This is a genomic window from Shewanella atlantica (assembly GCF_003966265.1).
Taxonomy (GTDB): domain Bacteria; phylum Pseudomonadota; class Gammaproteobacteria; order Enterobacterales; family Shewanellaceae; genus Shewanella; species Shewanella atlantica.
In genome coordinates, this window is record NZ_RXNV01000015.1 from 1 (window position 1) to 94,290 (window position 94,290).

Annotated in this window: 87 protein-coding genes, 2 pseudogenes and 2 riboswitches; of the genes and pseudogenes, 29 read left to right on the plus strand and 60 right to left on the minus strand. The window is 46.8% G+C overall.

The features are described 5' to 3' along the window. Window positions 1–114: 114 nt before the first annotated feature. The 3 genes from EKG39_RS23460 (at window position 115) to EKG39_RS19740 (ending at window position 2,434) form a co-directional block, all read left to right on the plus strand. Complete coding sequence (locus EKG39_RS23460; protein WP_185817671.1) at window positions 115–258, plus strand: hypothetical protein; 144 nt, start codon at window positions 115–117, stop codon at window positions 256–258. A 7-nt stretch (window positions 259–265) separates the two neighbouring features. Beyond that, a complete protein-coding gene (locus EKG39_RS19735) occupies window positions 266–487 on the plus strand; it encodes a helix-turn-helix transcriptional regulator (protein WP_126507726.1) in 222 nt (73 codons plus the stop codon). A 99-nt stretch (window positions 488–586) separates the two neighbouring features. Continuing rightward, window positions 587–2,434 carry a M14 family metallopeptidase gene (locus tag EKG39_RS19740; protein ID WP_126507727.1) on the plus strand — a complete coding sequence of 616 codons (1,848 nt, stop codon included), beginning with the start codon at window positions 587–589 and terminating at the stop codon, window positions 2,432–2,434. A gap of 80 nt (window positions 2,435–2,514) precedes the next feature. Here EKG39_RS19740 and EKG39_RS19745 read toward each other — a convergent pair whose 3' ends face one another. After that, window positions 2,515–3,309, minus strand: a complete 795-nt coding sequence (locus EKG39_RS19745) for a class I SAM-dependent methyltransferase (RefSeq protein ID WP_126507728.1) — start codon at window positions 3,307–3,309, stop codon at window positions 2,515–2,517. Between the two features lie 249 nt (window positions 3,310–3,558). Between EKG39_RS19745 and EKG39_RS19750 the strand changes: the two genes are divergently transcribed. Then, complete coding sequence (locus EKG39_RS19750; RefSeq protein WP_126507729.1) at window positions 3,559–4,314, plus strand: DUF4097 family beta strand repeat-containing protein; 756 nt, start codon at window positions 3,559–3,561, stop codon at window positions 4,312–4,314. A gap of 212 nt (window positions 4,315–4,526) precedes the next feature. Here the strand turns inward: EKG39_RS19750 and EKG39_RS23780 are convergent, their stop codons facing one another. From EKG39_RS23780 to EKG39_RS19760, 3 genes are all read right to left on the minus strand, one after another. Then, complete coding sequence (locus EKG39_RS23780; protein ID WP_281276274.1) at window positions 4,527–4,649, minus strand: hypothetical protein; 123 nt, start codon at window positions 4,647–4,649, stop codon at window positions 4,527–4,529. A 547-nt stretch (window positions 4,650–5,196) separates the two neighbouring features. Beyond that, the gene (locus EKG39_RS19755; RefSeq protein ID WP_126507730.1) at window positions 5,197–5,451 is read right to left on the minus strand and encodes a GIY-YIG nuclease family protein; all 255 of its coding nucleotides are present in this window, start codon (window positions 5,449–5,451) and stop codon (window positions 5,197–5,199) included. Next, on the minus strand, window positions 5,448–7,637 hold the full coding sequence (locus EKG39_RS19760; protein ID WP_126507731.1) for a S9 family peptidase: 2,190 nt from the start codon (window positions 7,635–7,637) through the stop codon (window positions 5,448–5,450). Before EKG39_RS19760 ends, EKG39_RS19755 begins: the two co-directional genes overlap by 4 nt. Before the next feature lie 224 nt (window positions 7,638–7,861). Beyond that, window positions 7,862–8,130, plus strand: a riboswitch (FMN riboswitch). A gap of 179 nt (window positions 8,131–8,309) precedes the next feature. On the opposite strand from EKG39_RS19760, the gene ribB reads away from it, so the two are divergent. Next, window positions 8,310–8,963 carry a 3,4-dihydroxy-2-butanone-4-phosphate synthase gene (gene ribB / locus EKG39_RS19765; protein ID WP_126507732.1) on the plus strand — a complete coding sequence of 218 codons (654 nt, stop codon included), beginning with the start codon at window positions 8,310–8,312 and terminating at the stop codon, window positions 8,961–8,963. 327 nt (window positions 8,964–9,290) lie between these two features. Next, window positions 9,291–12,521 carry an EAL domain-containing protein gene (locus tag EKG39_RS19770; RefSeq protein WP_126507733.1) on the plus strand — a complete coding sequence of 1,077 codons (3,231 nt, stop codon included), beginning with the start codon at window positions 9,291–9,293 and terminating at the stop codon, window positions 12,519–12,521. A 141-nt stretch (window positions 12,522–12,662) separates the two neighbouring features. On the opposite strand, the gene ftnA is transcribed toward EKG39_RS19770, so the two are convergent. Continuing rightward, entirely contained in the window at window positions 12,663–13,190 is a 528-nt protein-coding gene (gene ftnA, locus EKG39_RS19775) for a non-heme ferritin (RefSeq protein ID WP_126507734.1), read from the minus strand. Between the two features lie 262 nt (window positions 13,191–13,452). Here ftnA and EKG39_RS19780 point away from each other — a divergent pair, with 262 nt between their 5' ends. The 4 genes from EKG39_RS19780 to moeB all read left to right on the plus strand — a co-directional run bounded on the left by EKG39_RS19780 (window position 13,453) and on the right by moeB (window position 19,973). Further along, entirely contained in the window at window positions 13,453–16,569 is a 3,117-nt protein-coding gene (locus tag EKG39_RS19780; RefSeq protein WP_126507735.1) for an efflux RND transporter permease subunit, read from the plus strand. Continuing rightward, a complete protein-coding gene (locus tag EKG39_RS19785) occupies window positions 16,569–17,681 on the plus strand; it encodes an efflux RND transporter periplasmic adaptor subunit (RefSeq protein ID WP_126507736.1) in 1,113 nt (370 codons plus the stop codon). The genes EKG39_RS19780 and EKG39_RS19785 overlap by 1 nt, the downstream gene beginning before the upstream one ends. A 196-nt stretch (window positions 17,682–17,877) precedes the next feature. Further along, complete coding sequence (gene moeA, locus EKG39_RS19790) at window positions 17,878–19,122, plus strand: molybdopterin molybdotransferase MoeA (RefSeq protein ID WP_126507737.1); 1,245 nt, start codon at window positions 17,878–17,880, stop codon at window positions 19,120–19,122. Between the two features lie 65 nt (window positions 19,123–19,187). After that, entirely contained in the window at window positions 19,188–19,973 is a 786-nt protein-coding gene (gene moeB / locus EKG39_RS19795; protein WP_126507738.1) for a molybdopterin-synthase adenylyltransferase MoeB, read from the plus strand. Window positions 19,974–20,060: 87 nt separating this feature from the next. Here moeB and yecR read toward each other — a convergent pair whose 3' ends face one another. After that, the gene (yecR, locus tag EKG39_RS19800) at window positions 20,061–20,366 is read right to left on the minus strand and encodes a YecR family lipoprotein (RefSeq protein WP_126507739.1); all 306 of its coding nucleotides are present in this window, start codon (window positions 20,364–20,366) and stop codon (window positions 20,061–20,063) included. A gap of 206 nt (window positions 20,367–20,572) precedes the next feature. Between yecR and EKG39_RS19805 the strand changes: the two genes are divergently transcribed. After that, entirely contained in the window at window positions 20,573–21,571 is a 999-nt protein-coding gene (locus EKG39_RS19805) for a phosphotransferase family protein (protein ID WP_126507740.1), read from the plus strand. Between the two features lie 22 nt (window positions 21,572–21,593). On the opposite strand, the gene EKG39_RS19810 is transcribed toward EKG39_RS19805, so the two are convergent. The 7 genes from EKG39_RS19810 to EKG39_RS19840 all read right to left on the minus strand — a co-directional run bounded on the left by EKG39_RS19810 (window position 21,594) and on the right by EKG39_RS19840 (window position 26,657). Further along, complete coding sequence (locus EKG39_RS19810; RefSeq protein WP_126507741.1) at window positions 21,594–22,271, minus strand: hypothetical protein; 678 nt, start codon at window positions 22,269–22,271, stop codon at window positions 21,594–21,596. Further along, window positions 22,268–22,753, minus strand: coding sequence for an RNA polymerase sigma factor (locus EKG39_RS19815; protein ID WP_185817664.1), 486 nt, complete (start codon window positions 22,751–22,753; stop codon window positions 22,268–22,270). Before EKG39_RS19815 ends, EKG39_RS19810 begins: the two co-directional genes overlap by 4 nt. Next, a complete protein-coding gene (locus tag EKG39_RS19820; protein ID WP_126507742.1) occupies window positions 22,754–23,533 on the minus strand; it encodes an HvfC/BufC N-terminal domain-containing protein in 780 nt (259 codons plus the stop codon). Then, on the minus strand, window positions 23,524–24,426 hold the full coding sequence (gene bufB, locus EKG39_RS19825) for an MNIO family bufferin maturase (protein ID WP_126507743.1): 903 nt from the start codon (window positions 24,424–24,426) through the stop codon (window positions 23,524–23,526). The genes EKG39_RS19820 and bufB overlap by 10 nt, the downstream gene beginning before the upstream one ends. Beyond that, window positions 24,426–24,710 carry a BufA1 family periplasmic bufferin-type metallophore gene (locus EKG39_RS19830; protein WP_126507744.1) on the minus strand — a complete coding sequence of 95 codons (285 nt, stop codon included), beginning with the start codon at window positions 24,708–24,710 and terminating at the stop codon, window positions 24,426–24,428. The genes bufB and EKG39_RS19830 overlap by 1 nt, the downstream gene beginning before the upstream one ends. A 226-nt stretch (window positions 24,711–24,936) precedes the next feature. Then, on the minus strand, window positions 24,937–26,160 hold the full coding sequence (gltS, locus tag EKG39_RS19835; RefSeq protein WP_126507745.1) for a sodium/glutamate symporter: 1,224 nt from the start codon (window positions 26,158–26,160) through the stop codon (window positions 24,937–24,939). A gap of 335 nt (window positions 26,161–26,495) precedes the next feature. Beyond that, on the minus strand, window positions 26,496–26,657 hold the full coding sequence (locus EKG39_RS19840) for a DUF2986 domain-containing protein (protein ID WP_126507746.1): 162 nt from the start codon (window positions 26,655–26,657) through the stop codon (window positions 26,496–26,498). Between the two features lie 144 nt (window positions 26,658–26,801). Here EKG39_RS19840 and EKG39_RS19845 point away from each other — a divergent pair, with 144 nt between their 5' ends. After that, window positions 26,802–27,581: a substrate-binding periplasmic protein gene (locus tag EKG39_RS19845; RefSeq protein WP_126507747.1), complete on the plus strand. Its 780-nt coding sequence runs from the start codon at window positions 26,802–26,804 to the stop codon at window positions 27,579–27,581. A 90-nt stretch (window positions 27,582–27,671) separates the two neighbouring features. On the opposite strand, the gene EKG39_RS19850 is transcribed toward EKG39_RS19845, so the two are convergent. The 14 genes from EKG39_RS19850 to moaA all read right to left on the minus strand — a co-directional run bounded on the left by EKG39_RS19850 (window position 27,672) and on the right by moaA (window position 37,427). Then, window positions 27,672–27,836: a YqaE/Pmp3 family membrane protein gene (locus EKG39_RS19850; RefSeq protein ID WP_126507748.1), complete on the minus strand. Its 165-nt coding sequence runs from the start codon at window positions 27,834–27,836 to the stop codon at window positions 27,672–27,674. 23 nt (window positions 27,837–27,859) lie between these two features. Beyond that, window positions 27,860–28,534, minus strand: a complete 675-nt coding sequence (locus EKG39_RS19855; RefSeq protein WP_126507749.1) for a TIGR01621 family pseudouridine synthase — start codon at window positions 28,532–28,534, stop codon at window positions 27,860–27,862. A 46-nt stretch (window positions 28,535–28,580) separates the two neighbouring features. Next, window positions 28,581–29,804, minus strand: coding sequence for a sensor histidine kinase (locus EKG39_RS19860; RefSeq protein WP_185817669.1), 1,224 nt, complete (start codon window positions 29,802–29,804; stop codon window positions 28,581–28,583). A gap of 82 nt (window positions 29,805–29,886) precedes the next feature. Beyond that, window positions 29,887–30,564 carry a response regulator transcription factor gene (locus EKG39_RS19865; protein ID WP_126507750.1) on the minus strand — a complete coding sequence of 226 codons (678 nt, stop codon included), beginning with the start codon at window positions 30,562–30,564 and terminating at the stop codon, window positions 29,887–29,889. Window positions 30,565–30,573: 9 nt separating this feature from the next. After that, window positions 30,574–31,110: a PepSY domain-containing protein gene (locus EKG39_RS19870; RefSeq protein WP_126507751.1), complete on the minus strand. Its 537-nt coding sequence runs from the start codon at window positions 31,108–31,110 to the stop codon at window positions 30,574–30,576. 155 nt (window positions 31,111–31,265) lie between these two features. Continuing rightward, complete coding sequence (locus EKG39_RS19875) at window positions 31,266–31,613, minus strand: NirD/YgiW/YdeI family stress tolerance protein (protein WP_126507752.1); 348 nt, start codon at window positions 31,611–31,613, stop codon at window positions 31,266–31,268. Window positions 31,614–31,746: 133 nt separating this feature from the next. Beyond that, window positions 31,747–32,853, minus strand: a complete 1,107-nt coding sequence (locus tag EKG39_RS19880; protein ID WP_126507753.1) for an ABC transporter ATP-binding protein — start codon at window positions 32,851–32,853, stop codon at window positions 31,747–31,749. Beyond that, complete coding sequence (gene modB, locus EKG39_RS19885) at window positions 32,834–33,514, minus strand: molybdate ABC transporter permease subunit (RefSeq protein ID WP_126507754.1); 681 nt, start codon at window positions 33,512–33,514, stop codon at window positions 32,834–32,836. Before modB ends, EKG39_RS19880 begins: the two co-directional genes overlap by 20 nt. A 3-nt stretch (window positions 33,515–33,517) precedes the next feature. Next, a complete protein-coding gene (modA, locus tag EKG39_RS19890; protein WP_246028576.1) occupies window positions 33,518–34,270 on the minus strand; it encodes a molybdate ABC transporter substrate-binding protein in 753 nt (250 codons plus the stop codon). Between the two features lie 187 nt (window positions 34,271–34,457). Continuing rightward, window positions 34,458–34,922, minus strand: coding sequence for a molybdopterin synthase catalytic subunit MoaE (gene moaE, locus EKG39_RS19895; RefSeq protein ID WP_185817665.1), 465 nt, complete (start codon window positions 34,920–34,922; stop codon window positions 34,458–34,460). A gap of 2 nt (window positions 34,923–34,924) precedes the next feature. Continuing rightward, complete coding sequence (moaD, locus tag EKG39_RS19900; RefSeq protein ID WP_126507756.1) at window positions 34,925–35,176, minus strand: molybdopterin synthase sulfur carrier subunit; 252 nt, start codon at window positions 35,174–35,176, stop codon at window positions 34,925–34,927. A 9-nt stretch (window positions 35,177–35,185) separates the two neighbouring features. Continuing rightward, a complete protein-coding gene (moaC, locus tag EKG39_RS19905) occupies window positions 35,186–35,662 on the minus strand; it encodes a cyclic pyranopterin monophosphate synthase MoaC (protein ID WP_126507757.1) in 477 nt (158 codons plus the stop codon). Window positions 35,663–35,741: 79 nt separating this feature from the next. Next, window positions 35,742–36,266, minus strand: coding sequence for a molybdenum cofactor biosynthesis protein B (gene moaB, locus EKG39_RS19910; RefSeq protein ID WP_126507758.1), 525 nt, complete (start codon window positions 36,264–36,266; stop codon window positions 35,742–35,744). Between the two features lie 180 nt (window positions 36,267–36,446). Then, window positions 36,447–37,427 carry a GTP 3',8-cyclase MoaA gene (moaA, locus tag EKG39_RS19915; RefSeq protein WP_126507759.1) on the minus strand — a complete coding sequence of 327 codons (981 nt, stop codon included), beginning with the start codon at window positions 37,425–37,427 and terminating at the stop codon, window positions 36,447–36,449. Further along, a riboswitch (molybdenum cofactor riboswitch) is annotated at window positions 37,415–37,549 on the minus strand. (Overlaps the previous gene by 13 nt.) Before the next feature lie 227 nt (window positions 37,550–37,776). Here moaA and EKG39_RS19920 point away from each other — a divergent pair. Next, window positions 37,777–39,426, plus strand: a complete 1,650-nt coding sequence (locus tag EKG39_RS19920; RefSeq protein ID WP_126507760.1) for an electron transfer flavoprotein-ubiquinone oxidoreductase — start codon at window positions 37,777–37,779, stop codon at window positions 39,424–39,426. A 291-nt stretch (window positions 39,427–39,717) separates the two neighbouring features. Continuing rightward, a complete protein-coding gene (locus EKG39_RS19925) occupies window positions 39,718–41,634 on the plus strand; it encodes a methyl-accepting chemotaxis protein (protein ID WP_126507761.1) in 1,917 nt (638 codons plus the stop codon). Between the two features lie 132 nt (window positions 41,635–41,766). Here EKG39_RS19925 and EKG39_RS19930 read toward each other — a convergent pair whose 3' ends face one another. Further along, complete coding sequence (locus EKG39_RS19930) at window positions 41,767–42,093, minus strand: DUF4870 domain-containing protein (protein WP_126507803.1); 327 nt, start codon at window positions 42,091–42,093, stop codon at window positions 41,767–41,769. Window positions 42,094–42,147: 54 nt separating this feature from the next. Further along, window positions 42,148–42,846 (minus strand): MOSC domain-containing protein, encoded by a 699-nt coding sequence (locus EKG39_RS19935; protein ID WP_126507762.1) that lies wholly within the window; start codon window positions 42,844–42,846, stop codon window positions 42,148–42,150. Between the two features lie 158 nt (window positions 42,847–43,004). On the opposite strand from EKG39_RS19935, the gene EKG39_RS19940 reads away from it, so the two are divergent. From EKG39_RS19940 to EKG39_RS19955, 4 genes are all read left to right on the plus strand, one after another. Then, complete coding sequence (locus EKG39_RS19940; protein ID WP_126507763.1) at window positions 43,005–43,457, plus strand: CC0125/CC1285 family lipoprotein; 453 nt, start codon at window positions 43,005–43,007, stop codon at window positions 43,455–43,457. Between the two features lie 75 nt (window positions 43,458–43,532). Then, window positions 43,533–44,261, plus strand: a complete 729-nt coding sequence (locus EKG39_RS19945; RefSeq protein ID WP_484385938.1) for a response regulator — start codon at window positions 43,533–43,535, stop codon at window positions 44,259–44,261. Window positions 44,262–44,287: 26 nt separating this feature from the next. Then, a complete protein-coding gene (locus tag EKG39_RS19950) occupies window positions 44,288–45,571 on the plus strand; it encodes an ATP-binding protein (protein ID WP_126507764.1) in 1,284 nt (427 codons plus the stop codon). A gap of 183 nt (window positions 45,572–45,754) precedes the next feature. After that, window positions 45,755–46,291 (plus strand): hypothetical protein, encoded by a 537-nt coding sequence (locus EKG39_RS19955; RefSeq protein ID WP_126507765.1) that lies wholly within the window; start codon window positions 45,755–45,757, stop codon window positions 46,289–46,291. A gap of 16 nt (window positions 46,292–46,307) precedes the next feature. On the opposite strand, the gene EKG39_RS19960 is transcribed toward EKG39_RS19955, so the two are convergent. From EKG39_RS19960 to EKG39_RS19975, 4 genes are all read right to left on the minus strand, one after another. Further along, window positions 46,308–47,765: a sensor domain-containing diguanylate cyclase gene (locus EKG39_RS19960; protein ID WP_126507766.1), complete on the minus strand. Its 1,458-nt coding sequence runs from the start codon at window positions 47,763–47,765 to the stop codon at window positions 46,308–46,310. A gap of 329 nt (window positions 47,766–48,094) precedes the next feature. Further along, window positions 48,095–48,934, minus strand: coding sequence for a PfkB family carbohydrate kinase (locus EKG39_RS19965; protein ID WP_126507767.1), 840 nt, complete (start codon window positions 48,932–48,934; stop codon window positions 48,095–48,097). A gap of 110 nt (window positions 48,935–49,044) precedes the next feature. After that, window positions 49,045–49,602, minus strand: a complete 558-nt coding sequence (locus tag EKG39_RS19970) for a GNAT family N-acetyltransferase (protein WP_126507768.1) — start codon at window positions 49,600–49,602, stop codon at window positions 49,045–49,047. A 20-nt stretch (window positions 49,603–49,622) separates the two neighbouring features. Beyond that, window positions 49,623–49,901: a putative quinol monooxygenase gene (locus tag EKG39_RS19975; protein ID WP_126507769.1), complete on the minus strand. Its 279-nt coding sequence runs from the start codon at window positions 49,899–49,901 to the stop codon at window positions 49,623–49,625. Window positions 49,902–50,224: 323 nt separating this feature from the next. Between EKG39_RS19975 and EKG39_RS19980 the strand changes: the two genes are divergently transcribed. After that, window positions 50,225–50,407 (plus strand): hypothetical protein, encoded by a 183-nt coding sequence (locus tag EKG39_RS19980; protein ID WP_126507770.1) that lies wholly within the window; start codon window positions 50,225–50,227, stop codon window positions 50,405–50,407. A 78-nt stretch (window positions 50,408–50,485) separates the two neighbouring features. Here the strand turns inward: EKG39_RS19980 and EKG39_RS19985 are convergent, their stop codons facing one another. Further along, on the minus strand, window positions 50,486–51,358 hold the full coding sequence (locus EKG39_RS19985; protein ID WP_126507771.1) for a LysR family transcriptional regulator: 873 nt from the start codon (window positions 51,356–51,358) through the stop codon (window positions 50,486–50,488). Between the two features lie 118 nt (window positions 51,359–51,476). Between EKG39_RS19985 and EKG39_RS19990 the strand changes: the two genes are divergently transcribed. Then, window positions 51,477–51,827, plus strand: coding sequence for a hypothetical protein (locus EKG39_RS19990; RefSeq protein WP_246028574.1), 351 nt, complete (start codon window positions 51,477–51,479; stop codon window positions 51,825–51,827). A 121-nt stretch (window positions 51,828–51,948) separates the two neighbouring features. Here EKG39_RS19990 and EKG39_RS19995 read toward each other — a convergent pair whose 3' ends face one another. The 13 genes from EKG39_RS19995 to EKG39_RS20055 form a co-directional block, all read right to left on the minus strand. Further along, window positions 51,949–53,286, minus strand: a complete 1,338-nt coding sequence (locus EKG39_RS19995) for a coproporphyrinogen III oxidase family protein (protein ID WP_126507772.1) — start codon at window positions 53,284–53,286, stop codon at window positions 51,949–51,951. A gap of 415 nt (window positions 53,287–53,701) precedes the next feature. Beyond that, window positions 53,702–54,688 (minus strand): formate dehydrogenase subunit gamma, encoded by a 987-nt coding sequence (locus tag EKG39_RS20000; RefSeq protein ID WP_126507773.1) that lies wholly within the window; start codon window positions 54,686–54,688, stop codon window positions 53,702–53,704. A 67-nt stretch (window positions 54,689–54,755) separates the two neighbouring features. Beyond that, window positions 54,756–55,325 carry a formate dehydrogenase FDH3 subunit beta gene (gene fdh3B / locus EKG39_RS20005; RefSeq protein WP_126507774.1) on the minus strand — a complete coding sequence of 190 codons (570 nt, stop codon included), beginning with the start codon at window positions 55,323–55,325 and terminating at the stop codon, window positions 54,756–54,758. A 28-nt stretch (window positions 55,326–55,353) separates the two neighbouring features. Next, complete coding sequence (locus EKG39_RS20010) at window positions 55,354–58,209, minus strand: molybdopterin-dependent oxidoreductase (RefSeq protein ID WP_126507775.1); 2,856 nt, start codon at window positions 58,207–58,209, stop codon at window positions 55,354–55,356. An 18-nt stretch (window positions 58,210–58,227) separates the two neighbouring features. Next, a complete protein-coding gene (locus EKG39_RS20015) occupies window positions 58,228–58,425 on the minus strand; it encodes a formate dehydrogenase (protein WP_126507776.1) in 198 nt (65 codons plus the stop codon). Between the two features lie 1,131 nt (window positions 58,426–59,556). Further along, window positions 59,557–60,564, minus strand: coding sequence for a formate dehydrogenase subunit gamma (locus tag EKG39_RS20020; RefSeq protein WP_126507777.1), 1,008 nt, complete (start codon window positions 60,562–60,564; stop codon window positions 59,557–59,559). 60 nt (window positions 60,565–60,624) lie between these two features. Further along, entirely contained in the window at window positions 60,625–61,215 is a 591-nt protein-coding gene (gene fdh3B, locus EKG39_RS20025) for a formate dehydrogenase FDH3 subunit beta (RefSeq protein WP_012144749.1), read from the minus strand. A gap of 27 nt (window positions 61,216–61,242) precedes the next feature. Continuing rightward, the gene (locus EKG39_RS20030; RefSeq protein WP_126507806.1) at window positions 61,243–64,092 is read right to left on the minus strand and encodes a formate dehydrogenase subunit alpha; all 2,850 of its coding nucleotides are present in this window, start codon (window positions 64,090–64,092) and stop codon (window positions 61,243–61,245) included. Window positions 64,093–64,128: 36 nt separating this feature from the next. Then, window positions 64,129–64,329: a twin-arginine translocation signal domain-containing protein gene (locus tag EKG39_RS20035; protein WP_126507778.1), complete on the minus strand. Its 201-nt coding sequence runs from the start codon at window positions 64,327–64,329 to the stop codon at window positions 64,129–64,131. Window positions 64,330–64,512: 183 nt separating this feature from the next. Then, the gene (locus tag EKG39_RS20040) at window positions 64,513–65,208 is read right to left on the minus strand and encodes a TorD/DmsD family molecular chaperone (protein ID WP_126507779.1); all 696 of its coding nucleotides are present in this window, start codon (window positions 65,206–65,208) and stop codon (window positions 64,513–64,515) included. 10 nt (window positions 65,209–65,218) lie between these two features. Beyond that, entirely contained in the window at window positions 65,219–66,898 is a 1,680-nt protein-coding gene (locus EKG39_RS20045; RefSeq protein ID WP_185817670.1) for a 4Fe-4S binding protein, read from the minus strand. Window positions 66,899–67,136: 238 nt separating this feature from the next. After that, a complete protein-coding gene (locus tag EKG39_RS20050; RefSeq protein ID WP_126507781.1) occupies window positions 67,137–67,754 on the minus strand; it encodes a DUF3306 domain-containing protein in 618 nt (205 codons plus the stop codon). Then, window positions 67,754–68,224, minus strand: coding sequence for a DUF3305 domain-containing protein (locus EKG39_RS20055; RefSeq protein ID WP_126507782.1), 471 nt, complete (start codon window positions 68,222–68,224; stop codon window positions 67,754–67,756). Before EKG39_RS20055 ends, EKG39_RS20050 begins: the two co-directional genes overlap by 1 nt. Window positions 68,225–68,478: 254 nt before the next feature. Here EKG39_RS20055 and EKG39_RS20060 point away from each other — a divergent pair, with 254 nt between their 5' ends. Both EKG39_RS20060 and EKG39_RS20065 read left to right on the plus strand, forming a co-directional pair. Then, on the plus strand, window positions 68,479–69,366 hold the full coding sequence (locus EKG39_RS20060; RefSeq protein WP_126507783.1) for a formate dehydrogenase accessory sulfurtransferase FdhD: 888 nt from the start codon (window positions 68,479–68,481) through the stop codon (window positions 69,364–69,366). Window positions 69,367–69,449: 83 nt separating this feature from the next. After that, window positions 69,450–70,355: a helix-turn-helix transcriptional regulator gene (locus EKG39_RS20065; protein WP_126507784.1), complete on the plus strand. Its 906-nt coding sequence runs from the start codon at window positions 69,450–69,452 to the stop codon at window positions 70,353–70,355. A gap of 1,062 nt (window positions 70,356–71,417) precedes the next feature. On the opposite strand, the gene rlmF is transcribed toward EKG39_RS20065, so the two are convergent. Together rlmF and EKG39_RS20075 are read right to left on the minus strand one after the other, a co-directional pair. Then, the gene (rlmF, locus tag EKG39_RS20070) at window positions 71,418–72,650 is read right to left on the minus strand and encodes a 23S rRNA (adenine(1618)-N(6))-methyltransferase RlmF (RefSeq protein WP_126507785.1); all 1,233 of its coding nucleotides are present in this window, start codon (window positions 72,648–72,650) and stop codon (window positions 71,418–71,420) included. A gap of 59 nt (window positions 72,651–72,709) precedes the next feature. Further along, window positions 72,710–73,117 carry a flagellar basal body-associated protein FliL gene (locus EKG39_RS20075; RefSeq protein ID WP_126507807.1) on the minus strand — a complete coding sequence of 136 codons (408 nt, stop codon included), beginning with the start codon at window positions 73,115–73,117 and terminating at the stop codon, window positions 72,710–72,712. 114 nt (window positions 73,118–73,231) lie between these two features. On the opposite strand from EKG39_RS20075, the gene EKG39_RS20080 reads away from it, so the two are divergent. After that, window positions 73,232–73,795: a chorismate--pyruvate lyase family protein gene (locus EKG39_RS20080; protein ID WP_126507786.1), complete on the plus strand. Its 564-nt coding sequence runs from the start codon at window positions 73,232–73,234 to the stop codon at window positions 73,793–73,795. A gap of 125 nt (window positions 73,796–73,920) precedes the next feature. On the opposite strand, the gene EKG39_RS20085 is transcribed toward EKG39_RS20080, so the two are convergent. The 5 genes and pseudogenes from EKG39_RS20085 to EKG39_RS23785 form a co-directional block, all read right to left on the minus strand. Further along, complete coding sequence (locus EKG39_RS20085) at window positions 73,921–76,803, minus strand: immune inhibitor A domain-containing protein (protein ID WP_126507787.1); 2,883 nt, start codon at window positions 76,801–76,803, stop codon at window positions 73,921–73,923. 14 nt (window positions 76,804–76,817) lie between these two features. Continuing rightward, window positions 76,818–77,141: a hypothetical protein gene (locus tag EKG39_RS20090; RefSeq protein ID WP_126507788.1), complete on the minus strand. Its 324-nt coding sequence runs from the start codon at window positions 77,139–77,141 to the stop codon at window positions 76,818–76,820. A gap of 446 nt (window positions 77,142–77,587) precedes the next feature. Continuing rightward, on the minus strand, window positions 77,588–79,744 hold the full coding sequence (locus EKG39_RS20100; RefSeq protein WP_126507789.1) for an MGH1-like glycoside hydrolase domain-containing protein: 2,157 nt from the start codon (window positions 79,742–79,744) through the stop codon (window positions 77,588–77,590). A gap of 336 nt (window positions 79,745–80,080) precedes the next feature. After that, a pseudogene (locus tag EKG39_RS20105) lies at window positions 80,081–80,446 on the minus strand (MarC family protein); the annotation flags it as partial. Between the two features lie 310 nt (window positions 80,447–80,756). After that, a complete protein-coding gene (locus EKG39_RS23785; protein WP_281276278.1) occupies window positions 80,757–80,891 on the minus strand; it encodes a hypothetical protein in 135 nt (44 codons plus the stop codon). A gap of 315 nt (window positions 80,892–81,206) precedes the next feature. On the opposite strand from EKG39_RS23785, the gene EKG39_RS20115 reads away from it, so the two are divergent. Continuing rightward, a protein-coding gene (locus EKG39_RS20115) for an IS3 family transposase (RefSeq protein ID WP_126507790.1) occupies window positions 81,207–82,318 on the plus strand; the annotation gives its coding sequence in 2 pieces (ribosomal slippage) (window positions 81,207–81,468 and window positions 81,468–82,318; 1,113 coding nt in all). A 749-nt stretch (window positions 82,319–83,067) separates the two neighbouring features. Here EKG39_RS20115 and EKG39_RS23905 read toward each other — a convergent pair. The 6 genes from EKG39_RS23905 to EKG39_RS20145 form a co-directional block, all read right to left on the minus strand. Next, on the minus strand, window positions 83,068–83,412 hold the full coding sequence (locus tag EKG39_RS23905) for an antitoxin Xre/MbcA/ParS toxin-binding domain-containing protein (RefSeq protein ID WP_126507791.1): 345 nt from the start codon (window positions 83,410–83,412) through the stop codon (window positions 83,068–83,070). 124 nt (window positions 83,413–83,536) lie between these two features. After that, a complete protein-coding gene (locus EKG39_RS20125) occupies window positions 83,537–84,553 on the minus strand; it encodes a hypothetical protein (RefSeq protein WP_126507792.1) in 1,017 nt (338 codons plus the stop codon). Further along, entirely contained in the window at window positions 84,553–85,275 is a 723-nt protein-coding gene (locus EKG39_RS20130; protein WP_126507793.1) for a hypothetical protein, read from the minus strand. The genes EKG39_RS20125 and EKG39_RS20130 overlap by 1 nt, the downstream gene beginning before the upstream one ends. An 11-nt stretch (window positions 85,276–85,286) precedes the next feature. Next, entirely contained in the window at window positions 85,287–88,028 is a 2,742-nt protein-coding gene (locus tag EKG39_RS20135) for a TcfC E-set like domain-containing protein (RefSeq protein WP_126507794.1), read from the minus strand. An 18-nt stretch (window positions 88,029–88,046) separates the two neighbouring features. Next, the gene (locus EKG39_RS20140) at window positions 88,047–88,544 is read right to left on the minus strand and encodes a hypothetical protein (RefSeq protein ID WP_148103063.1); all 498 of its coding nucleotides are present in this window, start codon (window positions 88,542–88,544) and stop codon (window positions 88,047–88,049) included. Window positions 88,545–88,577: 33 nt separating this feature from the next. Continuing rightward, on the minus strand, window positions 88,578–89,108 hold the full coding sequence (locus tag EKG39_RS20145; RefSeq protein WP_126507796.1) for a hypothetical protein: 531 nt from the start codon (window positions 89,106–89,108) through the stop codon (window positions 88,578–88,580). A gap of 594 nt (window positions 89,109–89,702) precedes the next feature. Here EKG39_RS20145 and EKG39_RS20150 point away from each other — a divergent pair. The 5 genes and pseudogenes from EKG39_RS20150 to EKG39_RS20170 all read left to right on the plus strand — a co-directional run. After that, window positions 89,703–90,790: pseudogene (locus tag EKG39_RS20150) on the plus strand (IS3 family transposase). 725 nt (window positions 90,791–91,515) lie between these two features. Continuing rightward, a complete protein-coding gene (locus EKG39_RS20155) occupies window positions 91,516–92,118 on the plus strand; it encodes a winged helix-turn-helix domain-containing protein (RefSeq protein WP_185817667.1) in 603 nt (200 codons plus the stop codon). Then, on the plus strand, window positions 92,096–92,533 hold the full coding sequence (locus tag EKG39_RS20160; protein WP_126507798.1) for a hypothetical protein: 438 nt from the start codon (window positions 92,096–92,098) through the stop codon (window positions 92,531–92,533). The genes EKG39_RS20155 and EKG39_RS20160 overlap by 23 nt, the downstream gene beginning before the upstream one ends. After that, window positions 92,533–93,369 (plus strand): porin family protein, encoded by an 837-nt coding sequence (locus EKG39_RS20165; RefSeq protein ID WP_126507799.1) that lies wholly within the window; start codon window positions 92,533–92,535, stop codon window positions 93,367–93,369. The genes EKG39_RS20160 and EKG39_RS20165 overlap by 1 nt, the downstream gene beginning before the upstream one ends. A gap of 95 nt (window positions 93,370–93,464) precedes the next feature. After that, window positions 93,465–94,290: hypothetical protein (locus EKG39_RS20170; protein WP_148103064.1), on the plus strand; the 826-nt coding region annotated here is incomplete at its 3' end.

A 94,290-nucleotide genomic window follows, 5' to 3' on the forward strand; every position in this document is an offset into this window, starting at 1 on the left:
TAGCCTCCATTTGCAATATTGTATGGTCACAAATACAGTATGGCTCTGGTGCACAATTTAATTATTTTGGACTAACCCACGAACTTGGAGGCTAGCACCTCGTGGGGAGTCATTATGTCTACCATAATTAGCTTCTCAAGCTATTCAATTTTAGCTAAAAATGGCATTCTTCCGGAGCTGAACTCAGCCTACCTGATAGCGCTGATGGCATTAACCTATATCGCTGGCATCGTCAGTGGCCGCCTAAGATACAGTTGAGATACAGATGAAAAATCGATTAAAAGTGCTCCGTGCTGAGCGAGACTGGACCCAAGCCGATCTCGCTGAAAAACTCGAGGTTTCCCGGCAGACGATTAATGCCATCGAAAAGGGCAAGTATGACCCGAGTTTACCTTTGGCATTTAAGTTCGCCAGGCTTTTTGCAGTGCCTATCGAATCTATCTTCGATGATGAGATGGGGAGAGATATTGAACCGTCTCCAGGATAGGAATATAAAAAGCTATTACGTGACTCCCTCCTATTGTATTCATTACTTTTTTAATGAAAGATATCTGGCTAATAATAAAACCAATATTGAGTAGCCAACATGCATTTCAAGCTCTTATCTGTAGCCATCTTAGTTAGCCTTTCAAGCTCCGGCGTACTCGCTAACGATGAAGTGACCTCCCAGCTGGCTGAGCCCCAAGTAGCCACAACATATATCAACGATGCCATACTGCCACCAGCCATCGAATGGCATGGCAAGAGTGAAGCTCTGCTTCTTGATGCAGATGATGAGTGGGCGACACCGTTCGAACAAAACGGTCTTAAAACCAGCCCTGACTATGAGGAAACTTTCGCCTGGCTAGATACACTCATTGAACAGACGGATAAACTGAAGAAAGTCAGCCTGGGTAAGAGTCCTCAAGGGCGAGACATCTGGATGATCATCGCATCGAGTGAAGGTGCAGACTCCCCGCAGGAGTTACAAAAAAATGGTAAGGCAAGCATACTGGTGCAGGCAGGGATCCACTCCGGAGAGATCGATGGCAAAGATGCCGGAATGATGCTGCTAAGAGATATCGTTATCGGTGAAAAAGAAGCTCTACTCGATAACGCTAACCTTTTGTTTGTACCGATTTTTAGTGTCGATGCTCATGAACGTTCGACGCAATATAACCGTGTCAATCAACGCGGGCCTGTGAATATGGGCTGGCGTACGACGGCAAAAAACCTCAATCTTAATCGGGATTTTGCCAAGGCAGATGCTCTGGAAATGCAGCATATGCTGCATGCCATCAATGAGTGGCAACCGGCTCTCTACATCGATGTGCATGTCACCGATGGCATAGACTATCAGTATGATGTCACCTTTGGTTACAACCAGCCACAGGGGCTCAGTCCGGCCAGTTACCGCTGGCTTGAGCAGAACTATCGCCCTGCAATAGAGGCCGAGCTTTCGGCTCAGGGACACATTCCCGGGCAGTTGATATTTGCAATCGATAATACGGACATAACTAAAGGTATGTCGCTATGGAATCCAAGCCCAAGATACTCAAACGGCTATGGCGATGCACGCCACCTGCCGACTATTTTAATTGAAAATCACAGTCTTAAACCCTTCAAGCAGCGCGTTCTCGGCACCTACGTTATGCTGGAGGCAACGCTCAAAACGGTTGGCGAACAGTCCACTAAGCTCAGATCTGCCATTCAGCAAGATAAATACAGCTACTCGCCTCAGATCACTCTGACCTGGAAGGAGCAGCAGCAGAAAAAAGGCTGGGACTTTAAAGGAATAAATTACCGATTAGAGCAAAGTGCTATCAGTGGTAATGATATCGTTCGCTGGACTGGTGAACCTAAGCTCTACCCGGATCTACCTGTCATAGGTAACTCAGTGGCAGACATTCGGGTGAAACGCCCAAGCGCCTATTACATTCCACCACAATGGGATGAGGTTATCGAACGCCTTAATATTCACGGTATACGTATGACCCGTTTAGAAGCCCCGACTCAATTAAGTGTCGAGCAATACCGCCTAAGTCAGCCGACTTTCTCAGTTAAAGATTACGAAGGCCGACAGCGTGTAAGCGCCCAGGCAGTACTCAGCCCAATCGACACTCTACTGCCAGCCGGAACCGTCAAGATAGAAACCAGACAACCCCTTGGTGACCTTGCCATTTTGTTGCTTGAGCCTCAATCGCCGGACTCCTTGTTGCAATGGGGCTTTTTCAATCCAATATTTACCAGAACGGAATACATTGAAAATTATGCCGTTGAGCCTTTGGCCGCTCAGATGCTCCAGGAGAACCCAAAGCTACAACAGGCATTTAATGAAGCACTCAAAGATGAAGCATTCGCCGCAGATCCAAAGGCGCGTTTACGCTGGTTTTATCAAAGAAGTCCTTACTTTGATGATAACTATGAAAAATACCCAGTTGTGAGACAGAGGTAAATCTCAACTTATCTCTACTATCTCAATCAGGGGCCGCACTCTCCATGCGGCCTTTTTATTTGCTTACCTTACAGACAGCATCAAGCTCGCTTAATCGCACTCACCGAATAGGTCAATGGCACACGTTGCTGCTTATGTTCAAGAAAGTATCTGCAGCTCTGCTCTCCAGCAGGATTAGTGACACTCTCCTCCTGCAAGCCGGCAAATGCATCATAGGGGCTGAAGTCAAATTCGTTATAACCCTTTAGCTCCAGCCCGGCTCTCATCAGGGCATTTAACACCTCAGAGATAGGATGCGGCCAGCTCATCACAGTATTTGTCTCACCATTACAGTTCTCTGTGTAGGTGGCCTCATCATCGACATCCGGCTCTTGCTGCGCAAAATAACTGTAGCCGTCGAACAGGGCTTCTAAAGGATGAAACTCCACCATATAGAACTGTCCACCAGCCTTTAAGCAATCACTCACCACTTGCGCCCACCTATCCAGATCTGGCAGCCAGGCGATGGCGCCGTAAGAGGTAAACACGATGTCAAATTGATTGGGTACTCGCTCTGGCGTGTTGTATACATCGGTACAGATAAACTTAGCCTCGACCTCAAGGTGTTTCGCCAGCTCTTGTGCTTGCTCTATCGCGGTGGATGAGAGATCGATTCCGGTGACATCGGCCCCCTCTCGTGCCCAGGATAAGGTGTCTAAGCCGAAATGGCATTGAAGATGAAGCAGACTCTTACCTTTTACATTCAGCTCCCGCAGCTCTATCTCCTGTAATGAGCTCTTACCTTTCAGGAAACCTTCGACATCATAAAACTTCGAACCTACATGGATTTTTGTACGCTTATCCCAAGCGGCTTTATTTACAGCTAAGTAATCCATCTCTTATCTCTCTTATTGTTCTTTATCTTGTTCTTTTAGGGGAGCGAGTTAATAAATTTAACCAACTCAATAGGTCAAGTACCTTACCTTTTGAGCATAAAAGCTAACACTTAAGAGAAACATTTTAAATAACATTAACAAAACACTTAATAAACATATGGATACATTGTTGGCATGAACAATGCTAAGTCACGTGTACAGAAGAAAGTTACCAAACAAGAATATTTTGATTTTAAAAGGAATAATAAGATGCTCATTCGCCCTACTATCTTAGCTAGTGTTTTAAGTTTATCTCTTTCTGGATGCATCATTAATGTTAATGGTGCCGATATGAGCCCTCTTGAGCATCAACACCAATCCATTCAACTCGATGCTAGCGGTCTCAATGCGCTGGTTGCCGACACCGGAGCGGGGTCGCTCGAAATAGAGGGAGTTAAAGGTTTAACCCATATAACACTCGAGGCCGATATCTATACCCGAGATGGCGTAGAGGCTGAGCTTTCGCTCGAACGTCAGGGAACAAAGGCACACCTGATTGCCGATTTCGATTCAAATGTGAGCTTCGGGAACTCTCCACATATGGATCTTGTGCTGAAAGTCCCCTCACAGATGAAGATGAGTATTGATGACGGCTCAGGCAGCATAGATATTTCAGGCGTTGACGCCGACATTAAGCTTCAGGATGGCTCCGGGAGTATCGCTATACAAGGTGGAAAAAACCTGGAGATAGAAGATGGCTCAGGTGGTATCACCCTTAATAATGTCGATGGTGAGATCCAGCTCGAAGATGGCTCAGGCTCTATTGAGATAAAAGATGTCGACGGTGATATCACTATAAACGATGGTTCCGGTAGCCTTTCTGTAAAGAACGTACAGGGCAAGGTAACCATTGATGATGGCTCCGGCAGTATAGATGTCGTCAACACTCTGGGATTAAACATTATCGATTCCGGCTCGGGTGACGTGAGCTTCGATCGGATAAATGGTCCGGTAAGTATGCATTAATACCAATCAGTATAAAGATGTGATCGCTCAGCGAGAGTTTAGCGCTTCTGAGGCAAGGCAGCGAGTGAAGAGCATAGTTGTTCTACGTTTAAGCTCGTTAACGCAGCATAAGAAGCGCTAAAACTCGCCTTTCAGGAGTGTTTTTTGACTGCCTACTTCCTCGTTGAATAGCTTCACAAGGGATCACCATTGCATCATCTATTCGCCTTGATTTAGTTTGCCAAAAATAACTCTGAGTAGATCACTTTCTTATACTGATTGGTATAGCCCACTATCGGCAACCAATAGTCTTCCCGGCGCAGGCGGCTAGGCAGGACAATGATAAATTGTCCCAATTAGCCCCTGCCCACCCCGTCTGCAAATTACAGCCATATCTATGCCTTGTGTCTGGCCGATAAGCCCGGCAGCACAAACTTCAGGTATCCAGATTAAGCCTTGTTTTCACCTTAGTCCTTGCCTTAGTAGATAACTCACCATATCTATCAAATAATAATGTGGCAAAGTGAAGTATCAACAACCCATACAAGGACCACTGAAAGCCCGCCCCCTGTAGTTCGGTTCGATGAGAGATAGGTTCTCTTGTTTGTTCCATCAGAGCAGTCATCATATTCCTCAAATTTGAGCTCAAATAACAGTTAAGACTTATAGCTGACAGAGAGTACATCGAAGGAGGTGAAAGAAGTGTGAAGACGTCTGTCAGTTTTTTTAGGTCTTAAAACTGGGAGAAATAAACAATCTTCATGATATAGCGAAGATTGTTTACTCAATTGCTCTAATAAAAAGAATGCAATCCATCAAAATTGAGGCTTAAACGAAAGGTCTAACTTCCCCAGAGAAAGAGGGTACTCAGGGGGGACCGTATCCACCTCGATTTTCATAATCCTAGCCTATCAAGGCAAGCTTTTTAGTTCTGGGCCAACGCTTAATCGCAATCTCTCGCTTTAATGCATCAGACTTAGTGCCTACTGCCTCGTTATACACTAAGGCCAAAGGCCCCTTACCTCGCAGGAATTTAGCGGCTTTAGGTCCACCGGTTTGATGCTCCTTAAACCGCCGTTCAATATCCAGCGTCACCCCGGTATAGAGGTGACCGTTAGCACATCGGATCATATACAGGAACCACATAGGTTCACTCATCTAGCCTCAACCTCGTTAAGTCCCAGTAGACCCAGGAGGAAAGCGTATTCCTGAGCCGTATCCTGGTATCTCCTATAACGGCCACTCTTACCACCATGACCCGCTTCCATATCAATATGAAAGAGTAATTCATTGTCGTCAGTCTTATAATCCCTGAGCTTAGCGACCCACTTAGCGGGTTCAAAATACTGCACTTGCGAATCATGAAGGCCGGTAGTAACGAGCATGTGGGGGTAGGCTTGTTGCTTTATCTGATCATAGGGCGAATAGCTAAGCATGTAGTCGAAATATGTCTTCTCATTGGGATTACCCCATTCATCATACTCATTGGTCGTCAAAGGGATCGACTCGTCCAGCATTGTTGTCACAATGTCGACAAAGGGCACATGGGCTGCAACGGCAAAATAAAGTTCAGGAGCTTGATTGATGACGCCTCCCATCAACAAGCCACCAGCACTGCCGCCAGCCGCAACCACACGTTTCTTATCACCGTACCCCTGAGACGTCAACGCCTTGGTCACGTCGATAAAATCATCGAAACTATGTTGTTTATTCAGCATTCTGCCATCGTCATACCAGGGTCTTCCCAACATCTCCCCTCCACGGACATGGGCAATGGCATACACCACCCCCCTGTCCAGAAGACTTAACGCCGAACTGTCAAAATCAGGCTCAATCGTATGGCCATAGGCACCATAACCATATTGATAGAGTGGATTGCTGCCATCTTTATTAAATGAATCTTTTCGATAAACTAAGGTGACGGGGACCTGAGCACCATCTCTGGCCGTGATGAATACACGCTCGGCCTTATAGGCTTCGCTTTCAAACCCTCCAAGTACTTTTTCTTGCTTGAGTAACACTCGTGTCGGCAGACTGGTTAGGTCATACTCATAAATCGACTCCGGAGTCGTTGGGCTCGAGTAGTAGATCCTTAGCTTATCGCTCTCCTGTATGGCATTGACATCCAGCCCCACCACATAGGCCGGGTCATGGAACGGGATCTCAAAAGGCCCGCCTTCAACCTTTCCGCCTTGGCTGATATCACTGTTATCAGCATGAGTTAGGGGGGAAACCCAAAGGCGGCTGATCCCATTTTCACGAGTTTGCACGATTAAAAATTTCTCCAGCAGGAGATAATCTTCAATACGGCGATCCGCACTGGCGCCAATAACCTCTTGCCACATATCCTTATCACTAAATTGAGTCTCGTCGACCTTCATCAAGCGAAAGTTAATCGCCTTCCAGTTGGTGAGAATGTAGTAAGTACTACCCAGCTTAGCGACAGAGTATTCATGCCCCTCCTCTCTTGCCAAAAGTGGCTTAAAGTCACCCAATGGCATATCGGCATCGAGTACCGACACCTCACTCGTAGTCGTGCTCTCATTAAAAAGCGTAATTCTGGACTCATCGAGAGACTTACCCAACGAGATGTAAAAACTATCATCCTGCTCTTCGAATACCAGAACATCTTGTGATTGTGGCGTCCCTAATTGATGACGAAACACCTGGAATCCCAACAGGGTTTTAGGATCTTTGGCAATATAGAACAGATGCTTATTATCATTAGCCCAAACAACCCGGCCATCGGTTCCCGTAAGTTCATCCTTTAACAATTTCCCGCTGGCAATCTCTTTAAAATAGATCCTATAAATTCGGCGACTTAAGGTATCTTCGCCGAAGGCTATTATCGATTCATCGGGACTCACAGACACACCGCCAAGGCCATAGAATTCATGGCCTTCTGCGCGTAAATTCACATCGAGTAACAGAGTTTCTTCGCCATCAGGTTCACTTTGTCTTATCACCAGAGGATATTCAAAACCTTGCTTATATCGGCGTGAATACCAATGTGAATGCCATAGGTATGGCACACTCGATTCATCTTTATCCAAACGGCCAATGAGCTCATCAAACAGTGTTCGTTGAAAGCCTTCAAGCGGAGAAAACTGTGCCTTCGTATATAGGTTTTCAGCCTCTAAGTGAGCCAATATTTTGGGATTTTTACGAGCGTCATCTCTTAACCAATAGTAATTATCGATGCGCGTGATGCCATGCAACGTCATCTCATTAGGGATTTTTTCAGCACTCGGGGGCTGAACCGGATCAACAGGCTTCATAGACGTACATCCAACGGATAGGGTTAATAGTACTAAACTCGAAACGAACTTAGGGATCATAGACATCTTACACATCCTTGCTAGACGATGACTTGGGTTGAAACAGATCATTGAGTCGAGTCTAAAGTCGATAACCTCTGAGGTAAAGCAAAGAAAGCGACATGCCCTGAGTCCGAAGATATTATCCAAACACGGGTCATACCTCACACTTGACTGGTTACCACTTGTCATTTGTATAAAAGAAGCGCACCATGCTTGCGCTCGTTATCGGACTATTGCCTGATAAGCGAGTAAATTCTCAGGGCGGGGTGAAACTCCCCACCGGCGGTGATAGCTTTCAGGTCAGCCTGAAACTTAAGCCCGCGAGCGCCCACACTGACTTTAATATCTTAGAAGAACTATCCTCGAAGATCATATTTCAGTTTGGGGTCAGCAGATCTGGTGATCTTTGCTTTTCAATTAGACTTTATTGTCGTTGGAAATCAAACTATTCCAGAGCCGACGGTAATGAGCTTTCTACTTAAGTAGCAAGCCTGAGTCCGGATGAAAGAGAATGTAAGATGGAATGGCTGTGCACAGAATCTGACAGAGACTCGAAGGAACTCCTCAGCCTCTTGTTCGGTGTACGTACCGTCTCCACCTCTTATTTCACACTCTCATTGTATCTGCAATGTTGGTGTCATTTTCTGCACGCCCTGATTCTGGAAAACCCAATGTAGTTTTTAAGGATTTTAAACCATGAATCAGTCATTACTTTCCCCTTTCGGCACAGCTATCGAACGTGTCGAAACAGCGCTGACCTCTCTCAAGCAAGGTCGCGGCGTTCTCGTTGTCGATGATGAAGATAGAGAAAATGAAGGCGATCTCATCTATTCAGCCGAAACGCTAACCAATGAACAGATGGCACTGCTTATTCGTGAGGGTAGCGGCATAGTATGTCTCTGTCTTCCCGATGAAAGAGTTAAGCATTTAGCCCTTCCTCCGATGGTCGAGAATAACTCGAGCCAGTATGGAACGGCATTTACGGTCAGCATTGAGGCAAAGGTGGGAGTCACTACGGGGGTTTCTGCCGCCGATCGTGTGACCACCATCAAAACCGCAATTGCAGACGACGCCCAACCCGACGACCTGGCTCGCCCCGGTCATGTATACCCGCTTCGCGCTCAACCCGGTGGTGTAATGACTCGCAGAGGTCATACAGAAGGGACTATCGACTTGATGGTACTAGCAGGGTTGAAGCCAGCCGGCGTGCTTTGTGAAATAACTAATCCCGATGGCACCATGGCCAGACTAGCTGAGATCATCAGTTTCGGGGAAAAACATGATCTTCCCGTTCTGACCATCGAAGATATTGTCGAATACCGCAAATCTATGATGGCCGAAGCCAGTTAATCTAGCTTCGTAAAAGTAAACTAAACAAAAAGCAGAACCCCCTGCTTTTTGTTTAGCGTCAATAACCATATGAAAACTATGGTTATTGACACCCCCACTGTCCCGCTTATAAAACAATCACATATATCATCATTAATAAATATAACAAAAATAATGCTTTAGTCGAATTCTTGACACATCAAAAATAAAACCGTGACCTAGATTAGACTTCCATGAAATAACTATGACACATCTATAAAGCTATGATATTTATCCGTGACCCAATATTTTACGGTCGCGATAGACACCAGAAAACACCGTAGAACAACACAGGCACGGAGCACTTAAATGTCATCAGTAATGAATTGGCTTAGCTTAAAACAAAAGTTAATTTTGTTTGCTTCAATTCCAATGCTGTTACTCACACTATTTGGCTCTATGGGGATGCTGCACCTTTCAGACAGCTATCAATCCGCTCAAAAAAATGCTCTGGCCATTGAGATAACTCAAGAAGTTGAAAATCTGATTTTCGAACTACAAAAAGAGCGCGGCCTCTCCGCAGGGTATATAGGTAGTGCAGGTGATAAATACCAGAACAGGCTTACGACCCAAAGGGTCGATACCGATAAACATTTATCCCAACTGCTGACAGGTAAGGCTATTCAACAGCTTTTCCGGGCATTAAAGGGCAATTCGAATCAGCTCCCCCCCCTTCGGGACAGCTTGAATCAGATAAAAACCATGAGTCATGAGATTATCTTAGTCCGTGAAGATGTCACTAAAAAACTGGAAAAGGAATCATTTCACTTCTACTCAGAGTTCAATCATCAGCTATTAATCTTTATCTCGCAACTACAGCAACAGACCGAAGATGTCCCCCAGGCCAGAGCCTATAACGATCTGATCAATGTCCTCATGATCCAGGAGCTGGCGGGAAAAGAGCGTGGTCTTATGAATCGGCTGCTATCGGCAAATCTTATGGAAGCCGGCGCCTATATCGGCATAAATACGATTGAGCACGAATTAGACCACGCCGTCTCTCAACTATTGTCGACTGCGATAGATGAAAACAAAGAGCTAATCAAAGACTTATTAACGAGTAAATCTAATCTCGACTATCTTCTTATGCGCAAGCATGTCAAGACTCAGATAGAGCTGATCGAACAGGCACAAGAGATGAGTGTATCTATGGGTTATGGCGGATTGATTCATGACTTCAAGAACTATCTCTTGAGAGGAGATCAAGAGTATCTCGACAGCTTCAATATAAATCTAAAGCAGATAAACTTTCAGCTGACTAAGATCAGGCAGCACTCAGATCTTACCGATAACCAGCTTAGTGCGATCGGACAGATTGCTGAGACCATTAATAACTACGCCATACATATCGACCAGCTACGGGTACTCAAGCAACAAAAGCTCACGATAGAGGAACAGGACAACCGGATACGTATAGACGACGAACCTATGCTCAACGCATTATCACTCCTTCAGTATCAAGCCCCCAGCGTCGACAGTGAGGTTTGGTGGGAAACTGCAAGCGAGCGGATCAATCATCTGCACAGGGTCAGCTCGGTGATCACAGACGAGGTTGCCAAACTCAGTTCTGAACAAAAAAATCAATCTATCATCTATCTCGTGATAGGGATCCTGACCGCTCTGCTAACAATCCTACTGCTCTTCCTTTTGGGACGTAGCATGGTGAGAAACTTGGTCGGTAGCATCGCCTGTATCGCCAACGATATGCAGAAGATGGCCCACGATCCTCATCTTGAGCTTACTGTGCCGGTCAGAGGCAATGATGAAATTGCCCAGATGTCTCAGGCACTGAATCTTATGCTTAAGGAGCGGCTCAAGGCCAACCGTCAGATCAGCCTGGCTGCCGCCGTATTCGACTACTCTGCAGAGGGGATCATGGTTACCGACAAAGATAACCACATTGAACTCATTAACCCCGCATTTACTCAGATAACCGGTTATAGTCTGGAAGATGTCAAAGGCAGAAACCCATCAGTACTAAACTCCAATCAACAACCACATCATTTCTATGATTCCATGTGGAAGTCGTTGAAAGAGTTAGATAAGTGGGAAGGTGAAATCTGGAATAAACGTAAGGATGGTCAGGTCTATCCGGAATATTTAGCCATCACAGTCGTCAGAGATGAAGCGGATGAGATCACTCACCATATCGGTCTTTTTCTCGATATCAGTAATCGTAAAAAATATGAACAAGATATCTGGTATAAGACAAATTATGATCCACTCACGAATCTGGCCAACCGCCACCAGTACACATTGAAAATTCAGCAAGAGATGTCAGTTGCAAAGCAGCAGTCTCTACAACTTGCCATTCTTTTCATTGATCTCGACCGCTTTAAATATACCAATGATATCTATGGTCACTCCGTTGGTAACGAGCTCCTGTGTCTGGTCGCCGCCAGATTAGAGTCGCTTCTAGGTAAACATGACTTTGTCGCCCGGCTCAGTGGTGATGAATTTGTCATTATTCTCTCCAATGTGAAACACAGGAGTGAGGTGCGCCAGTTCGTTGAGGGGGTTATCGATCACCTATCCTCACCTTTCGGACTCAGTAATAATGAGTTGATGATCTCTGCCAGCGTAGGTGTGAGTCTATACCCGGAAAATGGTGATGACGGAGAGCTGTTAACCCGCAACGCCGAAACGGCTATGTATCAGGCAAAAGGCGATGGACGCAACAGTTACCGCTACTTCTCTGCAAACATGAACAGCAATATGCTGGAGCGAGTACAACTGGAGCAACGCCTAAGACGAGCCGTACTGCAGGAAGAGTTCTGTCTGTTCTATCAACCCATAGTCAACATGGACGATCGAACAGTCATAGGAGTTGAAGCGCTTATTCGCTGGCGCGATCCCAAGTATGGACTCATCTCACCGGATAAGTTTATTCCAGTTGCCGAGGAAACAGGGCTCATCGAACCCATAGGTGAATGGGTAATACAACAAGCGCTCACCGATCTAAGCCAAATGCATGCTAATGGCTTTATGATCAACATGGCGATCAATGTCTCTGGCAGACAACTTATCAACTCCAATCAGGCCCCCTTTAGTTCCCTGCTGGACAATATGTTGCAAAAGCACAAGATAGCACCTAAATACCTTCACATTGAGATCACCGAATCCATGCTGATGGATGATACCGAGCAGTGTCAGCAAAAACTGGAGGCTATTCGTGATCTCGGTATCGATATCTATATTGATGACTTTGGTACCGGATATTCCTCATTGAGTTACCTCAAGCGTTTTCCTATTTCGGTAATTAAGATAGATAAGAGCTTTATCGATAATATGCTGGCGCGTCAATCAGATGCCAACCTGATCAAGGCGATTGTCATGATGGGGCAAAGCTTAGAGTTGAAACTCGTTGCCGAAGGCATAGAAACCGAGGAGCAGTGGGAGTTCTTGCAAAACTTAGGTTGTAATTTTGGCCAGGGTTATCTGATCTCAAGACCCCGACCTATCAATGAACTGACCGAGTTATTGGTCGACAACTTGAAACCGGCGCAAGAAGTTGAGCTGAAAAGGTGCTCTACGCTATAGAACAAAGTAGCAATTGCTCTAAGCGATCAAAAAGGAGCAGAAAGCCTGCTCCTTAGTCATTAGCTGAAGTGTTCCTAATCAGGCAAAAAGCTGTTGGCGAATACCAATAGGTATAATCACCTAAGCTAGCCTATCGAAGGATTACTCACCCGCAGTTGTCATTACACTGGCAGACTCTTCGATAGCCATCTGAGCCAGATCTTTATCTACGAAGAATAGCGCCTTGCCATCTTCACCTACCAAACGGATCTTATCGACAATCGACTTAAACAACTTCTCCTCTTCGTGCTGCTCAGAGACATACCATTGAAGGAAGTTAAAAGTAGAGTAATCTTGATTAGTGAAAGCCGCATGAGCGAGTGCATTAATCTTACTGGTGATCATCTGCTCATGTTCATAGGTGTATTCAAATAACGCCAACAAAGATGAAAACTCTGACTGTGGTGCTTCAATTGCACCAAGCAATGGCATACCGCCAGTTTCACTAACATAAGTAAACAGACGATGCATATGTTGCATCTCTTCGTCTGCATGAGCGCGCATAAACTTAGCCGCACCTTCGAAACCTCTGTCTTCACACCATGCGCTCATCTGCAGATAAAGGTTTGAAGAGAAGAACTCAACATTAATTTGAGCGTTTAATTGATCAATCATTGTTTGTGCCAGCATTTTAATTCCTATCACTATTTGGGCTAAGTCATTGTCATCAAGCTGGAGTGAAAAAGCAATGAAATTTACTTAAGCCACTGTTTATTAAATACAAACAATTATCATTAAAGATTATAAAACTTAGATCTCCACCTGCACAGTAACATTTGCTAACTAAATGATGCAGACCTGTTAACAATTAGCTTTTACTATCAGTCATTAGAAAATGACCTTCAAAGAAAGAGAGCCCTTCCCACAGACTCTCTAAGTGTCAGGAAAGACAATGAATTTGACTCGAATAAGTACCCATAATCCAGCAGGCACCTTAGTCACCCTGTTGCTGATCGCCATTTTTGGTGCCTTAGCCATCGCCAAGTTACCGATCCAGCTGCTGCCCGATATTCAGCGTCCACAAATCTCAGTGTTCAACAATTGGCGCTCAGCAGCACCACAGGAAATGGAATCTAACATCATAGAACCTCAGGAGAATGTACTTAGACAGGTTCCCGGAGTCGTTGAGATGACCTCAAATATCTCCCAGGGATTTGGTCGGGTCTCATTAACTTTTGAGGTGGGGAGCAATATGCAAGAGGCGATGATCAATGTGATCAACGCCCTCAATCAAACCCCGCCTCGTCCCCTCGATGCCAACGAGCCTTTTATTAATGTCGGTGGCGGTGGGGGCGCACCTAACCTGGCCTCACTACTCATTCGCATGGCCCCGGATAACCCGGATACCGATTTCGCAAAGTACCAGAAGCTCATCGACGATGTTGTAGAACCCAGACTCAGGCAGATAACCGGGGTCGGGAGCGTGCAGCTCCAGAGCAGACGACCCAAGGAGTTGCACATTCAGTTTGATCCATATCGCGCCGCAGCACTGGGGATCACACTGGAGCAACTACGCAATACGTTATCACGGGCCGCCGATATCTCCGGCGGTACAGCAAACGTAGGTCGTCGCCAATACATGGTGCGATTTATCGGCCAATACACGCCGGAGAACTTAGGTAACCTGATCGTCACCTACAACGATGGACGTCCGGTATATATCAACGAGCTCGCCGATGTCGCAGTATCCAGCGCCGAAGTTCAGGGCTTTACTAAGCGTAATGGCTATCCGGCCTATTATATGACCATCGAAGGTACCTTCGATGCGAATACCGTCACCGTACTCAACGGTGTAAACAGAGCTATCGATGAACTGAATGCCGGAGACTTGAAAGAGGCTGGTCTGGTTATGGACCTCTCATTCGATGCCTCTATACATATCAAGCGCGCCATCTTATTGGTTAAAGGAAATTTAGCGATAGGCGTACTGTTAGCTCTTGTGATCCTGTTCGCCTTCCTGCGCAGCTTCCGTGCCACCTTAATGATCGCCTCGACCATTCCCGTCGCGCTGCTTATCGCCTTCTTCTCCCTGGAGGCCATGGGTCGCACGCTGAATGTGATCTCTCTGGCCGGCCTTGCCTTTGCCGTCGGCTTAGTGCTCGATGCCGCCATTATTGTTCAGGAAAATATAGTGCGACTGCTGCAACGAGGTCGCGGGCTCAGAAAAGCGATTGAAGAGGGTACCGGACAGGTAAAGGGCGCGCTCATGGCATCCACGGCCACCACGGTTGCCATTTTTGTCCCCATACTGTTTATGCCGGGTGTGGAGGGGCAGCTATTCTCCGATCTGGCCCTTACACTCTCGGTTGCCGTCGTCTCATCCTTTATCAGTGCAATAACCTTGATTCCAGTCTTTAGCCTATTGTGGCTAAAGCTCCCCGAAAAAAAGGCCTCACAGGTGGACAGGCCAAACTTATGGTCCAGGCTGACCGGGCTTATCCGCACCCTCACCGGAAATAAGAAGCGGGCGGCTATCTGGTGTGTACTACTGATCATTGGCAGTGGTTTCATGACCTTTGCATTAATGCCGCGTCCGGATTTTTTACCTCAGGCTCGCTCCGATGGCATATTTGCTTTCTTCTCTTTACCTCCCGGCTCCAACGTACAGACGCTGGAGAAAGAGGTGGGAGATGTGATTATTGAGCGACTCAAGCCTTACTACGATAAGGAGAAGTCTCCCTATATCAAGGGTTATAACTTCTCTATGTACGCCGCATTTAACGTGCTATTTATCTATCCGGAAGATCCCTCTCAAGCCGATGAGATGATTAAACTTCTCAATGATGAGATATTAATCGGTCTGCCCGATACTCAGGCGTTTACCAACCGGGGTTCACTGCTGCAGTTTGGCTTTAACGGTGGCCGGGCGATCAATATCGATCTTCAGGGCCCGGATATGGAAGCCTTGATGACCTCTGCAGGTAAAGGGATGAAGCTTATCACCGATGCGCTTCCCGGTGCCGTCGTTCGGCCACTGCCGGGACTATCCATGGCCCAACCTGAACTTCAGCTTATTCCTAACGAACGACGACTCGCTCAGGCCGGCGTCGATAGAACCCAGATAGCCAATGCCATTCGAGCCTATACATCCGGCCTGTTTGTCGGAGAGTACTTCGATGGTAACGAACGCATGGATATTCTGTTAAAAGGCCCCAAATGGCAGGTTCCGGAGCAACTATCGGCAACGCCTGTTTATACCCAGGCTGCGGGTATTCAAACAATAGGCGAACTGGCAAAAATTAAACGTACCGTGGGTCCGACTCAGCTACAAAGAGTTAATGGCAAACGTAGCGTCAGTTTATTGATATTTCCACCAGCCGATATGTCATTGGATGAAGCATTGGAGACCATCAATGAGAAGGCGATCCCCAGCCTGAAAGCCAGTTTGCCTGCGAACAGCTCACTCAAGTTCCGGGGCAGCGCCGACAAGCTGGATCAAACAATAAAAGATATGGGGGCTAACTTCCTGCTTGCCGTCATTATTCTGTTCCTGCTGATGTCCGCCATGTTTAAATCGGCTAAAGACAGCCTGCTGGTACTGCTCTCGATGCCATTGGCCATCTGCGGTGGCGTACTCAGCCTTAGACTACTAAACTTGTTTAGCTTTCAAAGCTTAGATCTACTGACGATGATCGGCTTCATCATCTTGTTGGGCTTAGTGGTCAACAACGCCATCCTGTTAGTCGATCAGACGCGCCAGGGAACCAGGGATGGACTCAATATCGACGACGCTATCTATCAGGCTGTTGCCACGCGGGCGCGTCCTGTCTATATGAGCACACTCACTTCTATCTTTGGCATGTTGCCACTCATGCTGGTACCTGGCGTCGGTAGCGAAATCTATCGGGGGCTTGCGGCCGTCATTGTTGGCGGCATGACATTCAGTGCCCTGTTTACCCTGATATTAATGCCGAGTTTATTGAGGTTAACGCACCTGTTGGCACGCAACACTCAAACCACTCACAGCCCTTTAACTCATTCTAATGCAACCGAATCCGGAGCCAAGTGATGAAACTGCTTACTTTTATCCCAACGATTATCACATTATCACTGACTCTGTCACTGCTCTCCCCTCAGAGCGCCATAGCTGCCGAAGGGGATAAAAAAGAGGAGACTCCCCCTAGCTTAGTCAGTGTTGTTTCAGTAGAGAATCGGGCTCTCTCTCCCAAGATCATGGTCATAGGCTCGGTTCACTCCCGTAGCAGCGCCGAGTTAACTGCAGGTATAGACGGTAAATTGGAGTGGGTCCAGGAGGCGGGCACCCGAGTAAAGGCAGGAGAAGTGGTCGCCAAACTAGAACAGACAAGATTAGCCTTGCAAAAAGAGCAGCAAGAGGCACAAATAGAATATGAACGAGTCGGTCTGACACGGCTTGAGCGCGAATACCGACGCCTGCAAAAATTGATCGTCAGCAAGAGTGCTTCCGAAACCGAATTGGATAAATCGCGTTCAGACAGAGATCTGGCAGCTGCCAACCTTAAACTGGCACAGATAAAGCTGAAGATGATCATGGACGATATCAGCCGCACCGAAGTCAAAGCCCCCTTCTCCGGCATCATCACCGAACGTAAACACCAGGCCGGTGAAGATATCAGCCGCTCGGTCTCAATCATCGCTATGACAGATCCCGATAACTTAGAGATACGTCTGCACGCGCCTCTGAAACATAGCCGACGGGTAAAGGTGGGAGATGAGCTTCATATCTATCACACGGAAGGTGAGTTTCAGGCCAATATACGTAGCCTGATCCCCGTATCGGATATCCGCTCACAAACCTTCGAGGCTCGTATCGATCTGCCAATCGAAATGCAAGATGCATTCAGTGTTGGCGAACTTGTCTCTCTGGCTCTGCCTATAGCACCTAAACAGCTCACCACCTTAGTGCCAAGAGATGCTATCGTGCTTCGCTCGGCGGGGGCCCATCTGTTTAAGATAGACACCAACAATAAAGCGGTGAAGATCCCGGTTGAACTCGGCGATGGTGAAGGTGACTGGATAGCCGTCAATGGCGAACTGACCGATAGCGACACAGTCGTGATTCGTGGTGCCGAAACCTTACAAGATGGTCAGCAAGTTAAGCTTCAGGCCCTCCCGGGAGAGGCGGTCGCAACGGCTGGCTAACGTATAACCTAAGGTATAACTATAAATACAGCCCCTGAGCCGGGCTGTATCCCCTTCGAAATACAATTTCATACAATTCTTATTCATACCGATTAAAAACTGCAGTTGAGATCATGGCCTTCTTGATTCACCGTGGCATAATGAGCAGCAACTTTTGACTCTATTCGCCTGTATTCACGTATCTTAAGGTAGCCCGATGCCCAGTAAAGCAGATCCATGTTCTCAACCAAGTCTTATGCATCCAGATGAAGCGATCGCCCTACTTCTCAAGCAGGTAAACACAGTAGATGATTCTGAGGTTGTACAGCTCTCCCAGGCTTTAGGCCGCGTTCTGGCTGAAGATTTAGCTTCCAGCATAGACCTTCCTCCTTTTAATAATTCGGCTATGGATGGTTACGCCTTCCGTTTTGACGATCTCGCCGATAACGAAAGCCTGACTCTTATAGGTCAATCTTTTGCAGGGCATCCATTTGAAGGGGTACCTAAGGCCAACACCTGTATTCGTATCATGACCGGAGCACCCGTTCCGGATGGATACGACACAGTGCAGATGCAGGAGAAGGTTGCAGCTAAAGAGAATTCAATCTTCATTGAAGCACCTAAAGCTAAGGGCGCCAATGTACGCTATCGTGGCGAAGAGGTGAAAACCGGCGGCAAGGTGCTGGTCTCAGGTACCCAGATAGGGGCTGCCGAAATGGGAGTGCTGGCGACGATTGGGGCAAACCAACTCCGAGTCACCCGCCAGGTAAAAGTTGCCTTCTTCTCTACCGGAGATGAGTTGCGCCCGGTGGGCACCGAACTCGCACCGGGACAGATTTACGACTCCAACCGTTACAGCATTCAGGGTCTATTGAGTCGTGCCAATGTTGAATGGATCGACATGGGCGTTATTGAAGACGATCCTGAAGCGATACGTCATGCTTTTCGTAATGCCTCGGCTAATGCCGACATGGTTCTGACCTCAGGCGGCGTCTCTGTCGGTGATGCGGACTACACTAAGCAGATCCTCGACGAAGAGGGTGAGGTAACCTTCTGGAAGCTGGCCATCAAACCTGGAAAGCCTTTCGCCTTCGGTCACTTAGGTAAAGCAATCTTTTGCGGACTACCCGGTAATCCGGTCTCCTCTATGGTGACCTTCTATAAGCTCGTTTGGCCATTGTTAAATAAGATGCAGGGCTTACCTCAATCTAAGCCATTACAGTTAAAGGCGAAGCTAAAAGGCAATCTACGTAAATTCCCGGGGCGCGTTGAATATCAGCGTGGCATCCTGACTACCAACGACAAAGGTGAAGCCGAAGTCTGCATTACCGGCGGCCAAGGTTCGGGCATGCTGACCTCTATGAGTCTAGCCAACTGTTTCGTGATCTTAAATCAAGATCAGGGCGATACCGCCGATGGTACCTTAGTCACGGTTGAACCTTTTAATTCAGTACTTTGCTAATAACAGTGCTTAGCAAATTGATTCAGACACAAGAATTTAAGTTATTCGTTCAGGAATAAAGCAATATGAGCTCGACCCAAGATAGCGATGAGATTTTGTCCGATAGTGAGATGCTCAGATACAGTCGACAGATCTCCATCAAGGCGATGGATTTCGATGGACAGGAGAAGCTAAAACTCGCTAACGTTCTGGTTATTGGTGCCGGCGGTCTTGGCTGCGCAGCCACTCAATACCTTGCCGTTGCGGGTGTAGGTCAGATGACCATAGTCGACTTTGATACCGTTGAGATCTCTAACCTTCAGCGTCAGGTATTGCATCAGGACAAGAATGTCGGCCAGCCAAAAGTTGAATCGGCAAGAGAGACCCTAAACCAGCTCAACCCTCACATTCAGATCGACACCATCAACGCGGTGCTCGACGATCCTGAATTGGATGAGCTCGTCGCCAACCATAGCCTGGTGTTGGACTGCACCGATAATGTGGCGGTACGCGAACAACTCAATAAATGCTGCTTTACTCACAAGGTGCCCCTGGTCTCTGCTGCCGCTATCCGCATGGAAGGCACAGTAACTGTATTTGACTATCAAGGTGAACACCCTTGCTATCACTGCTTCAGCAAGTTGTTTGGTGAGCAGCAGCTTACCTGCGTCGAGTCAGGGATCCTGGCACCGGTCGTCGGCATGATAGGTTGCTTACAGGCCACCGAGGCCATTAAAGTCATCTCAAATATGGGCAAACCACTCATCGGCCGTATCCTGATGATCGATGCCATGACGATGGAGTTTCGTGAGATGAAAATCGCAAAACAGGCTAACTGTTCAGTCTGTGGCGAGCAGCAAGCTGAGAAATAGCTGTCCCGCAAGTTCACCGGAAACGATATTGAGCCAGTGCGATTAAGTAAACCATTATCTAATCGCAATGGCTCCATTACAATCTAATCAGTCAAGACACTGGTATTCTTTGGTGATAATGTAAGAGCGACACTGCTCATCGGCGCAGGTCCTGGTTTCCACATCGAATGGCTTAGCCCCGGAAAATCCCCAGTAACCGCAGCGCTGCTTAGCTAACTTAATCCCATCGCTCTCGTCAGGTATTTTTGTATCTAAAGCCCCTAATTCATAGCTTAGCCGCACGACGGCATCACTCTTTGAGCCACCAACGGCTCCCCAGCCATTTGGGGTCGCACACCCCGAAACAGTCAGCACAACTATGGCCGCTAACGATACCTTTAACATTGAACTCATATTAAGCCGTTTTAAATCTGTGGAAATGGCAGCTGATACTAACCTAAACAAGCAGGCTCGATAGTCACTTTTCAGTGCATCACCAACAAAATCACAAATCCCCCATCAAATGTTACAATCAGGGATGCATACTGTACCTACTGATTAACAAACTAATTACGAACACTAAACCCACTTAGTTGAATGAATAGAAGAGGATAAACTCCATGCCACTGACTAAGCTGCCCCGTAACCCAGATTATGATGAGGCTTGCGATATTTGCGATCATTGGCAGCTCAATGATTGGCAACCTATGCTCAATATCATCACCGAGCGGCACAGCATAGATGTCACCCGCTTCTCTCAAAACTTCGATGGCACCAACCCGGTGTTCGAGCTGACATTGAACTCTGGCTCCGGCAAAGAGCACGCTTATATTGTTAAGGTTCTGGCGCCAAATTGGTACAGCCAGTTTCAGAGTGAATATCTCAGCCTCAAATTGCTTAACGGACAAGATTTAGGCATCAAGGTACCCGAGTTACTCTATTCGGGAGAGATCGAAAACTGGCGTTATTTAGTCATAGAGAAAATCGAAGGGGTGATGCTGTCATCCGTAGTAGACACATTGACGATAGATAATAAAGTAGAGATAGCCCAAGCGCTCGGTCAATTCAGTGCCCGGCTACATCAGCTCCATGGAACCGAAGCCACAAAGATGAAACTTGATTGGCCCGAGTTTATTCGACTGCAGCGTCAGAATTGCTATGAAAAACGCAAGAAACAACAGGTTTCCCGCGTATTACTTGAGGGGTTAACCTCCTATCTGGATCTGCATATCTCCAGGCTCGAACCCTTTTTAAATAGTGAAAATAGTCACCTTATTCACACAGATCTACATCCGGGTAATTTGATGGTGACAGAGCAAAGGGGTCATTACCGATTGGTAGGTATTTTTGATTTCGGTGACGCCCTTGTTTGCCCCGATCCACTATTTGAGTTTGCCTCTCCGGCTCTGCTGTTCGCCCAGGGAGAACCCAGAATATTTCACGCCTTCCTCGATGGTTATGGCTACCAGGGAACACGAGACGCTGGTTTGCAGCAACATCTGATGGTACTGAGTCAGTTAAGGCACACAGGTGACCTCAATTATCTGCTACACCATGTTCCTCATTGCGAGGATGAGACCTGCTGGCAAGCCCTTGAGTCTAAATTTTTCCCGCTATGAGCTGTATTCGGATAAGGCTGGCTCAATCGATACTCTGAGCCTCGGCCATCAACAGGCCCTTTTCCACCCAAAGCAATACCCTGATCCCTTTAACATAGACCTCCAAGGCTGGCTCACCAGACTCAAAATGAGGCAGCTTCCCGTAAAGCTCTGCATCATAACCCACCTCATAGAGCGTCACTTTATTCCCGCTATCAGTCTGATAACGGATCTGAGCCGCGCTAACACCTTGAATTGAACAGTACCTCCCACCCAGCATCTGATAATTTTGTTTCGAAAACAGGCTCGACTTAACAACTGAAAAATTCAGTTCGGTGAAATATTCACGTATGGGCTCAATTCTCTGAGAGTCGACTTCGAGAGGTTTCATATTAATATGGTTCATGGCCACTTCGTCGGCAATCATTAAGCTGATGGCCGGTCCTTGAGGATAATAATTTAGACTCATGGTCACAATTAAAATAAGACTGGCAACCAAGGCGATATAAGATCTAAACCGCACCTTCGAGTTACTGATATCGGCCGCCTGCGCTTTACTATTCGAGATCGATGATGGCTCCACCGGCAACGCCTCTCCCATATGGTCCGAGAGCAGGCTTTCAAATTTAGCTAACTGTTCATTATCGAGATGCTGCTGCTCGATAAACTGCTTAGCCGATTGTTTAAACGAAGTATTCATCTGTTCGGTATTCATCTTCATGACGATACTCCGGCTAAACTTCTTTTCTGTTCTTCGGTAGCATCGGCAACCTTCTGTCTTATACGATGTAAACGGGACAGAATCGTCCCCCGCGGTTGGTTAAGATCTTCACTGATTTCTGATGCACTAAAGCCATCGATGGCCCAAAGATAGAGCACCTCCCGCTCTGCTGAATTCAACAACTTAAATACCTGCTCTATAAGATGATGCTGGATCTGCAGTGTCTCTAAGCAGGTTTCATCGAGCAAAACCGGCGTATGCTCTTCAATTGGCTCAAACGCTATCTTTTGTTTTCGGCGACAGTCATCGACAAATTGATTACGAATTATCTTTCTTATGTAGGCATGGGAATACTCGACCTCTTTATTGCGCCGAATCCACTTCTCCAACGAGGTTTGTAGCAGGTCTTCGGCACTGCCTCGCTCACTCGTTAAACAGAAGCAGTAACGATACAGGCCTTGAAGCTGTTCGCGGGACAACATCTACGCAGACTCTCGCAGGCGAAATCCACATATCCAGCCCTTGGCGATGAATTCCGGCAGAGGCGTCATATCAGTAGCCGCGTCAGTCATCTCCCCTAAGGTCTCCTCGGCTTCGATCGCCCTTAACAACACATACTCTGGGTGAGAAATACGTTCAACTTTGGGTTTAAAGGGATCACGATAGATACAGAAGTGATATTGCTCCTGAGCTGTATAGATCTCAAGATGGTCACAGTGCTCTCGAGCATTGAGGTCTTGATGATTCAGCCAGATCTCATACAGAGGAAAACCTGAATCCCGGATGAAAACATCGGGTCTCAATATCATAACGACATCCTCTTGCTGCTGCTCGCTAAGCCCTGCTATCTCTGGTAACTCCAGACAGCTGACTGCGTCTGCGGCATAATAACTCTTAAGCAGAAGCCACTCTAGCCGAGCGAACTCAGGGAGATAGTCGAGTCCATTAAATGCAGAGTTTGTTTCAAGTATGCCCTCAATAAACCGGGGAAAGCCTTCACCATACTGGTTAAGGTTACTCTCCTGCATGGGGTTAACGTTAAGGTAATCCTGAGCCATCTTAGCGAAACAACTCTCACCGACAATCTGTTCACAGATGGGAAAAGCCTTAGTCAAGGTCGCCTTTAAAGCTTGTAAGGTGTTATTACGATATATCTCTAACCGGGCCGATTCATGGGGATTGACCAGTGAAAGAAACTCTTCATCACAGCCTTCAGGGCCCAGCGCCTTCATAAATGAGTTTTGCCATTGAGCTAAACGCATTGCCCCACCTCTCTGTCTCCTTCAGCTTTCCTCTGTGGATCGGTTCGGCTCTCACTCGAGTGGCTGTTTGTATCGGCGGCCTGCAATATCCCTGCAGCGATATTTCGTTCGGCAAGTAATCTCTCCAGTGGTGGCAGATCATTATCCCATTCGATCATGCTGGGTACGGCGCCATTTTTGGCAATAAAATGTTCGAATTGATGCCATACATCTTTGTCTACCGGGTGGTTATGGGCGTCGAGCAAGTAGTCTCCCTTATCATGGAAGCCCGCAAGATGGATCTGTTTCACCCGCTCCACAGGAATAGCCTCCATAAATGCCTGCATATCCTGATTGAGGTTCTTAGCCGTGACATAGGCGTTATTGATATCCAGTAACAGATAGCAATCGGCTTCTTTCGCCACCGCCGCAAGAAACTCACCTTCGGTCAGCTCATTAAATTGGCAACTTATATAGGTAGACACGTTTTCAAGCAGAATTCTTTCACCCATAAACTCCTGCACCTGAATAATTCGTCGGCTCAGATGCCTAACGGCCTCTTCGGTATAGGGTAAGGGCAAGAGATCCGGGACCTTACATCCGGCATTACCGGAGAAGCTTGCATGCTCCGAATACCAGAGGGCGCCCGTTGACTCCTTTAATGCTCTAATTTGTGCCAGATAGTCCATGTCGATGGCTGGTAAACCACCTAAAGAGAGACCAACACTGTGAAGCACCAGAGGATATCGCTCAGCAATCGCCTCGAGCATCTGCTTATTCAGCCCTCCTTCGACTATCCAGTTATCCGCCAAAACTTCAAACCAGGGGATATCGGTCTCATCGGCAGCTAAGATCTGCTGCACATGGGGGATACGCAGGCCAATTCCTGCGCCACTCAGACTCCCCCGCTTCATCAGGATTTAGCCGGCTTCACGGCTTTAACGACACCGCCGGTGATCTTTTCACACGTTCCGGCAGGTACATAGACCCACTCATTGGGTAAGTTGTCAGACTTAGCTTGTCCGGCGCAGCCATGACTGCCATCGAGCGCACCACAATCGTTTGCCCCAGCCTTGGCTATACCCGCACACTTTTCCCACTGGGTGGGCTGTTCAGGAACCGCATTTGCCCCCACAGAGATACCCGCAGCCAAAATGCCCGCAACCGTTAACCCGAGAGCTTTATTAGTAGAGTTCATATCGATCTGTCCTTATAGAAAATGAAGTGTTCATATCTATAACGAATACTAGACCCTGTTTGATTGCACCGATTGTAAAATATTTGTTACTTTTTAATTCTGGAGTCTGGTTTGTCAGCTTCTTGGGGAAAGGAGTTGGGGAGCGAGTTGGAAACTGCAACAAAAAAGCACTTCAAAAAGAAGTGCTTTTATTTGGATCAGCTCGCGCTATTGGTTTAGCTCAGGCTTAACCTATAAAGCTTAAATAGCCCTGCAGGATAATCGCATTCACAATATCGATAAAGAAAGCCCCGACGATAGGTACAACCATAAAGGCCTGGGGTGACGGACCCGTTCTCGAAACGAGCGCGCCCATATTCATCACGGCCGTAGGAGTCGCCCCCATACCAAAGCCGCAATGACCACCAGCCATAACGGCAGCATCATAGTTACTTCCCATAAGCCTGAACGTCACGAAGTAGGCAAAGAAAGCCAAGGTGATAGTCTGCAGCAACAGGATTATCAATAATGGCACAGCAAGGTCGAATATCTCCCAGAGTTTCAGGTTCATCAATGCCATTGCAAGGAAGAGTGATAAAGAAACCGTACCCAAGACATCGACACTCTCTGTGTTTATCTTATAACCACGAGATAACTCTGTGATATTGGTGATCACCACACCTAAAAATAGTGCATAGACAAAGTCGGGCATTTTCAGCCAACCGATATCCATGGTAGAAACCAGCGACCCAATCCACTTAGCACCCGCCACACACAGAAGCAGCAGGAAGAGCACTTCAAGGATGCTCTTAGCCGTCACCCTATCCTCTTCTAACTGATCGTAGGTAACCAGATCCGGGTGATCTTTATGGTGATTACCACCAACACCATAGGAGGAAAGCAGATCATTTTTATTGATCAACCTCTGTGCTACCGGACCACCAATTATCCCGCCCATGACCAGACCAAATGTAGCCGCAGCCATGGCGAACTCAAGGGTATTGATACCGTAAGTATCTGAAAAAGTTTGTGCCCACGCAGCTCCTGTTCCATGACCTCCCGACAGGGTGATGGAGCCGGCGATCAACCCCATAAGAGGCTCTAATCCCAACGCCGTAGCTAAACTGACACCGACGGCATTTTGGATCACGATATAGAGAGAAGCGATACCTAAGAAGACAAAGACCTTACTCCCCCCCTTAAGCAATAACTTATAACTTGCCGCTAAACCTACCGTGCTGAAAAACATCAGCATCAGGGTGTTTTGCATCGATAGCGTAAATTCCAATGCAATATTATTAAAATGCAGAATCGTAATGATCGCGGCGACAATAAGGCCACCGACGATAGGCTCAGGGATATTATATTTTCTGAATGAGGCAACGTGACGATTGACAAAATGGCCAATGAAAAGCACCAAAATAGCCACTAAGAACGACTCTAGTTCACCTATTGAATAAACTGTATTCATGAAACTCCTATTTGAATATGTAAAGCCAAACAGCGTTAACCCGAAACATCAAAATTCAGGCTATCAATAACTTTACTTTCTTTCGGTCAGTACCAGACAAAGAGAGATGTTCGGTACTTGTGATGAGACAGCCGGGCATTCTGCCATAACTCACCCTGTTTACGGTATTGCAGAATTAGCAAAAAGGCATATTCGTCGCAAATAAAGAGGAAAAAATACATTACCAGGCTACTAATCCATCAGTCAGATGAATTAACAATCAAGTGAGAAGGGAAAGCTGAAGCTATTTTACGGAGATATAAAAGTAATACGGCCAGAAGATGTGTAAATTTAAATCAATCTGCAGCAACAGGGCTCGCCTGCTCCTCCTCTAAAGCCAACCTGGCGCGCTCAGCTTTAGAGATATACTTAGGCTTATTATTACGGCCGTGCAGCTTAGCATTGGCTTTTTTAGCTTTGCTTTTTAGTGTCTGGTTAATCTTTTTCTTGCGATTCATCTTCCGGCCCTCAATGCTTTAGTCAGCAGGCTATTATATAACAGCGAGACACATAATACCTAAATGCACACACCATCTTTTATTTGCACTACGCCGGATTTATATTAGCATTATTTAAATGAACTATTACTTTTAAGCCTTGCGATGACAATACAGGTACCATTTTCTCTGGCAACTCTGCCCTTTATTTTTTTTCTGACTTGCTTAACGACCTCGGCTGCGGAGCGACAAGCTTTATCTCAGGAAGCAACACTCTCTCCTATCATAGCGGTAGAAAATAGCTGGCCTCCCTATGCCGATGAAATGGGAAAGGGCCTGTCTACATCCATAGTACAACATGCATTCTCTGCAGTTGGCATTACACCGAAAATCCAGGTATTACCCTACGCAAGAGTGCTTTACGATATCAAGAGCGGCAATGTCGTTGGCGGGTTTAATGTGAGTAAACAAACATCCACTGAAGCGATATACCTATTTGGTCATTCGGCGCTGTTCATTGCTAAATCTTCATTCTTTTTCCGTCCTGGAGATGGAGCTCAATACGCCAGCATTGACGATCTTCCTGACGACTTTAAAGTTGGACGAATTTTCGGCTATGAATATGGGCAGCTATTCGAACATGAACAACACAGATTCGAAGAGCTTAAAGTATCCAGCCAGACTCAACTCATCAACATATTGCTGGCGGGCAGAGTCGATGCTGTGATCATGTACGATGAGGTGGCAAAGTACACCCTGAATAAGATGAAGCTGGATTCAGCAAGCTTATACAGAGGCTTCCCGAATAAAGAGAGCAAAATCCACATCGCCTTCTCCAGGAAACACCCGGACTCAGAGGCGCTCGCCAAAGCATTAGATAAGGGGATAGAGATTATCCATTCGAATGGCGTCTATGACAAAATAATTGCCGGGGAGATAGATTGATACCAATCGGTATTAACTTACAGCTTATCAATAAAAATGCAGCCATTAGGCTGCATTTTTTCTGTCAAACAACTCTTTATTTAAGCAAGCTTATTTCGTCACGACCCAGAGCGCATGCAGCAAACCCGGAATGAAGAAGATTAAGCATAGGATAATGTTAATCAACAGATCCTTACCCACACCCGACTTTAGGAATACGGCTACAGGTGGTAGCAAGATAGCGATAATAATCAATAAAAGCTTATTTGTATCCATTAATAGATCTCCCTAAAAATAATTCATTTTCGTTTTGGCCAATCTAACTTCTCAGGCTCTGACCATATTTGCAACTGCTTAATGGCATCAGGCGTAGTAAATTCAGCCCCTTGCGCCGGATTGTTCAGGTATTGATAGGCTTTACCGCGAAAGATAAAATTTAAGCTAAACGCATGCAGGTAGCCCCTTTCGGCTTCATCGCCACCATAAAGCCGATCGCCTAAAATCGGTACACCGATACTCGCTAATGCTACCCTTAATTGATGGGTCTTGCCGCTCAAAGGCTTAAGCAGATATAACCTGACGCCTTCGGCAACTGATTGAGAAAAGAACTGTGTCATCGCAGGGTTGTCCATCGAACGCAGCAGCTTATACATGCTGCGACGAGATTTTGCCATGTCTCCGACAATCCAGCCTTGCTTCTTCTTTGGCTTTCCTTTCGCTATCGCCACATAATATTTCTGAACCTTATGCGCAGTGAAAAGCTGGGTAAATTCCGCAGCGGCTCGACTACTCTTGGCAAACAGCAACAACCCGGAGGTCAAGGTATCGAGTCGATGAACGGAGAAGAGTTTAACCCCGAGATCTTGTTCAACCTTGGCCATAACCCCCGCAGTCCCATCCTGGCTGTGAAAGTGAACATCATGGGATTTTGCAATAACTAAAAAATCTGTTTCATCTGCAACTATCTGGTACATCTATATGCCTGCTCACTGCCTATGTATAAAAGAAGATATTGGTGCACTAAAAAGTAATGCTAACGATGAGTCCGGGCTGATTATCCATTAACTTAACCCTGGCATCATGTCTGGCCAAGATCGCTTTCACTAACGATAAGCCCAAACCAGTCCCCTGATAGTGACGACTCGGGTCTAACCTCACTAAGCGATCGAAAACTCTATCTTTAGCTTCGTCGGGAATGCCCGGGCCGTTATCACGGATCTGTATCTCCCTGTCTCTCTGTACTATTTCGATATGCGCCCCTTCACCCGCATACTTAATCGCATTATCGACCAGATTAAACAGAGCCTGGAACAGAAGGTACTTGTCCCCGGTTAATTTGACATCGGTTCCAGTGGTAACCGAAAGAGTCTGTTGATTCATCTCAGCCATCGCCTCGGCCATCTCAAACAGGTCTTCACATAAAACCTTCAGGCTAAGTTCCTGCAACTCTAAAGTCTGTTGCCCTTCTTCGATACGGGTCAGTGATAGCATGGCATCGAACGTCGCCAGACAATGATCCAATTTTTCGGTCAATATGGCACAGGCTTCGGGTAACTCTTCACAGGATCTGTCCGGCAGCTGCTCCAAACCTATTCTTAAGTGTGACAGAGGCGTTCTGAGATCGTGGGCAATGTTATCAGTCGCCCCCCTCACTGCCGTCAGGTTATTTTCCAGCGTATCCAGCACCCGATTAAACTTACTGGCCAACATGTCGAACTCGTCCTGGCGCCAACTGACAGGAAAACGTGTCGAGTATTCTCCGCGTTCGATGCGGCGGCTAAGACGGTTATATTGCACCAATCGGCGTAAAATCGCCTTAGAAAACAGATAACCTAAGGCTAGTGTCAGCACTATGGTCAACATCATGGCGGTGATGGCAGCGTTAACGAATCTGTCTATCAGAGTGGCGAGCTGATCGGTACGAGTGGCGATCAATACCGGGCCATAGCGGGTCATGACCAGGCCGCCGGTGAGAATATGCAGCTTATCCGGACCACCGGTCAATACCGGAAATTCACGGGTTTGCGGCAACATGGGCATATCATCGGGCATCAAACTTAATGCACCAACCAAGTCGAATGAGTTACGCCATACGACAAGCGCCGTTTTAGGATCGGCTGTCTTGACCTGTATACCGAAGCTTCTTCGATCTAAGGTCAGTGCCATTTGTTGATAGCGGGCTTTTTCCGCCGCGAGATGTTGATCTGTCTGCAGCTCCTGTTCGTTCATCAACTGTCGGTACATGCCAAAGAGCAAAGTACCTATGATTAAGGTAACAAGAGCCGAGAAGATAATGGTAATGCGCCAGGCACTACTCTGATAAGGCTTAATGCCCTTGGCGGAGGCGATAACCTGCACCTCGAACGGTTTCAATCAACTCACCAAATCCCAGCTCTTCAAATTTGCGTCTGAGCTTAGCGATATGAACATCAATCACATTGGTGCGAGGATCGAAATGGTAATCCCATACGGCTTCAAATAGCAAAGTACGACTTATCACCTGATTTGGGTGTTCCATCAAATACTTTAGCAGCTGGAACTCTTTAGGTTGCAGCATGAGCTCTGTGCCGTCTAAGGTCACTTTACGGGTAAGCAGTTCCATAACCAGATTTCCCACAGCAAGCTCGGTATCTGCAGGCTGAGAAAAACCTCTCTGCATTAGTTTTTCGGCACGAACCAGCAACTCAGAGAAGGCAAAAGGCTTAGTCATGTAATCATCGCCACCGGCTCTCAAACCTTTTACACGCTCATCAACATGGCTTAGGGCCGACAGGATCAATACCGGAGTCTGACTACCGGTAGCCCTGAGTGCGGCAAGCAACTTTAACCCATCGAGTTGAGGTAGCATACGGTCTAATATCACCAGATCATACTTCATGCTCGTCGCGAGGAGTAAGCCTTGATGCCCATCACTTGCGGTCTCGATATTATGCCCCTGCTCCAAAAATCCTTTAACCACATATTCGATGGTGGTTGCATCATCTTCTACAAGTAAAATTTTCATACAGGTAACCTAGTTCCATTTAAGCATTGGTAGAGGACGCTGAGTTTTAATATCGAATGCTATCTTGCTCTTACCGTTTCCATCTAACAGTTTTAACTCTAAATAACTGATATTAAGGTCGTGATCCAGTTGTGCTTCTACAATATACGCTTGGCTGGCAGCCATCGCCTGCTTAACCAGATAACTAAAAGTTAATGACTCATCTTCCATCACACTCACAGCTTTAAGCTCATCCTTGTCATCGGCTTCTAAAGACTCTACCTGTTGATGGATAAGTCGACCATCTTTGGCTCTGAACTCAAATTCGGTGATGGTTTCGGCGCTCGTGTCTATCACGCTAACCTCATAGATAAGCTCACCCTTTTTAACATCAATTTCAAATTCGCTTATTACTCCGGGGTAATCTTTCTCGACTTGCAGCATAAATGTTTGCGGAGAGATATTTTGCCCATCTGAGAGCAGTTCCAATACCGAGGCCCCAGCCATACATGCGGCAGAAAAACCGGTACTTGAAAAAAGAACTAAACCAACTAGCCAACGAGCCATTGCTCCTCCGTTATCATTTATACTCGTTTCATCTTATATCAATAAAGAAAAAACCGTTACCGTTCAGGTAATTCTACTGCCGATTATACTGTAACTGAGCCTATCCGAGTCGAAATTACTTTACTACTTACAGACTCTATAGAGTGGCTCAGCAGCTAATTAATCAGGTCGATACTGTCAATTTCGATCTCAATACCTTGCCACTCATCATCGACCTCACCTCTGAGCGTCACAGTGGTATCGCTGGAGACTTCTATATCACGCCAAAGCGCATCATCAATCTCGACTTCAACATCACCGGTTGTATCCCGGAAAATGTATTTTTCATCGCCTAAGCTTTTAACCAAATGCCCCGTTAACTCTACAGGGGTGTCATCTTTCGCGTTACCGGCTTCGGCCGCAGTTTTGGCATGATTGTTAACCCCCGGGCCGTTATAGGCAGCAAATGCAGGTAGGGTTAATACACAAGATAAAATAATAGAGCCGGTTAATTTTTTAGGCATTCTGGATTCTCCTGTTAAGTTAACGCTAATCTTATGCGCTTAACAGTAAAGGAGAGATGGAAACCAGATTAATGTTTGATCATAAATGGGAGCAAGAAATATCGGTTACCACCTGGAACCTTAAAACTTCCTATTACTGATCCAGAATATGGATCAGCTCAGATTTCAGGGCTACGGTTGTATTAACCCCCTTTGCCAGTTCAAGCTTTAATGCTAAATGCAGCGGCACCTCGGCATTAATCTGATGCCGTACTCCCTTAACACTCGCGACGATTCTGACGGTTTCTCCCATCGTCAACATCGAGTCTATGGTGATATCTAACTTGTTAAAGCTGCGGCATAGTCTGCCCTGTTTAATCGAGTTAAATCGTATGCCCTGATTTGGGATCACCCAGCGCACTTTAGTCCCGACCTCTAAACTGTCAAAATAGGTGCTGGCTATCAGATGCTCGCCAAACTTCAGCCAGGTGATCTGGCGCTCCTCTTCCTGAGCAATCACATGAGCATCGAATAGATTACGCAAGCCCATCTGCTTAGCAACCGCTTCATTACGGGGACGAGTCAATACTTCCTGAGGTTTCCCCTGTTGCAACATCTTCCCCTGACTGATCAAAATCATATTATCGGCCAGCAGTAACGCCTCATTAAGATCGTGAGTCACCATGACAACGGGAATAGAGAGCTGTTCTTTCAGTCTGGCCAGCTCGAGATAGAGGCGCTCACGAGTCTCCCTGTCCACGGCAGAAAATGGCTCATCCAGTAAGAGTACTGACGGTTCTCGAGCAAGCGCTCTGGCCAGTGCAACTCTCTGCCTCTGTCCACCGGACAGGTTGGCGGGTAAACGATCGGGCAATCCATGAAGGTTCACCCTTTCCAGCCACTCTTTAGCACGGGGGATCCGCTCAGGCTTAGGAATATGATCTAATGCGGCAACCACATTTTCGAGTGCGGTCAAGTTAGGAAACAGGCCAAAATGTTGAGGCACATAACCCAGGTGGCGCTGTTGAGGACTCAGATTAACCTTGGCATCACCTTTAAACCAAGGCTTATCTCCGTAGCGGATCTCACCCGACTCAGGTTGATTTAAACCGGCAATCATTCGAAGCAGGGTCGATTTACCACCGCCGGAAGGGCCAACAACAGCCATGACCTCTCCGGCCTTACAGCTAAATTCGGCATCGAGTCTGATCTGCTTATCTTGTTTAATACGACAATAAAGATCACTGACGTCTTGAGACATGCGCCGCTCCCATACGTCTGGACAAACTGGTGGTAAATGCCAATACAGTGACAGCAAAAATGAGTAACACCAAAGACATCTGCCCGGCACTGGCAAAGTCAAACGCCTGCACACTGTCATAGATGGAGATGGCGATAGTCTTAGTCTCTCCTGCGATATTTCCGCCCATCATCAGGACGACACCAAATTCGCCTAAGACATGAGAGAAACAGAGTACTAAAGCAGTCAATACACCCGGCCATACCATAGGCAGCTCAATCTTAAATAACACCTTCATTCGGCTCATTCCGCAGCAGGCAGCCGCATCCCGCACCTCTTCTGGTACCGCCTCGAAAGCTCGCTGTATTGGTTGAACCGCGAAAGGGATATTGACTAGAATTGAGGCCACGACCAAACCGGAGAAATTAAAGACCAGCTGATGACCCAGTAGCTCCTCCAGCATCTGTCCAAGCCAGGATTGACTGCCGAGTCCCACCAGCAAATAGTATCCGATCACCGTAGGCGGCAGCACCAGGGGAACCATGATCAAGGCTTCGACCCAGGATTTACCGGTAAAGTGGTGATAAGCCAGGTAGCGGCTAAGCAAGATGGCGAAAGGGATCAAAATAAGTACTGTGACACTACTCAGCTTGATTGATAACCCGAGTGCTTCCCAATCCATCCGTTAATCACCCGATTTAGTAAAGGTGGATGAGTCAGGCAAACCAAACCCAAACTCGATAAATGTCTGACGGGCAGTCTCGGTTTGCAGGTAGGCATAGAATGCCTTAGCCGTAACACCCGCTTTTTTGGTGAGCACCATACGTTGATATAAGGGAGCGTGAAGTTCGGCTGGTAGTGCCTGGTAGTGACCCATCTGTTGAAATTGAGGCGCTATCGCTAAGGAGAGCGCGATAATCCCCCCTTGGGTCGAGCCACTAACGGCAAACTGAGCCGCTTGCGAGACATTCTCACCATAGATAAGATGAGGCTCAAGAGACTCCCAAAGACCGATATTCTTCAACAGTTCTCGCGCACGTTCGCCATATGGTGCGTGGTCCGGGTTCGCGATGGCAAAGCGCTTCAGCTGACCGCTCTGCAACAAAGACTTCAGGCCATTGAGCTCAGGGTCTATCGCCAGTGGAGAGTTTTTCGGTGCCGCAATAGCTAGCCGTCCGACCGCATAAAGTACCCCTTCATCAACAGTTGCCCCCGACAGGGCCAACTGATGGGTATATCTTTCATCGGCCGACATAAACATTTGAAAGGGTGCACCGTGCTTAATCTGCGCCACAAAATTACCCGAAGAACCGTAAGAGATCCTTACTTTCTGACCCGTATCCCGGGTAAAATTTTTGGCAATTTCATCGAGTGCAAACTTAATATTCGATGCCGCAGCAATCGCAGGTACATCATTACTCGCAGCCTGTGCGCCCATGTTTGAAAACAACAGTAAACTTGCAACACAAAGCGCGACCAGCCCTTTCAACGTCTTCATCACTTCCTTCCCGAAATATGCCAAGCCTTGAAAATAACCCTGATATCCCCAAACCACTTCAAAATGCAGAATTCAGCTATCCTAAGGGAGCTCTGAAGCGAGCATCTTGAGATAGCTTGGGTATAAGCTACTTATCCCACATCTTAGCCGCTTGCTCATCGGCGTCTTTAGCTTCTACCCAGCTCTTACCACTTTCGCCGGCTTCCAGCTTCCAGAAGGGAGCCTTGGTTTTAAGAAAGTCTATCAAGAACTCACAAGCTGCAAATGCCGCTTTACGGTGGGCACTGGTCACACCGATAAACACAATCTGCTCACCCAACGCCATAGTCCCCACACGATGAATAATGGTCACATTATTCAGAGGCCAACGCTCACGAGCTTCGACAGCAATCTGGTTTAATACGGCTTCGGTCATGCCCGGATAATGCTCCAGTGTCAGATCGGTAACCACGCTGCCATCATTAAAATCTCTGACTTTACCGACAAAAGTGACTACAGCGCCATCACTGTTATCATCGGCAATCCGAGCGTACTCTTCTGGCACACTGAAATCTGCAGTTTGTACCAGAACCTTGTTCATATTCGCAGACATGCTCACCCTCCGGTAACAGGCGGGAAGAAGGCCACTTCATCACCATCTTGTACCGGCGTGTCCCAACTACTGATAGTTTGATTGACGGCAACAAGCAACTTATCTGAGGCTAACACCCGGCCCCACTTCTCATCTTTGGCAGCGAGTGCCGCGCGGAGCGTCTCAGCAGAATGTAATTCATCGGTCGCTTCGACCTGAAGGCCACTTTCGCCCAATAACTCTCTAACCTGCGCAAAAAATAATACGTTTATCATAGCTAATCTCTATACCTTAAAATGACCAGACTTACCGCCGCGTTTCTCTAACAGACGTGTCTGTGAGATCACCATATCTTTCTGAACCGCTTTGCACATGTCATAGATGGTCAAAGCCGCAACAGATGCTGCGGTTAATGCTTCCATCTCAACTCCCGTCTTACCCGAGAGCTTGCACAAACTGGTGATGCGGACGCGGTTAAATTCAGGTTGAGCCTCAAGTTCAACTTCTACCTTAGTCAACATCAGGGGATGGCACAGTGGAATAAGATCCGAGGTCTTCTTTGCCGCCTGAATACCTGCAATACGAGCCGTCGCAAACACATCACCCTTGTGATGGCTGCCGCTCATGATCATATCCAGAGTATCTGCAGCCATTTCGATATAGGCTTCCGCTCTGGCTTCTCTCTCGGTTACCGCTTTTTCGGTCACATCTACCATATGAGCATTGCCATCGGCGTTGATATGAGTAAATTCATTCGACATCAGTTTTGACCTTTTACATTAACGCAATTCAAATAGAAAACTCACTCAGTATGCTACTTAGCAATACTGAGACTACGACTTAACCCGATATTTTTTTCACATGCATCACAAAATTACAGGGTCTATGTGTTGCATCTAACTGTTCTTTAATTATCTTTGTCCAACCGGTACGGCAAGCTCCGGTCGAACCGGGCAAGCAAAAAATAGCGGTCTGGTTAGCAAAGCCACCCAAGGCTCTCGACTGCACCGTCGATGTGCCTAATTCGGTATAAGTAACATGACGAAATAGCTCTCCGAAACCCTCTATCTCTCTATCGAACAGGGGCTTGACCGCTTCTGGAGTATTATCTCGCACGGTAAATCCGGTTCCACCGGTAGTGATAATGACCTGCACCTCTTCCGATGCGATCCATTGAGACAATACCGAGCGGATCTCGTATTTATCATCTTTTATCAACTTACGATCGACAAGTGTGTGCCCAGCCTCGATCAGATTATCTTCAAGAAACTGTCCAGAGGTATCCCGGCTAAAATCACGGGAATCTGACAGGGTGAGCACAGCGATGTTTAATGGTACAAATTGGGTATTGGTGCAGTGTCCCATAAATTAATCTCTTAAACTGTAGTTGATAGTAACTCTATGTTTAACGGCAAAATTATACTCATTACCCTGCGTCATGTAGTTGAAGCAGCTCATGAAATGATTAACCAGCGATAGATGTGAAACATAGAGCCATTCGGGACAGTACTTATAAACAAGTATAAGCCTGCCCTCTTTCATCGACTATCCGCCGATGGAAGCTAAATGCTGAGTCACACCTGTGATGCCGTCGTGGAGGAAATGGGTCTCTTTTTTCTGCGCGAGTTGCCCGTGAAGACGTTCAACAAGTTCAGCCTTTTGGCTCTCATGTTGAAGCAGATCTCTGAGATCGACACCATTTTCAGTAAACAGACATAAGTGGAGTTTCCCGTTTGCAGAGACCCGTAGACGGTTACAACTAGCACAGAAGTTTTTCTCATAAGGCATAATCAAGCCGATACGGCCTTTATGGTCCTCATGACTAAAATTCTGAGCAGGGCCGTCATCGGCAGCCGGCTGATCATAGGTCCAGCCCTGTTCAACGAGCTGCGACTTTATATCTGCTCCAGCTAAATGGTGTGCCTGGAAGTAATCATGCCCGAGTCCCGTTTCCATCAACTCGATAAAGCGTAGATCTATCGGCGTATGTTTTATCCAATGCAGAAAACGGGGCAGATCTTTATCATTCAGCCCTTTAAGCAGTACGGCATTGATTTTCACCCGCTCGAAACCCGCCTCGAGCGCCGCATCAATCCCACGCATCACCTCATCAAACTTATTTTCACCGGTGATCTGATAAAACATCTTAGGATCGAGACTGTCGACCGAGACGTTAATCCGTCTCAATCCGGCGTCATACCACTCTTTAGCGTGTTTCTCTAAACGATAGCCATTAGTTGTCGTCGCAATGGTCTTAATCTTATCGTTGTCGGCAACCGCTCGAATGATATCGGTAAAGTCTTTACGCAGAGTGGGTTCGCCACCTGTGATACGGATCTTCTGAGTACCGACCTCTGAAAAAGCGGCGATCAGATTTTCTATTTCGCTTAGCGCAAGAAATTTTGAACGTCCATCGGGACGATAACCATCGGGGAGGCAATAAGTGCATTTGAAATTACAAACGTCTGTAACAGACATCCGCAAATAGTGAAATCTTCGACCAAATTTGTCTTGTAGTTGAGACATGATCACCTTTCCAAGTAAGGGGAGGTGAGAGCATTTCTGTTCACACCCCGGTGGCGTTATTGCCACGGCTTAGCGTCCGTATCTGTTGACGTAGGACAAAAAGCTCGGAGAACCGTCAGGGCTGATTATAGTCCTATTTTTATTTCAATCCATAGCGGAAATGCTGCATTAGTTGCTCAAGATCAATCAGGCGTTAATATTTTGTGACACCCCTCACATACATAATTAGTATCAGATAGACGGTTATCACTGTATAAACTCTGTGCCATCAAGCATTTTTGAGGTATGGTGGATAGACTGATTAAAACACCCGTTTAACGGGGAGAAGTGACCGATTAGAGGTGAAGTGATGGAACGCGAATCGATGGAGTTCGACGTCGTCATCGTTGGAGCAGGCCCCGCAGGCTTGGCAACAGCGTGTCGACTTATGCAGGTATCGAAAGACAGTGGCCAGGAAATTACTGTCTGTGTTGTAGAAAAAGGCTCGGAAGTTGGGGCTCATATTCTCTCTGGCGCGGTATTTGAACCTAAAGTGCTGGATGAACTATTCTCCGACTGGCATGAAAAAGGCGCACCACTTCACACAGCCGTCAAATCTGATGAGATCCATATGTTGAGCTCGGCGACCGCTTCACGCGCCATGCCCAACTCGCTTCTGCCAAAAACGATGCATAATGAAGGTAACTACATCATTAGCGTAGGCAATCTGGCACGCTGGCTAGCCGAACGTGCCGAAGAGCTTGGCGTCGAAATATTTCCGGGCTTTCCGGCAAGTGAACTGCTCTTTAATGAAGATGGAAGTGTCAAAGGGATCTTGATTGGTGACATGGGCATAGGTACCGATGGAGAGCCTAAAGATAGCTTTGAACCCGGCATGGAGCTTCACGCAAAATATACTGTCTTCAGTGAAGGTTGTCGTGGCCATTTAGGCAAACAACTCATCGAGAAGTATCACTTAGATAATGGCAAGACACCACAGCACTACGGCTTAGGCTTTAAAGAGATCTGGAAAGTTCCCGGCGAACAACATGAACAGGGCAAGGTGGTTCATACTGGCGGCTGGCCATTAACCGAAGGCGCATCGGGTGGTGGTTACCTCTATCACCTCGAAGATAATCAAATCGCAGTGGGCCTTATTGTCGACCTGAACTATCAAAATCCGCACCTGAGTCCATTCGATGAGTTCCAGCGCTATAAGACCCACCCGGTCATCTCAAAATACCTGACCGGAGGCGAGCGCATAAGCTATGGCGCACGAGCGATCACTAAAGGTGGCTTAAACTCCCTGCCTAAGATGAGCTTCCCCGGAGGGCTTATTATTGGTTGTAATGCCGGCACCCTGAACTTTGCTAAGGTCAAAGGCACTCATACTGCCATGAAGAGCGGCATGTTGGCGGCAGAAACAATCGCACAGGCGCTTATGGCTGGGGTTGAGGGTGGTAAAGATCTCGACTGCTTCAATGGCAGATTCGAAGAAAGCTGGTTACAGGATGAGTTATATAAATCTCGTAACTTCGGTCCTGCAATGCATAAATTTGGTACCTACCTCGGCGGTGCCTTCAACTATATTGACCAAAACTGGTTTGGTGGCAAGTTCCCCATCACCTTAAGGGATGAGAAACCTGACTATGCTCAAATGGCAGATGTAAGTAGCTATAGTAAGATTGACTACCCTAAACCCGACGGAAAGCTGAGTTTCGATAAACTCTCTTCGGTTTACCTTTCAAATACCTTTCACGAAGAAGATCAGCTGTGTCACCTTCGACTCAAGGATGCACGTATCCCTATCGATGTGAACTTAGTCAGGTTTGATGAACCCGCTCAGCGCTATTGTCCTGCAGGAGTTTATGAGATTATTGAAGAGGAAGGCGAAAGCAAATTCGTCATCAATGCTCAAAACTGCATTCACTGTAAAACCTGCGATATCAAAGATCCTAGCCAGAATATCACCTGGGTGAGCCCGGAGGGAGGCGGTGGGCCAAACTACCCCAATATGTAGCTCATAAGTGGCAAAAAAAGCGCGCTCATCGGAGCGCGTTTTTTTCATGAATTAAAATCAGACGTTGCAATCGAGTCAAAAAATAACCATAATCCTCTTCTCTAATAAAAGCGTTACAAAACAAGCAAACGCTAATTTTTTCTTTCAGAAAAAAAATCCAATATCCTACTAAACTAATATCTGAACGGCTCGATAAACTGTTTAGAGTTCTCTATTTTATTACCAGATCACAGGCTCCATGACTTTGGTAACCGAAGTCCAATCGGTTCAAAAATAAGCAGGTTGCTAACTATGAAATTTAATATGCTCACAATTAAACAAAAGATATTGCTTACGGTTACGCTCGCCGTGTTGTTATCCACGATTCTGGTTGGGGTGCTCAGTCAGCGCAGTGCGAAGGACATTGTAGAGCAGAGAATGTTAGGCTCAGAGATGCCAAACATGTTACAGCAGATCCGTAACAAGGTTGAACTCGATATTTCAACCTTAATGAATGCCGCCGAGCAACTTGCTAATAGCCGCATGTTAATCCAATGGTTAGAAGATGGCCGCCCCGCAGAAAGTGAAGACTTAGTCACCAATCAACTAAAAGATATCACTCAGCAATATGGTCTCGCCCAAGCGTCATTCGCCGATCGTGAAACCGCCGCATACTATACTCAGGATGGTTTCTTGCGTGAGCTCACTCCATCTCAAGATGGCTGGTTCTTCGACTATAAAAACAGTGGCACGGAGCGGATGCTCAATGTCTTTACCGAAGCCAATGGTGATGTGAAGCTATTTATCAACTACCAGCAACCTAATGGCAGAGGCCTGGTCGGCTTAGCTAAATCTCTGGATGATATGGTCAGATTGCTCGCCTCCTTTAAAATTGAAGAGTCCGGCTTTGTTTATCTCGTAGATGCCAAGGGACAGGTCAAATTACATCAAGATACGGCAAAAATTGGTAATGCTGATCTCAATAGCTTCTATCAGAACAGCAATACCAATAGCCTGCTTAATCGCAGTGACTTCAGCTTACTGAAAACCGAGGTAGATGGTGAGGCGATGCTTGTCGCCAGTAGCTATATCCCCTCTATGGATTGGTATTTGATTGCACAGGTACCGGAGGGTGAGGTTTTTGCGCTGCTGGAAGAGTCTGCATACAAGATCTTAATATGGACGATGCTCATTGCCGCAGGCTTCATTGTATTAGCCACCTTTGTTGCCGGCTCAGTCAGTCGCCCCATATCTGTAGTAGCTTCAATGCTGCAAGATATTGGTGAGGGTGAAGGTGACCTGCGTCAACGCCTGCCCGTCGAAGGTAATGATGAGCTAACTCAGCTTGCAAAGGGGTTTAACAGCTTTATCAGTAAAATCCAGGGCTCTATCATTGAAGTAACCGAAACCAGTGAACAATTAAGCCTATCGGCAAAAGATGTCGCCAATCAGGCACAACAGACCCTGTCTGATAGTCAGTTGCAGAAAGATCAGACCATGATGGTGGTTACCGCTATCAATGAGATGGGAGCAACGGTTAACGAAATCGCCGGTAATGCCGCTAAGGCCGCCGATACCGCAAGAAATGCCGATACCGAATCCAATACTGGCCAGGTTGTTGTCACCCGTGCCCGTGATACGATCAACCAACTATCGAATGATGTAGAGCAAGTCGGAGAGGTTATTGAATCTTTAGCGACTCATACTAAATCCATTGGCGGTATCTTAGATGTTATCCGCGCCGTATCTGAACAGACCAACCTACTCGCACTGAACGCCGCAATCGAAGCGGCACGAGCAGGTGAAGCGGGACGTGGATTTGCAGTCGTCGCCGATGAAGTTCGTAACCTTGCCTCGCGCACGGCTGAGTCGACCAATGAAGTACAGATCATGATCGATAAGTTACAGTCAGAGGCTGGCAGAGCAGTCGATGCCATGACCCAGAGTCGTTCCCGCTCGATTGAAGGTGTGACAGCCGTCGATGAGGCGAGTCAGTCGCTATCGGGGATCAGTGAGCAGATTGGTCATATCACAGACATGAACATTCAGGTGGCCGCAGCGACGGAAGAGCAATCAACCGTGGTTGAAGATATCAACCGCAATGTCACCGAGATCAGTGATATAACACAAAGAACTGCGGACACGTCTGAAGCTGTCGCTCAGGCGAGTCAATCACTCAATCAACTTGCTCATCGCTTGGACACTTTGGTGGCGGGCTTTAAGGTATAACGGCAAGAAGAGCAAAGATGACGCGGTGCTGGAAGATGGCCTTCGGCCTAATCGACACTCACGTTATTCTGGCTCTAAAAAAACCAGTGACGAGTTTGCGAGCTTTCCGGGGGTAGCCCCCGGAAACCGCAACTAGTTTCGCGGTTTGATAAACTTGATGGTCATAGGGTATTTGTAACATATTCCCTCACTGGCCTTCATCGCCGCAATAATCGTCACCACGATATCGAACACAGCCAAAAAGCCAACCAGAATAAAGCCTATTCCTACAAACATAAGCACAAAACCAATCATCACATAGATCATCATGCTGATCTTAAAGTTCAAACAGTTACGTCCACACTCATCGACAAATTTAATCTCATCACGCTGCATCAGCCAAACGATTAAAGGACCTAAAATGCTTCCAAACGGTATAATGTAGCCGGCAAAACTGGCGACATGAACCACGATCCCCATGTTTTTCTCACCTTGCGTCAACGCTTGATCTGTCACCTTTTCTTCTCCCTGAAATTAATCTGCCTGCGGACCAAACAGACGCATCTGCCAGTCCTCCATTTTTTGAGTTGCTAATCTTCTTTGTAAGCTGTTAACCCAAGAGCTGGCAAGGCCTTCACAGGAAGCCAGCCTGTCATAGGCGCTAGCATCAAACTCAGATGCAAAGTAGATTGCCATCGCTTCCCTAACGCTGATGTCACTACGGCGTTCGATCAGTGAAACGCCATTATCATGAAAGATATGACCGGGCTTAAGCACGCGATAAAACCAACCACACAGGCCACTGGTCTGCATCGCATAAGCAAACTCTTTATGGCCAAATTGATGATTTAACTTAAAGCATGGCGATCTGGGTTGCGTCACCTGCAGCTCAACATCACCAATGGCTATAATATCACCAATATAGACCTGATTCTCATCCAAGCCAACGGTACTGATGTTCTCCCCCATCGCAGGGGCATCCTTAAACTGAGCCATCATATCCCAGCGACGATACTGCCCGTAATGTTCACGGGGAAAATGATGCAACACACGATCAGGCCCTCCATGGTGACGAGGATCGGCCTGAGCATCACCTAGCACAGTCTCAATTCTGACATCTAACTCGGTAGCAGCCACTTTTTGATCTATGCCGCTGGGAATGCCAGACTCAAGACAGGTTCCACTACCAAGGTACAACCCAGATAACCGGTTTACGAGTACACCTTTCGACATTCACTCTACTCCTGATTACATAACCGACAAGTTATTCCGTCCTGCTCGCCTTTACAAAGCGACGACATACCCATACATGTTGATTCTACCTTTTCCGCTTACTAAAAATAACAATAAGCACACCAAGCTTGCTTATCAATACTTTTAAAGGAACATTTATGCTTTACGCTCGCCGCTTTGCTATTGCCGTCCTACTCACTTTATATGTTTCAGGCTGTGCAACCTCCTACGATACTAAGAAATCTTTTTGGACTTTCGGTAAAGGTTTCGATGTAGCTCAAGTGGATGTAAACAGTTGGGAAATCGGCTTCGTTGGCAATATCAATACTGACAGAGCACTTACACGAAAGTATATAATCAAGAAGGCTGCAGAGCTGGTAGCACAAGGGGGATATCCCTATTTCATCCTGGAAAATGAAAGAGTTGATACAGATGAGGTCAGTTCAACGAGCTCAGGTTATAAAGATAAACACTCTATATCTAATTTTGGTAGTACTTTTCATGAAACAACCACTTCAGTAGAAGTGATAGGATTAATGGGTAACAAAAACCAAAAAACAAAAGTTTACAACGCTCAATACATCATCGACCATGTCCATTTTGACGACTGATTTTCTGCAGGTGCAGGTTAGAAATAAAATTTTATTTCTAACTTGTTTGTCTCATATACGCTAGGAGTGGTAGATTTGTCCGATATAACGCTCGATGCTCAGGAAGAGATGAACAATATAACCGCCGTACTCGTTGAAGATGATGAGAAGATCAGTGAACTGCTGTCATGTTATCTGGAGAAGCAAAATATTCGGGTCACTTGCGTCAATGATGGTGCCGACGCCGTCGCAACCATCATAGATATACAGCCAGATATTGTGATTCTCGATCTTATGCTGCCGAATGTGGATGGATTTACTATTTGTCGTCAAATTCAACCGCAATACCATGGCAAGTTGCTCTTTCTTACTGCCAGTGAAGACGACATGGATCAGGTCGCCGCACTGGAAATGGGGGCAGATGACTTTGTCGTAAAACCTGTGCAGCCCAGGGTGCTTCTCGCCCGACTTCGCATGCTACTCAGGCGCCATGCCGATAGTCCAAAGCCAGTGTCTAAAGAGCTCACATTTGGTGAACTCTATCTGGATAATCAGCGCAAACAATGCCGTCTGGGAACGGTAGATGCTAAGCTCACCAGCAGTGAGTTCGATCTGCTCTGGCTACTAGCTAGCCATGCCGACGAGGTGTTATCCCGTGACTTCTTAGTCAAGACAATTCGCGGCATCGAATACGATGGCATAGACCGCACCATAGATAACAAGATAGTGGTATTGCGCAAGAAGCTCGGTGATAATCCGGCCCTGCCAAGGAAAATAATCACGGTACGGGCCAAGGGCTATCTGTTTGTACCGGACCGCTGGTAAGTTAACTAAGAGTCACTGGAAAACTGATGAAGCGACTGTTTCTACTATCTTATGGAACCATCTTAATTACCTTTTTCATCGCCATGATAGCGATGGATCAACTTGAGCTTTTCTCTACCGACGAACTTGAAGATATTGCATTTGGCAATGAGATATCAGCAACTGCAGGCCTGCTGACTGAGATAGCCGAGCTCAAGGGTCAAGCTCAGGCAGAGCGTTCATTTAAAAGGTTCGCAGATAAGATGCACTTAACCTTAGAAACTTATGAGGAAAGCAGTTCCGAGATCAGTAAGGAGATAAAGGCACACCTCTCAGACAGGAATTTCTTTATCGAAGATGCCGAAGAAGATATTGCCTATCTGGTCTTTGGTGATAAACAAAAGATCTATCTAATTGCTGACGATATGAGCTCCCCATTTATGCAGCAGATGCGTAATAAGGAGTGGCTGATACTGGTGGAGATCTGTACGTCACTCGCTATCATTACTTTTATCGTTCTCTTCTTTCTGGCCAGAAGGTTACGTCGGTTGGAGAATACTTATATTGCCTTCGCCGATGGCGACTTTACCGCCAGAGCATCGACTAAGATGTTCCATAACGTGGGTAAGTTAAATAACACTTTCAATATTATGGCCGACCGAATTTCACAGCTCATCAGTAGTAACCGAAACCTGACCAACGCCGTTGCACATGAATTCAGAACGCCTATTTTTCGAATTCAATGTAATCTGGATATGCTCGATGATTCAAAAGTGCGCCCCGATCAAATGCCTCACCTCGAAGGGATCCAGTCTGATCTGAACGAACTTAACAGCATGGTCGAAGAGTTATTACACTTCTCTAAGCTGGAACGCCTGGATACCAGCTTACCATTGGAACCGACCGACATAGGCCACCTGCTTGAGAAGCAGCTTAACCACCTCCAATTTGAAACCGAGGCTAAACTCACCCTGCACGTCACAGACAACTGCATAGCACCGGTATCGGTGAGGGCATTGCAGCGCGCATTGGGAAATGTCATCCGTAATGGCTATAAATATGCGAACTCTGAAGTGAGAATATCGCTACAGGCAAGCCCGGAAGAGCTCCACATAGCTATTGAAAATGACGGCCCTGATATTCCCATTAAAGACAGAGAAACCATTTTTGACCCCTTCGTTCGCCTGGACAAATCGAGAGACAGACAAAGCGGCGGACATGGACTGGGTTTAGCTATCACTAAGCAGATAATAAAACAGCACAAGGGCCGCATCTACATCTCTGACAGTAAGATGGGCGGAGCCTGTTTCAATATCAAGCTACCATTATAGTCCTCAGCAGATGACCATAAACATATAGAGACCTCCTACGGCACTCAGCTAATTGCATCCTGGCTTTTCTCCGGAGAGTGAGCTCGGTCTATGTCAGGGATATTGGCATACAAACTCATACATACTCATTCTGGTTCACCTTGCATATCCTTAGCATAATGAGATTTCAATGCTGGAGGCCATATGAAGTGTATATTTCTCACCACAATGCTAATCGCCGCAACGCTTAGCAATAAGGAGGCACACGCCCCCCAAATAGCACCGCATCTGGTAGCCTCTGATGCTATAGATAACCACATCGAAGAGTATTATCGTCAGCGACAAGCTTTGGTTCTCAATTTCAAGAACCATAACCATCCAATCCACCTAATAAAAATCACCAAAACGGCACTAATAGTAGGCTACGAAAATGGAATAGTAGTAATGGGGTTCAATCAGACTAAGGGGCAACCGACGAGCCAACTGAGTGTTTATGAAGGCCAGTTTGATTCAAGCCCATTTGATTCGAAAAAGTTTGATATCACATCCCTAGAAAATGCCGACAAAATATATGCCTCCACCGATGTCTCCATTGCTCAGGATAAAAATAATCAGATCTATATTAGTAAACTAAAGGAACACAATGGTTCAGAATCTTTCACGGCAAGAGTCGTTTTTAACAAGACTCTGATGGCTGGACCTCAATATCATTCGAATATTGAATCGATAGACCGAAATTAAAACAGAGCCGGGCTACTCAATGGGAGAGAACTACCTGATCGCGTCCCAACTCTTTTGCTTGATAAAGAGCAACATCGGCACGATTTATCAACTCATTAGGCTTTTCGGTGTGATTATATTCCGCAACTCCAGAGCTCACAGTCACACAGATCTCATGCTCATTGACTCTAATCTTTCGCTTGGCAATTTTTCCCCTGATCCGCTCTGCGACGTCGACGGCGTGGCTTAACTCCAGGTTTGGCAGCAATAACAGAAACTCTTCTCCTCCCCAGCGACAAACCACATCTTTCTCTCTTAGCTGATTTTTTAATACGCTGCTCACTGTTTTAATCACCAGATCACCTATGTTGTGACCATAAGTGTCATTCACCCTCTTAAAGAGATCGATATCGAGTAAAATAATTGAAACCGGAGCCTCATTCTCATCGGCCTCGACCATCGCCTTTGCAAAATACTCTTCGAATACTTGCCGATTGGCAACGCCCGTCAGTTTATCTGTCGAAGCCATAAACTCCAGTTTTCGCTGGTAGCGCCCCAGCGTTAAGTTTGCGACCAATAAAATACCGATAGTCACAATAAAGCTGATGGCAAGGTTCGCCCAAAAGGTGGTTAGTAATCTCTTCTCACTATCGACCTCCTCCTGTTCAACCATCAAGTACCATTTAAACTCAGGGACTAAACGGCTATTAAGATAGACTGTTTTCCCATCCCGAATATAGGACAATGACGCACTCGGACTGGTCAGAATGCGTGTTGCCAGCTTTTCCAGCCCCTTAGTACCCTGTATTGTCTCCTCCCCGGAAAAAGCTTCACCATGAAGAGTGACACGACCCTCTCGGTCAACAAAATAGACATGCCTGTTATAGCGCTTCTCATATCGTTCAATTAAGGTTCTAACTCTATCTACGGCAAGACCTACCCCGGTAACACCTATAAACCCACCTTCGAAATCGAAAACTTTATAATTAACGTACACGACAGTCTTCTCGTCGTCGGTGGAACCCGGACCTATATTAACTTCATAAAGCTCTGAAGTGGCTAGTGATCTAACTCGAAAATACCACGCATCTTCGGGATCAATATCTTTAATCTGTTTCAGGATACCTGAGGAGTGGTAGTAATTTCTGGATTTTTCAGATACGAAAAAACTGGTCACGGTATCGTATTTATCCTGAATTTCTCTAAGGTAATGGATCAGCTTCTCTGGCCGCTCCTCTCTATTAATCGTCCAATCACGAACAAAGGTATCCTGTGCCATCAACGAGGAGATAAAGATGGGTTGCAACAAGTCTTGTTGAATTTCCGAATAGATATTGTCACTGGTCAGAGGTAAGGTATTTTCTTCAATTTGCTCACTCAGAGAACTATGGGCAACTTGATAACTGATCCCGCTGGTCGCGATGAAGGCACCGAAAAGCAGAACGGAGAGGATCCAGACAAACTTTTTCTTGTCATTCCAAATTGTCTTACCCATCTACAATTATCCTGTTATGAACACTCACCTTCCACATGGCATATCCCCGCTGAACTCGAATAGCGGATCTGTAGCATCGAATTTAAGCATAGTCGTAAATGAGTCAGGAGATGATCAGATAAACCAATCAGATAAAAAAATGCCCCGTTGGGGGAACGGGGCAAACAGATGAAAAACAGCTAAAAACTATGAAAGAACAGCAGTAGGAGAACCCATAGCCCAGAGAATAGAAGGCAGGTGTCACAGCCGAATGACAGAAAAGTGATACATTTATGACAAGCTCCCCACTCTGCAAAGTAAATTTAAAGTTTTAAGCCAATAGCCTGATCTCATCCATTCAGATATTGTTTCAATGCCGCTCCGGGAATGGAGCTAGGAGTCGCAACCGCAAAGGCGGCCCAGGTCGAGCCCTCTTTCATCGAGTCGGTGATTGTCAGACCTGTCGCCAACCCATGAATTAGCCCCGAAGCATAAGCATCGCCGGCCCCGGTAGTATCGACAACCTCAGAAGTTACCGCCGCGACGGTTTGGCAACCGTCCTCACTGTACAAATACGCGCCGTCGACCCCATCAGTCACAATAAAATACTTCAATGACTCTCCGGCAATACTCTGTCCGTACTCCCAGGTAGACAGCTCACTTCGTCCCTGCATATCAGTTTTTGATGCAATCAATATATGACAGGGTCTGAGACGCTCATCCTTGGCAAGTTGCGCCAGAACTAAGCTGTGATTCAAAGCCGTTTTCGCCCAGCTCACCGAGCCTTCTGCCGATGAATTAAAGTATACGGCATCCCATTGATCCCATACCGGAGGAGCCGGCAGCTCAAAGACAGGCCTTTGTGGACGAATAATCGTTCGCTCGCCATCGGGAGTCATCACCAACAACATCTCACAGCTGCTCTCCTCATGGCGCTGAATAAGGTGGCAATCGATCCCCTGAGTGCTTGCTTCGGCAAGTAGCCAATCACCAATCTTATCGCGACCGACCTGGCTTACTAATGCAACTCTATGATTTGCCCACACCAATCCCAGTCCGGTATTAGCTCCACCGCCACCCAACCTTTGTCCTCCATCTTGATAGTGAAATCGCCCGCCCGTCTGCAGAGGCTTATCGAGCTCTAAGATTCGATCACAATTCAAGTTAGCAACCAGAAGGATATTAGCCATTGATGCTCCAGAAAGTAGATATCATCTAATGATGGTAAAGGAATATAGGCCGGACGCATATTCCCAAATAGTAGAAAGTGTGCAGACATCTATATTTATTAATATAAATATTACCCTCCATGTCCCGTTCTCCACTCGGAGGCTAACATGGCATACTGAAACTCGCTGCCCCAGGAACCTTTAAAGAAAACATTTTCAATGAAGTGCGCCTCCCGACGGAGCCCGACTCTCTCGAGCAGTAACCATGAAGGCACATTGTCACTGTCTGTGGTTGCAATGACTCGATGGGGTTTTAACTCACTGAACAGATAAGCCAACAGCCCTAAAACAGCCTCAGATGCATAGCCTTGCCCCTGAAAATCAGGGGCAAAGGTAAAACCTATCTCAATCTGTTGTCCATCGATAAAATGTACCGCAAGATCCCCCAACATCTGTTGAGAGTCTTTTTCTCCTTTCGTTACAATCGCCAATTGAAACCAGTGGCCCACGGTAGCAAAGGGGACCTTCTTCATCTCTTCATACAGGGCCAATGCATCCTGATAACGGTATTCGGTCCAACTCTGGTAGCGGGCGACCTCAGGTAGGGCGCGATATTCAGCGAATGCCTCTAGATCGGCAGACTCGAACTCTCTACAAATAATACGTTCAGTCTGGAACAATGGTTTCATTTTCAACTCCAAAACAAATATCAGGCTTGGTAATATCGACCAGTGGGCGCCGCGGCAAAAAGAGACATTGCAGCTTGCATCTCATCTTGAGGAAAGTGTTCTACTGAGGCTCGATGATCTTCGATTGAAACCCAGCGCTCTATTACGGCAAACTGCATCGGCTCATCTTGCCTGCTTAGTACCTCATAGGAGATGCAACCTTTCGAACCAGTAATATAGGCGGTGAGGGATATTAAAAACTGATGTAAGGCGTCACCCTGCCCCTCAGCAGCCTGAAACTCTCCTATTCGAACAATCATTTAGACTTCCCTTCCTCAAAAATTAGCCTCTGATCTCCCAAATTACCTGAAAAGAAAATATTAGCAACAAGACCTTACTCAAGCCTGACAGTCGATAATCGATGAGGTTAACCAATCTTTTTGTAAGAGATCTCTCAATACCCTGTCTGAGATTGCCATCTAAAGAAGCTTGAACAAACGAATATAAAACGACCAAAAATAAAATTATCAAACACTTAATGCCAATTGATATTGGCTCAATTCGTTCAGCCCGTTTTCACTCCCCCCTAACCTTCAACTTAAATGGCTAATATAGAATTTCACAACGGATGTAGGATTGTTGAATGGACTCAATAATTAATTTGGAAGAATATTTTGAGCTTACAGGTTCGCCAGAGAGCAAGCTCAAGCGCTATCAAGCCTGTCTGCAGGAGTTTGATCGCCTCAACTACGATGACCCCTTTATCAGGCAGATACGCAACGAAGTCGTTATCTTAGAAAAGAAACTTAAGCTTCCGCTAAACTGACAACTTGGAACACACGCCCTTGATAGGTATGCAGAATCCAGCAGCTTGATTGCTCTCCCCCCCCCAAAAAAAAAGGCACTACCAGCACTGACGAAAAAAGTCGATAAAGGCCCTGATTTTAGCCGGAAGATAAGAGAGCTTTTGATAGTAGCCCCACATAGAGAATTGCTGGCTCGTGGCCTGACTCAAGATAGGTATTAAGCTTCCACTGTCCAGCTCCCTCTGCACTATCATCTCTGGAATATAGATGATACCTCCCCCCTGCACGCCAGCTTCGACAATAACTTCTGTATTATCACTCACTAAGATGCCATTAACTTCAACGCTTTCACCACTTGAGAACTGCCAAACAAAAGGCTTACTCTCTTTTCCGTAACAGAGACATGTATGCATATTCAGTTGCTCCAAGGTCTCAGGCATACCATTACGAGCAATATACTCAGGCGAAGCAAATAGGCTGTTATGGTAATCACAAAGCGCTACACCAACGAACGTTCCCGAATCAAACTTATCGATATGTCTGGCCAGTGAGATATCTGCACTGCGCAGTGGAAGACTGTCGTAATCGACCGACTGTAATACCAGCTTGATATCAGGGTATCTGGCATTAAATCTGGGTAACATGGGCATCAATACCCGACTCAGAACAGGTGCGGGCGCGGCAACAGTAAGGCTACCGCCAGGAGATTCTCCCAGGGAGACAGTCTCATCCAGCAGGGCCTCCCACTGACTACTTATCTGCCGTACCTCTTGATAAAAATGCTCACCGGCTTCAGTTACAGCCAAGCTACGCGTAGATCGCTTAAGCAGTTGAACTCCCAGGCTCGACTCCAGCTCGGCCAGGCGTTTACTCACTGCCGATGGACTGATATTCATGGCCCTAGCCACCGACACCATAGAGCCCATCTCAACCACGCGTTTGAACATCTGCGCCTTCTCAAATGGCCCCATATTATTTCCTTTCAAGAAACTAACAATTCACTAAATGGTAGATTATCCATTTAACAATAACAATTAGACTCATCCCAATACAATATCAGTGAATAGAACCGATAGATGAGGGCAATAAATGATGTACATAATTGAAACCGTAAGCTGGACGGCGAAGGCCGGTGTGGAACGAACCGAGATGGTGAACGCTGTAGAGCGGATGGTATCCGACTTAGAAAAAGTCCCGGGATTCAGGTACCAATCACTTTCATTGAAAGAGAGTACTGCAAAAAACAGCGATGAGAGTGGCACTCCCGATCAGTGGCTACAACTCTATTACTGGGATAGCGTCGAGACGGCTCACAACTCCAACGCTCTAATGGCACCAACGGCTTCACTCTCCCATCTGATCAGCTTAATAGAGCCCAACACCATAGCCATAGATGTTTTCATTCCCCAACAGCAATCATCACAACTCACACTAAGCTGAGTTAACTAGGCCACGACGGCGTGCCTCACCGCTGGCTTGTCAGCAAACAATACAGAAGAAAAAATACGCAAAAAAAAGGTTGAAGCAAAGCTTCAACCTTTTAGTTCAGGAAGTATGGAGTCTACATGTCACAGGGCTTCAGTGGCTTACGCAGTTGAGCACGCACATTATCCATACCTGAGTAAAACTCTTTCATCATCAACAGGCCCATCATCTTACCGTTATCTGTGACAATCAAGTTGTCGGGATCGGTAGGGTCATTCTTAATTGCGCCAATCACCTTCATAGAGGTCATCTCTTTAAACAGCGCCGTATCTAAGTTTACGCCGAAGGTCTCACGGAAATACTTACGGGAGAGGCGACCGGAGAACATGCCCAGCAGGAAGCGATACTGCATCACATCTTTCTTACTGTAGTTCTTCTGCTGCTCGACGCCCATGCGGCCCGCTGCAATATTCTCCTGGTACTTGCGCAGTGAGAAATTATTCACATATAGGGTGTCATCGAGGAAACTGAATGAGCCAGAACCAACACCCAGATACTCATCATAATCGATGACATACTCATCGAACCCTTCGTTGTTTGTCTTACCAAACGCCCAGGCTGAAAGCTGATTGTATTGCCCATTCAGGCTATTTAGAATTTGACGATACTGACGTGCCATATCACCTTGAGGAGCCGCCAGCTTTCCCTTCACACTCTTACGGGTCTGGTGGGTGATCATCAGAGGATAGGTCGTGATCTGACGTGGATCGAGTTTCGATGCCATATCGAGGTCATATTGAATGACTTCATCGGTCTGCCCGCGGAAACCAAAGATCAGATCCACGTTAATGATCGGAAACAGCTCTTTCGCCGCCATAATCTTATCGAAGGTCTGCTGGCCCGAGCCAAACTTCTCGATGCGGTCTGTCATTGCCAGGATATCATCATTGAAGCTTTGAACACCGATAGACATGCGGTCGACTAAACCTTCGAGCTGTTTAAACCCCGGGCTATCAAGATGCTGAGGGTCCGATTCACAGGAGACCTCTTTAATGCTCGGGAATAGCGTCTTAGCATGCTCAATGGTTCGGGCAAGCTCATCTTCCAGTACAGTTGTGGTACCACCGCCTATGTACATAGACTCGAAGTCATAACCTAGCGACTTAACCATATCCATCTCTTTTCTGAGCGAGATGAAATAGGCTCGCGCCTTATCTTCTTTGAAGATAAAACGATGGAAGGTACAAAACGAACAGAGCGTATGACAGAAAGGGATATGCGCATAGAGCATATACTTCTTGCCTTCAACCGGCGCAGGCATCATGTCGGCTGACTGAGTATCCAACCGTAGATTCTTATCCACATAGAACTGCATAACCCGCTCCATAGAGCTAAGCATCCAGTTGGGCACAGTGATATCAGCCTCATAAGGTTTAATGATTTCACTGCTAGCCGTTTGAATAATTGAAGACATAAAGATTCCTACCTGAGCTATCTATAAGTAGCGTCAGAAAATTGAAGAACAACACTCTAAATTTACGAATGATACCCGGTAAATAAAAAAACCACTTTGAAGCATAAAAGTATCATTTGAGAAGGTTCCAAAACGTGAACTGGTTATAAGTTACTGTCACCTAACAAGGAAATCTAGAGATTTTTGTTAAGCAAGTCATGTTTTAGCGATTAACAAAACTAAGCGCTTGAAAACTGCTCTTGCTTAAAGCGTTCACACTTTCCAGCAAAGAAACATTCGCGGCTAAAGCCGCTCCTACCTGGATAGCCTCCGGAGATGACAAGCAACTCAAGCATCCGGCCGATACAAAAACACCCCGCTAGTAACCCAACGGGGTGCTTTATTAAAATCGATTCTAGTTTCTAGAACCTAGGTACTAATCTTTATACTTAAGCGTACCGTTCTCTTTGATCTCATCGAACCAAAGGTTGTGGTGCTGGCTTGCCCAAGTCTCGTCACAATATCCGGATACCATACACTCCATACCACCTTCAGACATAACCGTTGCCATAAAGATATGGACGATTGAGAAAGCGGTAATAATGATGGCACTGACAGAGTGAAGCACGAGTGCAATCAGGCTCAGTGTACGGCTAGGCTCGAACAAGTTCGGGAATAGCAGCAACATGCCGGACGCTGAGATAACCAAGCCAAATACAGCAAAGGCCCAGAACCAGAGTTTTTCACCGGCGTTAGCAAAACCGGCATCCGGATGCTTACCCTTGAATGGACCGAAGTTGATGTAACCACCAACCACCATCATCCACTTAAGATCATACATCTTAGGTAACTGGTTTTTAGCCCAAAGTGTAGTCATCAAGGCCCAACCCAACATGAATGGGATAGCCATGAAGTCATGCACTTGCTTAGCGGCATAGACAAATCCTGCCCACAAACCTTCGCCAATGTATGGCTGGAAGAAGAAACGTCCGGCCAACAGAGTGAGACCCGTCAGAATCAATAACAGGCAAGGAATAGCACCTAGCCAGTGAATCGACACATCAAACTTAGACCAGCGATAAACCAGCTTGCCTGAGAAACCACCGTGAAGTTTAGAAATACCATTCACTTTGATAAACAGGACGAAGATGATGATCATACCGAATAGCGCAGCCGTTAATGCCGGCGCTAGCAGATCACTACGAAGTTCTAAAACACGTAGGTCATAGGTATTGATCGGCTGATTGTGGAACTCACCATGAGAGGTAGTTACACCTGTGGCACCCGCCTTTAACTGAGACCAAATTTGGCCGTCTGTTGCGACAGGCTGCTCAGCTCCTTGTGAAGAGCCAGCTTGAGCTAGGCCAATAGCACTAAACATCAGCACTAAAGTTAAGCCAATCTGCTTGAACCAATTGTTCATATTACATCCTTATCTTCCACACCATGTCACCATGGCGTGGATTTTTGGGCTGAATACAGACTAGGGATTAACCCCAGATTGCATTTTTAGAGCCACGGTATGCAACACGCTCACGGTAGATTGACGAGATAATCTCAGCATCACCCGCAAGTAACGACTTAGTCGCACATAACTCAGCACACATTGGAAGTTTACCTTCAGCGATACGGTTTGAACCGTACTTCTGACGCTCTGCATCTGAATGGTTCTCTTCAGGACCACCGGCACAGAAAGTACACTTATCCATCTTGCCACGGCTACCAAAAGCACCCTTTTTAGGGAACTGAGGCGCGCCGAATGGGCAAGCGTATAAACAGTAACCACAACCGATACAGGTATCTTTGTTGTGTAGCGTTAAACCATCTTCAGTCTTGTAGAAGCAGTTCGCAGGACATACTGCCTGACAAGGTGCATCGGTACAGTGCATACAAGCCACTGAGATAGATGCTTCACCAGGTTGACCATCATTGATAGTCACTACGCGGCGACGTTGAATGCCCCATTCCAGAGCAGAGTCGTTTTCGTTCTTACAAGCGGTGACACAACCATTACACTCGATGCAGCGCTTGGTATCACACAAAAATTTCATTGTAGCCATAACGGCATTTCTCCTAGCTTATCTGCACTTACGCTTTTTCAATCTGACAAAGCGACGACTTGGTTTCCTGCATCTGAGTCACAGGGTCATAACCATAAGTCAATGCAGTGTTCGCTGACTCACCAATAACATAAGGAACCGTACCTTCAGGGTAGTTTGGTGCAAGGCTCTCGCCGTGCATCTCACCCGCGAAGTGATATGGCATCCAAGTTACACCAGGCTTAACACGCGGTGTCACCATAGCTTTAATCTTGATTCGGCCACCTTCTGCACCTTCCAACCACACGGTGTCACCATCGCGGATCCCGCGATCGGCAGCATCAGCAGGGCTTATCTCAACAAACATCTCTTGTTGAAGCTCTGCAAGCCATGGGTTACAACGAGATTCTTCACCACCACCTTCATACTCAACCAGACGACCAGAGGTCAATGCCAGCGGGTACTGACCTGTCATGTCTTTCTCTTGGATTGACTTGTACAGAGTCGGCAGACGATGAACTTGCATGTCATCATAAGTTGGGTATTTAGCAACAAGATCACGACGTGGCGTATATAACGGCTCACGGTGAACAGGCACTTGATCCGGGAAGGTCCAAACGATACAACGCGCCTTAGCGTTACCATAAGGAATACAACCGTGCTTCATAGCGACACGCTGGATACCACCGGAAAGGTCGGTCTTCCAGTTTTTGCCTTCAGCTTCAGCCTTCTCAGTCGCTGTCAGGTCATCCCACCAGCCAAGTTGCTTAAGCATCTCTGCGGTGAATTCCGGGTAACCATCTTGGATTTCAGCGCCTTTAGAGAAGCTACCTTCGGCCAGTAAGTTCTTACCCTTGTATTCCACACCATAACGGGCACGGAAGTTACCACCACCCTCAAGTACATGCTTGTGCGTGTTATAAAGGATCTGAGTACCAGGATGCTTCTGCTCCGGAGTACCCCAACAAGGCCAAGGTAGACCGTAAGTATCGCCCTTAGCAGGACCACCTTCGGCTTCAAGAGTCTTATTGCTGAACGTACCCCAGTTTTGGGTGTGCATCTTCAGACGCTCAGGGCTTTGACCCGACATACCGATAGTCCACATACCGCGGTTAATCTCGCGAGTGATATCTTCGATAACCAGAACGTCATTAGCATCTTTAGCGATACGCTTAGTGTATTCGTCGGCGAAACCAAGCTTCTGAGACAGACGGTACATGATCTCAAGGTCAGTCTTAGACTCGAACAATGGTTCGATAACCTTTTCACGCCACTGTTGGCTACGGCCAGAGTTAGATACTGAACCTTCAGTTTCGAACTGAGTTGCCGCAGGAAGCAGGTAAACACCATTTTGGCGACGGTGCATAACACCCGCCATAGTTGGGAATGGATCCACAACCACTACAGTATCCATCTTATCCAGTGCATCACGAACTTCACGCTGACGGGTTTCGGTGTTAACCGATTGTCCCCAGAAGAATGCCATGCGAACACGGTCTTTCTGAGCTAGTTTCTCAGGCGTTTCTAACACACCATCATGCCAACGAGAACAAGGAATACCAGGCGTGTTCATTGGAATACGGCCTAGGTATGAGTTTTGGTCGAAGCGACCCTTAACCCAATCAAACTCCAGATCCCATACATGAGACCAGTGCTTCCAAGAGCCGGTCTTAAGACCGTAGTAGCCAGGTAGCGTATCGAATAGCAGACCTAAGTCGGTCGCACCCTGTACGTTATCGTGACCACGGAAGATGTTAGTACCACCACCTTTAACGCCCATGTTACCCAGCGCAAGCTGAAGGATACAGTAAGCACGAGTGTTAGCATTACCTACGTGATGCTGAGTACCACCCATACACCAAACTACGGTGCCGGGACGGTTTTCAGCCATAAGCTTAGCGGCTTGGTAAACCTGCTCTTCGCTTACGCCGGTAATATGCTCAACTTCTTTAGGTGGGAACTTCTTCGCCTCTTCGCGAATAGTTTCCATCTCGAACACACGCTCTTGGATAAATGTCTTATCTTCCCAGCCGTTCTCAAAGATGTGCCAAAGCATACCGTAGATGAATGGGATATCAGTACCTGGGCGTAATGCACAGTGCAGATCAGAGTGAGCGGCAGTACGTGAGAAACGAGGGTCGACAACGATAACTTTAGCGTTGTTCTTCTCTTTCGCTAGCAAGATATGCTGCATTGCAACAGGATGCGCTTCGGCCGGGTTTGCCCCGATGAAGAAGATTGCATTAGCATTCTGAATATCGTTGAAAGAGTTGGTTTGCGCACCGTAGCCCCAAGTGTTAGCAACACCGGCTACCGTGGTAGAGTGACAGATACGTGCTGAGTGGTCGACGTTGTTCGTGCCCCACATAGCCGCAAATTTACGATACATGTAGCAGCCTTCGTTCGAGAACTTAGCGCTACCCATAAAGTAAAGTGAATCAGGACCTGACTCTTTACGGATATCCAGCATCTGGTCGCCGACTTCGTTGAAAGCCTGTTCCCAAGATAGTTTCTTCCACTTGCCATCGACAAGTTTCATTGGATACTTAAGACGTTTCTCACCGTGACCGTGTTCACGCAGTGCAGCACCTTTCGCACAGTGTCCACCGCTGTTGAATGGGTGATCGAATGCTGGCTCCTGACCGGTCCAAACACCATTTTGTACTTCGGCATATAGACCACAACCTACCGCACAAGCACTACAAACGGTACGCTTGATCTCGATTGGCGCATTGTGTGGGATATCTTTGGCTTCAGCACGACGCATCATGCCTGTACCCAAAAGTGAAGCTGCTGCGATACCACCGGTAGTGATACCTGCATGCTTCATAAACTGACGACGGCTGATCCCTAAAGACTTCTTCTCAACTTTAGGTGCCGCGTTGGATTTGCGAGTTAATTGCATCGCTCGATTTCTCCTAAATTAGCTACGCAAGCTATTGTAATAACTGCGGATATGAGCAGTTTCATGGTAGCCATCAGCACTCTTAGTGCTTACATTGCTTTCTGTTGCTTGAGCGGCACTGATACCTGTAGCAGCAAGGGCGACGCTCGCCGTACCGCCTACAGTTAGTGCTTTCAGCAAAGATCTGCGATTCAGATCAGGCTGTTGCTTCTTCATTATGACTCCGGGTATCAAAGGGGAACTCCCCTATTTGTTATATTTTGATGCATTTGACTGAGCTGGACAAAATAGACAAGTCCCCCTTAAGTTAATAAAAAGTAACAACCTCTTAAGGAATCTTGTTTATGTTGAGCAACCAGCAAAACACGGGTGCAATATAAAACAAAAAATGAAGAGAAAAACTTGATCTGACTCCTATTAGATATATCAAAGAACCTAAAACCGACCCAAAGTGTTAACTCAATCATGCTTTGGAAATCTGTTCATTTCTCCTGCATAAGTTCTCAATAGAAACCAAACCAAACTTGTTACAAGGCTGTACACCAACATGTTAATACTTAAGAATAAAAATAATTAAAAATGGTTTTCAACATCTGAATTTTTGAAGCGTTAAAGTGATACGTTTTGACTAAAAAGTCAGCACGATAAAATGCAGATTTGAAGGTTAAATGGAGAAGTAAAAAGCTGTAAATTTTAAGTTAGAGACAGAGCAGAGAAAGGTGCGAGGTGCGAGGTGCCAGCAGAATAACGAGCAAGATTCGCGGCTAAAGCCGCTCCTACACGGAGAATGTCCCGCACCAACTATCAGACACAAATCCCTTCCTTCTACCTCCATGTAGATCAGGGATAATTATATCCATATACAAATACCACAGTTTTCCATCCATGGACGGTGGCATAAGTGTTCCAGACACAAAAACGCCCCGGCTTATTCGACCGAGGCGTTTTTACTTATGACTTACAGCTTAAGACTTATAGCTCGTAGCTCGTAGCTCGTAGCTCGAAACTAAAAGCTAGTCTTTGTATTCCAAAGTACCGTTAGCCTTAATCTCATCATACCAAAGGTTATGGTGTCTGCTTCTGTCAAGAGTGCCCAGTTCTCAATGATGCGTGAGCATCAAGCACCAGCGGCCAGACACGAATCCTTTCCTTCTACCTCCATGTAGATCAGGGATAACTCTCCTCGATAAGAGTATCTGACCTCCAGGGATGGAGGAAATGCCAATAAATATCGGGAATATTTATGGCCATATACAAAAATGCCTCAACTGAAACCAGACGAGGCATTTTTCTTATGACTTACAGCTTAAGACTTATAGCTCGTAGCTCGTAGCTCGAAACTAATAACTAATCTTTGTATTCCAAAGTACCGTTAGCCTTAATCTCATCATACCAAAGGTTATGGTGTTGCACGGCCCAGTTCTCATCACAGTAACCAGACTTCATACACTCCATGCCACCTTCACTCAATACTGTCGCCATCCAGATATGTACGATAGTAAATGCGATAATGATGATCGCGCTGATAGCGTGTATCAGTAGTGCCGCAAAAGATGCTTCACGTGGAAGCTCTAAGCCAGGCAAAACTAACATCATGCCTGAAACACTGATGAACAGCCCGAACAGGGTAAGTGTCCAGAACCACATCTTCTCACCGGCATTAGCAAAACCACTATCAGGATGCTTACCCTTGAATGGACCGAAGTTGATGTAACCACCAACCACCAGGAACCACTTCAGGTCATACATCTTAAATGTTTGCAGAGGCATCCATTTAACGACACATAAGATCCACGATACGATAAACACCGGGCCCACGTAATCATGGATAAACTTACTGGCGTTAATCAGTCCGGCCCACATTCCTTCACCCACATAGGGTTGCAGAATATGTTTACCCAGCATGATGTTGATACCGGTGAATATTAGTCCCAGACAAGAGATAGCTAATACCCAGTGGATCCACAAGTCAGCCTTAGACCAACGTAATACCATTTTGCCTGAATAGCCCTTACTTAATTTAGAAGGACCATTAACAAAATAGAAGACAACGAAAGCACCAAATACACCCAATACCGCCAAACCCATTGCAGGAGTGAGGTATTGATTTTTTATCTCAGTTGCCTCAATCGCCGATACGTTTATCAGAACGCCACTTTCAACGCCCTTCTTGGTGGTATAGCCAGAATCACCAGACTGCACAGCGCGCCATAGATCGGCATCGCTAGTGTTGGCCATCTGTTGGCTGGTTTGATCATCGACAGCAAGCGCCGATGTGCTCAAACCTAACCCCATAGTTAAAACAAAAGGTAAAACCAGCAAAGCAAACAGGCCACGCAGTGATTTTAATAACATAGTCACTCCTTTATCGGACTAGTAACAGGGCCATGAACTGAGTTCACGGCCCTATTTGTCCTACGCGCCAGTCTTAGGGGTGTAACCCCATATCGCATTTGGATTGCCACGTGCGACAATACGCTCACGATAGATGCTAGAAACGATATCTGCATCACCCGCTAACAGCGACTTAGTTGCACACAGTTCAGCACACATAGGCAACTTACCTTCAGCCAGACGGTTTGAACCGTACTTCTGACGTTCAGCATCTGAATGAGTCTCTTCCGGGCCACCGGCACAGAAAGTACACTTATCCATCTTGCCACGGCTACCAAAAGCACCCTTCTTAGGGAACTGAGGCGCACCGAATGGGCAGGCGTAGAGACAGTAACCACAACCGATACACGTATCTTTGTTGTGTAGCGTTAATCCGTCTTCAGTCTTGTAGAAACAGTTTGCTGGGCAAACCGCCTGACAAGGTGCATCGGTACAGTGCATACATGCCACTGATAGAGATGCTTCACCTGGCTCACCATCGTTAATTGTTACTACGCGGCGACGTTGAATACCCCACTCGAGAGCGGAATCGTTTTCGTTCTTACAAGCAGTGACACAACCGTTACACTCGATGCAGCGTTTGGTGTCACACAGAAATTTCATGACTGCCATAATGGCTTATCTCCTCATCAAGTTCAGTTAGGCTTTGGTGATCTGACACAAGCTAGACTTAGTCTCTTGCATCTGAGTCACAACATCATAGCCGTAGGTCAATACTGTGTTAGCCGATTCGCCAATCACATATGGTACTGTACCTTCAGGGTAATTCTTCTCTAGGCTTTCACCTTCGAATACACCCGCGAAGTGGTATGGCATGAAAGTCTCACCATTTATCACACGTGGGGTTACCATGGCCTGAACTTTAATTTTTGCGCCTTCCGGACTGTGAACCCAAACATCGTCACCGTCACGAAGACCACGATCCGCCGCATCACCCGGGCTGATTTCGATGAACATCTCTTGTTGAAGTTCAGCTAGCCAAGGGTTAGAACGGGTCTCTTCACCACCACCTTCATATTCCACTAATCGACCAGAGGTCAATGCCAGTGGGAAGTCTTTAGCGAAGTCCTGATCCTGAATAGTCTTATACAGGGTAGGAAGACGTGCAACCATACGGTCTTCGTAGGTTGGGTACTTAGATACCAAGTCACGACGAGGCGTATAGAGTGGCTCACGGTGCACTGGAATATCATCAGGGAAGTTCCAAACGATACAACGCGCTTTTGCGTTACCGTAAGGCATACAACCATGCTTGATAGCCACACGCTGAATACCACCGGAAATATCAGTCTTCCAGTTTTTACCTTCTGCGTGCTTCTTCTCTTCAGCCGTCAGGTCATCCCACCAGCCAAGTTGCTTAAGCATGTCAGCGGTAAATTCTGGATAACCATCCTGAATTTCAGCGCCTTTAGAGTAAGAACCTTCGGCAAGAATGTTATTACCATTATGCTCAACACCATAACGTGCACGGAAGTTACCACCACCGTTCTTAACTTCACGATCGGTACGGTAGAGGATCTGTGAACCAGGGTGCTTCATCTCTGGCGTACCCCAACATGGCCAAGGCAGACCGTAAGTCTCACCTTTAGCTGGGCCGCCTGGTGCTTCAAGCGAGTTGATATCGAAGGTACCCCAGTTTTCCTGGTGCATCTTCAAACGCTCTGGGCTCTGACCTGTGTAACCAATGGTCCACATACCGCGGTTGAATTCGCGGGTCATATCTTCAATCAATGGCTCATCGCCGTTAACCTTAATATGCTTACAGAACTCTTTCTCGATGCCCCATTTCTTAGCGAGCTTGTACATGATCACGTGATCTGGCTTAGACTCGAACAATGGCTCGATAACCTGCGTACGCCACTGCAGTGAGCGGTTAGATGCAGAGATAGAACCGTAAGTCTCGAACTGAGTCGCTGCTGGAAGCAGATATACACCATCTTTACGATTGTGCATAACACCCGCCATTGTTGGATATGGATCGACAACAACAACTGTGTCCATCTTATCCAATGCTTCACGCACCTCACGGCCACGGGTTTCAGTGTTAACCGATTGACCCCAGAAGAATGCCATGCGGATATTGTCTTTCTGTGCAATCTTAGACTTGTCTTCGAGTACACCGTCATGCCAGCGAGAACATGGAATACCAGTCGAGTTCATTGGAACCTGACCTAGATGCTCTTCTTGGTCGAAGCGGTTCTTAACCCACTCATAATCAAGATCCCAAACATTACACCAGTGCTTCCAAGAGCCGGTCTTAAGACCGTAGTAGCCAGGTAGCGTATCAAACAGCAGACCGAAATCGGTTGCACCCTGTACGTTATCGTGACCACGGAAGATGTTAGTACCACCACCCGATTTACCCATGTTACCCAGAGCAAGCTGAAGGATACAGTAGGCGCGAGTGTTAGCATTACCGACGTGATGCTGAGTACCACCCATACACCAAACTACGGTACCTGGCTTAGTCTCGGCCAATGTCTTAGCGACACGACGCATCTGCTCACCAGGAACACCAACCACGTTTTCAACTTCGGCAGGATTCCACTTAGCGGCTTCCTCACGAATACGTTCCATGCCGTATACACGCTGATCGATAAAGGTTTGATCTTCCCACTTGTTTTCGAAGATGTGCCAAAGCAGACCGTAGATATATGGGATATCTGTACCAGGACGGATATGTACAAACTCATCAGCCTTAGCTGCAGTACGGGTGAAACGAGGGTCAACAACGATGATTTTCGCACCGCGTTCTTTACCTTCAAGAATGTGTTGCATAGCAACCGGATGCGCTTCACACGGGTTAGACCCGATGAACATCATCGCTTTTGCGTTGCGGATATCGTTGAAAGAGTTAGTTTGCGCACCATAGCCCCAAGTGTTAGCAACACCGGCTACAGTGGTAGAGTGACAAATACGCGCTGAGTGATCGACATTGTTCGTGCCCCACATAGCTGCGAATTTACGGTACATATACGCTTGTTCGTTTGAGAACTTAGCACTACCCATGAAGAATACTGAATCAGGACCAGATTCCTTACGGATATCCAATGCCTTTCCACCCACTTCTTCAATCGCCTGATCCCAAGAGATCTTCTTCCACTTTCCGCCTTCCAGCTTCATTGGATACTTAAGACGCTTCTCACCATGGCCATGCTCACGTAGCGCAGCACCTTTTGCACAGTGACCACCGGCGTTGAATGGGTGATCGAATGCAGGCTCTTGGCCTGTCCAGACGCCATTCTGTACTTCGGCGTAAATACCACAACCTACTGAACAGTGAGAACAGATAGTACGCTTGATTTCAGTTGGCGCATTATGAGGTACTTCTTTAGCTTCTGCTTTACGCATCATTCCTGCGCCAAGCATAGATGCCGCAGCAATACCACCAGTTGCAAGACCTGCAGACTGAAGGAACTGACGACGGTTTAGACCCAGGGCTGGCTTTTTAGCTACTTCAGCCTGGTCTGTTTTGCGGGTTAATCGCATCACACACTCTCCTAATGTTATTTACTTATGGCGTAATTACTTGGTACGTAATGACGCGTAATAACTGCGAACATGGTCAGTCTCTTGGTAACCATCACCTTTAGCTTTTGTTGGTTCAACGCTTGGTGATGCGGCAAGAGCTTGGCCACTGACAGTTGCAACTGCACCAGCCGCACTGCCGACTGCCAATGCTTTCAGCAATTGACGACGACCCATATCGGAAGCTTGCTTCTTCATAGTGTCTCCTAAGTTTTCGCTTAGTTTTTCGTTAAAATATGGGTCAACTAGTCGATGACCCGGTTACTTTTGAGGGCGAACCCTCGATTTTATAACATCAACTTGTTTGCTTTTAACACGGTGGTTTAACCTTCAAACTCACCTCAAGTTGATGTTCATGTACAACCCAAACCTGCTCACTGCTTAAGAAGCCAGCTCACTGGTAGTAGGTTCAATTTTTTCTGCTTCAACTTTCTCAGCTTCGGCTTTTTCAGCTTCAGAGCCAGGACAGTTCACAGGAATATCCAATTGAAGTTGTTCAAATTCGTTTGCCTCAACTTCGAAGAAAGACTTAGCCAGCTGAGCCACTGTCGCATAGAATGCGGCGCTCGGTGTTTTGGCTAAGTTAGTGCAGAAGCGCTCAATCCAGCTACCGATATGGCGCTGATAGAATGCCAGCTGACGATAGCCCGGCGCTTCCAAAATCAAGGTGCCCATCACTTCACATAGTGCAGCAACGTGATCTTCAGGCTCTTTGACATCCTCTTCACGCTCGAAACCTAACTGTTGAAGGTCTTGACGTAACAGGGCCAATGGCTTGTCCATCAAAGACCCCGTCATAAACCAGCTGCCATAAGGCATGATTTCACCGCTGCCTACGCCATAGAAGATGTTGAAATATTCATCTTCAAGCTGCTCACTGGTAAATTGATTCGCCGCTAACTTCAGCGATAACCAGGCTTTAGTCATCTCGCTATCGTCGTTTGCATCGACTTCAAGATTGGCTAAAAATTGCAATAGCTCAGCGCTTGGCTGACTGCGCAGTAGTGCTGCCAAAAGCTGATAGATGTCGGCTCTTAACTGATCGTTTTCTGATACTTCTCTTACTAATTCGGTCATAGCTAAACTCTTATCGCAGTTGCTTTTCAGGATCTTGAAGGATGTCTTCAAACATATCTTTTACCCGGCAGTCGCTACACATCTTTAATCGATCGATGTTAGCGCTAAAGGCACTGTGACCTCCGACTGCTTCCAGCATCCGTTGCACCATGGACTGGGTGGCGAAAGGGGTGCCGCAACGAATACAATCGAATGGGGCTTCCTCTTTCAAGGTTTGACGCTGCTGACGCTGCGCTTTATCAAAATTCATTTGCGGTGTCAGGCTGATCACCTTCTCGGGACAGGCCGACTCACACAGACCACATTGCACACAGTCTTGCTCGACGAAATGTAGTGCAGGCTTATCACCACCATCGGTTAATGCCTGAGTCGGACAGGTCGAAACACAAGAGAGACATAAGGTACATTTGTCGCTGTTGATGCTGACTTTACCGTAAGGAATATTGCTTTGGCTCAAGCAGGTATCCACCGACGCGGCCTGCTCATTGAGGTGGTCAATCGCCGCATACAAGGTATTACGCTTTGTCGTGGCAGCAAACTCACCGGGAACAATCATTGGCCAGTTCGAACTGGTTTCCAACAATGCGGTAAGATCACCTATGCTCGACTCATCGATAACTGAGATACGACCTGGTTGACCCATCTCGTCTAAGATATCGTTGGCTAACTTATGTTCGCCTTGCAGCATCTGAGTCAAGGTCGGCGCCGTCGCTTCGGTGTTTAACACCAAAATTTGACGTGCTCCCCAGGCAAGAGATGACATCCAATGATCCATGCTTGCAACCGTTATCTCTTCCAGAGCAACGGGAATGACGGCTCCCGGTAGATCAACGCCGACAAGTTCAGCACCATTGGCCTCATCATGGAAAAGGATAACCGGCGCCGTTTGCGCCTGCTCACGAAAACGGGTCACTAGCTTATGCAGATAAGAGTGCAGGGCTTGCGGGGTGGGCAGATCATAACTGATGGCGCCCGTCGGACATGCATTGGTACAACTACCGGCACCGTGACAAAGATAAGGATCTATTTCGATCATCTTGTCGATACTTTGAATCGCATCGGCAGGACAGAAGTTGAGGCAGCGGTTGCAACCATCGATACCATTACGGTTGTGAGCACAGATCTCACTGTTGACCTTAACGTAGCGTGGTTTATCAAACTCACCTATCAGTTCCGGAAGTTGGACGATGGCATCATCAAGTTTAGCTTCATCCTGCCCGACGTAGAAGTAGCCCGCTGGAAGCATCTCAAGATTGATGCAAGGTGATTGACTCAGATCCAGAATAAGATCGAAATGGGCTTTACGTATCGCCACCATGCTAAGTTCAACGGCATTGGTATCAGAGGCGTTGTCTGAACCAGAGTCTACCTTAACCTGAAACTGGCCTAGGAAGCCTTTAATCTCAATGAGTTTATTGTAAAAGCTCTCAACATTCTCTGCCGAGCTCATTACCTTTTCCAGGTGCGCTTCATCTTGGCTGGTAATCGACTCATTGGCCAAGATGGCAAGCTTGCCCATATTGGACAACTTGTCCGCCGCTAAACGAGCCAGATCTTCCGGCCCTATGATTAGCACGTTCCCTTCAGTGGTATAACTTACGGTCGGCGGGATCAGATTCTGAAGGATCTGAGTATTTGCCAACACCTGCTGTCGAACTGCTTTGAGTTCAACCTGGGTATCATTATTCAAATTTTTGCTCACGTTGCGTTCCTGAACAGTATTTGGTTGTTGCTGTCAGCTAGGTCGCTATCCGTTTCTCCCAATCCTTCAGGGAAACTATTTATGTGCGCTATGTCGAATCTGCGCTAGCTTTACCTATTTCATCTGCTGGCTTTCTATGTCTGCTTTTATCTGCAAACTTTATATGGCCATATCTACAGCAATTCACATACCAAATTTATGGTTATTAAACTTCTCTAAAATTACTTTAAGAAACCGTCACCTTGGATTCATCTTGCTTTTGTGGTTCATTTTGGGCCAAGTCATCACACTCGACGTCCAAAATGTCCCCGCTTATTTCTTCACCACAATGAGTCGCAATTTCCTCCGCTTCGGTATCAAGTTCAGCCGTTAATGTCTCTTCGCCCTCTTGCTCCTCTTCCTTGTCCTTAGTGACATGACGGAAAATTTTCTTGGCGATTTCGGCAGAGTGCTCTGGCGTCAACTTAGGCTGGTTACTGTAGTCGAGGGCGTATTCGAGCAAGCCATCGATCTCATTGTATTGAGGTTGTTTCCAGAGTGCTTTCAGCGCTGCAGCCTTGGCGGTAGGGTCGACGTTGTCGGCCATGAAGCTGGCGAAGCTGCCACCCACTTCAATCTTGTCAGGATCCGGTAACTCCTCGGCAGAAAGAATTTTATCTTCCGCTGCGGACTCAGGTGATGCCTCTGTCGACTCATCTTGTAACGAAGAGTCTTGAAGCGAAGGATCCTGGATTGGCGCTTCGGCCTGTTCCTGTGCGGCCAGCTCTGCAGCCTCTTTCTCATCGGCCACCTGTTGGCGGCGAAGATTCCAACGCGAAAGTAATCCGGTAGGTTTATCGCTCATTAGTTTCTCTGCCCGAAGTTGTTATTGCTACTCGGGCCTTCATTCTTACGGCGATTTACATGTTTACGACGATGGGCGCAGATCTCAACCTCACCGTGGCGGGTAATATAGGCTTCGATCCAACATGCGATAGCTTCAGGCATTAGCAGATTGAGTACTGGGGTATCACCTTCGAGGCAACCTGCGGCAACGTTCTGATCGGCAGAGATAGAGGCCGGAACCCAGGTTCCATCTTCCAGCTCATCACAGACGATGTACAACATGGCGTTGTCCATATCCAGGTTTATACGATAACTGCCACGCTCATCTTTATGTAGCTCAAGCATAACGAGGGTGGATCCTTCGGGGGCCTGGTGAGTCGCCGGTAATATCTGATCCAGCTCCCAGGTCACTGAGGTCCAGCGTCCGACTTGTTTCTCTACTCTCTTGAGAGAAACGTGCATAGGCCATTGGCTTTCGGTATGTCGCATTTAGTCTCCGTCTTGCCTGTAGAGGCATGTCGAGATGACAGGCCTGCTAAATAACTTCTATCCCTAGTAAAGCAATATGCATGCCAGCCTAAAGGTTAAGATAACTTGAGCTGGATCATCAATTCCAGCCTAAGATTAGGACAATTTGTCCTATATGCAATTCAGGCTAGGACATAAAAGGACGCTTTTGAGGCGTAAACAGAGAGAGATCACGCATTGGGGCGAGGAATCCAAACCTAGGTACAATTATTGCTATGATCTCTGCATCGAATGTTCAAAATGAGTTTCCAGCCTTGAGCCAGCACAAACCCAGCTTAATCAAAACCGATACCGATGTGCCGCTAACCATTGCCGTTAACGCCATAGATGAGAACGGTGAGCGAGTCGAGAAGCATATCGCCTGCGAACGCCCGCTCACTGTCTACCTGAACTGGCGCCCTATCGTGACCTTGATGACCTTAGGTGCCCGCGCCGAATCTCTCGCGCTGGGATACCTGAAAAACCAGGGCTTCATCTCCGACCTTAAGCAGTTAGAATCTGTGATTGTCGACTGGGATGTGAACTCCGCCGCCATCATTACATCGGAAAGCACGGCTGACTTAGAGGAGAAACTCTCTGAGAAGACAGTCACAACCGGGTGTGGTCAGGGCACGGTTTACGGCGGTTTCATGGACGGACTCGATGATATTGTTCTGCCTCAACCACAACTTAAACAGAGCATGATCTATAGCCTGCTTAAAAATATCAGCGCTTATAATGAAACCTACAAGAATGCCGGCGCAGTGCATGGTTGTGGACTGTGTCAGGATGATAAGATCGTCGACTTTGTCGAAGATGTGGGCCGCCATAACGCGGTAGACACACTTGCCGGTGAGATGTGGTTGAAGCAAGACACTGGCAACAACAAACTCTTTTACACCACGGGTCGCCTGACCTCTGAGATGGTGATAAAAGTAGCCAAGATGGGCATCCCCGTCGTCCTGTCACGCAGCGGCGCCACTCAGATGGGACTGGAACTGGCACAGAAGCTCGGAATCACCATGATCGCCCGAGCCAAGGGCAGGCATTTCCTTATCTACCATGGTGCCGAAAATGTCGAGCTCGATGCGATTCCACCTAAACGCCCGGCTAAAACCAGCTAACTGCAACGAGTTCGAACACGATAAACCCAGGATAAAATATTTTATAGGAACTCGCCCGCAGAGTTCTTCCGTAAGGAACAGCAATGACAGAACCAAGTGAACTCGTCTACATGAGCGCCAAACAGGTCGCTGAGTATTTAGACCTTAACGAAAAGAAGGTCTATGCGATGGCGAATGACAGAGTCTTACCCGCGACCAAGATCACGGGTAAATGGCTGTTCCCTAAGATCCTTATCGACCGCTGGGTCATGGACTCATGTCACAGCGGCATGCTGTCTGACCGTATGCATATCACAGGCAGCGATGACCCTCTGCTCTCTATGCTGGTCTCCAGGTTGATGACCCAGATTGGTAAGAGCGACTTGATCAGTTACAGCTCGACCGGTTCACGCATGGGGCTGGATCTCTTGTCCCGTGGCTACGCCGATGTCTGTACGCTTCACTGGGGCAGCGTCGATGAGCGTAACATTCGCCATCCGGCACTGCTTAAGGGTTACGCCAACCACCAGCAATGGGTCATGGTTCACGGCTATACCCGTAAGCAGGGGTTGATGGTGCGTAGCGATATGCTGCAACAGTGTCAGGAGGAGGAGAAGATTGTCTCGCTACCCTGGCGCTGGGTCGACAGACAAGCGGGGGCAGGCAGCCAGCAACACCTTGAACACTGGCTATTGAAACAGGGTGCTGCCCTGACACACCTTAACGCTAACGTCACCGCCTATAGCGAGCGTGAACTCGCCGCCTATATCGCCCGTGGCGATGCCGATATCGGTTTCGGCTGCCAATCGGTTGCTATGGAGAGCGGCCTCAGCTTTATCCCACTGATCACCGAATCCTTCGACTTCGTCATGCCACAGGGGATCTACTTCCGCCGCCAGCTGCAGCACCTGTTCGATATGCTTGCCAGCACCCAGACACGGCAACTGGCCGCCACACTTGGCGGATATGATCTGACTGACTGTGGACAGTTGTTGTGGAACCCTTCGTAAGCGAAGGTTCGGGGTTTTAGGGGCGAGGCTATCAGGAATTGTCGGTTAACAATTCTCTAAGTAACTTTTTGATTTGGCCTGATTAGGTATCTAATCGGGTCAATTTGAACATTGACCCACGATGTTATCTATCACCTGCCGTGGGCTTAAGTGCAGATACTTCTGTGACACGGCACAAGTATATCCCTATAGCCTCGACGGCGGCATCCATGCCGCCAACGGTCACAGCCGCATCTACACCGGGTTATCAATCTCTTCGATTTGCCGTTAAAATTTAAAGGGCTACGACCCCTTTATTCCATTTAGTGTTTCATAAAAATATTCCAAACCCACCCTAATAGATTAGGAATTACTTTAGGAAATAAGAATGCTAACAATGAAAACATTGACACCAAAATCAAAAAGCCTTTTCCACCAACGGTAAAGTCGAGCTGCAAAGCTAACAGGTTTTGACTCATTTTAAGACTCAGAAATAAACTGGTAGGTACAGAAAAGAAAAGAGAAGAAAAAACACTTATTAATCTATCGGAAAGGGTAACCAGACCTTGTTTGGATCGCCTCATCCTTGAATACCTCTAACAGCTGCACAGTGTGTATATCCACTGTATCTACATGAACTTAAGGTAGTTAGCGTTTTTTTACAAGGCTTAGACTTCCCTAACAGATATCAAAAAACACCGAATACCCAGCCCTCCTCCAGATACGATGGTTCCCCGTTGGAAGTTGCCGGAGGGTGTCGCAGAAAATAGCGTTAGTCCCACACGGATGTAGGGCTAGTTTTCGGGGGGGATGGATGCCCCATCGGAAACGTTAGCTATTTTCAAGAAAGACCGAAGGCCCGTACTTAATGCATGTAACTTCGCCGGGGCGTCATGGTGGTCCCAAGGAGGATGAGGACGAGCAGTCCTCCTTGGTCGGGTGTGGGTTGAAAACCCACGACGTTTCTCGGCTGACAAGCCGAAGAGTGATGCAATCACTCATCTCAAGTTGTTAGACGCAGTCTAACGATAAGGGTCAGGCGAAGCCTGAATAAATAAACCGTTCAAAGGCTAAGAGCGACTCTTAGCTACGGTATTTAGCCCAAAGATCCCTTTGTGATGAAGTCAAAAAACTCCAGGCCAAAACTCTTGTAAGCTTATTGCCCTGCGCCATATCTATGGTCTTTACTGTTACCGCCCCCGCCTTCTCCAATGCGACGTAGCAAGGCTGCAGATTTTCCTTCTTCGATACCAGGCTGGTGAACCACAAACACTGGGTGGCGAAGTCTTTGCTCTCACTGATCATGTTAGCGAGGAACTGTTTCTCGCCGCCCTCACACCAGAGCTCGGCCTTCTGGCCACCGAAGTTTAGCTCATTGGCATCCGACTTTTCCTGACTGCCAACAGACTCAGGCTTATGGCCCTTAGCCGCGCGGTTAGCGGCCAGGTTCTTCACCTTGCGAAGACTACCTTCGCTCGCCTCACTCAGTGACCCGTGAAATGGCGGGTTACAGAGCGTGATATCGAACCTGTCGTCCGGGCCGATAATGCCGTGAAACACTTTTTGATGATCGGTTTGCAAACGTGTCTTTAACTTACCTTGCAAGGCCTTGTTTCGCTCTACAATCCGATTAACGTTCTCTATCGACATCGGATCCACATCGCTGGCGACAAATCGCCAGCCGTAGGCTTGAATGCCGAGTATCGGGTAGATGCCATTAGCGCCGGTACCTATATCCAGGACATTAATTTTCATCTTTTTCTGAGGCTTAGACTTATGCTTTTGTTTAGCCGCTGAAGCGTGAGAATCTGGCTCTGAAGCATATGGGACATTTTGTCCCGCCCCTCTCTCCTCAACCTGCTCCTCTGCTTTATCCCCTAGCGTGTTCGAATCAACTCCCGCCAACAGGTCGGCGATATAGTGAAGATAGTCGACCCGGCCGGGAATAGGAGGACAGAGAAATCCTGTTGGAATATCCCAATACTCGATCCCATAGTGAAGTTGCAGCAGGGCCAGGTTCAGCGCCTTAACGGCTAGAGCGTCGGCGAAGTCTATCGAAAGGTTGCCATAAGGATTCGGCCTGACATAGGGCTTTAACGTCGGTGACGCCTCAATTAACTTATCAAAGTCATAACCGCTGCGATGCAGATTTCGCTGATGGAGACCTTTCTTTTCGACCGTCGCTCTTGTATCAAGCTTTGCTTCAGGCTGAGCTTGTCGCTTGCCTGCAGGCTTTTTTCGTCGGGCCTGCTTCTGAGTGGTTGGTTTCCGGCTGTTCTGTTTTTGAGTAAGCTTTTTTTGAGTAAGATTGGTCATATGAGATCTTATGCCGTCAGCCGAGACACTAACGGCAGCAGTAGAGAAAGGTAAAAATACTAGTCGTACAGGTACTTAGTGAAGAGCAGATTAACGATAATGGCTTTACCGGTTTCCTGCTCGATAAGGCGATTGACTGTGTCATAACATTCACGTCTTATCTCTTCTCGTCCGGTCAGTGACTTAACCTTATCGGCGGTCTGGCTCCCCATGATCTCCAGGATAGCGGCACGCAACAGAGGATCATGATGCTCGAGGTCGACCAAGTCTTCTGGATCTTTCACCATCAGCTCGATACCGATACGTACAAATCCCAACTTCTTACCGGTGGAGATATAGTTAGTGATGAGATCGGGTTCGAAGCCATAATAGGCATAGTTATCTACAATATCTCCATCTTCGGCATAAGCACCAAAGCTGAAAATTGTCGCGACTAAAATAAGCAGTAGCGATGCTAATTTTTGAATTTTCAAGAATGACTCCTACTCTTGTGTAACAAATGCCTGCTGATCTTTCTGGCTATCATTTTCCAGCGTGCTAGACTGCACCAGTTTGCCAGCCAGTATTGTACCGAGAATTAAATGAGTGTGACTAGGTTAAGCTTCCCCTATGGTGAATCAATTCAGTGGTTTTCACCAGAAAAAATCATCGATCTTCCCAAATCACCTTTAACCGATTGGTTACTTTCACCTGAAAGTTTAACCCAAAAATTACGCTCTTACTGTGATGAATTTGAAGTTAAGGTACTCGGTGAGGGAACAATTGTCCCATTCGATAACGAATTTCCAAATCAGAATAAGGTTTGGGTCCGCGAAGTCCTGCTCTGCCTGGATGGAACCCCCTGGGTTTTCGCCCGAACCTTAATCCCCGGTAGCTTACTGGATAAGAAAAAAGAGGAGCTGCTAAACCTGGGGACCCGTCCATTGGGTGAACTACTTTATACCAACAACGAGTTTACACCGGGTAAGATTGAGGTCGCGCACTTCACCCCTTGCCAGAAGCTGGCAGAGCTGACCGAATCTCTCCATCAGTCTCTCACTCAGGAGCTATGGGGGCGTCGACGCTATTTCTCATATCAAGGTGAGCAGCTTATCGTCGGTGAAACCTTTCTTCCTGCAGCCCGTCAGGCTATCGAAAGACTCTAAGAGCACTAGCTGTTACCTGATTGACAACACCAGAGCCGAACAGACATAAAAACGCCCCCGAGGGCATTTTCTGTTTATCCGGCTAACTCTGACCCTATACGTACTTGACCCTAAACGTACTGACCCTAAACGTATCGTCTTCTTAAACCTAACATCGCCAGTAGCCCCAAGCTAAACCAGCCCAGACTTCCTCCACCGGATCCAGAATCTGTCGATGGGGTCACTGGCGGAACCACAGGTGCCGTCACAATGATAGAAGTCGAGAAGGTGCTCGAATTGCCAGCTTCATCGGTCGCCGTCAGCGAAACCGTATAGCTACCACCATTGGTGTAAGTATGACTGGGCGATATAGAAGTACTCGTTTGGCCATCACCGAAACTCCACTGGTAGCTGAGTTCTCCTACACCCGCATTCGAAGCATTACTCAGTGTGATACTCAGGTTATCAACCTCATAGCTAAAGCTCGCTCTCGGGGGTACCTGAACACTGATTAACAGCGAGTCGCTGGCGGTTGCGCCTGCGCTATCGGTAACCATCAGGGAAACCGTATAGTCATTTGATTCACTGTAGGTATAAGTCGGATTTGCCAGGGTGCTGCTTGCACCAGTGACGCCAAACTCCCATGCATAACTGTAGCTTCCCTCTCCTCCACTCACCGCTGCGCTGAAGCTTACCGTTCCCGCCGCTTGCTGAGCGGTAATGGTTGCACTAAGCGCCTCAGGATCCTGGGTCACACCTTCGGCATATTTCAAGCGTACGGTAGCTGTACTCGAGTCGCTACTCTGCGCTACGACCTCCATTGTCAAACCCAGCTCAGGCAAGATAATGCCGGCCTGAGGTTTAATCGGGGCACTGTAATCCAAATTGTCATCAAACAGAGACACAGATGTCAGGTGCTCGTCACCAAAATAGTTCGACTGGTTGAACATGCTGAATGTGGCATCGCGGATCTGAATATCGGTACTGCTGTTTCCAATCAGATTCTGATCGGCATCGACAACCCCGATTAAACCTACGCCCGCATGTTCACTCGAGTTATTATCTGAATAGCTGAAGTTTTCTAACCAGAGCAAGACTCCGGGCTCATATGAGTGGCTGGATAGACCCACATCCACCCCGTTATGACTGCGTAGCTGAATGATATAACGACGGGCATCACCGGGACGCTCGCTATCGATTCTTGAAAAACCGGCTAAATTCATAGTCGCCGGAGTTTCCGCATCATCACTGTAAACCAGAGAGGCTTCCGCCATGATAACCAGGTTATCGACAGCCAATCCGTAATCTCCAACGGCCTCATCGGTACGATAGATGATACTGATTTGGGTATTAGCTCGTCCGGCATAGGCACTGAGGTCATACTCGAGGTCAACCCAATTATCGATCCCCTCGGCACCCGCAATATCGGCAGAGCTGCCTGTGATGATATTTCTGGCCCCGTTGATGGTGTTGCTCGCCTTAGTGTGATCACCGGCAATAGCGACACCATCGACCATCACCTGAGCATAATCATAATCCGGTTCTATATTCCAATGTGCCTTCATCTTCAGGGTAAGAGGTGTTGTACTTGGAAGGTCTAGCTCGAATGAGGCTGCATTATTAATAAGGTGCCCCTGACCTGAATAGTACTGATAACCGCCCCCATAGGGCTGCTTAAACGGAATGCTGGCAACGGGCAAAGGAATCGAAAGCTGATTTGTCTGAGCATGATTCACCGCTTCGGCCAGCTGAACATCCAAGCCAGTATTGGGGATATTGTCGAACAATATCTCTTGCTCAGTTATCCACCTTCCCTTGTACCTCTCCTGCAGATAAGAGCGTGCATAGGGACTAAAGCCTGTAGGCTGTGTTCCTGCAGGCAAGCCAGTCCAACTACCACCCGACATCACCGACCAGGAGCCCACAGGAGAACCGTCACCAGTGTTAGTGGTGTCATACTCATCGGGCAAGCCCAGATCATGGCCAAATTCATGAACCACGACACCCGCCGCGGCGTCTATGGGCTGCACAGTGTAACCAAATACCTTCTTGCCTGTTCCCGGAATGGTGTAACCCGGGTTACCACCTGTGTAGACGAAGAACCGATGAGACCAGATAGCATCGGCACCGAGCACGCCCCCACCCGCTTCCTCACCGACACTGGAGTGAAACAGCATCACATGGTCGATATCACCATCGGCTTCATCAAAATTACCATCACCGTCGATATCGAAGGGATCTTCAACATCGTAAGTGGCCAACTCTGAGGCCGACATGCTCGCGACAACTTTAGTTACCGCTTCTTTGACGAGATCCGGTACAGCCTTATCATCGCCACTGTTGCCAACATCGTTGCCACCATAAAATGAAGCGTTATTATCCGCCGTTACCCAACCTTTGACGTCCCCGGTAAAAAAGAAGCTATTACCCGATACCGCCTGATAATATTGATACCCGGTCGTTAAGTTTTGTCCCTGAGGACCGGTAAAACCCGTAGTCGAGAACATCAGATCCCGATAATGAGCGGTCGGGTAACTGGGATAGAACATAGGGGTGTCACTGGCAGTGAGTCGATTATCATCATGGGGAAGGTCGGGGAAATCGATTAATACTCCCAACACCTTAACCGTCTTGGTGATATCGGCATCGGCAAAGGCTACAACACTTCTCTGCAGCTGAGTTTTTTCAGCCTTAAGGTTGGCATTCGATTTCAGTCTTAACTTTTCAAATTGCGCTTCAACCAGCCCCCCTTTACTCTGAAAGCCACTGGCACGCTGAGTAAAGGCAGCAACTGCGGCGCGCTTTTCAGCCTCACTCGCTTCAACCGACAACTCACCTCGTTTAATTAACCAATACAGGATCTGTTCCTTATTGATCACACCGGCATCGGCCAATGTCCCGGGTTTAGGTTTGTCAGTCACCGAGTTCCCGCCTTGAGCCGCTACAGAAAGAGAGATAAAACCACTCATGGTAAGGAGCAGGGACAACCCAAGCGTAGAAAGCAGATTAACACCATTTTTTCTATTCATCTGAACACCTATTTTCACTTTCTCTTCTTCGGGCAATGCTCGAAGGCTTGTTGTCTTTTATTAATATATTCGGCAACGACTCTGTCGGCCTCATCAAGGCTCATATCTTCTTTTATCAGCCCCCTTTCCTGCAAACTCTGTTTAAGTTTAGACCTATCTTTAATGGGCGGCACGGCGCCACAGGGGGATATCTGTTTCAGGGTATTTACAGGGGGTTCCGATAGCGTGTCGTTAGTCGCCGAATTTACTTCGCCAGGCCCCGTTGAACATGCCGTAAGCGTACATGACAACAGGGCGACTGAGGTGATAGGTGCACGCAAAGAGAGCAGGAGTTTCATAACACACCAATACCAATCAGTATAAAGATGTGATCGCTCAGCGAGAGTTTAGCGCTCCTGAGGCAAGGCAGCGAGTGAAGAGCATAGTGGTTCTACGTTTAAGCTCGTCAACGCAGCATCAGAAGCGCTAAAACTCGCCTTTCAGGAGTGTTTTTGGCTGCCTACTTCCTCGTTGAATAGCTTCACAAGGGATCACCATTGCATCAACTATTCGCCTTGAATTAGTTTGCCAAAAAAAACTCTGAGTAGATCACTTTCTTATACTGATTGGTATAACATTAACTCACAAAACCATAACAGCACGGAGGCATGTTTTACAGTGTATTATCGATATTTATCTACTCTTTACCTTACTTTGCACTTTAAGGAGCATAAATTTATAGTTTTATCTCCTTTGCCGTATGGTGGGCGGCCAACTCAGGAATACAAAAATGACAATGTTAGCTTCACGGCTGACTCAGCCATGAATCATATATCAAGAGCAGCACTGATGCCGACCAGCTGAAGTTGGTGCAGTGCAGCCCCTTGCCGGTAAGTGGATCATAATTTTCCCTGATAGGCGCCTGTTGAAGAACCCCCTCACCTTGCTCAACCAGGCGTGTTGCAAGACGGGTGGCTTGCTTATCATAGCCATACCTTTTAAGCCCCATTAACCCAAACAGGGCCTGATCCAGCCAAACCGGACCACGCCAGTACTGAGTCGCAGCGAAATCAGGACTATCGGCACTGACCGTAGGGAATGGGATTTTTGTCGCGAATGTCTGCTCAGTCAGGTGTTTATCGACCATCTGCTTTGCCTGCGAGGCTGAGGCTGCGCCGGCCCATAGGGGGATCCAGCCCTCGACTCCCTTTCCGGCATCGACCATTCGATGGGATCCGGAATCATCGAATCTCAAATCATAGAAGAAACCGCTGGGTTCATCGAACATCCGGGTCTGAATAAGCTCCTTGAGGCTGGCAGCTTCACTCATCCAGCGGCTCGATTCTCCATCCAGCCCCAGCAGCTTAGCCATTTCGGCCAATAGCGCTTTCTCAGCAAACAGATAGGCATTGAGATCGACCGACTCCTGAGACAGAGAATAGCCGATGAGCTTGCCATTCAGGTCATGGTTTTCCAACACCTGCACACTGGCATCATCATCGAATCTGGGGGCATTATCCATGCCAGACTCCCATGCGGCCGCCTCTATTATCGCGCCACGTAGCGGTTTACCATCCTTGAGGTGCGCCGGATGCAGGTTAGCCCCATACTCGGCGAGTCCATTGCCATTGTGATCACGATTGCGGTACCACCACTGATGGTAGGCCACCAGCTTCGGGTACATGAGCTTAACAAACTCAAGGTCGTCACTCTGCAGGTAGATCTCCCACACGGCCCAGGTTGCCAGCGGCGGTTTACCGTTGCGCTCATTCCAGTTGCCACCTTCCCCGCCCCGGGCGGGGTCTTTATTGTAGAAAATGGCATCGGGCAGGCTACCGGCATCCTGAGGTCGAACTTTATCCTCAGCGGTAAATTGGTAGTCAAACATGGCCAATACATTAGACTTGGCCAGTTCGCTATCGAAATGGGACAGGGCCACCGCTTGTTTCCAGCTATCCCACGCCCAGACACCATTGAACCATTTATAGGTGACCGATGGTGTCACCGCATCGTGCAGCAGTGCACCGGCCGGACTACGCCAGTTATGCATCAGTGTCAGCATGCTCTTCACGGCCATCTTGCGGTATGCCGGTTCACCGCCGGAGATGGCTCGATCGATTCTCTGCTGCCAGCGCCCTCGGTTCGTATCCAGTGCCCTGCCTACCTCACCCCACTTTGGTACCTGATGGGAGATACGCTCGGCTTGAGTATGAAAGTAGCGCTGGGCACTCAAAAACTCCTTATGCTCACTACCAGCGAGAAGTATGGCTGACGTAGAAGCCTGGTAGCCATCATCCTCCGACGTCTCTATCCGCATCTTAGTATCAAACCAGATCTCATATTCGGCATCGGCTAACTGCATCTGCCAGGTTTCCATGACGGGGTTAAGGTGCCATCTCACTCCAAAGTCCCAACTGTCCAACCGCTTAATGACGCTATGGTCAGGAATTTTCGGGTGAGAGCTGAACGGGACGCCGGACCAGGTTAGCTGCCACCGCTGCGGGCTGATGGTGTTATTAATAAGCCGGGTACGGATCACCGATGTGCGATTGTCGCTGTAGCTCAGGCTCATCTCTAATGAGAGTTCGGGCCATTGAAACTGCTGAACTAGCGCATCGGGGCGACTATATATCTGGCTCTGTGTCGCCTGAGCAAAATCTAATGTGTTGCCGCTATCCATGTTCTTGAGCGACAGCCTCTGCAAACTGTCACTCAGATACAGACTGTACTCCTGAGCGATAAACAAGGGACCGGTAAAGCCGCCATAGTGCTCGGTTTTTTCGGGTAGATGAAAACCATGCCACGCTCCCTGATCCACGTAGGTGGCGGGGATAACCAAATTTCCCTTAGTGTCCCGCTCCTCCATAGAGGTCGGGGCCCCCCGATAGGGGAGCAGATCATGATAATCGACAGAAGTCTGTGCCGTGAGGCTTGAAATACAGAGCAGGAGACAAGAGAGCATGAGCTGACCAAACGTAAAATTGAATACAATATTCAGATTATGTCGAGAAGCCGCTCTTGATGCAAGGGAGGAAAAAGAAGCGGTAAGTTTTCAGTCGTAAGTTATAAGTTCAAGACAGAGCGGAGCGGAGCGAGGTGCGAGGTGCGAGGTGCGAGGTGCGAGGTGCGAGGTGCGAGGTGCGAGCAGATGATAATAAAGAAAAAGAATGGCAAGCAACAAAAAAACCTCAGTGCAGGAAATCAACTGAGGCTTTGCTCTTTCTTACGGCTTATAGCTATCAATTTCTTGAATCATTCGCGGCTAAAGCCGCTCCTACAATATAGCTCGTTGCCCTGCTTACTGGACGGCCTGTCCGATGTGAGACATATAATCTGCAATGCCGTCGAGGAACATCTGCACAGAAATCATCACCAGCACCATACCCATCAGGCGTTCGACCGCGGTAAGCCCCTTCTCTCCGAGTACCTTAGTGAATACTTTATAGAAGAGCAGAATGACGGCACTCGCGCCCCACGCCGCCAGTAATGCTATGGTCCAGTCCATCATCCGAGTGCTGTCAGTGTGCGCAAGCAGGATCAGTGCGGCCAGTACCGAAGGCCCTGCCATTAACGGAATGGCCATAGGCACGATAAAGGGTTCTTCACCCGCCGCCAATCCAACGACACCACCCGGCTGGGGAAAGATCATCCTGATCGCCACCAATATGTAGAGCAAAAATATAACAATTAGAGTGAGTGAGTGAATGAACCACTATAAACACTGGGATAAACCTGACCCGCACAATTGTTATAGCATAACTTATCAATATAACAATTGGCTTATAGATAAACAGCGAGTCACTTTTCTCGCGGCATTGTTGGAAGTCAAAAGTTCAGTCCGAATCTAAGCTACACTGTAATGTTAGCTCACCTTGGTCGGATAGGCGGCACTTGTTGCCAAGTGCCGCCCTCCTAAGAACCCAGCGTGCAACTTTCACTGCACTGGGCTCAAGCCTCCACTAAGGCGTACTATGCTACCCACCTGCCACTAAGGCAGGTCTTGCAATGCACATTTGAAGCTTCAAAACTTGCTCCTCAATAGGTTTCCAGTTGATGGATTGCCATTGAGCGCCGTAAGGAGAGGCACTAACTTCATTTGAAGTCATCATTTGCGTTTCTCCATTAATAAAGTTCTCCCAATTTTCTTGCAACGGGAAACCAGCTGGAAGTGGGCTCACTTTCGTGCCAGACACAAGTCTGTATCTGCATCATTACAATGCAGCCTTGGCTTTCTCCAGCCTCCTTTACCTGCACCACTATCGGCTATCTTCACAGATAACTTTCCCAAAGGGAGCGATACAGGCTTACCGTGTTCCGTATGTCACGCAATGTCAGGTTAGGTGCCCATTTGTAACCCTCCCCTAAAATAGTCTCATGCATAAATAGAGTTCTCCCGGTACACTGATATCTCAAGGAGAACAGCAATGAAGAAATCACGCTATACCGAAACTCAGATAATTAAGATCCTGAAAGAAGTAGAAGGTGGTCGCCTTATCAAGGAAGTCTGCCGCGAATATGGTATTTCAGATGCAACCTATTACAACTGGAAGAGTAAGTTCGGTGGTATGGAGGCCTCAGACATTAAGCGCTTACGCGAACTGGAAGATAAAAATCGACGCTTAAAGCAGATGTTTGCAGACATCAGTTTGGAACATAAGATCCTCAAAGATCTCGTCGAAAAAAAGCTCTGAAGCCAGCGGTCAGGCGCAAACTGGTTGAATATGTGCGCAGTGTGCACCAAACCAGTATACGTCTAGCCTGTCGCGTAGTTGGCATCAGTCCATCGGTATACCGTTATCAGCCTGATAAGTGTCGGGATAACCCCGTTATTGCCGCACTTCAGGAGTATGCTGAGACCCCCCCTGCATACGGGTTTGGCAAGCTATTTAAAGTGCTTAGACGCAAGGGAAAGTCATGGAACCATAAACGTGTTTATCGTGTGTACTGCGAGCTTAAATTGAACCTTCGTCGCAAGGGCAAGAAACGCCTGCCGAATCGTAATCCCGCACCGTTAGCGGTCCCAGAGGCGATGAATCAGTGTTGGTCGATGGACTTTATGTGTGACAGTTTACACTGCGGTCATCGCTTCCGAACGTTTAATGTCATTGATGATTTTAACCGGGAAATATTAGCCATCGAAGTAGACTTAAGCCTCCCGGCCCAACGCGTTATCAGAGTGCTGGAGCGAGTTATAGCCTGGCGTGGTATGCCACAAAAGCTGCGGATGGATAATGGTCCGGAGTTTATCTCACTGGCTTTGGCTGATTGGGCGGAGCTCAACCGAATTCAACTGGAGCACATAAAACCGGGAAAGCCGACACAGAATTCGTATATCGAGCGATTTAACCGCACATACCGAACAGAAGTTCTGGATATGTACCTGTTTAAAAGCCTGAGGGAGGTACGTGAAATTACTGATAACTGGATGAATGAGTATAACGAAGAGCGGCCACATGACTCACTTGGAGATCTCACTCCGTGGGAATATTTGGCGAGCAAGAAGCAGGAAGAAAACTCTATTTTTAAGTGGAACTAAAACAGGAAGGTTTACACTTGGCTATACACCTTTGCAGAACCAAAACTTACAAGTTTTGCTCACCGAGTTGCTATTGAACTTCCCGAATCTCCAGTAATTATAAAAAAGAGCTTCATTAAAACTAATTCATGGCAACAAGCAACAATTCTCCCCTTAGAGGAATCTAGCATGCCAAAACAGAATACTGGACCACCTACCTCATTTTTAGAGCTTCAGGGCAATCAGCAACTAGGTTCTCCAGTCACTATGAACAATAAGCCATCCTTTGTTCTTTAGAGATTAAGGGCGGATATAGAGAGCAAGTAGTATCAACTTACAACTCCCCTTTTTAACGAAACTTGAAAATGAAAAATATACCAAATTACTTTCATTCATCATTACAGTTAAGCAAGCCACAAATAGGAAGGCTTGTGAGTGGCTTTTACAGCAAAACTATAAACAAATATCAATACCTGGATATTCAGTACCTTTCGAATATCAGTTGTTGCGTTCAGAAATGGGAGAGGGTAATTCCTATATATCACTAATTCATCAAGATACTGATTTAGCACTCCAAATCTCAGTCCATAAATATCTCCTTTTAGTCTATTGTAGAGATAAAAAAAATCAGGTCACCAAAATAGATGACCTTGGTCGACTTATCGAGAGCTTAAGTCAAGACTCTGCATATATCATCACAACAAATGAGACCCTATTCATGCCTAACTCATTTGAAAATTCGACTTGTGTTCAGCCTTCTGAAGATAAGACTAGCTAAATTCACCGAACTTTATCTTCACTAATACGTCACGTACTATTGAACGCCCCACAAAGGTGTCTAGAAATGAGATAGGTGCGAAACCATCTAGAGCTTGAAGATTTGCAAATAACCACTCATTGGCATTATCTAGGGTATCGAAAGTAGAAATGACCTCTAGTTGTATGCTTACAATATCTAGCACTTGCTCAGACTGATGTGGATTTAGTTTCTTGGTTATAAGAAGAGCCAATTCAGATGACGTTATACCTAACGACTTCAAGAGAACCTCATTAAGCTTTGGCACCTCTGCAAATATGTTCTCTAAAATATTGCCGTTAAGACCAGATTGAACCACCTAGTAATATAGTGCTTTACTGGTAAAAACACATTCAGGAAAACTGGCTGGTAATGGTTCATCATTCATAAAAACTAACTACCTTTTTAAGTAACTGTCTCTCTATTGTGAATGTCGCTTGCAATTACATGATAGGTTCAAAAACCAATACAAAAGTGTCCCTGTATGTGCCTTCATCTAAATCTAAAAAAGCAACGTCAGCAAAGGACACGGTAATATCGAACGCTATGCTATTGCCAGTGCCTGTAATTGTCGTGGCATTATCATTAATGCTCACTACGCCCTCGTTCACTAAATTCAGAGCTACGCACCCAGAGCAATCAACACTGTAAGGAATTTCCCCAGTATTATCGTCCCCTCTCAGAGTATAGTCATCACTCTCTTTTAATGATAATGCCAAGCCTTGGGTGAAATAGCCTAAGGCACTCATATTAAAGGTTGTTGTGCCAGAGACCATTTGCCCTGTATAGGTTGTTGCCATAGCTTCCGTCCCGCTAAGCGTAACAGACAGCAACGTCGCAGGAACATGCTCAATCGCTAGCGTAAACGTTTGCCGACCATAATATCGACTTGATACGCCGTTGAAATCATAATCGTATGTATGATTAAGGACGACCCCCCCCCTAAATTCACCTAACGATTTGCCGTCAAAAAGCGCGATCACATCATTTTCAACCACCTTAAACACAGGACGTATAAATGCAAAAGGGTTAACCGTTTCCGTGAGGTTTAGGTTATTCGGGTAGTAACAGTTACTTCCTTCAACACGATAAATATCGCCCAATGAATCATATTGTGAACAAGTAGGCCCAGAGAATGCGCTGCCTTCATTTGCACTTGCCCCCCCCGAATGATAATCAAACCCGAGAAATTCAACAGGGACGGTGACACTTTCACCACTGGCATTACTGAGTAATATTTCGGTCGGTGGTAGGCCTGAAAAACCTCCAGGCGACCATCGATTGGTAGGGACTAATGTTGACGGAATATCCCACTGGCTCGGCATTTTAGCCCCGGCATGTGATAACGCATTGTCCCAAACTAGCGTCTTTCCCTCTAGTGTTGCCTTAAGGGTTGCACCGTAGGCTGTAGAGGATAAAACCACTAATAATAACAACGTAGAGAATCTTTTTTTCATCATTAGTAATTCAACCTATAAACTTGTTCAAACGCCCCTTTAAATGACTTCACCGTCACTTTTAAATCCTCTTTTTGAAAGGTTTCTGGTAAAACAAAGGGTAAGTTTCGGCCCGCCAACACCCGGACGTTTCTTTTACATTCTGACACGTTTTTTGTCGACTCGATTAGTTCAGCACAGGCATCAATGGACACGTTAACGTAGCCCGCGCTATGGTTGTAAACATTCAACGTCTCTTTCGTTCGATTTAAATCAACGTTAATCGGCTCCTCTGTTCCCAGTATGATCAGTAATGGTGCAAAGCCAATGGCAACCTGCACTGAATGTAGGGGTTGCTCATCTTCGAAATAAGGCGTTGGCACCATCGCAATCGAAAACACCCGTTCAACCCCTTTTTCACACCCAGATTCAACGTCGCTGCAATCAAATGTGACTTTAATGTCTTTTTCAAATTTAGGATCAATAATCGTTCTTGCAGGTCTCACCGAGGCCTTCCATATATCTAGGTTATCCCGAGTGTACTTTATGGTGTTAATTTCTCCATTTTGAACTTGAATTTCGGAGATTTCTGCCGTCAAATAGACTCGGCTGTCGCCGGTATTAGTCACGGTATACTTTGCTTGGCCGTTTTCATCAGCTATCTCGATCATGGAGCTAACCGTAACAGCATGACATGAGTTTGAAATAAATAAAAAAACTGTAAACCATCGTAACGAATTAAACATACTAGATTCCTCTATTGGTCATGTAAGGTAAGCAAATCGACTTCGTTATCTTTGAGCATAACATATGCGTCAAGCTCTTCGAGGAGTCGTCGTTGTTCTGGTGTAAATAGATGTTCTTCAAAGACATAAAGATATACATTGTCTTCAACACTCACCGCTTTATGGGTAATATTATTTTTCGTTAAATTATCGATAATAGTGTCCGTTTCTCCGCCTTTAATGAACGTTCCGATGTAAAAAATAAGCTCATCATTTTGACGTCCATTGGCTTTGGCCGTTCGATATTGCCACGTCCCCTCTTCAAGGTTCGAATCTATGCCGGGTAAACAGTAACCGTGTGCATATTTAACTTGCCCGAAAGGTTCATAAACACATAAACCACGATTAGAAACCAGTCGATAGGGTTCATCTTCTCGATAATTGACCCGAAAGACCCCCGGTGTGATCGGTTCAACACTGATGCACCCTTTACCCACACACTGAACTCGCTCCACGGGCTCTGTTAAAATTTGATCTAATACGACTAATTGGCTTTTCAAAGATACGATATCAGCAGACAGTTCATAAACTGAGCCGGGGTGAGAAAATGACATATGCGAGCCATTGAACACTTCAACGTTTTCACCGCCATCATTAATCATTAGGTGTATATCGTTGTATTCCCTGACTTTTATTAATGTATCCTCACCTTTTAATGGTTTTCTAGACACTGAACGGCCATTAGCCAGTTGACTAACAGATAAAAGAGGGAGCAATTCTTCATCCGCATCCGTCGTGACATTAACGTTTACAAATGAAGGAGAGCGTTCGTTTGTAAACGCCACGCCGTCAGAAGTAATGACTTGCGTGTTTGTGATATTTCCTGAGAAATACTGATTATTTTGGTCACTGATGTAAGCATAACCATTACTGTTAATGTAATCGTTATTTCCCATCACGGTCCCCGAAACATCGAGGCGATTATCACCATCACGCATGATATTTTTCCCTCCAGTCACATTGGTAGACCAATTATTAAATTTGTCCTCCCAAGTCAGGTAATTCAAATTATTATTGAGGCCGTGCTCGTCGGTCTCCATTGAAAACTGCCCTGAGACATGCTCACCAAACGGAATAGAGAAGGTTGCACCAAGTGTGAATTCCCGCTTATCATTGAACTTTTGCTGTGAATCACCATACAAGGTCAAGGTCCCACTGAGCATATTCGTTGACCAAGAAGCGTGTGTCGATTGTTTTAAATCACGAGCATAAAGTGTAGGTACTTCAGGGGCGGGAGTAAAATAATCTGTCGTGTCATTACCATAGTAATTCCAACTCACATACCCTTGTCCCCCGAAGATTTTTCCGGAGAGCCCTAAACTTAATTCTTCATAACCATTGACCCCATACAAATGGTTAGCGAGGCGATAGCGGTCATTTGAGCTTTCCTCTTTAAAGCGCCTGTAATCGATATAGAAAGGAGCGAGCGTAAAACGACCAGATAAGAAAGAATCGTTAGAACTGAACTCTCCGGCAGTCACCTCTAGAGAAAAACGTTCAGAATAATAGCTTCCCCCAACTTGAAGATAGTGGTCATCAGTATTACCTGTGGCAGAGCCCCCGAGTAAAATGGCATCATTAGCACGGTAAGCCACGCTGCCGCGTGCAACCGTTCGGTTATAATCGCTATAACCGTTTTCATTCACTTGCGTATCTTCAAGTTCCACGACCCCTGCAAGGTAGTCAAAGCTACCAGCGGGCAGCTGAAATTGGTTGTTATTGACGATCTGTTTGGTCTCATTGAGCACCACTTTTCCACCGACTTTTCCCTGTAGTCGTATATCGTAAGCTCCTCGTGGCAGCTCGCTATAACTGATATACTGCTTACCTTCATTAACGACTTTTGTTAACACTAATTTATCACCGCGGTACACTTCGATTTGGCCATTTTGAGGCATATAAAAATACAATCGCTGCAATTCGCCGCTGCCGCCTTTGACCAAATTATAACTTGAGCCAACATAAACGCCGGAGTCGAACCCCAAAGACGCACTGCGGTTAAAAAAATCAGTGGCGTTAAAGGAAAGGTTATAACGACTCTTACCCGCAACAAGTCGATTTGCGCCCACTTCTAAATCATAAAATGCTTCATAAGCATCAAAATCTTGCGTCTCTGAGCCGTATTGCGTGTCAAGGCTGATGTGCCCATAAGGAAGGCCTATCGTGGTATCATTGTTCCATGTAAATTGTTCACCACCATCAAAGTCGGTGTACAAATAAAGATCGGTCCAATTGATCACCGCATTTTTTTCACTGACCGCAGGCTGAAAATCTCGCTCACTGGCATCGTTTAAGAGCAACCCAGGAGCAACAAACAAGCGCAATAGCCTATTATCAAAATCAAAGACGTATAATACTTCTTCGCCTGATGGGGTTAGGATGCATTGCGTCAGTTTGCCTTCGCACTGTTCATTGGTTGACACGCCCGCCTGTATGTCATTGAGCACTTTTTCAACGGTTGTTGGGGAAAGCTGCCTATTTTGTAAAAAAAAACGTAATGACTCAAAAGAAGCCTCATCTTGTTCAAGCCTAACGCTTTCATAATTGGCTAAGGCATTGATAAATTGAGTATCAACATCCCCAGCAATGAACACACTGATTTTTTTGGGGGTTTCAATAAAAAAATCTGAAAATTCATCAGGATGAATTGCGGCTAAACAGAGAGGAGAAGCTAATAAGGTACAAGTGGCGACAGTGCGCTTAAAATGGTTCATAACAACCTGAATGTATAATTAATAATCGAGAAAAACAAATAACTCAATGTCACCAGAGCATGTGCGCGCTTCCATTTCATACTGCTCTATAGCGGGAAAAGTTAACGTTAACGAGTGACCTCTAAATTGTTGCCAGCCGTTATCATTGTTGGTATGAGTAAAAGTGTAGCCAGCTAACGGTGTTTCGGTCACAATTTCAGTACCGTCTAACGTCAATGCAACATCAAACTCAACAATGGTTTCGTCATCATCCACACAGCGGTGCGTATTGCTCATCAGCTCAAGCTGATATTGATCTTCGTCACTGTCCGTACTGGTTACCTGAAAATCAAACGTGAGGGGTTTAAACGTTAGCAGATCCTGTCTCCATGTCGCCGCTAATGCCTCCGTAGGGGCTTGTATCGCTAACGTTGACGGGTAATCAATATCAACGTTAACAGATACAGGCACCTCGAGTTCCCCCGCCGCCACCGCGCTACTTAGCGCCGACAATGATAAACATAATACTAATGGCAATATTTTCACGGGAAACCTCGAATAATGGCTAAATTATAGTACGTCTTTGATCAGTAGCTGAGCGTTCACTTCCATACGATCACCCATCTGAGCAGGAATATCGGTGCCGCTAATATTAATTTGATGCTCGTCACCAGATAGGCCCCCTACTTCATCATTGAGTGTCATAGGAGCATTATCAAGCGAGACGACAAACAGACCAGTACCATCGGTTGCAATGCCATCTTCACCAGAGTAAGTGAGCGAGTTAAGCACTAAGTTATAACTTGTAGCCGGGTGTACGGTATTATCAGTTGAAGAAACCACGTCAAATATGTGCTGCTGTGCGACCAAAACATCGTATAAATCTGAATTACCCGATACCGCTTTTTCAAACTCCATTGGCGAGTTAGCAAAATCATTGTCGCCGTTCAAGTTATGGAATGTCCAGTCACCAGAATCCGCCATTGGGACAGTCCCTACCCATGAGAAATTGCCAACACTGTCGCCAGCAGCGATTGCATTAGTGGTTGCAGCGCCAAAAAGGATAGTGGCAAGAGTCGTTAGTAGTAGTGTCTTTTTCATTAGTAATTCCTTAAATATTTTAAATGTTAGTTACCTTGCTACACGCTCTTTAAGCAGCGCAAGAGAAGCTAAGTGATGTTTGTTAAATTAAATGGTGTTTAAAGCAAAGTGGCCGTATAAAGGTTGGAACAAATATAGGAGTTGATAACCCCCTATCTAGGCCACGCTGCTTTTGAACACCGCCATTAAACCCCCCCCGCCCCCACCAAAGCTATTAAATAAAAATATTGATAAATAATTAACACCTTTAAAGTAACCTTATCAGTGACTTACGCCAAAAGTATATAGTTGCAGATATAATTGCGCCCCTCGACATACACAGTGAGGGGCATGTCGCCGTGGTAATACGCGAGCAAATCGAGAGCGGACAAATATCAAAATAGGCACTGAGCCTTATGATGCTATTTTTTGCTTAGCGGTTTTATACGAAGCGTCAACTCAAGATGGCAGACGTCAAAGCCGCAAATCAATATGTAATAGCACACTAAACTTGGCCACCTGATTAGAGGTGATCTCATCAATTTTGTATTTAAACAGGTGACAAAAATCTACAGATCTAAATGTAGGCCAGAGTTTTGACTTGAGGCAGCACAACTGGTCGTTGACCAAAACCATTCTGCAACTGAGGCAGTGAAAGCCATGGGCGTGAGCAAATCAGGCATGGAAAAGTGGGGGCGACAGCTGAAGTAAGAACATATGGGCTTCTCCCCTAAACCCACTCCTATGACACCAGAGCAGATTGAAATTCGCGAGTTAAAGAAGAAAGTCGATCGTCTTGAGAAGCACGATACAATCCTAAAAAAGGCTACAGCTCTCTTGATGTCGGACTTCCTGAACAGCTCTCGTTAGTCGAGAAGCTCAAGCAGAGCCATACAGTAAAACGAGTTTGTGAAGTGTTCGGGCTTCATCGCAGTAGCTACAAGTAGTGGCGCAGTCGTCCAAAGGTTCTTTCACCAGAGAAGCTGAAGTTACAAAGTCTGGTGCGGGAAGCTCACTCAGCCAGTAACGGCTCTGCGGGCGCCAGAAGTATTGCAGATATAGTGACAACTTAAGGTACAACTTTAGGCTGCTGCCGTGCGAGTAAGCTCAGGAAACAACTTGGATGAGTAAGTTGCCTACTTCCAAAGCATGCATATAAAAAAGCAGGCCGAGGACATATTGAAAGACCAAGCTACCAGGCTCGTCAGTTCCAAGTAACTGAGCCTAACCAAGTGTGGTGTGGAGATGTTACCTATATTGGGACTGGCACTCGGTGGGCCTATATAGCCGTGGTTATCGACCTTTTGGCTCGAAAAGCGATTGGTTGGGCAATGTCGTTATCGCCTGATACAAACCTTAACAAGAAAGGCGTTATCGATGGCATTTAAATCAAGAGGGAAACCTAAAGGGCTCATGTTTCATAGCGATCAAGGCTGCCACTATACGAGTCGATAATACCGTCAACTGCTTTGGCGCTACCAAATAAAGCAGAGCTTAAGTCTACGAGGTAATTACTGGGACACTCCCCTATGGAGCGCTTCTTCAGAAGCATAAAAACCGAATGGGTACCATCAACGGCGTACACTTACTTAAGTGAAGCTAAATCATCAATTACTAACAATATTGTTGGATATTACAGCCAGATCAGGCCACAACAATATAATGGTGGCCTGACACAAAATGAGTCAGAGAGAAGAATCTAGCTTACGTATAAAACCGTGGCCCAATAAAGGTTGATCTCTACAATAATAAAAATATATTTTTTTTTTTACGCTGCAACATCTTCCTCGCCGTGCTTTTATTACACTCAACTTGGTCGATATTTAACTCGTGCACCGCAAAAATGCGAATGCTAAAGGACAAAGACAATGGGGATAACTCTGAGTGCGACAAAGATATATCACCGCTATGCTCGGAAGTAGTGGCTCGCGGGTTCAACTTTTCATTCATCAGGGGAGTTGCTTGACGCCAAGCGCCATCAGGCCATGCTTAATTCCTGACGGGAATTACGGTTAAGGACTGGACGGTGCCGAAAGCACGCTGTTGATAGCGAGGGAACAATACAGATAGTACCGAGTTATTTTATTGTTCCTTCCCTAAAAGTGTCGTCACTCAACACGTTAAATGGAAATGTCATCATTACAGAGGTAAGTATTATGAATACAAAGACAGAGGTAAGTATTAGGAATACAAAGGTTGCATCGGCAAAGCCCCATTCAATAAATAGCACCTGTCGCACCATCCACGAGGTGGAATCATTGTGCATCAGTAACGCCGTGAATGAGCGATACGTGGTGGGTGATTTTTCATGCTCCATGGAAGAGTTTAAATCACTTCGGATGTTGGTATTGCGATGGGGAGGGTTGGGAATAAATGTTTTGGAAATTAACAAATAATGACGAGCCGTCATTACTCATGGGGGGGGGAGATGGAACACATTGTTATTGAGTATAACAAATTAATAAGAGGAGATATAGCCCTTAAGATATCAGATGCTGATCGCCGTATTCTTCTTGTTTTTCACGACAATCCAAACCGAATTTTTACACGTGCGGAACTACTGGAGATCGGGTGGCCGAATTCAATTGTTTCGGAAACATCGGTCAATATTGTAATAGGAAATCTTCGAAATTATTTGAAGCAACTTTCCCCTAAAAGTAAGTTGATAACCATTCCCAAGGAGGGGTATCAGTCCGATTTTTGTTTCGAGATAAAGCTCCCCCAGGCTAATGAGGTGGAGCGGGTAGCGACAGCGGAGGTCAGCCCTTATGACCTGGTGACTTACATTGCGACGACTGCGTTCAATATCGTTTGCGTGCTCGGGGTATTCGCAATGGTATTGATTGGCGCAACATGGTGGCACAGTACGGAGTCATTGGTTTGCACTAAAGTGAAAGAGATGGCGTATTGTGGGTTTGATACGATGCCGGCCGAATTACTTGAAGCAGTCCCTTATCGAGCCGCTCGTACCGTCTACTTCTCGGTAAATTCTCATGGGGAGGTAGGATATGAATATTTGGATCATGATTAGGGTAAGCGGCATTATCGCACTGCTTTTTTTTGGGTACGGTTTGCTGCGAGGCGCAGGGTGTGATTATCGATTTCATGGCGTTAACGACCAATTAAAGAGTCATGTCAACATTCAATGCCACCAAGCCCGGATGAGCGGCGAGTTAGTCTCGCACAGTGGTGAGCCAATTTTAACATTTGAAGGGTGGCTATTTAGCTACTCTGAAACATATTTTTATCTGTACCTGCGAGATGTTGATGCCCACGTAGCAACAAATTTACCGAATGCGAAACTCAAAGGTTTTTCTTTATATGAAAATACTTCTCTTTTGCAGGGGAATATACAAGTGAAAGATAACAATGAGGCTGTAGTCATGTTTTATCGGCCAGAGCGGTATACATCAAAAGGCCGGATTTTGGGTAGGGTGGAGTGGTAATGAAAAACTTTAAATATCATGGCACACGACTCAAGTCTGCATGGTTGTGCCTGCCGCTTATCTCGCTTTTATCGACGCCATTAATGGCAGAGGAGTTTTATTTGGGGGCGGCCCCGTTTTTTTCAACACTTGAGTACCAGGAGGTATCGACGGTGAGTAACGACATAGATATTGGTGCAGAATTATTTGGCGGTGCGAAACTTAACTCATACTTTGGTATAGAGTTTGGGGCTGGGTATGGCAGTCGCGATGGCCGCGATGAGCGCAGCCTCTATGGTGATGCATTGGTGTTGGGGTATTACCCCTACTCTTCAACAACATCATTTTTCCTCGGTGCGGGTCCTGCGTGGTTCGGGGGGGAGTGGCGGAGCGTATCCGCTATCGGTGTAGACTTTCAAGTCAGTGAGGCTTTGTCACTTAATCTGGGATATAAGCGTCACTTTAACTCTGGCGTTGATGGGGTTGATGTTGACGCCTTTCGGTTTGGGATAAAGTACAGATTTGGTGGCACCAAAGCAGCAAGGCCGACAGTTATCGCCCAGAAAAGCGCCGAGACAGTAACAACGGCGCAGGCGCAAGAGTCTGCCACTGCACCGCCCCCTCTGGAGCTTACCTCACCGCCCAGCTTCCCACCGACGAAAGAGGTGGAGTATAAAGAGGTGGAGTATGTAGTGGTGGAGGGAGAATGGATTCACCTCCTGCTTCGTGAGCGTGGGATGACGATGCCCCAATTTTTGGCGCTTAATCCGGCATTTGGCGAGGACAGCACGCTCGGTCGTGACCCAGAGAGGATTTACCCTGGTGACCACTTGGTGTTAATTCAATGGGCACAGTGATGAGTAGCGGGTTTAATGTTTTGTAAAAGAATACCCTCCCACTCATTAAGTAAGTGCCAACGAAAAAAGACAAAATTGTAATGAATAGGAATGAAATGAAAAATACACGATACACCCATATATTTAGCGCTGTCATGCTCGCCTCGGTGATAACCGCCTGCGAGTCTGATGATGCGGGTACGCCTGTACAATCAGCGCCCGAGGTGATACTGGACGTATCCAATGGGCTACAGCCCGTGAGCAGTGATGTGCCCACCTTTATCGATTTATCCCCCTTTATTAGCGCCAAGGGCGACTATACGTTGGTGGGGGTGAAACAAATAAAAAACCAAGGGACGGGCTCTTGTCAGCACAGCGCACCGGAAGGGTCAGGCTTTACCGCCACACTCGGCGGTGGTGCGGCTTGTCATTACCAATATGACGTTAAATCAACAAACAGTAGCGCTGCGGTTGCCACGGGTGAAGTAGTTGTAGTGGTCTCGGTGCCAGGTGATCCAGTCATGAAGCCTATTTCCGTGGCCATGCAGCAAGATGAAACCGTAGTGATTGATTTAGATGATGAGTTGTCACCTGATTATCCGTCAGGGTATGTGCTTTCTGGCGAGATTAGCGATATCACCCTCCTGGGTGACGGACAGGTGACCGATGTAAACGAGGTGGCTAACACCATCACGTATGTCTCAGCCGGTACGCAAGGCTATACGCGGTTAATTTACACCCTAGAGGGGTTAGTCGGCGGTGAGCCTGACATGAAAATAGGTAACATCGATATTTCTGTGTCTGATAACCTCAATCATGCTCCCAGCGCTGAAAACTGGCACTACTCGGATATGGTAGATACTGAAACGACCGTGACCATGGATGTGGCGCCCTTTATAAGTGACAGTGACACTTATAACGGCGGCGGTGTGGATACGGTTC

Bases quoted from the DNA above. Each gene is read 5' to 3' on its own strand.
- EKG39_RS23460 (WP_185817671.1), top strand. From the start codon at position 115: ATGTCTACCATAATTAGCTTCTCAAGCTATTCAATTTTAGCTAAAAAT.
- EKG39_RS19735 (WP_126507726.1), top strand. From the start codon at position 266: ATGAAAAATCGATTAAAAGTGCTCCGTGCTGAGCGAGACTGGACCCAA.
- EKG39_RS19740 (WP_126507727.1), top strand. From the start codon at position 587: ATGCATTTCAAGCTCTTATCTGTAGCCATCTTAGTTAGCCTTTCAAGC.
- EKG39_RS19745 (WP_126507728.1), bottom strand. From the start codon at position 3,309: ATGGATTACTTAGCTGTAAATAAAGCCGCTTGGGATAAGCGTACAAAA.
- EKG39_RS19750 (WP_126507729.1), top strand. From the start codon at position 3,559: ATGCTCATTCGCCCTACTATCTTAGCTAGTGTTTTAAGTTTATCTCTT.
- EKG39_RS19755 (WP_126507730.1), bottom strand. From the start codon at position 5,451: ATGAGTGAACCTATGTGGTTCCTGTATATGATCCGATGTGCTAACGGT.
- EKG39_RS19760 (WP_126507731.1), bottom strand. From the start codon at position 7,637: ATGTCTATGATCCCTAAGTTCGTTTCGAGTTTAGTACTATTAACCCTA.
- ribB (WP_126507732.1), top strand. From the start codon at position 8,310: ATGAATCAGTCATTACTTTCCCCTTTCGGCACAGCTATCGAACGTGTC.
- EKG39_RS19770 (WP_126507733.1), top strand. From the start codon at position 9,291: ATGTCATCAGTAATGAATTGGCTTAGCTTAAAACAAAAGTTAATTTTG.
- ftnA (WP_126507734.1), bottom strand. From the start codon at position 13,190: ATGCTGGCACAAACAATGATTGATCAATTAAACGCTCAAATTAATGTT.
- EKG39_RS19780 (WP_126507735.1), top strand. From the start codon at position 13,453: ATGAATTTGACTCGAATAAGTACCCATAATCCAGCAGGCACCTTAGTC.
- EKG39_RS19785 (WP_126507736.1), top strand. From the start codon at position 16,569: ATGAAACTGCTTACTTTTATCCCAACGATTATCACATTATCACTGACT.
- moeA (WP_126507737.1), top strand. From the start codon at position 17,878: ATGCCCAGTAAAGCAGATCCATGTTCTCAACCAAGTCTTATGCATCCA.
- moeB (WP_126507738.1), top strand. From the start codon at position 19,188: ATGAGCTCGACCCAAGATAGCGATGAGATTTTGTCCGATAGTGAGATG.
- yecR (WP_126507739.1), bottom strand. From the start codon at position 20,366: ATGAGTTCAATGTTAAAGGTATCGTTAGCGGCCATAGTTGTGCTGACT.
- EKG39_RS19805 (WP_126507740.1), top strand. From the start codon at position 20,573: ATGCCACTGACTAAGCTGCCCCGTAACCCAGATTATGATGAGGCTTGC.
- EKG39_RS19810 (WP_126507741.1), bottom strand. From the start codon at position 22,271: ATGAAGATGAATACCGAACAGATGAATACTTCGTTTAAACAATCGGCT.
- EKG39_RS19815 (WP_185817664.1), bottom strand. From the start codon at position 22,753: ATGTTGTCCCGCGAACAGCTTCAAGGCCTGTATCGTTACTGCTTCTGT.
- EKG39_RS19820 (WP_126507742.1), bottom strand. From the start codon at position 23,533: ATGCGTTTAGCTCAATGGCAAAACTCATTTATGAAGGCGCTGGGCCCT.
- bufB (WP_126507743.1), bottom strand. From the start codon at position 24,426: ATGAAGCGGGGGAGTCTGAGTGGCGCAGGAATTGGCCTGCGTATCCCC.
- EKG39_RS19830 (WP_126507744.1), bottom strand. From the start codon at position 24,710: ATGAACTCTACTAATAAAGCTCTCGGGTTAACGGTTGCGGGCATTTTG.
- gltS (WP_126507745.1), bottom strand. From the start codon at position 26,160: ATGAATACAGTTTATTCAATAGGTGAACTAGAGTCGTTCTTAGTGGCT.
- EKG39_RS19840 (WP_126507746.1), bottom strand. From the start codon at position 26,657: ATGAATCGCAAGAAAAAGATTAACCAGACACTAAAAAGCAAAGCTAAA.
- EKG39_RS19845 (WP_126507747.1), top strand. From the start codon at position 26,802: ATGACAATACAGGTACCATTTTCTCTGGCAACTCTGCCCTTTATTTTT.
- EKG39_RS19850 (WP_126507748.1), bottom strand. From the start codon at position 27,836: ATGGATACAAATAAGCTTTTATTGATTATTATCGCTATCTTGCTACCA.
- EKG39_RS19855 (WP_126507749.1), bottom strand. From the start codon at position 28,534: ATGTACCAGATAGTTGCAGATGAAACAGATTTTTTAGTTATTGCAAAA.
- EKG39_RS19860 (WP_185817669.1), bottom strand. From the start codon at position 29,804: ATGTACCGACAGTTGATGAACGAACAGGAGCTGCAGACAGATCAACAT.
- EKG39_RS19865 (WP_126507750.1), bottom strand. From the start codon at position 30,564: ATGAAAATTTTACTTGTAGAAGATGATGCAACCACCATCGAATATGTG.
- EKG39_RS19870 (WP_126507751.1), bottom strand. From the start codon at position 31,110: ATGGCTCGTTGGCTAGTTGGTTTAGTTCTTTTTTCAAGTACCGGTTTT.
- EKG39_RS19875 (WP_126507752.1), bottom strand. From the start codon at position 31,613: ATGCCTAAAAAATTAACCGGCTCTATTATTTTATCTTGTGTATTAACC.
- EKG39_RS19880 (WP_126507753.1), bottom strand. From the start codon at position 32,853: ATGTCTCAAGACGTCAGTGATCTTTATTGTCGTATTAAACAAGATAAG.
- modB (WP_126507754.1), bottom strand. From the start codon at position 33,514: ATGGATTGGGAAGCACTCGGGTTATCAATCAAGCTGAGTAGTGTCACA.
- modA (WP_246028576.1), bottom strand. From the start codon at position 34,270: ATGGGCGCACAGGCTGCGAGTAATGATGTACCTGCGATTGCTGCGGCA.
- moaE (WP_185817665.1), bottom strand. From the start codon at position 34,922: ATGTCTGCGAATATGAACAAGGTTCTGGTACAAACTGCAGATTTCAGT.
- moaD (WP_126507756.1), bottom strand. From the start codon at position 35,176: ATGATAAACGTATTATTTTTTGCGCAGGTTAGAGAGTTATTGGGCGAA.
- moaC (WP_126507757.1), bottom strand. From the start codon at position 35,662: ATGTCGAATGAATTTACTCATATCAACGCCGATGGCAATGCTCATATG.
- moaB (WP_126507758.1), bottom strand. From the start codon at position 36,266: ATGGGACACTGCACCAATACCCAATTTGTACCATTAAACATCGCTGTG.
- moaA (WP_126507759.1), bottom strand. From the start codon at position 37,427: ATGTCTCAACTACAAGACAAATTTGGTCGAAGATTTCACTATTTGCGG.
- EKG39_RS19920 (WP_126507760.1), top strand. From the start codon at position 37,777: ATGGAACGCGAATCGATGGAGTTCGACGTCGTCATCGTTGGAGCAGGC.
- EKG39_RS19925 (WP_126507761.1), top strand. From the start codon at position 39,718: ATGAAATTTAATATGCTCACAATTAAACAAAAGATATTGCTTACGGTT.
- EKG39_RS19930 (WP_126507803.1), bottom strand. From the start codon at position 42,093: ATGGGGATCGTGGTTCATGTCGCCAGTTTTGCCGGCTACATTATACCG.
- EKG39_RS19935 (WP_126507762.1), bottom strand. From the start codon at position 42,846: ATGTCGAAAGGTGTACTCGTAAACCGGTTATCTGGGTTGTACCTTGGT.
- EKG39_RS19940 (WP_126507763.1), top strand. From the start codon at position 43,005: ATGCTTTACGCTCGCCGCTTTGCTATTGCCGTCCTACTCACTTTATAT.
- EKG39_RS19950 (WP_126507764.1), top strand. From the start codon at position 44,288: ATGAAGCGACTGTTTCTACTATCTTATGGAACCATCTTAATTACCTTT.
- EKG39_RS19955 (WP_126507765.1), top strand. From the start codon at position 45,755: ATGAAGTGTATATTTCTCACCACAATGCTAATCGCCGCAACGCTTAGC.
- EKG39_RS19960 (WP_126507766.1), bottom strand. From the start codon at position 47,765: ATGGGTAAGACAATTTGGAATGACAAGAAAAAGTTTGTCTGGATCCTC.
- EKG39_RS19965 (WP_126507767.1), bottom strand. From the start codon at position 48,934: ATGGCTAATATCCTTCTGGTTGCTAACTTGAATTGTGATCGAATCTTA.
- EKG39_RS19970 (WP_126507768.1), bottom strand. From the start codon at position 49,602: ATGAAACCATTGTTCCAGACTGAACGTATTATTTGTAGAGAGTTCGAG.
- EKG39_RS19975 (WP_126507769.1), bottom strand. From the start codon at position 49,901: ATGATTGTTCGAATAGGAGAGTTTCAGGCTGCTGAGGGGCAGGGTGAC.
- EKG39_RS19980 (WP_126507770.1), top strand. From the start codon at position 50,225: ATGGACTCAATAATTAATTTGGAAGAATATTTTGAGCTTACAGGTTCG.
- EKG39_RS19985 (WP_126507771.1), bottom strand. From the start codon at position 51,358: ATGGGGCCATTTGAGAAGGCGCAGATGTTCAAACGCGTGGTTGAGATG.
- EKG39_RS19990 (WP_246028574.1), top strand. From the start codon at position 51,477: ATGATGTACATAATTGAAACCGTAAGCTGGACGGCGAAGGCCGGTGTG.
- EKG39_RS19995 (WP_126507772.1), bottom strand. From the start codon at position 53,286: ATGTCTTCAATTATTCAAACGGCTAGCAGTGAAATCATTAAACCTTAT.
- EKG39_RS20000 (WP_126507773.1), bottom strand. From the start codon at position 54,688: ATGAACAATTGGTTCAAGCAGATTGGCTTAACTTTAGTGCTGATGTTT.
- fdh3B (WP_126507774.1), bottom strand. From the start codon at position 55,325: ATGGCTACAATGAAATTTTTGTGTGATACCAAGCGCTGCATCGAGTGT.
- EKG39_RS20010 (WP_126507775.1), bottom strand. From the start codon at position 58,209: ATGCAATTAACTCGCAAATCCAACGCGGCACCTAAAGTTGAGAAGAAG.
- EKG39_RS20015 (WP_126507776.1), bottom strand. From the start codon at position 58,425: ATGAAGAAGCAACAGCCTGATCTGAATCGCAGATCTTTGCTGAAAGCA.
- EKG39_RS20020 (WP_126507777.1), bottom strand. From the start codon at position 60,564: ATGTTATTAAAATCACTGCGTGGCCTGTTTGCTTTGCTGGTTTTACCT.
- fdh3B (WP_012144749.1), bottom strand. From the start codon at position 61,215: ATGGCAGTCATGAAATTTCTGTGTGACACCAAACGCTGCATCGAGTGT.
- EKG39_RS20030 (WP_126507806.1), bottom strand. From the start codon at position 64,092: ATGCGATTAACCCGCAAAACAGACCAGGCTGAAGTAGCTAAAAAGCCA.
- EKG39_RS20035 (WP_126507778.1), bottom strand. From the start codon at position 64,329: ATGAAGAAGCAAGCTTCCGATATGGGTCGTCGTCAATTGCTGAAAGCA.
- EKG39_RS20040 (WP_126507779.1), bottom strand. From the start codon at position 65,208: ATGACCGAATTAGTAAGAGAAGTATCAGAAAACGATCAGTTAAGAGCC.
- EKG39_RS20050 (WP_126507781.1), bottom strand. From the start codon at position 67,754: ATGAGCGATAAACCTACCGGATTACTTTCGCGTTGGAATCTTCGCCGC.
- EKG39_RS20055 (WP_126507782.1), bottom strand. From the start codon at position 68,224: ATGCGACATACCGAAAGCCAATGGCCTATGCACGTTTCTCTCAAGAGA.
- EKG39_RS20060 (WP_126507783.1), top strand. From the start codon at position 68,479: ATGATCTCTGCATCGAATGTTCAAAATGAGTTTCCAGCCTTGAGCCAG.
- EKG39_RS20065 (WP_126507784.1), top strand. From the start codon at position 69,450: ATGACAGAACCAAGTGAACTCGTCTACATGAGCGCCAAACAGGTCGCT.
- rlmF (WP_126507785.1), bottom strand. From the start codon at position 72,650: ATGACCAATCTTACTCAAAAAAAGCTTACTCAAAAACAGAACAGCCGG.
- EKG39_RS20080 (WP_126507786.1), top strand. From the start codon at position 73,232: ATGAGTGTGACTAGGTTAAGCTTCCCCTATGGTGAATCAATTCAGTGG.
- EKG39_RS20085 (WP_126507787.1), bottom strand. From the start codon at position 76,803: ATGAATAGAAAAAATGGTGTTAATCTGCTTTCTACGCTTGGGTTGTCC.
- EKG39_RS20090 (WP_126507788.1), bottom strand. From the start codon at position 77,141: ATGAAACTCCTGCTCTCTTTGCGTGCACCTATCACCTCAGTCGCCCTG.
- EKG39_RS20100 (WP_126507789.1), bottom strand. From the start codon at position 79,744: ATGCTCTCTTGTCTCCTGCTCTGTATTTCAAGCCTCACGGCACAGACT.
- EKG39_RS23785 (WP_281276278.1), bottom strand. From the start codon at position 80,891: ATGATGACTTCAAATGAAGTTAGTGCCTCTCCTTACGGCGCTCAATGG.
- EKG39_RS20125 (WP_126507792.1), bottom strand. From the start codon at position 84,553: ATGATGAAAAAAAGATTCTCTACGTTGTTATTATTAGTGGTTTTATCC.
- EKG39_RS20130 (WP_126507793.1), bottom strand. From the start codon at position 85,275: ATGTTTAATTCGTTACGATGGTTTACAGTTTTTTTATTTATTTCAAAC.
- EKG39_RS20135 (WP_126507794.1), bottom strand. From the start codon at position 88,028: ATGAACCATTTTAAGCGCACTGTCGCCACTTGTACCTTATTAGCTTCT.
- EKG39_RS20145 (WP_126507796.1), bottom strand. From the start codon at position 89,108: ATGAAAAAGACACTACTACTAACGACTCTTGCCACTATCCTTTTTGGC.
- EKG39_RS20155 (WP_185817667.1), top strand. From the start codon at position 91,516: ATGGAACACATTGTTATTGAGTATAACAAATTAATAAGAGGAGATATA.
- EKG39_RS20160 (WP_126507798.1), top strand. From the start codon at position 92,096: ATGAATATTTGGATCATGATTAGGGTAAGCGGCATTATCGCACTGCTT.
- EKG39_RS20165 (WP_126507799.1), top strand. From the start codon at position 92,533: ATGAAAAACTTTAAATATCATGGCACACGACTCAAGTCTGCATGGTTG.